This window comes from Pseudomonas sp. Irchel 3E20, from assembly GCF_900187645.1.
Taxonomy (GTDB): domain Bacteria; phylum Pseudomonadota; class Gammaproteobacteria; order Pseudomonadales; family Pseudomonadaceae; genus Aquipseudomonas.
Map to the genome: position 1 here is coordinate 625,392 of NZ_FYEE01000001.1, position 114,836 is coordinate 740,227.

Genomic DNA, 114,836 nt, shown 5'->3' on the forward strand with positions numbered 1-114,836 from the left:
GACGCACGCGGTGGCCGCCAGCAGGCCATCGCGGCGCAGCCCTTCGGCAAACCGCGCCGCCGCCCGCATCGGGCCGACGGTGTGGGAGCTGGAAGGGCCGATGCCAATCTTGAATAAGTCGAACACGCTTAAGGACATGGGGGGCTCCTGGGGGAGCAGTGGTTAGCGGCAGGCTTCAAGCGGCAAGTCAGAGCGGGTGGGCTCTTAACGTGCAGCTTGGGGCCTGTCGCTTACGGCTGCCTTACGCGTAATTTTCTATGGAGGGGCAGGCGCACACCAGGTTGCGGTCGCCGAAGACGTTATCGACACGCCCCACCGGTGGCCAGTATTTGCCTTCCACCAGGGACGCCACCGGGTACACCGCTTGTTCGCGGCTGTAGGGGTGGCTCCACTCGCCGACGATTTCCGCGGCGGTGTGGGGGGCGTTTTTCAGGGGGTTGTCGTCCTTGTCCAGGGTGCCGTTTTCCACCGCGCGGATTTCTTCGCGGATGCGGATCATGGCGTCGCAGAAGCGGTCCAGCTCTTGTTTGGATTCGCTTTCGGTGGGCTCGATCATCAAGGTGCCGGCCACCGGGAACGACATGGTCGGGGCGTGGAAACCGAAGTCGATCAGGCGCTTGGCCACGTCATCGACGCTGATGCCGCTGCTGTCCTTGAGCGGGCGCAGGTCGAGGATGCATTCGTGGGCCACCAGGCCATTGCTGCCGGTGTAGAGCACCGGGTAGTGCTCCTCCAGGCGCCGGGAAATGTAGTTGGCGTTGAGGATCGCCAGTTGCGAAGCGCGCTTGAGGCCTTCGCCGCCCATCATGCGGATGTACATCCAGGTGATCGGCAGGATGCTGGCGCTGCCGAACGGCGCCGCGCACACCGCGCCTTCCTTGCGTGCCATGGCCGCGTGGCCCGGCAAGAACGGCGTGAGGTGGGCCTTGACGCCAATTGGGCCGACGCCCGGGCCGCCACCGCCGTGGGGGATGCAGAAGGTCTTGTGCAGGTTCAGGTGCGATACGTCGCCGCCGAACTTGCCCGGGGCGCAGAGGCCGACCATGGCGTTCATGTTGGCGCCGTCGATGTACACCTGGCCGCCGTGGTCGTGGATGATGCCGCAGATTTCGCGGATGCCTTCCTCGAACACGCCGTGGGTGGAGGGGTAGGTAATCATCAGCGCGGCGAGGTGTTCGCGGTGCTCGATGGCCTTGGCTCGCAGGTCTTCGATATCCACGTTGCCGCGCTCGTCGCACGCGGTGACCACCACGCGCATACCGGCCATATTGGCGGTAGCCGGGTTGGTGCCGTGGGCCGAGGACGGGATCAGGCAGATGTCGCGGCGCGCTTCGCCACGGCTCTGGTGGTAGGCGCGGATCGCCAACAGCCCGGCGTATTCGCCTTGGGAGCCGGCGTTGGGTTGCAACGAGATGGCGTCGTAACCGGTGGCCGCGCAGAGCATGGTTTCCAGTTCATCGGTCAGTTGCTGGTAGCCGGCGCTCTGGTCGGCGGGGGCGAAGGGGTGCAGGGCGCCGAATTCGGCCCAGGTCACCGGGATCATTTCGCTGGCGGCGTTGAGTTTCATGGTGCACGACCCCAGCGGGATCATGGTGCGGTCCAGGGCCAGGTCCTTGTCGGCGAGTTTGCGCAGGTAGCGCATCAGCTCGGTTTCCGAGTGGTAGCGGTTGAACACCGGGTGGCTGAGGATCGGCGACTGGCGCAGCAACTCGCCGGGAATGCGGCTGGCCACGCTGGCGGCGAGGGTGGCGAAGCCCGGCAGCGGCTGGTCGCCGGCGAACAGGCGCCATAGGGTTTCGACGTCAGCCTGGCCGGTGGTTTCATCCAGCGACAGGCCCAGGCGTTCGCCGTCGATCACCCGCAGGTTGATACGCATGGCGCGGGCCTGTTCGTGCAGGGCAGCGGTGCGGGTGCCGGTGTGTAGGCTCAGGGTGTCGAAGAAGGCGCTTTGCTCCACGGCCACGCCCAGGTCGCTCAGGCCTTGGGCCAGGATCGCGGTCAGGTGATGGATGCGTTGGGCGATCTGGGTCAAGCCTTGGGGGCCGTGGTACACCGCGTACATGCTGGCGATGTTGGCCAGCAGCACCTGGGCGGTGCAGATGTTGCTGGTGGCTTTCTCGCGGCGGATATGTTGCTCGCGGGTTTGCATGGCCAGGCGCAGGGCCGGTTTGCCGAAGCGGTCCACGGAGACCCCCACCAGCCGGCCCGGCATGTCGCGCTTGAAGGCGTCCTTGGTGGCGAAGTACGCCGCGTGCGGGCCACCGAAGCCCAGTGGCACGCCAAAGCGCTGGGCGCTGCCGATGGCCACGTCGGCGCCGAATTCGCCCGGCGGGGTCAGCACGGTCAGGGCCAGCAGGTCGGCGGCCACCGCCACCAGGGCGTTGGCGGCGTGCAGGCGTTCGGTCAGTGCGCGGTAGTCGAACAGGTCGCCGTTGCTGGCCGGGTATTGCAGCAAGGCGCCGAAGAAGGCGCTGACGTCGGTCAATTCGCGCTCGTCGCCGACCACCACGTCGATGCCCAGCGGCTCGGCGCGGGTGCGCAACACGTCAAGGGTCTGCGGGTGGCAATGGCGGGAGGCGAAAAACGCGTGGCTGTTTTTGTTCTTGCTCAGGCGCTTGCAGAAGGTCATGGCTTCGGCGGCGGCGGTGGCTTCGTCCAGCAGCGAGGCGTTGGCGATCGGCAGGCCGCTGAGGTCGCTGATAAGGGTCTGGAAGTTGAGCAGCGCTTCGAGGCGGCCCTGGGAGATTTCCGGCTGATAAGGCGTGTAGGCGGTGTACCAGGCCGGGTTTTCCAGGAGGTTGCGCAGGATAGGCGACGGCGTGTGGCAGTTGTAATAGCCCTGGCCGATGTAGGTCTTGAACAGTTGGTTCTTGGCGGCGATGGCCTTGATCGCGGCCAGGGCATCGGCTTCGCTCTGCCCGGCCGGCAGGTCGAGCACGCTGGTGCCCTTGATGCTGTCGGGGATCACGCTGGCGCTCAGGGCCTCCAGGGAATCGAAGCCCAGGCTGTTGAGCATGGCTTGCTCGTCGCCCTGGCGCGGGCCGATGTGGCGCGCGATGAATTCGTTGGCGGTGCTCAGGTTGACTTCAGTCATGGCGGCGCTCCTCAGGCTTGGGCGTTGGCTTTAATCAAGCGGTCGTAGGCGTCCTGGTCGAGCAACTGGCCGACCTCGCCCGCGTTGGCCGGGATAAAGCGGAAGAACCAGCCTGCGCCTTGTGGGGCCTCGTTGACCAGCTCTGGGTTGGCCTCCAGGGCCGCGTTCACTGCAACCACTTCGCCGCTCAGGGGCATGTACACGCCGCTGGCTGCCTTGACCGATTCGACGGTGGAGGCTTCGGCGCCTTTGTCGTAGTGCTGCAGCTCGGGCAATTGTACGTAGACCACGTCCCCTAGCGCGTCCTGGGCGAACGGCGTGATGCCAACGGTCACGCTGCCGTCGGTTTCGGTACGCAGCCATTCGTGATCTTCAGTAAACCGCAACTCGCTCATGGAAACTCCTTAGGGCCAGAATCGTCTGGTGGACGCCGATTGAATGCTCGTGCAGGGCCGAGCCGATGGGTAAAGCCCATAGCAAGAATGCGGCCAATAGTTTTATTGCCTTATAAAACAATAGGTTGGAGATCGCTGGCGATAAGCGAGAAGCCAGTGCTGTAGCGAAACCGCTACAGCTGTTGGGGAAGAAAAAAGTTTATGAGGATCAAAGCCTTGGGATACGGCTACGGAAGCGGCGTGTATCGATATCGTTCCGCTGTAGCGTTTTCAGTACGGCGGAGGTCGTTTTTGGCTGCGCCCTTTAGCAAGCGGGCGCGTATCAGCCCTTTGCGGCAATTCCATACTTGCGCAGCCGATGGGCGATGGCGGTGTGGGAGGTTTGCAAGCGGTTGGCCAGTTGCCGGGTGGAAGGGTAGCTGACATAGAGCTTCTCCAGCAGGCTGCGCTCGAAGGCTTCCATGGCCTGCTCCAGGCTATCGACCTCGCTGTCGCCCTGGCGCGCCACGGAGGTGCCGGCGATGTCCAGGTCGCCGATGTCCACCAGGCTGCTTTCGCAGATGGCGGCGGCGCGGAAGATCACGTTTTGCAGTTGCCGCACGTTGCCCGGCCAGCGGTTGCCCAACAGCGCCGGGTAGGTGCCCGGGGCGAGGCGGCACACCGGGCGCTGGATCTGCGCGCAGGCCTGCTGCATGAAGTAGCGCGCCAGCAGTAGGATGTCCTGGCCGCGCTCGCGCAGGGGCGGCACTTCGATGTTGAGTACGTTGAGGCGGTAGAACAGGTCTTCGCGGAAGGTGCCTTCGCTGACCATTTTTTCCAGGTCGCGGTGGGTGGCGCTGAGGATGCGCACATTGACCTTGACCTCGCGGTCGCCGCCCACGCGGCGGAAGCTGCCGTCATTGAGAAAGCGCAGCAGCTTGGCTTGCAGGTACGGCGACATTTCGCCGATTTCGTCGAGGAACACCGTGCCCTGGTTGGCCAGCTCCATCAGCCCCGGTTTGCCGCCGCGCTGGGCGCCGGTGAAGGCGCCGGGGGCGTAGCCGAACAGTTCGCTCTCGGCCAGGTTCTCCGGCAGCGCGGCGCAGTTGAGGGCCAAAAACGGCGAGCCGTGGCGGGTGCTGATGGCATGGCAGGCGCGGGCCACCAGTTCCTTGCCGGTGCCGGTTTCGCCCTGGATCAGCAGCGGTGCATCGAGGGCCGCGACTCGCTGGGCACGGGCCTTGAGGGTGCGGATCGCCGGGGAGTCGCCCAGCAGCGCATCGAAGCCTTCGGCGTGGTCGTGGTGCAGGGCCGAGAGCCGTTCGCCGATGCGGTTGGGCGGGTACAGGGTCAGCAGGGCGCCGGCGTCGGTGATGGGCGTGGCCTCCAGCAGCAGGGTCTGGCCGTTGAGGGTGATTTCGCGCAGCGGCAGGCGAAAGCCCTGTTCCAGCAGGCTGGCGAGCAGGCTGGCGTCGTCGAACAATTGCGCCACGCTTTGCCCCGCCGGCTCGCGGCCATACAGGGCGATCAGCGCCGGGTTGGCCAGCAGCACCACGCCAGCGCTGTCCAGGGCCAGCACCGGGTCGGTCATGGCGGCGAGGAGGGCGTCGAGCTGCAAATGCCGGCGCTGGCCAGGGAGGATGTCGACCACCGTCACCGCTTGCACGCCGCGCACGTTGAACAGCGCCTCGCGCAGCTCATCCAGCACCTGGGGGCTGAGGGTGGGGGCGTCGATGTAGACGTTGGGTGGCACCATTTCCACCGCATCCAGGTTGAGATTACGCCCGCCGAGCAGGGCCAGGACTTCCTGGGTGATACCGACGCGGTCGATGAAGCTGACGTGGATACGCATGGGGCGGCTGAGGTTTCTGGCTGGCGGGAGGCGGCCAGTATGCCTTGGGCTGGGGCGGGAGGTGAAACCCCAAGAGTGCGATCACTGACTGTGGGAGCGAGCCTGCTCGCGATGGCGGTGGTTCAGGCACCTGATGCATCAGGGGTAGACCGCTCCCACACAGGCTTTATTCCAGATGTTCAGGCTTTACCGGGTCGCCGGGTTTTACCCGTAGCTGTGCCTGCACGTCGCTGAACATGCGGTCGTAGTAGTTGTGCATCGAGCGGATGTCGGCTTCGTGGGGCACGCCGTATTTTTCGGCGATGTGGAAGGCTTCGCTGGCGAAGTTGTACGCCAGATCCCGGGGCAGGGTGAATTGCTCCTTGAAGTCGCGGCTGACGCGGTCCTTGCCGATGATGTTGCCGTGCATGGTGAACTGCATCGAGGCGCCATCCTTGGGGCTTTGGACGACTTCGTAGTCAATCTTGATGTCGTAGCCGAAATCGCCGGGTTGCAGCGGTGCACGATGGATATGCAGATGACCTGGCTCGAACGTGGCCATTGGCGTCTCTCCTGACAAGGCTGGGATGGGCCGGCGATGGGCCGGCCCGGTGTTACTCATTTATAGGTGATGCCCGGGGTGGCCGTGCTGATGCGGGTGCCGGCGGTGCCCTGGACGATGGCTTCGATGTCCGACAGTGAACCGATCACCGCGACTTTGCCAGTGTTGCGCGCGAAGTCGCAGGCCGCTTGCACCTTGGGCCCCATGGAGCCGGCGGCGAAGCCGAGTTTTTCGATCTCGTCGGGGTGGGCCTGGGCGATGGCTTTTTGCGTTGGCTTGCCAAAGTCGATGAACGCGGCGTTGACGTCGGTGGCGATCACCAGCAGGTCACCTTCGAGCTGTTCGGCCAGCAGGGCCGAGCACAGGTCTTTGTCGATCACCGCTTCGATGCCTTTGAGCTTGCCGTCTTCACCATACATGGTCGGAATGCCGCCGCCGCCCGCGCAGATGACGATGCTGCCCTTGTCCAGCAGCCACTTGATCGGGCGGATCTCGAAGATGCGCTTGGGTTTTGGGCTGGCCACCACGCGGCGGAACTTGTCGCCGTCGGGGGCGATGGCCCAGCCTTTTTCCGCGGCCAGGGCCTCGGCTTCGGCCTTGCTGTAGACCGGGCCGATGGGCTTGGTCGGGTTCTGGAAGGCCGGGTCTTTGGCGTCGACTTCCACCTGGGTGAGCAGGGTGGCGAACGGCACTTCAAAGTCCAGCAGGTTGCCCAGTTCCTGTTCGATGATGTAACCGATCATGCCTTCGGTCTCGGCGCCGAGCACGTCCAGCGGGTAGGGCGAAACCTGGGTGTAAGCCGCAGCCTGCAACGACAGCAGGCCCACTTGTGGGCCGTTGCCGTGGGCAATTACCAGTTGGTTGCCGGGGTGGATCTTGGCGATTTGTTCGGTGGCGATGCGGATGTTGGCGCGTTGATTGTCTGCGGTCATGGGTTCACCACGACGCAAGAGGGCGTTGCCGCCCAGGGCTACGACGATACGCATGGGAGTTGTCCTTGTAGGTAGGAGCGAGGCTGGTGTGGGAGTGAGCCTGCTCGCGATAGGGCGGGAGCATTCAACCGGGATTAAGGCTGGCATGGCCCCATCGCGAGCGGGCTCGCTCCCACCCTGGCGGTGTTGCGCCAGGGTGGGCCGAACGAGCCGTTTACAGATCAGCCAACGTCGAAACCAGGATCGCCTTGATGGTGTGCATGCGGTTTTCCGCTTGCTCGAAGGCGATGCAGGCGGGCGACTCGAACACGTCGTCGGTGACTTCGATGCCGTTGGCCAGGTGCGGGTACTGTTCGGCGATCTGCTTGCCGATTTTGGTGTCGCTGTTGTGGAAGGCCGGCAGGCAGTGCATGAACTTGGTGCGCGGGTTGCCGGTGGCTTTCATCAGATCAGCGTTGACCTGGTAGGGCAGCAGTTGCTCGATGCGCTCGGCCCAGGCTTCAACAGGCTCGCCCATGGAGACCCAGACGTCGGTGTGGATGAAGTCCACGCCCTTGACCGCGGCTTTCGGGTCTTCAGTCAGGGTGATGCGGGCACCGCTTTCTTCTGCGTATTTTTTGCAGCGTTCCACCAGGTCTTCGGCCGGCCACAGGGCTTTTGGCGCGCAGATGCGCACGTCCATGCCCAGTTTGGAACCCACCAGCAGCAGCGAGTTGCCCATGTTGTTGCGGGCGTCGCCCAGGTAGGCGTAGCTGATGTCGTGGATCGGCTTGTCGGCGTGCTCCCGCATGGTCAGCACGTCGGCGATCATCTGGGTGGGGTGGTATTCGTCGGTCAGGCCGTTGAACACGGGAACGCCGGCGAACTTGGCCAGTTCTTCGACGATTTCTTGCTTGAAGCCACGGTATTCGATGGCGTCGTACATGCGCCCCAGTACGCGGGCGGTGTCCTTCATGCTTTCTTTGTGGCCGATCTGCGAGGAGTTCGGGTCGATGTAGGTGACGTTGGCGCCTTGGTCATAGGCGGCCACTTCGAAGGCACATCGGGTGCGGGTCGAGGTTTTCTCGAAGATCAGCGCGATGTTGTTGCCTTTGAGGTGTTGTTGCTCGGTGCCGGTGTACTTGGCGCGTTTGAGGTCGCGGGACAGGTCCAGCAGGTAGCGCAACTCGCGAGGGGTGTGGTGTTCCAGGCTCAGCAGGTTGCGGTTATGAATGTTGAACGCCATGAGGATTCTCCTTGGGTTTAGGTCATCCACTTGCCGAGGCCCTTCGTGGGGGCAGCGGCAAGCAGGCAGAGTCAGTGGTTAATTAATAGTCAATCGGGTCGCGGATGATCGGGCAGGTCATGCAGTGGCCGCCGCCACGGCCACGGCCCAGTTCGCCGGCGCTGATGGTGATGACTTCCACGCCCGCTTTGCGCAGCAGGGTGTTGGTGTAGGTGTTGCGGTCATAGCCGATCACCACGCCTGGCTCCAGGGCCACCACGTTGTTGCCGTCATCCCACTGTTCGCGTTCGGCGGCGAAGCTGTTGCCACCGGTCTCGACCACGCGCAGGGCCTTGAGGTTCAGGGCTTGGGCCACGGTGTCGAGGAAGCTTGCGTCTTCACGTCGCACGTCGATGCCACCGGGTTTGCTTTCATCGGGGCGCAGGCTGAAGGCGACGATCTGGCTGACCACTTCGGGGAAGATGGTGACCAGGTCGCGGTCGCAGAAGCTGAACACGGTGTCCAGGTGCATCGCGGCGCGCGATTTTGGCAGGCCGGCGACGATCACCCGTTCCACGGCTTTGTTCTTGAACAGGTTCAGCGCCAGTTGGCCGATGGCCTGGCGCGAAGAGCGCTCGCCCATGCCGATCAGGACCACGCCGTTGCCAATGGGCATCACGTCGCCGCCTTCGAGCGTGGCGTTGCCGTGTTCCTGGTCCGGGTCGCCGTACCAGATCTGGAAGTCGGCGTTGGTGAATTCCGGGTGGAACTTGTAGATGGCGCTGGCCAGCAGGGTTTCCTGGCGGCGGGCCGGCCAGTACATCGGGTTGAGGGTCACCCCGCCGTAGATCCAGCACGTGGTGTCGCGGGTGAACTGGGTGTTGGGCAGCGGCGGCAGGATGAAGCTGGTGTGGCCGAGGAAGTCGCGGAACATCTCGATGGTTTTGCCACCGAAGCTGTTGGGCAGGTCATCGGCCGATACGCCGCCGATCAGGAACTCGGCGACTTTGCGCGGCTCCAGGCTGCGCAGCCAGGAGCTGACTTCGTTGACCAGGCCCAGGCCAACCTGGTTGGCGGTGATCTTGCGCTCCAGGATCCAGTCCAGGGCTTCGGGGATGGCGACGATGTCGGTCAATAGGTTGTGCATTTCCAGCACGTCGATATCGCGTTCACGCATCTTGGTGACGAAATCGAAGTGGTCGCGCTTGGCCTGGGCCACCCACAGCACGTCGTCGAACAGCAGTTCGTCGCAGTTGTTGGGGGTCAGGCGTTGGTGGGCCAAACCTGGGGAACACACCATGACTTTGCGCAGTTTGCCGGCTTCGGAATGTACGCCGTACTTAACTTTTTCCGTGGTCATTACAGATCCTCCAGTTAACAAGAGATTACTTACTTACAAAGTCAGGAAGCCGTCGTAGAGCCCATAGGCCGCCACCAGGGCGCCAATGACCACTGCGGCGAAAATCAGCTTCTCGACAGAGGTGAAAATCGGTTTGCCCAGCTCATGCTTGGCCTTGGCGAACAGGATCACGCCAGGGGCATACAGCAGGGCGGAGAGCAGCAGGTATTTCACGCCGCCGGCATACAGCAGCCAGACCGCGTAGATCAGGGCGATGGAGCCGATAATCAGGTCTTTCTTGCGCTCGGCCAGGGCTTTTTCATAGGTCTCGCCGCGTACCGCCAGCAACACCGCATAGGCCGCCGACCACAGGTAAGGCACCAGGATCATCGAAGTGGCGAGGTAGATCAGCGACAGGTAGGTACTGGCCGAGAACAGGGTGATGACCAGGAAGATCTGCACCATGGCGTTGGTCAGCCACAGGGCGTTGGCCGGCACGTGGTTGGCGTTCTCGCGGCGCAGGAACTCCGGCATGGTGTGGTCTTTGGCGGCGGAGAACATGATCTCTGCACACAACAGCACCCAGGACAGCAGTGCACCGAGCAGCGAGACGATCAGGCCCACGCTAATCAGTACCGCACCCCAATGCCCGACCACGTGCTCCAGCACGGCGGCCATCGACGGGTTCTGCAGCTTGGCCAGCTCCGGTTGGGTCATGATGCCCAGCGACAGCACGTTCACCAGCATCAGGAACAGCAGCACGGTGATGAAGCCGATCACAGTGGCCTTGCCCACGTCCGAACGTTTTTCCGCCCGCGATGAGAAGATGCTCGCGCCTTCGATGCCGATGAACACCCATACGGTGACCAGCATCATGTTGCGCACCTGGTTCATCACGCTGCCCAGGTCCGGGTTTTTCACGCCCCAGATGTCAGCGGTGAAGATTTCCAGCTTGAACGCGAACACCGCGATCAACACGAACAGCACCAGCGGCACGATCTTGGCGACGGTGGTCACCAGGTTGATGAACGCCGCCTCGCGGATGCCGCGCAGCACCAGAAAGTGCACGGCCCACAGCAATACCGAAGCGCCGATGACCGCCGCCGGGGTGTTGCCCTCGCCAAATATCGGGAAGAAGTAGCCCAGGGTGCTGAACAAGAGGACGAAGTAGCCGACGTTGCCCAGCCAGGCGCTGATCCAGTAGCCCCAAGCCGAGGAGAAGCCCATGTAGTCGCCAAAACCGGCCTTGGCGTAGGCGTATACGCCGCCATCGAGGTCGGGTTTGCGGTTGGCCAGGGTCTGGAACACGAAGGCCAGGGTCAACATACCGATGGCGGTAATAACCCAGCCAATTAGTACTGCGCCCACATCGGCACTGGCGGCCATGTTCTGGGGCAGTGAAAAGATCCCGCCGCCAATCATCGAGCCGACTACAAGTGCCACTAAGGCGCCTAATCGAAGTTTTCCGGGAGATTCTGACATTGCATGACTCCAATGCGGGAGAAGAGAGGCTACAGCGTAGATCCAGCGCTATTTCAAACAACTGACTTAGATCAGTGCATTGGTACATTCCATTGTGAATTAGGGAGTTAGGTGCTATTGCGGGTATACCATCGCGTACCCGAGAAGCCTTTTGCAGAGGCCTCGGCAACGATAAAACAGGAATGGATCCTATTGCCGTGCGAGTTGAACTTAGACCCTTTTTCCTAATGTGCAAACTTTTCCAGAGGCTTTTTCTTTTGTCCGTCATTTATCGCGAGTAGCCCACATTTTTGAAAACTGTAGAACAATTCATAGACCCTTTTGTTCTAAATAAGCGGTGGCAGTCGGCGTTATCTAATAAACGCTATTAGTGTGACGATATTTAGTTCATGAAGGCTGCTAAGGTATTTTCGCCTTCAGCCATTTTCAGACAGAGGTCAGGATGTCCCAACCGGCACAAAAGCTTCGACTCAGTGCGCTGATTGCACTGGTAGTGGGTTCGATGATTGGCGGCGGGATCTTTTCATTGCCCCAGAACATGGCGGCCCGGGCGGACGCCGGGGCGGTGCTGATCGGCTGGGCGATCACTGCCGTGGGCATGCTCACCCTGGCCTTCGTATTCCAGACCCTGGCCAACCGCAAGCCTGAACTTGACTCCGGGGTTTACGCCTATGCCAAGGCCGGTTTTGGCGATTACATGGGCTTTTCCTCGGCCTGGGGCTACTGGATCAGTGCCTGGATGGGCAACGTCGGCTACTTCGTTTTGCTGTTCAGCACCCTGGGCTACTTCTTTCCGGTGTTCGGCCAGGGCAACACGCCGATCGCCATCGGCTGCGCCTCGGTGCTGCTGTGGGCCGTGCATTTTCTGGTGCTGCGGGGGATCAAGGAGGCGGCGTTCATCAACCAACTGACCACCGTGGCCAAGATCGTGCCCCTGGTGATGTTCATCGTGATCGCCGCCGTGGCGTTCAAGGCCGAGATTTTCACCCGTGACATCTGGGGCACCAGCAACCCCAATTTCGGCAGCGTGATGGACCAGGTGCGCAACATGATGCTGGTCACGGTGTTCGTGTTCATCGGCATCGAAGGTGCCAGCGTGTACTCGGCCCGCGCCGAAAAACGCTCGGACGTGGGCCGCGCCACGGTCATCGGTTTTGTCGGGGTGCTGGCGCTGCTGGTGCTGGTCAACGTGCTGTCGTTGGGGATCATGAGCCAGCCGGAACTGGCCAACCTGCAAAACCCGTCCCTGGCGGCGGTGCTGGAACACATCGTCGGGCCCTGGGGGGCGCTGCTTATAAGCATTGGCCTGGCGGTGTCGCTGCTGGGCGCGCTGTTGTCCTGGGCGCTGTTGTGCGCCGAGATTCTCTTCGCCACCGCCCGCGACAACACCATGCCGGCGTTCCTGAAAAAGGAAAACGCCAACCACGTACCGGCCAACGCGTTGTGGCTGACCAACGCGATGATCCAGATTTTCCTGGTGATTACCCTGGTCTCGGCGGGCACCTACACCAGCCTGATCTACTTGGCGTCGTCGATGATCCTGGTGCCCTACCTGTGGTCGGCGGCCTACGCGGTGCTGCTCAGCGGGCGCGGCGAAACCTACGAAGAAGCCTCGGGCCAGCGCCTCAAGGACCTGTTCGTCGGTGGCGTGGCCTTGAGCTACGCGGTGTGGCTGTTGTACGCCGGTGGGGTGAAGTACCTGCTGCTCTCAGCCCTGCTGTATGCGCCGGGCGTGATCCTGTTCGCCAAGGCCAAGCGCGAACAGGGCGAGCCGCTGTTTACCACGGTAGAGAAGGGGATTTTTGCCTGCGTGCTGGCCGGGGCGGGGTTGGCGGCGTATGGGCTTTATAGCGGCGTGTTGTCGTTGTGAGGCAGTGGTGCCGGGTGGGGGGCATCGCGGGCAGGGCCCGCTCCCAGAGTTGAACGGTGGTGCGGGTGCAATGTTCATTTTTCCCCTGTGGGAGCGAGCCTGCTCGCGATAGCTGCCTATCTGACTCAACACGCCACCGATTCAGGCCGCGACCAGATCCACAGGTTGCCCAGGCCCATGCCCGCGATGGCCAGGTAGATCGGCCAGCCGTGGTCGAGCATCACCAGCATCAGTACCGCGCACAGCAGCATGCTCAGGGTGGCGCTGACCTTGGCCCGGCGCGCGACGATCCTACCGTTGCGCCAGTTGCTCAGGATCGGGCCGAACAGGCGATGGTTTTCCAGCCAGGCACTCAGGCGCGGCGAGCTCTTGGTCGCGGCCCAGGCTGCCAGCAGGATGAACTCGGTGGTCGGCAGGCCGGGCACGACAATGGCGAGCAGGCCGATGCCCAGGCTGACGTAGGCCAGCACCCCGAAGAGGAGGCGGGCGAGTTTTGAGGTGGGTGGGGTCATAAATAAGCGCAGGGTGCGTCCTGATTCCCCTGTGGGCGCCGGCGTGCCCGCGATGGCGGTGGCCCAGCCAACAGGGCGGCTGGCAGATGAGTCGCTATCGCGGGCGGGCCCGTTACCACAGTGGGCATCAGGCCAGTTCAGGGGCGCTGGCGTAAGCCTGTTCCAGCAGCACGGTGAAGCGGTTGAAGGCGGCCAGCGCACCTTTGTTGGCCAGGGCTTCTTCTTCCGGGCTCAGCTCCAGCTCATCGAGGATGTGGGTGAAGCTCTTCCAGCCCTCGGCACGGCCACCGGCCGGCTCGCCGAGGTGGCGGGCGCCGAAGGTTTCGCTCATGCCCAGGGCCACGGCGCGCTTGATAAGGAACGCGGCGCCGAGCTTGGAACCTTCGGAAACGAAGATCCAGCCCAGGGCTTCGGCCTTGCTTGGGTTGTGCACGGCACCGGCCACGGGGGCGGGCACGTCGGTGTTGAGGTCGGCGAGGTCGGCCTTGGCCTCTTCGGCGCGGCAGCGGGCGGCCAGGTCCGGGACGATGGCGATCAGTTGCGGGTCGTTGTACAGCGCCACCAGTTCGGACTGGAACAGGTACTGAGCAACGACGAAACGGGCGAAATTGGCCGGGGTCTCGAACGGTGCGTGGGCCTTGACCAGGGCATCGAGCTTGGAATGGGGCTCGTGGGTGATCTGGTTCAGGCGCTGGGAACGCAGGGTGGGACGCGAGGCATTGTGCGGGGCAGTCATGGGGAATCCTTGAGAATGAGATGCACTATCTAACTAGACGTACCAGAAGACGGAACACAGTAAAAAATCCTCACTGTGGCCGGTAAAAAAACAGGCAGGAGGCGCAATGCCACATCCTGTGGCATTGCCTGTGAAAGCAGGCTCCCCCCTACAGGCCGTCAGGCAATCAGATATCCCACGCCAGGTTGATGGCGAAGTTGCGGCCCGGTTGGCTCAGGCGATCGAGGTTGGCCGGGGCCAGTACCTCGGCTTCGCCACTGGCGTCGAAGCCGCGTACGTCATCCCACAGCCAGTATTTCTTGTCGGTGAGGTTGTACAGGCCGGCGCTGACGGTGAGGTCGTCGGTGACCTTGTAGAACCCGCTCAGGTCGAGGATGCCGAAGCCCGGGGTCTTGAACTGCTGGTTGATGCCGTCCGGGGATTTGAACGACTCGTCGTCCACGCGGTTTTTTGCCCGTACCACCGTCCAGTTGAGCACGGCGCCGTAGTTGTCCTGGTCGTAGCCCAGGCCGAAGACACCGGTCAGCGGGTTGATGCTGTTGAGCGGTTGGCCGTTGTCGTTGTTGCGCCCGTACAGGTAGGTCACCGAACCCTGGGTGTAGAGGCCCTGCGGCGCGCCGAAGGTGTCCAGTTGCAGGCGGCCCTTGGCCTCGATGCCCTTGATGGTGGCGTGCTTGATGTTGTTGGCCTTGAAGGTCTGCTCGGTGTAGCCGGGCTTGATCGCGTCTTCGTTGATGAAGTCGCGGTACTTGTTATAGAACACCGCCACGTCGAAGGTGCCGGCGTCGAAGCGCCCGCGCAGGCCGGTTTCCAGGCCACGGCTTTTTTCCGGTTCCAGGTCCGGGTTGGGCTCGACCACATAGCCTTCGGCGGTGTTCTGGAAGCGCCCGTACAAGGCTTTGGCCGAGGGGGTGCGGAAGCCTTCGGCGTACTGGCCGTACCAGGTGTATTGGTCGCTCAGGGCGTAGGTCAGGCCGAACTTGGGCGACAGGCGTTCCCAGGTCTTGTTGTCGCCATTGACAGTGCCTTTGCCGTCGGCATTGACGGTGTCGATGAAGGCCTGGGTCAGGTGCGGCTTGAGCTGGGTGTAGTCATAGCGCAGGCCGGGCAGGAAGCTCCAGCGGTTCCAGGTGATTTCGTCCTGGGCGAACAGGGCATAGCTGTTGATGGTTGGGTCCGGGAAGTCGCTGGCCTTTTTCAGGCGATCGGCGGGGCTGTCGGCACCCGGCCCGGTGCAGCGCATGCCGGCCTTGAGGCAGGTGCCCGAGCCGCGCCGCGAACCGGTGACTTTTTCCTGCTTGAGGGTGGCGCCGTAGGTCAGCAGGTGGTCGGTTTCACCCACGCTGAAGGCCTTGTCGGCCTGGGCGTCGATCACCCACTGCTTTTGCTCGTAGCGGGTTTCGCGCTCGCGCATCACGTCCCGCACGAAGGGCACGTAGTGTTCCAGGGTGGTCTGGCCGGTCTTGGCGACCTGATAGTTGAGGCTCCACTTGACGTGGTCGGCCACCAGGCTGTCGAGGGCGAAGCTGTTCTCCAGGCCGAAACGCTCGCGGCTGACGGTGTCGTTGCCCACACGTGAGCGGTACATGTTCTGCCCGTTGCCTTTGTCGAACGGCCCGCCGACCGCGCTCTTTTGGTTGGTGTCGCGGTCGTCCTTGTATTTTTCGTAGGTCAGGCCCAGGCGTGCGTCGTCGGCGTAGTTCCAGCCCAGCTTGGCCAGCACGTTGGTGGTGCGGGCGTCTTCGGGGTTGGCGGCGGTGCGGTCCAGGCCGGTGCCATTGTTCGTGCCGTAGGAGTCAGTCTCGTGGCCGTCGCGCTGGCTGAAGTGCAGCAGGGCGTCGAACTGCTCGGCGCGCCCGGCCACGGTGCCGGATTTGAGCCAGCTCTCGTCGGCCGAGCTGTAGCCGGTCTTGAGGCGGGCGCCGACATCTTTGCCGGGCTTGATGATGTCGTCCGGGTCGAGGGTGAAGTAGCTGACCACACCGCCAATGGCGCTGCTGCCGTGCAGCACCGAGGCCGGGCCGCGCAGGATCTCCACGCGCTTGACGATTTCCGGGTCGACGTAGTTGCGTTGGGTCTTGGCGTAGGGGCCGTTGAAGAAACCGTCCGGCACTTCGACCCCGTCCACTTGGGTCAGGACGCGGTCGCCGTCGATGCCACGGATGTTGTAGCCGCTGATGCCGCCGCGCTGGCCCGCACCGCCCACCGAGACGCCCGGCTCGTAGCGCACCAGTTCCTTGATGGTATTGACGTTCTGGCGGTCCAGGTCCTGGCGTTCATGCACGGTGACGGTGCTGGGCACGCTGTCGATGCTCTGTTCCTGGCGGGTGGCGCTGATGGTCATCTGTTGCAGGGTCAAGGTGCTGCTGGTGCGCCGCTCCAGGACGATGCTGTTGTTGCCTAGTTTGCGGTACGCCAGGTTGGTGCCAGCCAGCAGGCGTTCCAGGGCCTTTTCCGGGGGCAGGGAACCGCGCACGCCGGGGGAGGCGACGCCGGCGCCCAGTTCCGCCGGCAGGCCGACTTGCCACCCGGTGACCGCAGTGAAGGCGTTAAGGGCCGAGACCAGCGGTTGCTGGGCGATGGCGAAGCTGTAGTCGCCCAGGTTGCGCGCCGGCGGTTGCGCCGCAGTGGCGGCCAGCACGGGGGTGGCCTGGGCGCCGGCCAGCAGGAGGGCGGCGGTGAGCAGGGACAGGGTGCAGTTGTGTAGGCGTGAAGGTGAAGAGGACATCGAAAGCGCTCCGTGTCGCACGAATCTTATAGGTGGCAAATTCACACGCAAAATGCGAATCAATTGCATTGGCTATAACGAGACGTATCACCGCGCGCGATCGCGTAAAAATAATTGCCGATCAGTTGATGATGACCAGCGCCGGGAACTCGCGCAGGCGCGCAGAGGTGATGTGGGCCAGGGAACGCACCACGTCCAGGGGCTGGTCGAGGCGGTAGTTGCCGGTCACGGCGACGTCGGCCAGCCGCGGGTTGTTGTTGACGATAAAACCGGGGTAATAGCGGCGCAGTTCGGCCAACACCTGGCTCATCGGGCAGTTCTCGAACACCAACCGGCCTTGGACCCAGGCCAGGTCTTTGTCCTGGTCGAGCATGGCGGGGGCGTCGAAGCCCTTGGGGCCGATACGGATGCTTTGCCCGGCACTGAGGCGGATGCGCGCGTCGTTGTAGTCGTTGCGCAGGTCAACGTCGCCGCGCTGCACTCGCACCTGGGCTTCGCCGTCCAGGTAACGCACGGCGAACGCAGTGTCGCGCACGCTGGCGCGCACCGGGCCGGCACTGATTTCCAGGGGTTGGGCTCGGTTGGCGGCGATCTCGAAAAAGGCTTCGCCCTGATAGAGGCGGGCGACGCGCTGACGCTCGTCGATGGTGCTGGAGAACGCCGAATTGGTGTTGAGCAGCACCTGGGAACCGTCCGCCAATTGCACGCGCTGGCGCTCGCCGACTACGGTCAGGTGATCGGCCTGCAGGCGCAGGGGCAGGTTGCTGAAACTGAACAGGCCGACCAGCAACACGGCGGCGGTGGCCAGGGGTTTCCAGTGCGGGCGCAGGCGCCGCAGGCCGGTGACTTTTTGTTTGGCGCTCAAGGTTTGCGCGCAGTGCGCCACCTGCGGGCCGTCCCAGATCGCCTGCGCGCGGGCGAAGGCCTGGGCGTTGGCGGGGACGGCGAGCCAGGCGTGGAACTGGCGGGTTTGTGCCTCGCTGGGGCTTTGCATCACGATCAGCCAGTCCAGGGCCTGGTCCATGGCGCTTGCGCTGGCAGTGTCCGGCGCGGGGGGCGATTGGTTGGTGTCCATCACGGGGGTCCTTGGCAGTGTCTGCGCACGGCTGGTTTTTGGCTGAAGCGAGGCAACGGCGCCTAGGGTAACAAAATGTATTGGCGGGCACAGAGGGCGGCCGTGCCCCTCAGCCAAGGGGTAAGGATCAGTGGTTCAAGCGATCCGCCACGCCCACGCAAATGGCCATGATGAGCTTGAGTTCCTTTTGCACCGTGCTCAGGGACACGCCCAGGTGTTCGGCGATCTGCTGGTAACTGTGGCCGTGCAGGCGGCTGAGGATGAAGATCTGTTGTTGGCGCAGGCTCAGTTGGTTGAGGCTCACGTTCAGGCGCTCGAGCAGTTGCTGGGCATGGGCGCCATCCTCGGCGCTGCTCAGGGGCGCGGCGACACTTTGCAGCACCGCTTGTGGCACGTCTTCGAGCAGGGTGCGCGACTGAATGCGCCGCGCCCGCAAGTGATCGAGCGCCAGGTTACGGGCAGTCTGGAACACAAAGGGCTCCAAGTGATCGATGGCCCGCTCGCCCAGGGCACGGGTGACCCGCAGGTAGGTTTCCTGGAGCAGGTCCTCGGCGGTGCTGTGGTTGTTGACCATGCGCTCCAGCGTGCGCAGCAGCGAAACCCGCTGGGTGAGGAACACCTGGTTGAAACGAGACTGACTCACAGCGCTACCCAGTGAAAATTTGCGAATGATAATGCTTATCAAAAGCGAAATTGGCAAGGGTGAACTGTGGTCTGCCGCCCCGCCCCCTGTGGGATCAACTGTCTTACCCCTACCCTTCGTCACAGCCACTGCGTGCCGCCATCGCGAGCAGGCTCGCTCCCACCTAGGAAAGATGAAAATCCCATCCACACCACCGCTCAATTGTGGGAGCGGGCGCTGCCCGCGATGGAGCCAATACAGCCACGGCATTACCGCCAACCCGGCCCACTCCCACAGGGCAGGCGTGGTGCCCGGCGCCTCAGGTGCGCTGTTGCAGGTACGCCGGGTAATCCGGAACGCGGTAGTCGTGGGCCTGGTCCATCAACGGGCTACTGAGCAGGTAGTCGGCGCTGGATTCGTTGCAGGCCACGGGGATGTTCCACACGGCGGCGACCCGCAGCAGGGCCTTGATGTCCGGGTCGTGGGGCTGGGGCTCGAAGGGGTCCCAGAAGAAGATGAGCATGTCTACCCGTTGCTCGGCGATGCGCGCGCCCAGTTGTTGGTCGCCGCCTAGGGGGCCGCTAATCATGCTTTCCACGGGCAGGTCCAGGTGCTTGCTCAGCAGCAGGCCGGTGGTGCCGGTGGCCACCAGTTCATGGCGCGCCAGGCGTTCGCGTTGGCGCTGCGCCCAGTCGAGCAAAAACACCTTGCAGTGGTCGTGGGCCACCAGGGCGATGCGCTTGCGCGCGGCCAGGGTGGCGTGGGTGAAACCGATGCCGATCATAGGGTGCAGCTCCCGGCCTATTCGGCGTGGCACAGCGCCAGGCAGTTATCGAGCATGCGGTTGGAGAAGCCCCATTCGTTGTCATACCAGGCCAGTACCTTGAGCAGTTTGCCGCTGACCTTGGTGTGGTTGGCGTCGAAGATCGACGACAGCGGGTTGTGGTTGAAGTCGCTGGAAACCAGCGGCAGGGTGTTGTAGCCCAGCACCTTGGAATGCAGGCTGGCGGCCTGGAACAGGGCGTTGACTTCCTCGCGGCTGGTTTCGCGCTTGAGCTGCACGGTGAGGTCCACCAGCGACACGTTGATGACCGGCACCCGCACGGCCATGCCGGTGAGTTTGCCCGCCAGCTCCGGCAGCACCAGGCCCACGGCTTCGGCGGCGCCGGTTTTGCTGGGGATCATGTTCTGGGTGGCGGAGCGGGCGCGGTACGGGTCGCTGTGGTAGACGTCGGTGAGGTTCTGGTCGTTGGTGTAGGCGTGGATGGTGGTCATCAGGCCGCTTTCGATGCCCAGTTCGCGGTGCAGCACCTGGGCCACCGGGGCCAGGCAGTTGGTGGTGCAGGAGGCGCTGGAGATGATCTGGTGCGATTGGCGCAGGATGTCGTGGTTGACCCCGTACACCACCGTGGCATCGGCGCCCTTGGCCGGGGCCGAGATAATCACTTTGCGCGCGCCGGCGCTAAGATGGGCGGCCGCCTTGGCGCGGTCGGTGAACAGCCCGGTGCACTCGAACACCACGTCGATTTTCTCGGCGGCCCAGGGCAGGTTGGCCGGGTCGCGGATGGCGCTGACGGCGATGCGGTCGCCGTTGACGGTGAGGCTTTCCTGGTCGTGGGCAACTTCGGCATCGAAGGTGCCGTGGACGGTGTCGTACTTGAGCAGGTGCGCGTTGATAGCGCTGTCTCCCAGATCGTTGATGGCGACGATCTGCAGGTCTTGGCGATAACCTTGGGTATACAGTGCGCGCAGGACGTTGCGGCCGATGCGGCCAAAACCGTTGATGGCGATGCGTAAAGTCATGGGAAGGGCACCTGCTCTGAAATTTGTTGTTGGAATTACAAGATTATTCGCAAAAAAATAGAAAACAAGCCTTTTTAGTGGCAATATTTTGTTTTATCTACAACGAGTGACCTGAATCAACTGGTCCCAATGGTCAACCAATGCCGCGCCCGGCCACGCCGCGCGGTGTTATTGCCCAGCATAGACACACAGGTCGCCACATCCGTTAGCCTGGAGTTCTACACATGCATCCCCGCGTTCTTGAGGTCACCGAACGGCTTATCGCCCGCAGTCGCGCCACTCGCCAGGCTTACCTGGCCCTGATCCGCGGTGCCGCCAGCGACGGGCCGGTGCGCGGCAAGCTGCAATGCGCGAACTTCGCCCACGGCGTGGCCGGTTGCGGCACCGAGGACAAAAACAGCCTGCGCCTGATGAACGCCGCCAACGTGGCCATCGTGTCGTCTTATAACGACATGCTCTCGGCCCACCAGCCCTACGAAACCTTTCCCCAGCAGATCAAGCAGGCCCTGCGCGAGATCGGTTCGGTGGGCCAGTTCGCCGGCGGCACGCCCGCCATGTGCGACGGCGTGACCCAGGGCGAGCCGGGCATGGAACTGAGCCTGCTCAGCCGCGAAGTGATCGCGTTGTCCACCGCTGTGGCGCTGTCCCACAACATGTTCGATGCGGCACTGATGCTGGGCATCTGCGACAAGATCGTGCCGGGCCTGATGATCGGTGCTCTGCGCTTTGGCCACTTGCCGACGATTTTCGTCCCCGGCGGGCCGATGGTTTCGGGCATTTCCAACAAGGAAAAAGCCGACGTACGCCAACGCTACGCCGAGGGCAAGGCCAGCCGCGAAGAGCTGCTGGAGTCGGAGATGAAGTCCTACCACAGCCCCGGCACCTGCACCTTCTACGGCACCGCCAACACCAACCAGTTGCTGATGGAAGTGATGGGCCTGCACCTGCCCGGCGCGTCCTTTATCAACCCCAACACGCCGCTGCGCGATGCCCTGACCCGCGAGGCGGCGCACCAGGTGACGCGCCTGACCCGGCAGAACGGCCAGTTCCTGCCCATTGGCGAAATCGTCGATGAGCGCTCGTTGGTCAATTCCATCGTCGCCCTGCACGCCACCGGCGGCTCCACCAACCACACCCTGCACATGCCGGCCATCGCCATGGCGGCGGGCATCCAGTTGACCTGGCAGGACATGGCCGACCTCTCCGAAGTGGTGCCGACCCTGTCCCACGTCTACCCCAACGGCAAGGCCGACATTAACCACTTCCAGGCCGCGGGCGGCATGTCGTTCCTGATCCGCGAACTGCTCGGCGCCGGCCTGCTCCACGAAAACGTCAACACCGTGATGGGCCATGGCCTGAGCCGCTACACCCTGGAACCCTTCCTCGACAACGGCGAACTGGTGTGGCGCGAAGGCCCGTTGGCCAGCCTCGACGAACACATCCTGCGCCCCGTGGCCCGTGCGTTCTCCCCCGAGGGCGGCTTGCGGGTGATGGAAGGCAACCTCGGCCGTGGCGTGATGAAAGTCTCGGCCGTGGCCCTGGAACACCAAGTGGTCGAAGCCCCGGCCGTGGTGTTTCAGGACCAGCAGGACCTGGCCGACGCCTTCAAGGCCGGGTTGCTGGAGAAAGACTTCGTCGCGGTGATGCGCTTCCAGGGCCCGCGCTCCAACGGTATGCCGGAGCTGCACAAAATGACGCCGTTCCTGGGTGTGTTGCAGGACCGTGGCTTCAAGGTGGCGCTGGTGACCGACGGGCGCATGTCCGGTGCCTCGGGGAAAATCCCCGCGGCCATCCACGTCAGCCCCGAAGCTCAGGTGGGTGGGGCGCTGGCCCGGGTGCGCGACGGCGACATCATCCGCGTCGATGGCCAACTCGGCACCCTGGAGCTGAAGGTCGATGCCGCCGAGTTTGCCGCCCGCGAACCGGCCACCGGCCTGTTGGGCAACAACGTGGGCAGCGGCCGCGAACTTTTTGCCTTTATGCGCCAGGCGTTCAGCTCGGCGGAGCAGGGCGCCAGCACCTTCACCTCGGCCCTGGAGCGCCTTGAATGAAGTGCGCGTTGGTCGGTGATATCGGCGGCACCAACGCGCGTTTCGCCCTGTGGCAGGACGGCCAACTGGCCTCGGTGCAGGTGCTGGCCACGGCAGATTTCTTGAGCCCTGAAGCGGCCATCGGCGCCTACCTGCACAGCCTCGGCCTGGCCCCCGGCAGCCTCGGCGCCGTGTGCCTGGCAGTGGCCGGGCCGGTGGGCGGCGATGAGTTTCGCTTCACCAACAACCACTGGCGCCTGAGCCGCCGGGCGTTCTGCGACACCTTGCAGGTGGCGCAACTGCTGCTGGTCAATGACTTTTCGGCGATGGCCCTGGGCATGACCCGCTTGCAGCCCGAAGACTGCCGCGTGGTCTGCCCCGGTACGCCCGAAGCGCTGCGCCCGGCGGTGGTGATCGGCCCCGGCACCGGCCTGGGGGTGGGCACCTTGCTCGACCTGGGCGGCGGGCGCTGGGCGGCGCTGCCGGGAGAGGGCGGGCATGTCGACCTGCCATTGAGCAGCGTGCGCGAGACGCGCCTGTGGCAGCACATCCACGAACAAATCGGCCACGTCAGCGCCGAGACCGCGTTGAGTGGCAGCGGCTTGCCCCGGGTGTACCGGGCGATCTGCGCCGTGGACGGCCACGTCCCGCAGTTCGAGACCCCCGAAGCGGTCACCGCCGCGGCCCTGGCCGGCGACCCGGTGGCCCTGCAAACCCTCGAACAATTCTGCTGCTGGCTCGGCCGCGTGGCGGGCAACAACGTGCTCACCAGCGGCGCGCGCGGCGGGGTGTACATCGTCGGCGGCGTGATCCCGCGCTTTGCCGAGTTCTTCCTGCGCAGCGGCTTTGCCCGTTGCTTCGCCGACAAAGGCTGCATGAGCGACTATTTCACCGGCATCCCGGTATGGCTGGTGACCGCGCCCTACCCGGGGTTGATGGGCGCGGGTGTGGCGTTGCAACAAACGGTGTAGGCGTGGAGCGAGCCGGCTCGCGATGGCCGTTTGTCAGTCGATAGGGTCGGTGGCTGAACCACCGCTATCGCGGGCAAGCGGAGTGCGGCTCGGCCCGCTCCAACAGCGTTGGCAATAACAATAAGAAGGACCACTCAGTGACCCTCATCAACAAATCCATCCTGCTGGTCGATGACGACCAGGAAATCCGCGAACTGCTCGACACCTACCTGACCCGCGCCGGGTTCCAGGTGCGCACCACGGCGGACGGTGCCGGGTTTCGCCAGGCCTTGAACGAGGCCAGTTGCGACCTGGTGATCCTCGACGTGATGCTGCCCGACGAAGACGGTTTCAGCCTGTGCCGCTGGGTACGCCAGCACCCGCGCCAGGCCCAGGTGCCGATCATCATGCTCACCGCCAGTTCCGACGAAGCCGACCGGGTGATCGGCCTGGAGCTGGGCGCCGACGACTACCTGGGCAAACCCTTCAGCCCCCGCGAGTTGCAGGCGCGGATCAAGGCCCTGCTGCGCCGCGCCCAGTTCGGCCAGGAACGCCCCGGCGGCGAGGTGCTGCGCTTCGACGACTGGCGCCTGGACATGGTCAGCCATCGCCTGTTTCACGCCGACGGCGAAGAAGTGCTGCTCTCCGGCGCCGACTTCGCCCTGCTCAAGCTGTTTCTCGACCACCCGCAGCAGATCCTCGACCGCGACACCATCGGCAATGCCACCCGGGGCCGCGAGCTGATGCCCCTGGACCGCATCGTCGACATGGCCGTCAGCCGCTTGCGCCAGCGCCTGCGCGACACTGACAAGCCGCCCCGGCTGATCCGCACCGTGCGCGGCAGCGGCTACCAATTGGCGGCTAACGTGGTGCCCGGCAATGGCCTCTGAGGGGGTGGCCCGCTTGGCCAGGCGCCTGCCGGTGCCGCGTTCGCTGCTGGGGCGCATGCTCCTGCTGACCCTGCTGGCGGTGCTGTTCGCCCAGGGGTTGTCGAGTGTGATCTGGGTGTCGCAACTGCGCGCCACCCAGCTCGAAGGCCTGGTCACCAGCGCCCGCAGCCTGGCCCATTCGATGACCGCCAGCGTCAGCTATTTCCGCTCGTTGCCGGTGGCCTACCGACCGTTGGTGCTGGACCAGTTGCGCAGCATGGGTGGCACGCGGTTTGTCGTGACCCTCAACGACAAACCCTTGGACATGCAGGTGCTGCCCGCCACGCCGCGCAAGCGCGCAGTGCTTGCGGCAGTGGACGCGGTGCTGCGCCAATCCCTGGGCAACGACACCGATATGTCCGTGCAATTCGTCAGCCCCAACGACCTGCGTATTTTCAACGGTGGCCTCAAGCTCGATGAATTGCCGCGCTCCTGGGCCCACTACGCGCTGACCCTGGAACCGGTGAACCCGCCGGTGCTGGTGACGCAGATCCAGTTGGCACCGGGGGAGTGGCTGTACATCGCCTCTTTGCTGCCCGAGCCCTACACCAGCCTCGAAGAACAGGGCCTGCCGTCCCAGCAGGTGTGGTTCATCCTGCTCACCAGCGGTTTTTTGCTGTTGTTCATCGGCCTGCTGGTGCACTGGCAGAGCCGCCCCCTCAAGCGCCTGGCGCGCACCGCGCGGGACATGTCCCTGGGCGCCGAAGTGGAACCGGTGGTGGAGGGCGGTGGCAGCGAGGTGGTGGAGGTCAGCCGCGCTTTCAATGCGATGCGCGAACGCATCAGCCGCTACCTGACCGAACGCAGCCAGTTGTTCAGCGCCATTTCCCATGACCTGCGCACCCCCATCACACGCCTGCGCCTGCGGGTGGAGCTGCTCGAAGACGAGCAACTGCAAGCCAAGTTCGGCCGCGACCTGGATGAGTTGGAGCTTTTGGTCAAGGGCGCCTTGCAGTGCGTCAAGGACACCGACATCCACGAAAACATCGAGCCGGTGGACCTCAACCAAGTGCTCGACTGCCTGGTCGAGCCCTACCTGGCGCCCACCGGCAATGGCCGCGTGACCCAGCAGGGGCGGGCGGCGGCGCCGTATCCGGGCAAACCCCTGGCCCTCAAGCGCTGCATTGGCAACCTGATCGACAACGCCCTCAAGTACGGGCAACGGGCCCACCTGCATATCGATGACGACGACACGGCGTTCATCCTCCACGTTGACGACGAAGGCCCCGGCGTGCCCCAGCAACGCCTGGAGCAGTGCTTCGAGCCGCACTTTCGCCTGGCCGGCAAGCAGCAGGGTTACGGCCTGGGCCTGGGCATCGCACGCAACATCGCCCACAGCCACGGCGGCGAAGTGAGCCTGCAAAACCTGCGTGAAGGCGGTTTGCGCGTGACCCTGCATTTGCCGCGCAGCACCGAGTAAACCCCCGCTTGCTACGGGCCGTGTGAATGTCACCGTCCCGTGACATTCCCCTGCGCCTTCGTTACCTGCGCCCAACCTGGCGTTGAGTAGACTTTGCCTCGTCATAACAACAATAAAAGGCTCGCCATGACCCTCGATCCGTTGCCGTTCAGCAGTTGGTTGACCGCCCCAGCCCATCAGTCCTGGCTCGCCGCAGAGGGTTTGCGCCTGCTGGAGTTCGCCCGGGGTTCGCGGCTCGACATCGGCTTCGGCGCCCTCGATGCCCAGGGCCGCTTGGGCGCCGGGAGCCGCCCCGACACCCTGATTACTGCGCGCATGACCCACAGTTTTGCCCTGGCCCACCTGCAAGGCATCGGCGGTGCTTGCCAGTACACCAGCCACGGCGTGCAGGCCCTGGCCGGGCCGTTGCGCGATGCCGAGCACGGCGGTTGGCTGGCCTGCGCCGACCCGCGGCCCGACAACTGCCGCAAGAGCGCGTACCTGCACGCCTTCGTCGCCCTGGCCGCCAGTTCCGCCCAGGTGGCCGGCCGCCCCGGTGCCCAGGCCCTGCTGGACGAGGCCATCGAGATCATCGAGCGGTATTTCTGGAGCGAGGAGGAGGGCGCCCTGCGCGAATCCTTCAACCGCCACTGGAGCGAGGCCGAAGCCTATCGCGGCGCCAACATCAACATGCACGCCACCGAGGCGTTCCTGGCCCTGGCCGACGCTACCGGCGACGCACTGTGGCTCACGCGCGCGCTGCGCATCGTTGAGCGGGTGATTCACCAGCACGCGGCGGCCAACGGTTTTATGGTCATCGAGCATTTCGACGGCCACTGGCAGCCGCTGCGCGATTACAACCAGGCCAACCCGGCGGACGGTTTTCGCCCCTACGGCACCACGCCCGGCCATGGTTTTGAGTGGGCGCGCCTGCTGCTGCACCTGGAGGCGGCGCTGCGCAAGGCTACTTTGCCGGCGCCGCCGTGGTTGCTGGAGGATGCGCGGCAATTGTTCGACGCCAATTGCCGCCATGGTTGGGTGGTCGATGGCGCGCCGGGCATCGTCTACACGCTGGATTGGCACAACCGCCCGCTGATGCGCCAGCGCCTGCACTGGGTGCACTGCGAGGCGATCGCCGCCGCCAGTGCCCTGATCCAACGCACCGCCGAGCGCCGCTATGAAGACTGGTATCGCCTGTTCTGGGCCTACTGCGAGCAGTACTTGCTGGACCTGCGCGAGGGCAGTTGGCACCACGAACTCGACCCCAACAATCACCCGGGCGGGGAGATCTGGCCGGGCAAACCTGACCTCTATCACGCCTGGCAAGCGCTGCTGATCCCGCGCCTGCCCCTGGCCCCGAGCCTGGCCACGGCCCTGGCCCAACAAGGGCGCGGGGCGAATGTCACGGGGGTGTGACATTTGCCCGTCCCTTCGTTACCTGGCACAGGTACAACGCTGTTTAAACTCGTTCGCAACGCAAGCAGCAGACTTGCACGCATAACAACAAGAAAGGTACTTCAGATGAATGGCATTTCCCGCCTGGCTACAGTCATTTCCCTCGCCTCGTTGTTCCCCCTCCACGCCCTGGCCGCCGACAGCAAAGGTGCCGTGGAAGTCGTGCATTGGTGGACCTCGGGGGGCGAAAAAGCCGCGGTCGACGTACTCAAGGCCCAGGTCGAAAAAGACGGCTTCACCTGGAAGGACGGTGCCGTGGCCGGTGGCGGCGGGGCGACGGCCATGACCGTGCTCAAGAGCCGCGCAGTGGCCGGCAACCCGCCGGGCGTGGCGCAGATCAAAGGCCCGGACATCCAGGAGTGGGGCAGCACCGGGCTGCTCAGCACCGAAGCCCTAAAGGGCGTGGCCAAGGCCGAGAACTGGGATGGCCTGCTGGCGCCGCAGGTCTCTGACACCGTCAAGTACGAGGGCGACTACGTGGCCGTGCCGGTGAACATCCACCGCGTCAACTGGCTGTGGATCAACCCCCAGGTGTTCAAGAAGGCTGGCATCGACAAGGCCCCGACCACCCTGCAAGAGTTCTACGCCGCCGGCGACAAGCTCAAGGCCGCCGGTTTCATCGCCCTGGCCCATGGTGGCCAACCCTGGCAGGACAGCACCGTGTTTGAAGACGTGGTGCTCTCGGTGATGGGTGTCGAGGGCTACAAGAAAGCCCTGGTGGACCTGGACCAGAACACCCTGGCCGGGGCGCAGATGACCCAGGCTTTCACCGAGCTGAAAAAAATCACCGCCTACATGGACCCCAACCGCGCCGGGCGCGACTGGAACATCGCCGCCGCCGACGTCATCAACGGCCGCGCCGGCATGCAGATGATGGGCGACTGGGCCAAGAGCGAATGGACCGCGGCGAAGAAAATCGCCGGCCAGGACTACCAGTGCGTGGCCTTCCCGGGCACCGAAAAGGCCTTCACCTACAACATCGATTCGTTGGCGGTATTCAAGCTCAAGGCCGATCGCACCGGCGACATCGCCGCCCAGCAGGACCTGGCCAAGGTCGCACTGGGCAAGGACTTCCAGAAGATTTTCAGCATCAACAAAGGCTCGATCCCGGTGCGTAACGACATGCTCAACGACATGGCGGCCCAGGGTTTCGATAGCTGCGCCCAGACCTCGGCCAAGGACTTCCTCGCCGACGCCCAGAGCGGCGGTTTGCAACCGAGCATGGCCCACAACATGGCCACCACCCTGGCCGTGCAAGGCGCGATCTTCGATGTGGTGACCAACTTCATGAACGACAAGGACGCCGACCCGGCCAAGGCCAGCGCCCAACTCGCCTCGGCGGTCAAAGCCGCGCAGTAGCGCGCTTTCCGGGCGAGCGCGAGCCTTTGTGGGAGCGGGCCTGCCCGCGATGAGGCCGGTACAGCCACCGCATCTCTTTATGACAGGACTGCCGCTATCTCGGGGGAGCCCGCTCCCACAGGGGCGCCCGGCCCAAGGGGCGCGGCTGCCCCAACATTCACCTTTGTACGGACTACTGCGATGAGCTCTGTGGCGGTTTTCAACAAGGCGTCACCCTTGGACGCCTTGCAACGCTGGCTGCCGAAACTGGTGCTGGCGCCCAGCATGGTGATCGTGCTGGTGGGGTTTTACGGTTACATCCTCTGGACCTTCGTGCTGTCGTTCACCAACTCCAGCTTCATGCCCAGCTACAAGTGGGTCGGCCTGCAACAGTACGCACGGCTGCTGGACAACGACCGCTGGTGGGTAGCGAGCAAGAACCTGGCGTTGTTCGGCGGCATGTTCATCGGCATCAGCCTGGTGCTGGGGGTGTTGCTGGCGGTACTGCTGGACCAGCGCATCCGCAAGGAAGGCTTTATCCGCACCGTGTACCTGTACCCCATGGCGCTGTCGATGATCGTCACCGGCACCGCGTGGAAGTGGCTGCTCAACCCCGGCCTGGGCCTGGACAAGATGCTGCGCGACTGGGGCTGGGAAGGCTTTCGCCTGGACTGGCTGGTAGACCAGGACCGCGTCGTCTACTGCTTGGTGATCGCCGCCGTGTGGCAAGCCTCGGGCTTTGTCATGGCGATGTTCCTGGCGGGGTTGCGCGGTGTCGACCAGTCGATCATCCGCGCCGCCCAGGTGGACGGCGCGAGCCTGCCCACTATCTACCTGCGTATCGTGCTGCCGAGCCTGCGCCCGGTGTTTTTCAGCGCCTTCATGATCCTCGCCCACATCGCGATCAAGAGTTTTGACCTGGTGGCCGCCATGACGGCGGGCGGGCCGGGCTACTCCTCGGACCTGCCGGCGATGTTCATGTATTCCTTCACCTTCAGCCGCGGGCAGATGGGCATCGGGTCGGCCAGCGCCATGCTGATGCTCGGCGCGGTGCTGACGATTCTGGTGCCGTACCTGTACTCCGAGTTGCGAGGTAAACGCCATGACTGACCAACCACGCTTGAGCGCCAGCCGCGTGGCAATCTACGCCACCCTGCTGCTGGCGGCGGCGGTGTACCTGGTACCGCTGGTGGTGATGCTGCTCACCAGTTTCAAGACCCCCGAAGACATCCGCACCGGCAACCTGCTGAGCTGGCCCCAGGTGATCGACGGCATCGGTTGGATCAAGGCCTGGGACGCAGTGGGTGGCTACTTTTGGAACTCGGTGAAAATCACCGTGCCGGCGGTGCTGATTTCCACCTTCCTCGGCGCGATGAACGGCTACGTGCTGTCGATGTGGCGCTTTCGCGGCTCGCAATTGTTCTTCGGCCTGCTGTTGTTCGGCTGCTTCCTGCCGTTCCAGACCGTGCTGCTGCCCGCGTCCTTCACCCTGGGCAAGCTGGGGCTGGCCAACACCACCACCGGCCTGGTGCTGGTGCATGTGGTCTATGGCCTGGCCTTCACCACGCTGTTTTTCCGCAACTACTACGTGAGCATTCCCGATGCCCTGGTCAAGGCCGCGCGCCTGGACGGGGCGGGGTTCTTCACGATTTTCGGCAAGATCCTGCTGCCGATGTCGATCCCCATCGTGATGGTCTGCCTGATCTGGCAGTTCACCCAGATATGGAACGACTTTCTGTTCGGCGTGGTGTTCGCCAGTGGCGACGCGCAACCGATCACCGTGGCCCTCAACAACCTGGTCAACACCAGCACCGGGGCCAAGGAATACAACGTTGATATGGCAGCGGCGATGATCGCCGGGCTGCCGACACTGTTGGTCTACATATTCGCTGGCAAGTATTTCCTGCGTGGGCTGACGTCCGGCGCGGTCAAGGGGTAGCACATGGCAACGCTCGAATTACGTAACGTCAACAAAACCTACGGCGCCGGGTTGCCGGACACCCTCAAGAACATCGAACTGAAGATCGAGGACGGGGAGTTCCTGATCCTGGTCGGCCCTTCCGGGTGCGGTAAATCCACCCTGATGAACTGCATCGCGGGGCTGGAAACCATCAGCGGCGGCGCTATCCTGGTGGACGATGCCGACATCAGCGGCATGAGCCCCAAGGACCGGGACATCGCCATGGTGTTCCAGTCCTATGCGCTGTACCCGACCATGACCGTGCGCGACAACATCGCCTTTGGCCTGAAGATCCGCAAAATGCCCACGGCGCAAATTGACGAAGAAGTGGCGCGGGTGGCCAAGCTGCTGCAGATCGAACACCTGCTGGGGCGCAAGCCCGGCCAGCTCTCCGGCGGCCAGCAGCAGCGCGTGGCCATGGGCCGGGCCCTGGCGCGCCGGCCCAAGATCTATTTGTTCGACGAACCGCTGTCCAACCTCGACGCCAAGCTGCGGGTCGAGATGCGCACCGAAATGAAACTGATGCACCAGCGCCTCAAGACCACCACCGTCTACGTCACCCACGACCAGATCGAGGCCATGACCCTGGGCGACAAAGTGGCGGTAATGAAGGACGGCATCATCCAGCAGTTCGGCACGCCCAAAGAGATCTACAACGACCCGGCCAACCTGTTCGTGGCCAGTTTTATCGGCTCGCCGCCCATGAACTTCATCCCCCTGCGCCTGCACCGCCAGGAGGGCCGCCTGGTGGCATTGCTCGACAGCGGCCAGGCGCGTTGCGTGCTGGCGTTGGGCACAGAGGATATGGCGTTGGCGGACCGCGAAGTGATCCTTGGCATGCGCCCGGAGCAGATTGCCTTGGCGAGCGGTGACGCCAATGGCTTGCCCAGCATCCGCGCCGAAGTCCAGGTCACCGAGCCCACGGGGCCGGACACCCTGGTGTTCGTCGAGCTCAACCAGACCAAGGTCTGCTGCCGCCTCGCGCCCGACCTCGCGCCCCAGGTGGGCGAGACCCTGACCCTGCAACTGGACCCGGCCAAGGTGCTGCTGTTCGACGCCAAGACCGGCGAACGCCTGGGCATCGCCCCCAGCGCAACCCGCAAGGCGAATGTGGCGCAGTTCAAGAGCCGGTGAGGGGCGGGCGCAGCCGCAGCCACCCCAACCGCAAGCAATTCCAATAACAAGAACGAGGATGTAGGGATGAAAAACAACACCACCAACGCTCGCTTTGCCGGCCGTGTTTCGGCATTGGCGGCGATGATGCTGGTCGCCAGTGCGCAAGCGGCCGAGGGCGCCGAGGCGTTCAGCGCCGAGTCGCCGTGGATGACTGGCGACTGGGGCGGCGAGCGCACGCGGTTGATCGAGCAGGGTTATGACTTCACCCTCGACTACGTGGGCGAGGTCGGTTCCAACCTCAGTGGCGGCTACAACGACGACACCACGGCGCGCTATAGCCACCAGTTCGGCCTGGGGGCCAAGCTGGACCTGGAGAAAATTTTCGGCTGGAAAGACGCCGAGTTCAAACTGGCGATCACCGAGCGCAGCGGGCGCAACATCTCCAACGACCGCATCGGCGACCCTCGCGCCGGCACGTTCAGTTCGTCCCAGGAAGTCTGGGGCCGTGGCCAGACCTGGCGCCTGACCCAGTTGTGGATCAAGCAGAAGTACTTCGACGGCAAGCTCGACGTGAAGGCCGGCTATTTCGGCGAAGGCGAAGACTTCAACACCTTCCCCTGCGACTTCCAGAACCTGGCGTTCTGCGGCTCGCAAGTGGGTAACTGGGTCGGTGGCATCTGGTACAACTGGCCGGTCAGCCAAGCGGCGATCCGCGTCAAGTACAACCTCACCCCCGAGCTCTACGCGCAAATCGGCGCCTACAACCAGAACCCCTCGCAACTGGAAACCGGCAACGGCTTCAAGCTCAGCGGCAGCGGCACCAAGGGCACCATCCTGCCGGTGGAATTGGTCTGGTCGCCTAAGGTCGATGGCCTGCCGGGCGAGTACCGCGTGGGCTACTACAAAAGCACTGCCAAGGCTGATGACGTGTTGAAAGACGCCAACGGCCAGTACGCCGCCGTCAGTGGCGACGCGTATCGCAGCCACAGCAGCAAGTCCGGTTATTGGTTCGTGGCCCAGCAGCAACTGACCGACCATCACGGCGACAAGAGCCGCGGCCTGCACATCGCGGCCAACGCCACGTTCCACGACAAGGACACCAACACCGTCGACAACTACCAGCAACTGATGCTGACCTACAAAGGCCCGTTCAACGCCCGGCCCAAGGACGACGTGGGCATCGGCATCGCGCGCATCCACGTCAACGAAGATGTGCAGAAAAACCGCAAGCTGATTAACGCCGGCAACGGGTTCAACGACTACGACCAGGCCGGGTTCCTGCCCATCCAGGACACCGAATACAACGCCGAGATCAACTACGGCTTCCATGTCACCAACTGGCTGACCGTGCGCCCCAACCTGCAATACGTGAAGCACCCCGGCGGCGTGGACAAAGTGGATGACGCATTGGTGGCCGGGTTGAAAATTCAGTCGGTGTTCTGACAACGGCTGCGCTAAGCTCCGCTGCCCCAGCACCTCACCTGGGGACCCTGTGGGAGTGGGCTCGCCCGCGATGAGGCCGGTACAGGGTTGTACCATCGCCATCGCGGGCGGGCCCGTTCCCACCCAGGGCAGCCATCGTTTTTCAGGACTGCGGTACATGCACAAGCACCCGCTACAACGCTTTTTCCGATCCCTGCGCGAACGCCCTACCTTCGGGTGGGAGCGCTATCAACGGCGCGATGTGCTGGTGATCGACCACCCACGCTGCCAAGCGGTGTTCAGCCGCCAGGGCGCGCAACTCCTGCATTTCCAGCCCACCGGGCAAAAGCCCTGGCTGTGGTGCGCGGCGAAGTGGCCGCAGGTGGGTGCCATCCGCGGTGGGGTGCCGGTGTGCTGGCCCTGGTACGGCCGCCATCCTAGCGAAAACGCCTGGCCGTCCCACGGGTGGGCGCGGCTGATCGACTGGAAGCTGTTGGCCAGCCACGCTGGCGTCGACGGTGTGCGCTTGCACTGGCGCTTGCAACTGTGCGACTGGCAAGTGGACCTGCACGCCCACCTGGGCGAACGCATGGACCTGCGCCTGAGCACCGAGCACCAAGACAGCGAACCCTGCCATTTGAGCCAGGCCTTGCATGCCTACTGGCGTGTTGGCGACGCTGCCGAGACAGCGCTGTCTGGGCTGGAGGACGCCGAAGGCTACGACCCACTCAACCGCACCACGTACCGGCATAGCGGCGAGTTGAGCGTGGTGGGCGGCTGCCAACGGGTGTTCCGCCACGACGGCGAGTTGCAGCTCAAGGACCGCGCCTGGCAGCGCGAACTGTGCATCGACACCGGGCACGCGGCGGACACGGTGGTTTGGCACCCGGGTACTCGGCCGCTGTTGGGCGTGAGCTGGAATGAGGTGGCGCAGTTCGTCTGCGTCGAAGCGGCCAGCGGCGGCACCACTCGCCAGAGCCTGGCACCGGGAGAAACGGCGCACTTGAGTTTGCAGGCGCGGGCGGGGGGCGATTGCAGGGGGGTGTGAGGCTAGGTTCTGGTGGGAGCGAGCCTGCTCGCGATAGCGGTGCGCCCGCCCCGCCCGCCGTTAGCCGAGTACCTCTGTCGTAGAGGGTTGCGCGATAAAGGCTTCGATCCCACCGCAGTTTTTCAGTCCAGATCATCCCCCACCGGATAACGGCTGGCATTGAGGCTTTCTTTGATCTTGCGCAGGTGTGGCTGAAAATCCACGCCACGGCGCAGGGTCATGCCGGTGGCCAGCACGTCGAGCACGGTGAGCTGGATGATGCGCGAGGTCATGGGCATATAGATGTCGGTGTCTTCGGGCAGCGGGATGTTCAGGCTCAGGGTGCTGGCCTTGGCCAGAGGCGAGCCGGCGGCGGTCAGGCCCAGCACCGAAGCGCCGTTTTCCCGGGCGATGCGCGCCACTTCCACCAGTTCGCGGGTGCGCCCGGTGTAGGAAATAATCACGAACAGCTCCCCCGTGTGGGCCACCGAGGCAATCATGCGCTGCATCAGCACGTCGGCGTGGGCGGTGACGGCCAGGTTGAAGCGGAAGAACTTGTGCTGCGCGTCCAGGGCCACCGGGGCCGAGGCGCCAAGGCCGAAGAAGTGGATCTGGCGGGCCTGGATCAGCAGGTCGACAGCGCGGCTGACCAGGTTCGGGTCCAGGGCCTGGCAGGCACTGTCCAGCGAGGCGATGGCGCTGCCGAAGATCTTTTGGGTGTAGGCCTCGGGGTTGTCGTCGGCCTCCACCGCGCGGCTGACATAGGCCGCGCCGCTGGCCAGGCTCTGGGCCAGTTGCAGCTTGAGCTCCGGGTAGCCGCTGACGCCGAACGAGCGGCAGAAACGGTTGACCGTTGGCTCGCTGACCGAAGCGGCCTGGGCGAGGGCGGCAATGCTGAAACGGGTGGCCTGCTGGGGGTTGAGCAGGATCACTTCGGCGACCTTGCGTTCAGCTTTGTTCAGTTCTTCGAGGCGTTTCTGGATCTGTTCCAGGAGATTTCGCACGCGGTCCATTCAGGTTTCCTAGGTCGGCAATGCAAATGGAAGTCGGACTTATCCGGGCTTCGGCGGTGGCCTATCCTACTGATGGCTCCGGCCATCCACCACTGGGATTCTGTATTCTGAAAAAATGTTGTGGTTATTACTACATTTTTCCTTGAGCGATGCCTTGAAAAAAGGTATTTGTAGCTTAACTTGATAAAAGAACCAACATCATGCCCTCGATAACGGTTGAACCGTGCACCTTTGCCTTGTTCGGCGCCCTCGGCGACCTGGCCCTTCGCAAGTTGTTCCCAGCCTTGTATCAACTCGATGGCGCCGGCCTGCTGCATGACGACACGCGCATCATCGCCCTGGCCCGCGAGCCCGGCAGCGAAGCCGAGCATTTGGCGTTTATCGCCGCCGAGTTACGGCGCTACGTCGGCGCCCAGGCGCTGGACGAGGCGGTGCTCGAGCGTTTTCTTGCACGCCTGAGCTATTTGCACGTGGATTTCCTCAGGGCTGAGGACTACCCGGCCCTGGCCGAGATGGCGGGCAGCGGCCCACGCCTGATTGCCTATTTCGCCACGCCGGCGGCGGTGTACGGCGCAATCTGCGAGCACCTGGCCAGCGTGGGCCTGGTGGAAAACACCCGGGTGGTGCTGGAAAAACCCATCGGTTCGGACTTGGAGTCCTCGCGCAAGGTCAACGACGCCGTGGCGCAGTTCTTCCCTGAAAACCGCATCTACCGCATCGACCACTACCTGGGCAAAGAGACGGTGCAGAACCTCATCGCCCTGCGCTTTGCCAACAGCCTGTTTGAAACCCAGTGGAACCAGCACTACATCTCCCATGTGGAAATCACCGTGGCCGAGAAGGTCGGCATCGAAGGCCGCTGGGGCTATTTCGACAAGGCCGGGCAACTGCGCGACATGATCCAGAACCACTTGCTGCAACTGCTCTGCCTGATCGCCATGGACCCGCCGGCGGACCTCTCCGCCGACAGCATCCGCGACGAGAAGGTCAAGGTGCTCAAGGCCCTGGCGCCCATCAGCCCGGAAGGCCTGACCACCCAAGTGGTGCGCGGCCAGTACATCGCCGGCTACAGCGAAGGCAAACCGGTGCCCGGCTACTTGGAAGAGCCCAACTCCAACACCCAGAGCGACACCGAAACCTTCGTTGCCCTGCGCGCCGACATCCGCAACTGGCGCTGGGCCGGGGTGCCGTTCTACCTGCGCACCGGCAAGCGCATGCCGCAAAAGCTGTCGCAGATCGTCATCCACTTCAAAGAGCCGTCGCACTACATCTTCGCCCCCGAGCAGCGCCTGCAAATCAGCAACAAACTGATTATTCGCCTGCAACCGGACGAGGGCATTTCCCTGCGGGTGATGACCAAGGAGCAGGGCCTGGACAAGGGCATGCAGCTGCGCAGCGGGCCTTTGCAGCTGAATTTTTCCGACACCTACCGCAGCGCGCGGATTCCCGATGCCTACGAACGGTTGCTGCTGGAAGTGATGCGCGGCAACCAGAACCTGTTTGTGCGCAAAGACGAAATCGAAGCGGCGTGGAAGTGGTGTGACCAACTGATCGCGGGTTGGAAAAAATCCGGCGACGCACCCAAGCCCTACGCGGCTGGGTCCTGGGGGCCGATGAGTTCCATTGCCCTCATCACACGAGACGGGAGATCTTGGTATGGCGATATCTGAATTGAAACTGCCGGCCGGCGTGCAGGCCCATGAGCTGCGCAGCCCCGTGCTGCTGGCCGAGGGTTTGGCGCTGAACGTGGCCGAACACCTGCGCGTGGCTATCGCCGCCCGTGGCACGGCGGTGTTGGTGGTATCGGGCGGGCGCAGCCCGGTGGCGTTTTTTCAGCACCTGGCCAAGCAGGCGCTGGATTGGTCCAAGGTGCTGGTGACCCTGGCCGATGAGCGCTGGGTGCCGGTGGAACATGCCGACAGCAATGCCGGCCTGCTCAAGCGCTACCTGTTGCAGGGGCCGGCGGCCAACGCCCGGTTTCTGAGCCTGTACAGCGCCAGCGCCAACCTGGAGGAAGCGGCGGCCCACGCCGATCGCCTACTGGCCGAACTGCCGGGCATCGACGTATTGGTGCTGGGCATGGGCGACGACGGCCACACCGCGTCGTTGTTCCCCAGCAGCCCGAACCTGGTCGAGGCTCTCAAGCCTGATGGCGAGCGCCGTTGCTGGCCGATGCTAGCGCCCAGCGTGCCTCATCAGCGCTTGAGCATGAGCCGCGCCTTGCTGGCCTCGGCGCGCTTTACCGCGCTGTCGATCAGCGGCCAATCGAAACTGCACACCCTTAATGCCGCACTGGCCGGTGGCGATCTCGCCGAGATGCCGATTCGTGCCTTCTTGCAACCTCCGTTAGAGATTTACTGGTGCCCATGAGCCAAGGATCAGCCGCGATGAAAACCCCACAGCCTACCGTTTCCATGGCGGCCAAGACTGCCCTGATCGACAGCCTCTGCGCCAAGGCGCGGATCCTGCCGGTCATCACCATCGCCCGCGAGCAGGACATCCTGCCCCTGGCCGATGCCCTGGCGGCGGGCGGTTTGAGCGCCCTGGAAGTGACCCTGCGTTCGCAGTTCGGCCTGCGCGCCATTCAGGTGCTGCGCGAGCAACGCCCGGAACTGGTAACCGGTGCTGGCACGGTGCTGGATCGCACCAGCCTGGCGGCGGCCGAAGCGGCGGGTTCGCAGTTCATCGTCACCCCGGGCATTACCCGTGACCTGCTGGAAGCCAGCGTCGATAGCGCCATCCCGCTGTTGCCGGGCATCAGCAATGCCTCGGGGATCATGGAGGGCTACGCGCTGGGCTATCGCCGCTTCAAGCTGTTCCCGGCCGAAGTCAGCGGCGGCGTGGCGGCGATCAAGGCCCTGGGCGGCCCGTTTGGCGAGGTGAAATTCTGCCCCACCGGCGGTGTCGGCCCGGCCAACATCAAGAGCTACATGGCCCTCAAAAATGTGATGTGCGTGGGCGGCAGTTGGATGCTCGACCCCGAGTGGGTGAAAAACGGCGACTGGGCGCGTATCCAGGAATGCACCGCCCAGGCGCTCGCCTTGCTCGATTAATTGTTTTCAAACGTTAGGTAGTTGTTCTACGGCTTTACGGCGCACTTGGTCAGTGCGCCGTTTTTTTTTGCATGGTCATTTTTTGCAAAGACTTCACGGATTATTGATGTGGAGATTTCCAAGAGCGCTATCTACGCTCAGTCAAGTTCCTGTGCGCAACAGGACCACTAAAACTAAACATATGGATGTGTTTATGAAGAAAACTCCTATCAACCCGTCGGTCTTAGATAAGGCCGCCAGTGTGAATAGTCCCATGTGTCTATTCTCCCCCGAGCAAATCGCCGGGCCTTACTTCAAGAATGACCGGCTCGAACGCTTCGATATCACAGAAGGGGCGGCGGGCGTGCCATTGCAATTGAACTTAAAAGTGCTCCATGCCTGTACTGGCGAACCTGTCGAGGGGGTGCTGGTGGATGTTTGGCACTGCAATGCCCAGGGCCGCTACTCAGGCTGGAGTGCGGTCGACCCGGATCAGGAAGCTCCTTCGGGGGAGATCGGTGCCATTGCCCGTACTGATGAAGACACTTACCTGCGTGGCTGCGGTTTTACCGACCGTCATGGTCGGCGTGAGTTTCTGACGATATTTCCGGGCTTCTATGCCGGACGCGCCATTCATGTGCATGTTGCAGTAAGGAAAGTTCTGGAGCACGACCATGATCGGCATGTTGCCTACGTGGGGCAGTTGTACTTTTCGGAACTAATTTCCTCGCAGATTAATGAACTTCCAGATTATGCCGGTAGGAAAATATCGCGTCTGACTAATGCCAAGGATGAGATTTACAGTGAAATGGATGGTTATGGAACTTTAATGGACGTTGGCTGGATTAACCGTGGTTCCAAAGATGAGCGTCTATTGGCAAGTGCCGTTATTGGTATCGATCCTGAGGCTTTTTCCCAGCATATAAAACCTGAAGACTTCGATAAGCCTACGGTTTGAACCCCCACGCCAAGGCATAGGTGGCGCCTGCCGCCAGAGGCTGTGGGAGTGGGCTTGCCCGCGATAGTGGTGGGTCAGGCCGTAAAGAGGTGCAGGCCCGGCCTCTTCGCGGGCGGGCCCGCTCCCACACGAGCCCGCTTGCACAGAGATGATTCATTCCCCCTGGGACACATTGCGCTCAGAGGCTCAGTTCACGCAGGGCCTTGGCCAATCGGTGCATATCTGCCGCCGAGGTGGCGAACCCCGGGGTGATGCGGATGCACGGTCCGCAGGCCGAGCCGCTGCGCACCACGGTGAACAGGTTGTAGTCGCGCAGCAGGCGCTCGGCCATGTCTTGCTGGTCGCGGCCGACGAACCGCAACGAGGTGATGCCGCCATACAGGCGCGGATCGTCCGGGATCATGATTTCGATGTCTTCTATATCCTGCACTTGCCGCACCCACAGGTTGCGCAGGTACTTGAGCCGCGCGCCCTTGGTGGCCGCGCCGCCCAGGTTGCGGTGTTCTTCGAGTACCAGGGGCAAGGTCAACAGCGCTGGAATATTGGGCGTGGCATAGGGCGTGCGGGCACGCACATCGGTGGCTGGGTAGTGGCTCTCGCCCATGTCCGGGTCAATGTCCGCCAGGCGTTGGGGGTCGATGTAGAGCACGCCCTGGGTCAGCGGCGCGCCGATCCATTTATGCAAGTTGAAGCCGGCAAAGGCGATACCCAGGTACGCCAGGTTGAACTCGATCTGGCCCAGGGCGTGGGCGCCGTCGAGGATCACGTCGATCCCGTGTTCTCGGGCGGCGGCAGCAATAGCGGCCACCGGCATCACCAGGCCGGTGCGGTGGGTGACGTGGGTCAGGGCCATTAATTTAAGCCGTGGATGGCGGGCGAACGCCTCGCGATAGGCGCCTACCAGGCTGTCGAAACTGGCAGGGTGCGGGTGCTCGATCTGGATCACCTCCACGCCCCGGTGCCGGCCCAGCCACTGCATCGCGCCTTTGACCGTGTCGTACTCCAGGTCGCAGAACAACACCTGGTCGCCCGGTTGCAGGCGGTTGTAGTTGCGAATCAGCGACTGCAAAGCGTCGGTGGCGCTATGGGTGAGGGCTACGGCTTCGGCAGGGGCTTGCAAGAGGTCGGCCACCTGGCGGTGGATCTCGCTGCTCTGGGCCTGCTCGAAACGCTGGCGCGCATACAGCGAGTTGCTGCGGTTGATAAAGGCGATATTGCGCTGGTACTCGTCCAGTACCGTGTCAGTCATGCGGCCGAAGTAGCCATTTTCCAGGTTGATGGGCCCGGGCTCGGTTTCATAGCGCGCAGCGAAGGTCTGCCAGAAGGCTTCATCGTAGGCGTGATAGTTGTGCTCGGGCATGGGGCGCTCGGTCAGTGGCGAGGTTTGGGCTTGCCGTGCTTTTCCCGCAAGGGGTCAAGCAAGTCGGACAAACCGTTATGGTCGATTTCCTGCATCAGGGCCAGTAAGCCGCCCAATTCACCGTGGGGGAAACCTTCACGGGCGAACCAGTTCAGGTATTGGCCGGGCAGGTCGGCGAGGATGCGGCCCTTGTATTTGCCAAAGGGCATTTGCCGGGTGACCAGCAATTCGAGTTTTTCGGGGTTCATGGCGCGACCGTATGAATTCAACCCTTGGAAAATACAGGCATTCTGCATGCAGGCCAATTGACAGATCATGCAAATAGCGCGGGTAAGAATTTTTGCTTAATTCATAAGCTATTGAAAATTAAGGTTAATTTTTTAATCGCCAAGCTGGCACGCAGGGTGCAATACCTATTGCACGATCCTCAACCCGCAAGGAATTGGAAAATGACTGACGTAAATAAAGAATCGATCTCTGTACTTAACGACCTGATCGAAACCAGCAAGGACGGCCAGGAAGGATTCAAGACCTGTGCCGAAGACATCAAACACCCTGAGCTCAAGGCGCTGTTCCAGAAGCGTTCGGCCGATTGCGCCAGCGCCGCGGCCGAGTTGCAGAGCGCCGTGCGTGCCCTGGGCGGCGACCCAGAAACCAGCACCAGCGTGGCGGGCGATTTGCACCGTCGTTGGGTCGACCTCAAGTCCCTGGTCACCGGTAAGGACGAAGAAGCGGTGCTTAACGAAGCCGAGCGCGGAGAAGACCATGCGCTGAAGGCCTATAAGGAAGCCCTGGAAAAAATCACCAAACACAACCTGGTGGGCATTCGTGACCTGGTTGAGCGCCAGTACCACGGTGTGCAACGCAACCATGACCAGGTCAAGGCCCTGCGTAACCAGGCCCGCGCCCACTCGTAAGTTGCTCTGAAAGCTTGTCAAAAACGCCAGTTCAACTGGCGTTTTTTTGTGCCTTGGATTTAACGCTGGACGGACATAGATAGCTAGCTAATAATTTGCCGGCCGCTCTGGCACTGTCCTTTCGTGTATCGCGACTATCGTTAGCCTGTTCTCTTCTGAGTGTTCTTCGTGCTTATAACTTTGCGGGCCTTGTTGGCGCCCGATTTTCGCGCTGTGCAATTTGCGACCAAGACCCTGCTCGGCGGCGGGTTGGCCTTGTGGCTGGCGCTGCGCTGGGGCCTGGAGCAACCGGCGTGGGCGTTGATGACGGCGTTTATCGTCGCTCAGCCGCTGTCGGGCATGGTGGCGCAGAAGGGGCTGGCGCGGCTGGTGGGCACGCTGGTGGGGACCATCATGTCGGTGGTGTTCATGGGCCTGTTCGCCCAGACGCCGTGGTTGTTCCTGCTCGCCCTGGCGCTGTGGCTGGGCCTGTGCACGGCGTTTTCCACCCTGTTGCGCAGCGCCTGGTCGTACGCCTTCGTGCTGGCCGGCTACACCGTAGCCATCATCGCCTTGCCGGCCTTGAGCCATCCGTTGTCGGTGTTCGACCAAGCGGTGGCACGTTGTACAGAAATCAGCCTGGGCATCCTTTGTGCCACGGCCAGCAGTGCACTGCTGTGGCCGATGCGGGTAGAGCGGCAATTGGCCGACCAAGCCCAGGCCGCGTGGCAAAGCGCCATGCAAGCGGCGCGCGCCACGCTGGCCGGCGATGCTCTGGCGCGCAAGGGCTTGCTGGAGATTCTTGGGCGCATCGTCGCCGTTGACGCCCAGCGCGAACACGCCTGGTTTGAGGGGGGGTTGGGGCGCCAGCGGGCGCGGGCCATCAGCGGCCTGAGCCAGAAGTTGCTGATGCTGCTGCGCATGTCGCGCTCGGTGCGGCGCCAGTGGCGGCAACTGGAAGAGCCCGAAGTGACGCAATTGCAGCCGTGGATGGAGGCGGTACAGCAAGCGTTGCAAGTGTGCGATGTGGCGACCTTGCAGGACTTGCGCCCGCGGTTGCTGGACGCTTCCCACGACCCGGCCATCAGCGCCGCGCAAAGCTACTGTCTGGCGCGTTTTGCCTTGCTGCTCGATACCGCTTTGGCGGCGGCCACCGCCCTGGACGCGGTGAAGGAGGGCAGGGACCCGGTGCAAGCCCCCGCCACCCTGGCCCCGCACCGCGATCTGTCCCTGGCCCTGGTGTTCGGCGCGCGCAGCGCCTTGGCGTTTCTGGCGGTGGCGTGCTTCTGGATGGCCACGGCTTGGCCCGCGGCGTCCGGCGCGATGCTGCTGACGTGCGTGGTGTGCAGCCTGTTTGCCAGCCGGGAGAACGGCGCGCAGATCGGCATGAGCTTTTTACGCGGCATCCTGCTGGCGGTGCCGGTGGCGTTTTTGGTGGGCGAGATCCTGCTGCCACAACTGAGCAGTTTCGCCATGATGTGCCTGGTGATGGCCGGGCCGTTGTTTTTCGGCGCTTTGGGCATGGCCAAGCCGCAGATTGGCGCGACGGCCACGTCCTTCTGCCTGCACTTCATTGTGTTGATCGCCCCGCTCAACGCCATGCAGTACGACGTCGCCTATTTCTTCAACAGTGCCCAGGCCATGATGATCGGCGTGGGCGCGGCGGTGCTGGCCTTCCATTTGCTGATTCTGCGCAACCCGGCCTGGCACGGCCGGCGCTTGCTCGCGGCGACGCTGCACGACCTGGTGCGCCTGACCCGGCGCAACCTGCGCGGCGCCGAGAGTTGGTTCGGCGGGCGCATGGCCGACCGTTTGCTGCAATTGGCCCGGCATTACCCGGAGCTGCCGCAGCAAGCCCGCAGCCGTTGGGATGACGGTTTGTTGGGCCTGGATGTGGGCGATGAATTGCTGCACCTGCGCCTGAGCCTGGCAGGGGCGCAAGTGCCGGTGGATGCCGCGCAGCGGGCTTATTTTTCGCACTTGCAACATGTGCTGGAGCAAGGCCCGGCCGGCAGCCGCGCCGAGGCCCTGGCCGCCCCCAGCGCCGCGTTCCTGGGCAGCCTGCAAGCCCTGCCGCCCAGCGAGGCGCTAAAACTGGCGCAAGGCGCGGTGGTGCAACTGCAACAGAGCTGGCGCACCTGGTGCCGCCAACAGGAGGAACATCATGGGGCTGCGTGAGTGGTCGATGGGCGGCATTTTGCTCAGCCCGTTTTTGATTTATGTGCTGCTGGCGCTGCTGCTCACGGGGGCGCTGCGGCTGTTGCTGCGCTTGACCCCGTTGGGCGGCTGGATCTGGCATGAAGCTTTGTTCGACTGCGCGTTGTACGTGTGCGTCCTGACCCTGGTCACCGTTGTCCTCGGACCTTTATAAGGAGTTACCCATGCGTACATCCGTACGTGTCGCTATTACCCTGTGCCTGGTGGCCGTGGCGGTGTTCGCCGGTTTCCACTTGTGGCAGTACTACATGCTCACGCCCTGGACCCGCGATGCGCGCATCCGCGCCGACGTGGTGGTGGTCGCGCCGGACGTGTCCGGGTGGGTGCGCCAGCTCAAGGTGGCCGACAACCAACCGGTCAAGGCCGGCGACTTGCTGTTGAGCATCGACCGTGAACGCTTCGAGGCGGCAGTGGAGAAGGCGCAAGCGGTGGTGCAGACCCGCCAGCAGCAACTGAGCCTGCGCGAGCACGAAGCCAGCCGCCGCGCCAGCCTGGGGCCTCAGGCCATCAGTGCCGAGTTGCGCGAGAACGCCCAGATCAACGCCGGTATCGCCCGTGGCGAGTTGCGCCAGGCCCAGGCCGAAGCCAAGGTCGCCGAACTCAACCTGGCCCGCAGCCAGGTGCATGCGCCGCGCAGCGGGCACATCACTAACCTGCGCCTGGCCGAGGGCAACTTCGTCAATGCCGGGCAACCGGTGATGGCGCTGGTGGATGATTCGACCTTTTACGTGCAGGCGTATTTCGAGGAAACCAAGTTGCCGCGCATCCGCGTCGGCGACCCGGTCAAGGTGTGGCTGATGAGCGCCGGGGAGGCTTTGCACGGCCATGTCGAAAGCATCAGCCGCGGCATCACCGACCGCAACGCCACGCCCGACGGGCAATTACTGGCCCAGGTCGAGCCGACGTTCAACTGGGTGCGCCTGGCGCAGCGGATTCCGGTGCGGATCAAGTTGGACGCTTTGCCTGACGGCGTCACCCTCAGTTCCGGGATGACCGCCAGTGTGCAGGTGCAGGAAGCCCCGTAAGGCTCCCGGGCGGGGCGATCAGCCGAAGCTGATGGGCCCCAGGGTGGTCAAGGTCACGGTTTGGGCCTTGCGCGGGGCGAGGATCTCGGCTTCGCCGTCCACCACCAGTTCATCGCGCTGGTTGAACACGCGGGTGGCAATGCGCACGCGGAACTTGGGCAGTTTTTCGAGGATTTCCAGGCGTACGGTGAGGGTGTCGCCCAGCTTGACCGGTTTCTGGAAGCTCATTTGCTGGCCCAGGTAGATGGTGCCCGGCCCAGGTAGCTCGCAGGCCACGGCCGCGCTGATAAGGGCGCCGCTGAACATGCCGTGGGCGATACGCTCCTTGAACATGGTGCCGGCGGCGTATTCAGCGTCCAGGTGCACTGGGTTGAAGTCCCCGGACATGGCGGCGAACAGCTGGATGTCGCGTTCTTCCACGGTCTTGCTGTAGCTGGCGGTCTGGCCGACTTCAAGGGCTTCGTACGGGGTGTTGGTTACCTGGGTCATCGAGAAAATCCTGGGTTGAAAAATGGCTCGCGTCATTCGCTGCGCGGCGGCCTGGGCTGCTGGAGCACCTGGTCGAGCCAGGCCAGCACGTCGCCGGTCACGGCATCGCGGTTGGTTTCGTTGAACAGTTCGTGGCGCGCCTGGGGGTAGATATTCAATTGCAGGCGTTGGCTGCCGGCCGTGCGCAGGGCGTCGGCCAGGTAGGTGAGACGCACACCATTGCTCACCGGATCACATTCACCGCCCATCACCAGCAGCGGCAGGCCCGGATCGATCTGGGCGAGGTTGGACGCTTTGCTGATTTGCTGCAAGCCGCCGAGCATATCGACCCACAATTGGTTGGTGCAGCGAAAGCCGCACAGCGGGTCGTTGACGTACAAATCGACCTCGGCCGGGTCGCGGCTGAGCCAGTCGAACGCGGTGCGGTTGGGCTTGAACGCCTTGTTGAACGAGCCGAACGACAGCCAGTCGATCAGCCCGCTGCGCCCGGTGGCGCCTTGGCGCAGGCGTTCGAAGCGGGCGATCAGGCGCGCGGCGCGGTACAGCGCCACCGGTTGGAAATTCGAGCCGCTGAGGATCGCCCCTTGCAGGCTGGCGCTGTGGTGCAGCAGGTATGCCTGTGCGATGTAGCTGCCCATGCTGTGGCCCAACAGCACGATGGGCGTGCCCGGGTGCTGCTGGCCGATGTGCTGGTTCAGGCTGGCCAAGTCGCCGACCACTTTGCGCCAGCCGTCCTGGTCGGCGTAGTGCCCCAGCACGCCGCCCTGTTCGGCGGTCTTGCCGTGGCCGCGCAGGTCAGGGGCATAGAGGCCATGGCCGGCGGCGGTGAGGGCCTGGGCCAGGCGCGCGTAGCGGCCACTGTGTTCGGCCATGCCGTGGGCCAGCAAGATCACCGCCCGGGGTGGGGTTGGTGGCAACCATTGGTTGACATACAGGCGGCTGCGGTCGCTTGCGGCCAGCCAGAACGGTTCGTGGGTCATGGCGATTCCTTTGCGCGGGGTGGGGCGATTGTATCGCTCATTGAAGGTTAGCTGGCCGCCGGACTGGCGCGTTGGCAGCAAGATTCACGGTATCAATGACACTGCTGCGCATATTTGCCTCAAACGCCATAACTGCTAACGTCCCCAGAGCCCCGCTTTGCACAGGTACCGCGACGCGGCACGGAACACGCTCAGGTAACGAGGACAAGAACAATGCAACCTGATTTCTGGAATGACAAACGCCCGGCCGGTGTGCCCAACGAGATTGACCTGGGGGCCTACAAATCGGTCATCGAAGTCTTTGAGCGTTCCTGCAAAAAGTTCGCTGACCGCCCGGCGTTCAGCAACATGGGCATCACCCTGACCTATGCCGAGCTGGAGCGCTACAGCGCGGCCTTCGCCGGCTACCTGCAAGCCCACACCGACCTGCTGCCGGGCGACCGCATCGCAGTGCAGATGCCCAACGTTCTGCAATACCCGATTGCCGTGTTCGGTGCCTTGCGCGCCGGGCTGATTGTGGTCAACACCAACCCGCTGTACACCCCGCGGGAAATGCGCCACCAGTTCAAGGATTCCGGTGCCCGCGCCCTGGTGTACCTGAACATGTTCGGGGCGCGGGTCGAGGAAGTGCTGGCCGACACCGACATCCAATACCTGATCGAAGCGAAAATGGGCGACCTGATGCCCACGGCCAAGGGGTGGCTGGTCAACACCCTGGTCGACAAAGTGAAGAAAATGGTCCCGGCCTACAAGCTGCCTCAGGCCGTGCCGTTCAAGAGCACTCTGCGCCTGGGGCGTGGTCATGACATCAAACCACTGGACGTCAGCCTGGACGATGTTGCAGTACTGCAATACACCGGCGGCACCACGGGCCTGGCCAAGGGCGCGATGCTCACCCACGCCAACCTGGTGGCCAACATGCAGCAGGCCCGGGCGTGCCTGGGGCAGCTCGGCGACGACGGCCACCCACTGCTCAAAGAGGGCAAGGAGGTGATGATCGCGCCGCTGCCGCTCTATCACATCTATGCCTTCACCGCGAACTGCATGTGCATGATGGTGACCGGTAACCACAACGTCCTTATCACCAACCCGCGGGACATCGGCGCGTTCATCAAAGAGCTGAAAAACTGGCGCTTCTCGGCGCTGCTGGGGCTTAACACCCTGTTTGTGGCGCTGATGGAGCATCCGGATTTCAAGACCCTGGATTTTTCCGGGCTCAAGCTCACCAACTCCGGCGGCACCGCGCTGGTCAAGGCGACGGCCGAGCGTTGGGAGCAAATGACCGGTTGCCGGATCACCGAGGGTTATGGCCTGACCGAAACCTCACCCGTGGCTTGCACCAACCCCTACGGCAACCAATCGCGCCTGGGCACCGTGGGCATGCCGATCCCCGGCACGCTGCTCAAGGTCATCGATGATGAGGGCGTGGAGCAGCCGTTGGGCGAGCGGGGCGAGTTGTGCATCAAGGGCCCGCAGGTAATGAAGGGCTATTGGAACAAACCCGAAGCCACCGCCGAAGTGATGGATGCCGAGGGCTGGTTCAAGACCGGGGACGTGGCGGTGATTGAAGCCGACGGCTTTGTGCGCATTGTCGACCGCAAGAAAGACATGATTATCGTCTCGGGTTTCAACGTGTATCCCAACGAGATCGAAGATGTGGTGATGGCTCACCCGAAAGTGGCCAATTGCGCGGTTATTGGTGTACCGGACGAGCGTTCCGGCGAGGCGGTGAAGTTGTTTGTGGTGCCGCGTGAGTCGGGGGTCAGCCTTGAAGAGTTGAAGGCTTACTGCAAGGAGAACTTCACGGCTTATAAAGTCCCTAAACATATCGTGCTGCGTGATTCATTGCCCATGACGCCGGTGGGCAAGATCCTGCGCCGCGAACTTCGCGACATCGCCTAACCCCTACCTCCTCTCGCGGGCACCCCTGGCTTGTTGTAGGAGCTGGTGGCGCCCGCGCTGCTTTTTATAAACGCAGTAAACCCTGTTCTAGAGCCATCTTTGCAGGAATAGAATTTTTACTCTAAAAATGACTATTTAAGTGTCATGAGTCGTAAGTGTGACCGTTCAGGCGTTCATTGGCTCTAGTAGGGCCTTTGCAAAGCTGCTACTCTCGGCGCGCTTTGTGACTTCTCGGCCTTAAGTAAAAGCCAGATTCACCTATAAAAAACACACACCAATAATAATCGCATCAACTGCGCTGATGAATTCGCGTTGCTGAGGAGTGGGCTTCCATGATCCAAGACTTTTGGAACGATAAGTACCCTGCCGGGATAGCTGCCAATATCAATCCCGACGAGTATCCGAATATTCAGGCAGTGTTGAAGCAATCCTGCCAACGCTTTGCCGACAACCCGGCATTCAGCAGCCTGGGCAAGACGCTTACTTACGGTGAGCTGTATGAATTGTCGGGCGCTTTTGCCGCGTACCTGCAACAGCATACCGACTTGAAGCCGGGCGATCGAATCGCCGTGCAATTGCCCAACCTGCTGCAATACCCGATTGCCGTATTCGGTGCCCTGCGCGCTGGCCTGACGGTGGTCAACACCAACCCGCTGTACACCGCGCGGGAAATGGAACACCAGTTCAAAGATTCCGGCGCCAAGGCCCTGGTGTGCCTGGCCAACATGGCGCACCTGGCACAAATCGTCGTGCCCAAGACATCAGTCAAGTACGTGATCGTCACCGAGGTGGCGGACCTGCTGCCGCCGGTCAAGCGCCTGCTGATAAACAGCGTCATCAAGTACGTGAAGAAAATGGTGCCGGCCTATCACTTGCCTGCTGCCATCAAGTTCAACGATGTGCTGCGCAAGGGCCGTGGCCAGCCAGTAGCCGATGCCAGCCCCGACAGCGGTGATGTGGCAGTGTTGCAATACACCGGCGGCACCACGGGCGTGGCCAAGGGGGCGATGCTGACCCACCGCAACCTGGCGGCGAACATGGCGCAGTGCAAGGCGCTGATGGGCTCGAACCTGGACGAAGGCTGCGAAATCCTGATTACGCCGCTGCCGCTGTACCACATCTACGCGTTCACCTTTCACTGCATGGCAATGATGCTGATCGGCGGCCACAACATCCTGATTAGCAACCCGCGCGACCTGACGGCGATGGTCAAAGAACTGTCGAAGTGGAAGTTCACCGGGTTCGTCGGCCTCAACACCCTGTTCGTTGCCCTGTGCCATAACGAGGCGTTCCGCAAACTGGACTTCTCGGCCCTCAAGCTGACTCTGTCCGGTGGCATGGCGCTGCAACTGAGTGCCGCTGAGCGTTGGAAGGAAGTGACCGGCTGCGCGATCTGCGAAGGCTACGGCATGACCGAAACCAGCCCGGTGGTCAGCGTCAATCCCAGCCAGAATATCCAGATCGGCACTATTGGCATTCCGCTACCTTCGACCTTGTGCAAAGTGATCGACGACGACGGCAAAGAGCTGGCGCTGGGTGAAATCGGCGAACTGTGCGTCAAGGGCCCGCAGGTGATGAAAGGTTACTGGCAGCGCCAGGACGCCACCGACGAGATCCTCGACAGCGACGGCTGGCTCAAGACTGGCGATATTGCCATCATCCAGCCCAACGGCTACATGCGCATCGTCGACCGCAAGAAAGACATGATTCTGGTGTCCGGTTTCAACGTCTATCCCAACGAACTCGAAGACGTGTTGGTGATGCTGCCGGGCGTGTTGCAGTGCGCGGCCATTGGTGTGCCGGACGACAAGTCGGGGGAGGCGATCAAGATCTTCATCGTCGTTAAACCGGGCGTGACCCTGACCAAGGAACAGGTGATGGAGCATATGCGCGCCAATGTCACCGGCTACAAAGTGCCCAAGGCCGTCGAGTTCCGCGACGCGTTGCCGACCACTAACGTGGGCAAGATCCTACGTCGCGAATTACGCGATGAGGAACTGAAAAAACTGGGCGTGAAGAAGTAACTTCATTGCCTGAAGAAAGCCCGCCCAGTGCGGGCTTTTTGCTATCTGGCGTTTGGTTTTTCGTGCGGGCGTGTGTTTTCTCGCGCCCTCGGGGCGTCGCAATTGCATCCTCGCGCAAGGTTCTCAGGTTTATGCCGCAAGCACTTGTTCTGGCCAAGAATTAAGGCGTTAAAAAACGGCAAGCCGTGTATGATTGCGCCCGTCAGCCCCGCCGGGGCTTGTGGAATACCTCCATGGACTTACCCAGTAGTTACTCAGTATCCCGTTTTTCCAATCATGAATTGACTGATTGATCCTTCCGGCGTGCCCCGCTGCTGGGAGTGGAGTTCGCCTATGACTGAAGTAGAAGTAAAAAAAACGCAAGAAAGCCTGCAGGATCGCCTCGCTCAAGTCGTTGAGCTGCTGCATCGCCAGCGCGTGGTCGAAGACCTGACCCATCGTCAGGAAGGCCACCATCAGGACCGGGTCGAGAACCTGGTCCACCGCCAGAACCTCGTCGAGTTACAGCGCAAGCTCGATGACCTGCACTCCGCGGACGTCGCCTACATCCTTGAAGCCTTGCCGCTGGAAGAACGCCTGACGGTCTGGCAATTGGTCAAGGCCGAGCGCGACGGCGACATCCTTCTCGAAGTATCCGACTCGGTGCGTGAAACCCTGATCGCCGACATGGACGATCACGAGCTCCTGGCCGCCGCCAAGGAGATGGACGCCGACGAGCTCGCCGACCTGGCGCCGGAACTGCCGCGCGACGTTGTCCACGAACTGATGGAAACCCTCGACGGCCAGCAGCGCGAGCGCGTGCGCTCGGCCCTGTCCTATGACGAGGAGCAGGTCGGCGCGCTGATGGACTTCGAGATGGTGACCATCCGCGAGGACGTCAGCCTCGAAGTGGTTCTGCGCTACCTGCGCCGTCTCAAGGAACTGCCGGGCCACACCGACAAACTGTTCGTGGTCGACTACGAAGGCATCCTCAAGGGCGTGTTGCCCATCAAGCGCTTACTGGTCAACGACCCGGACAAGCAAGTGGCCGCTGTGATGGCCAGCGATCCGGTGAGCTTTCACCCGGACGAAGATGCCTACGACGCCGCCCAGGCGTTCGAGCGTTATGACTTGATTTCCGCGCCGGTGGTGGACAAGAACGGCAAGCTCATCGGCCGTTTGACCATCGATGAAATGGTCGACCTGATCCGTGAGGAGAGCGAGAACGAAGTGCTCAACATGGCGGGTCTGCGCGAAGAGGAAGACATCTTCGCCTCCGTGTGGAAATCCCTTCGCAACCGTTGGGCCTGGCTGGCGGTGAACCTGGTGACCGCATTCGTGGCCTCGCGGGTGATCGGGCTGTTTGAAGGCTCGATCGAAAAACTGGTGGCCTTGGCGGCGTTGATGCCGATTGTCGCCGGGATCGGCGGCAACTCCGGCAACCAGACGATCACCATGATCGTGCGCGCCATGGCGTTGGACCAGGTCAGTACCGGCAATACCTCGCGCCTGATGCGCAAGGAGTTGGCCGTTGGCCTGATTAACGGCTTGGTATGGGGCGGGGTGATTGGTGTGGTGGCCTATCTGCTGTATGGCAGTTGGTCGCTGGGGGTGGTAATGACCGCGGCCATGACCCTCAACCTGTTGTTGGCAGCGCTGATGGGGGTGTTGATCCCTATGACGCTGGCCCGCTTGGGGCGCGACCCGGCCATGGGCGCCAGTGTGATGATTACGGCCATGACCGACAGTGGTGGCTTCTTTATCTTTCTCGGGTTGGCCACGATCTTCCTGCTGTGACCTTCTTTTGAGCGCGGCCCGGCCTGATGGCGGGTTGCGCACCTTCTCTGGCTTGGCCAAAACCATAAATCGCAGGCAAAAAAAGCCAGCCTATAGGCTGGCTTGAGTATTCGGGTGTGGCCTCAGGACGCGTCGGCCGCCATTTCCGCATCATGGGCGATCAGCGAAACCAGAGCATTCTGCTGACGATGGGACAGTTGGCGGAAACGTTGCAACAGCTCTCGCTCATGCAACGACAGCTCCGGGCTGTCCAGGCGCAGGCTTGGCTCGTCGCCAAGAGCACCTTCCTGAATAAGGCTTTGCTCCATGCGGGCGATGATTTCAGAGTTCATGCTGCGATGGTGATTGCGAGCCACCTCGGCGATGCGTTCACGCATACCATCGGGCAGACGCACGACGAACTTGTCAGCCGTACGGCTGGAATAGATTGCCTGTTTCAATGGGCGCATATATTTAACCGGTTAGTTCAGGGGAGCGGTTTTCGGAATTGGCCGCAAGATGTCATTAGGACAAGGCTCGCAACCAAATGTTCAACCTGAATTGTTTAGGAGGCCCGCATCATGCCTCTAAATCGCCAGATCGTTGGCGTCAATTCTGTGACAAATATTGAACTGGATACAGGCGATATGCCAGCACCAATTATCAGAAATGCCGACTGGTTTGAAAAGAATGCTCCAGCCTGCCTCTCTGCCCACGTCCTTTGCTCCACCCGGTACCGCTGAATACTCCCAAGGGGGCCAGCTGTGTTCGATCAGTTTTCCCTTGGCTACAGAATAGTGGCAAATGGCCGATTTACTAGCCTGTGACGCGACGAGAGGTATGAATGGCATGCGAGGCCGGCTGATCTATCTGATGGGCCCTTCCGGGTCGGGCAAGGACAGCCTGATCGACGCCGCGCGCCAGCGCCTTCTTCAAGAGTTGAATTGCGAGGTGGCACGCCGTGCCATCACTCGTTCTGCCGAATCCGTGGGTGAGGCGGCCCTCGGTCTGTCGCCGGCGCAGTTCGAGCAGCGGCGGGGGGAGGGCGCCTTTGCCCTGGACTGGCAGGCCAATGGCCTCAGCTACGGCATTCCCGTGCAGATCAACGAGTGGCTGGCGGCAGGGCGCAATGTGCTGGTCAATGGTTCCAGGGCTTACTTGGCCGAGGCGCAGCGGCGCTATCCGGATCTGCTGCCGCTATTGCTGACGGTGCGCAGCGAGGTGCTGCGTGAGCGGTTGGTACGCCGGGGTCGGGAAAATGCAGAGCAGATAGAAGCGCGCCTGCAACGCAATGCCCGCCTCTCGGCTGCGGGCTTAGACGCCAGCCCAACTGCGCTGATGACTTTGGACAACTCCCAGGCATTGGCGGCAACGGTGGCGAACCTGATCGCGTTGTTGCGGTGTGCAGGCGTCAGCGCAGAACAGGGTCGAACTTGATCTTGCGCCCGACCACCAACGCGGCCACGAATAAGCTGGCGAACACTGCGCAGGCCACCGCGGGCAAAAGAGTGCCGGTTTCTTGCGCCAGATTGAGAGTAAGCACACCACTGGCCAGGGCCAGTATCAGAAAAACAGCGGCTGCTTTGGACATGTCCAACTCCTGAAAAAAAGGTTCAAAAAACCCAGCGCACGGTGCCCGTTTCACTCGGGGTAGCGGGTTGAGGGGCATCCGCTATGACCAGCATTTGCGGCGGCGCTTCATTCATCACCGCCAGTTGCGGCGCTTGGCGTGGCGAGTAGGAGATGGGCGCCAATGCGGTGGCAGCCGCCTCGTCGGCTGGAAAAAAATGAAAACCCACCAGGGTGACCATGGCCAGGGCATTCAACAGTAAAAGGGCGCGGTTCACAGGCGTTATCTCCGTTGTTCTTCTGATAGGGGATTAAGCAGTCTCCGTGCCAGCTTTTTATATGAATAAATTCCTTATAAAACAATAGCTTATGTTGATCTTCTAAGGCTGCGGCATTGCACTTTGCAATGATGGCTTTATGCAGCGATGCAATTTGCACGATGAGTGCCATGAAAGCCCCGTGTCTGCTGCGGCCTACACTGAAAAAGCCCCACGGACGACATGACAAAAGCAGCCTCGCCCGTTACCATGCACGCCGTCCTGCGCAGCGTATTTTCATGTCGCTGCCCTTGTCCCAGTAGCTCAATTGGATAGAGCATCCCCCTCCTAAGGGGAAGGTTGGCAGTTCGAACCTGCCCTGGGACACCATATAATTCAAGGCTCAAAGCGTTTTCTGCTAGTTCTCTAAATTTCCATGGGTGCAGAGTGGGTGCGGCTGAGAGTGCTCGCGTAGCACTAGCCTCCTTTCAGATCTTCATCTGTTAATGGGGATATGGCACAGACGTCCTGATCAACCTAACGTCGATGCCGCCGGGTTCCCTTCTTCTGTCGATTAAAAGACTTGTTCAGCCACGCACGAGTATTGGTTGAGGGGCATTGGTGATTTACCCGTTCTTGGTCGAACAGTACCCTTCAGCTCTTTGCTTCGGCGTGCTGATTGCCGCGACTTAGGTAAACGTACGCAAGTGGTCGGTTGGATCAATCGCTATGCGCACGTGACGTGGGTTCTGGGGCGAGGCGTTCATTCGAGCATATGCACCTTCCCACTTTAAACGCTGCGCAGATGTTTGGACCGCATGTGACACCGTTCGATTGCCGGAGCGTCGAACCTTGAGGAGTCGCATAGAACTTTTTACCAAGCAAAACCACAAAGCTTGGTGATGAATCAGTTTCCCGTTAGGTGAACTAGTCAGCACTGCGCTCCAGTGGGACGCGGGCTTAGAAAAGCGTAAGCAGTCACCAATGTTCAAGCTCCAAAACACCTCCTGAACGGCGAAGTCTTTCGCTTCACTCGGAAACGAACCGATGCGAGAGCGATATTAAAATGCTACCTTTCCGCGCAAAGAACAGGAAAGGTTCGCCGTATGTTGCTTCTTCAAATCGCAGATATCCATTTTCGTCACCCAGAATGCAATACGCCTGATATGGACCCTGATCGGGTGTACCGCACGCGCCTGCTCAGCGATGTGAAAGAGCGGGTCCGTGCATTGGGTCCAGTGGGTGCAATTCTGGTTGGAGGGGACATTGCTTTTCGAGGTATCGAAGCTGAGTACACTGCCGCACTCGCATGGCTGAAAGAATTAGCGGAAGTATCGAGGTGTCCTATAGAACGAGTATTCGTCGTGCCAGGTAACCATGACGTCGACCGTTCAGTGATTACGAAATCTTTCGCTGTCCAAAACGTTCAAGCTGCGATTAGCAGTGCCCCCGCAGAGCGCCGTGAAAAACTTTTGCGGGCTCAGTTTATGAACGCTGAGACGGGGCGTACGCTGCTGGAGCCACTGGCTGCATACAACGAATTTGCAAAGATATTTAGCTGTCAGGTTTTTCCACCTGAACGTCTGTACTGGAAACAGAGCCTCGAACTAGAAGATGGGGTGACGCTTAGGATTCACGGGCTGACCTCTACAATTTTGTCGGGTATACATGGCCTCGACGACACACGCGAAAGCCTCTACCTCAGTCCATTGCAAACCATCCTCGATCCAGTGGACGACGTCGTAAACTTGGTGATGAGCCACCATCCACCTGACTGGTTTAAAGACCATGACGAAATTGAAGATGCTGTACAAGGACGAGCAGCAATACACATGTTCGGTCATAAGCATCGCCAACGAATTGCTAGGGATCGCCGCTATGTAAGGCTGGCAGCAGGGGCTGTGAACCCTGATCGCTATGAGCCTGGCTGGCAGCCTGGGTACAATCTGGTCAATGTAAAAGTTGAAGGGTATGGTGCTGAACGAAAGCTTTTAATTGATTCGCACCTTCTGGCCTGGCAAACAAATCCCGAAATGTTCCGCCCTATGGCGGACGGCACGGCGGGTGAGATATTCAGCCATAGCGTTGCTTTCCCCAGTAGACATTTGGGTAATCCCGTTTCGCTATCACCCGTCAGACTAGAAGCAGCTCAAAGAACCGAAGCAATAGAATTGCCCAATGATAGCGTGGAGGCTTCTATGAGCGATGAGCACACAAGGAATTTGGTGTTCCGCTTTTGGAAGCTAACAGCAAGCCAACGTCGAGAGGTATCTCTGAAGCTTGGGCTGATCGAAAGAAGCGAGCTAAAATTGCCGGAACCTGAACGTTATGGACGAGCTTTGCTTCGTGCGGGAGAACGCGGGTTGCTTGATGCTCTCGCATATGAAGTAGCTGAAAAGGAGAACAATCATGGTCGATAGTACTGTTCGGGAAATGCACCCCGAATTTGCTCGATGGATCAGTGTAATTGGATTTGGTGATGAAATAGCTCGGCGGCAAGCTCGATGGGAGGGTGTTTTAACCGTAGCGGACGACTTTGACGGCGAAACTATCGAGACTTTAATCCGGCTTGCATATCAGACGAAGCAAAAAGCCAGTGCTGACGCGATTGAGTTGTTTCGAAAAGCTTTCAAAGATATTGATGATACCTTTGAGCTTCATGGAAACGACCGCGAGTTGCAAGTCCTTGCGGGCATTTGCTTAGTTATAATCATGGAGCTAGAGAGTGGCGAAGGTGCATCCGCCGCACTTGCGATCACAACGACTTCATTCGCTGGTGCAAGAAGCACTGATCTGCCCATGAATCTTTGCATCTTAGCAGAAAATGCAATTTTAAAAGCTGCGGAATTTAACCGTAAACGTCCTATTCTGGCTACCACGCCCGGAGTAATTAAAGCAGATTTTGAACCCGCAATCGCCAAGTTAAAAGAAACTGCCGATGTAGCAGGTATGGTTCTTGCGCTCCAACTAGCAAGTAGCGCAACGACATCTGCAATCACCCAAACGGCGCAGCGCCAAACCAAAACTATTAGATCTCTTTGCAATTTTGTAAAAATTCAAGACGAAGAGCTTCAGATGCTATGGTGGCTTATAGGGCAGCATAGTACTGATTATGATAAAGCCTTCGATGCATTACCTACTGAATTACAGCCGTTGGTCTTTGCCAAGGAGTTATCCGACTCCACGACCTTAACTCCCGGCCCTGCTTCGATTAAGTCATTACTATCACGAGCGGGATTGAAAGGTCGTAAAAAAATCTCCATTAGTGACGCAATTAATTCTGCCGAAAAAGCATGGTTACAAGCTTTTTGCAGCGAAAGCATCTCCCCAGTGACTACCCCTTTGCATTTTGCCATACAAAGACAACTCGAAACGGATGGTGGTGATGCTTGGGTACCAAATTGGGCTGCGGTTACCAATATTGCTGACAAAGAGCTTACACCTATAGTCTTGGGCACTCTTTTCTATCGTGAACGCCTCCTGCTGATGTTCGAGTGATATATGTCAAACGAAGAACTGACACTCAAATGTGGGAACCCTGAATGCCGAGTATCGGAAACAGGTCGGTGCGTAGAAGGTTTCGAGTTAGATGAGTGCCTACAATTTGGTAATGACCCTGAAGAGCTCACCCAAGAGGATGAGTCCGACGAGGTCGATACCAGTGCACCTTGTGTTCAACTTCGCAGCGCCGAAACCTTAAGCTTAGAAGAAACCTCAATGCTATTACGCGCAGCTCCGACTCGGGTAATAGCAATTATAGGACCTAGTGATTCTGGAAAGACAAGCCTGATAGCAGGGCTTTATGAACTTTTCCAAGAAGGACCTATAGGCAATATAAGTTTTTCGCGATCAGTAACTCTTCATGCGTTTGAGCAAACCTGCCACGATGCCCGATCTGCCTCTAGACGAACGAGTCCACATATCCATCGTACTAGACGCGGAGAAGTGAGATTTTATCACTTGGATATTTCGGGTGCTGGAGCTGCCAAGTCATTAACACTTGCACTGGCTGACCGTGCAGGGGAAGAGTACAAAGGCGCAGCAGACGACACATCTATGGGGGTTGATTTCCCTGAGGTACAAAGAGCAGACACTCTTACGCTCCTTGTGGATGGGCAACGGCATCTTGACTCAGGAGCTCGCCATAACCTCCGTAGTGAGGTGATCATGATTATCCAAGCTTTGGTTGATGGCGGTGCACTTCAGAACGGACAGCGACTGGCGGTAGTACTCACAAAAATCGACCAGATAGTTGGTAGCCCAAATGAAGGGCGAGCGTTAAGCGAGTTCTCGAAATTGGTCAAAAAAATTGAGGAGCTTTTTCCCAATATTTTCACAACGATTGTATCTTTTAAAATTGCTGCTTCCCCTAAATCAGGCGAGATGAAACGAGGGACTGGTGTGGACGAGTTACTGGACTTCTGGAAAGATCCAGCTCCACCTATAGCTGAGCCAGCCATTATTACTATTTTTCCAAAAAGAGCTTTTGCTCGGCTCAGACAGCTTGAAGAATAAATGAGGGATACATGACTGATCAGTCAGTTGTAATTATTGGATTGCCTGCATCGGGAAAAACGACATTCCTTGCTGCGTTATGGCATTTGGTAACAGAGCGAGAGTTCCAAACCTCCCTGACTTTTGGAAATCTACGCTCGGGAGATCTAACATATCTAAATGAAATCGCTGCACTTTGGAGAGATGCAAAAAAACAAGAACGTACCGCTGTCGGTGGTAGCAGAATCGTTAGCATGAATCTGATGAGTGCTCAGCAGTCGTCGCTGCGTGTTACTTTTCCTGATCTTCCGGGCGAGGCATACCTCCGTATGTGGGAAGATCGGGATTGCGAGCAAGAAGTTGCTGATGTAATGAAAGCTGAAGGTGTTTTGTTGTTTATTCACTCTGACACTATCAATGCTCCTCAATGGGTCGTCGACGAAGTAGCACTTAGCCGGCATCTCAATGTTGAAATGCCAAAAGGGCAAGAAGTAGAGTGGCACGCACGGCATGCTCCTACGCAAGTACAGTTAGTTGATTTGCTGCAACTTCTTCGAACTGATCCGTTAGATATCGGCCCACGCAAACTAGCAATAATGTTTTCGGCCTGGGATAAAGCAGAAGACGAGGGCTTAAGCCCGCAAGAGTTTCTAGTTGAAAAGCTTCCTTTACTTGCGCAATACTTGACATGCGATTCCGATGACTGGTCATGGCAAGTTTATGGCATCAGCGCGCAGGGCGGAGATTATGACAACACTGATGATGGGGCAAGACCCAGTGACGATGCGGAACGACTTAGAGGCCTCGACTCTCCCTCTTTGAGAATTAAACTAGTTAAAACAGACCACGAAAGTTCGAATGACATAACGGAGCCTCTCGCATGGCTCATGGAGTAGATAAGAGTCGAGTGCGGTTAAACCAAACACTGCACGGGTACTCTGACGGCCATCGTCAGCTGGCGTCGTCGATAGCGCTCAAACCTAAAGACGTAAAAACTATGCTAGTGCTGAGCGATATTTCCGGTCCTGGTGCTCGAATTAATGAAGAAGGATACTTAACAGGATATCCTCTTCCAGAGTCAGGCATGTATGCACTGGCACGTACATGGTTAGCTCCCGAAATGTCGAGGCCTGGTTGCGTCTGGACTCATACACTTCTTATTGACTACGCAGACCTCGCGACTTTTGAGTCATATGACTCACTTCTAAAATTGTTCCGTAGGCCTATTGACTCAAGAGTTTCTGATTACAACGAGCCAATAACGATTCCAAAGAATGGATTTGATAAAGGCTTCGACGTATTCGCTCTCGCGTGGGCTGAAAAAGTAATTGGGGGTCTTTATGGCGCACCTAAGAGTAAGATTGTCGCTCTGCGTAGTTCAGAATTTAACGTTGATGAAGTAGTACTCGCGATATGGCTTCAACAGTGGCCTCGATTGCGACGGGCCTTTCGATTTTGTACCTTTGCGTCATCCGACAGATCAGTTGACGGCAATGTTTTTGATTTACAAGTTTTACCTTCTAACGATCGCACTGTTCGGGCTCGGTTTTCCAATTCTATAGACGCTGATAACTATTTGAAATCGGATGTCGACTGGGTTGACATTGCTCTGAATGATTTATTCGGCCCCGACAATCTTGGCTTACGCACGTTCTTGCGTTTTATAGGCGGTGATATCGCGACAGGCCGAGCTGCATTTCGACCGTTGTGTGAACTTTCCTTACTCACTGAAAGATTTAATAGACAACCTGCAGCTATCGAAAAAGCAGTGTTGTTATTAGAGACTGAATTTGGATCTACGCAAGCTAAAGCGGCAAGAGCCTACGTAGCTGAAGCAGCATTATCTAATATAGAAATAATAAACGACCATTCGATTGACTTTATTTTCTCAAATCTAGAGCTAATTCCAGAGAAAATTTCTATTGAGCACTACAGAAAAATTGGTTTAGTCCTATGGAAGCGTAATCGCTACCAGTTTTTTAACCTTATAAATGGTAATGGAATATTATCCAGCATAGCGGAAACTCTACTTCAAACACTACCAGTACTAGAGCTAATTGAAGCAATAAAAGAGCTTCCTCACCTAGCCAGTTTGGTAATAAAGTTTCGTAAAGACGTACTAGCGGAAAATGAATTCTGGAAAATTTACTCCAGTTTACGACATGGGTTTACATTGGCGGATGTCGGAAATACATTACCTGAAAAGATATTGGCAGCAATTATTTCGGCGCAACGTATCGATTTAGCTTCTGAAGTAATACGCCACTTCGGCTCAGCTACGACTCTTGAAGTGCTAGGCCAGGACTCACTCTTATATGATCAGACTTATTTTTTCCTATGGGTAGAGTTTGCGGCTGCTGATTGTAACGCCGTTTCAGAATATCTGCTCAGCGAAACCAAAAAAAGCAAGTATATGATATATGTTATTTCAAAATATATATATCCGGATCAAATTAAAAGTAGGGCGGGCTCTGATCCTTGGGTAAAAAGCTATCAATCTGCAATGGGGGATATTCCCAAAGACGCTGAAATTTATTTAAATTCTTTTTTATTAAGCCGGGCATTAGGTGGTTCTTCTAGTTCTTCCGCAGAGTTGGCGTGCATCAGTTTCATGACTGTCCATAGCGCTGCTGAAGTTAGTCGAATATCTATAGAAGCGTGGGGCTTACTAGATTCACGTCTTCCTTCCACATATTTTTGGTTAGACTGGGATAAATGCCAAAGAATACGAGCCGGTGTGGTTGAGCTATTTTTCGAGAGACAACTGCACCCCATTGCATTTGCAATGTTAACTACATCTCAATCTATATTCCGGCTACTTATTACTCAGGCAAATAGAAGTGGGCGTGGTCATGACTATCTAAAGCAGGTTTGTTACTCGCTTCAGAATAACTCAGACCCCAGATTTTACGCGCAACTTAACGATCTGAAAAAGATACTAAAAGCCCGCTAAAATTAGATATCGCAATGACCGGTTTAATTCGGTCATTGTGATGCATTGTAATATTATTAATGTTTTGTCTCAGCTCGTTGTTATTTAACGATGCCTTGCTCCCGTAGAAGTGCGCATAGAAACAATATCTGCTTCTTGTTGGTAGTTGAGCGCATGCTTCGGTGTATAGCGAAGTTTGGGTTTCAGGAACAAAAGGCCCCGTCCTAGATTTATGGAGGGGCTTTTAAGTTTTGTGGGTTAGCTAGTAGTCACGTCGGATCTTCTATATCAGAGATCGCCCAGTACTCACAGCGCATCTTGCTCGCTTTCCGGTTCACCCTCCCCGGCGCCGTCCTCTTGAGTGCGCACCCAGTGACCGGAAAACATCGCCGAAACGCCGCAGTTCTCACTTGGATCTGACGTAATTAATGCTGCTGACTTTCCGAGCACAATATCGAAAGTCTCACCATTAGGTTTTTTATGCTCATCTACAACCCGCATTGATGTGGATATTTTTTCATTTGATTGGACTCTAGCTACAGTATTCTCCATAGCCCAAACATCACATTCGTGATGAGTACTAGTATCCACAGTCTGAATATGAACAACGATAGGTTGCACGGGATTACCGAACGCTAGTTCGTTCGCAACAAGCATTCTTCCAGCATATCCACCTTCTTGGTATGAGAAGTAGGTAAGTTGCTGAGAAAACGACAAAGTTGAAACGCTTGAGATTGCAACAACAGTCAGACATCTTAATATGTGCATGGACGTATCTCCGTATGGTGGCGGTTTTTCAGGAGAGCTTTGGTTAGAGTTGTTAGAGTACTTTGAATATCAGTTTATGGCTTAAATCCAAAAATCTTGGATCGAAGGCTATGATTTTGGCATTATGCTCGCCCATCTGTTGTCCTTTAGCCATAAAATAAACGCACTCCATTTTCACTCTTTTACCATTCAGAGCTTTCAAAATCTCCATTTCATCCGCGTCAATGTTAGAGATTGGTGCTAGTCCTATTCCGTATTGTTCACCTTTTCGACTTTCCGATTCAAAATATAGCCAGTCTTTCCAAGGACCGACACCTGGCTTGATGTACCCTATAAGCCGTCCATTCTCTCGCTTGTATTTCTCAAAACCCTGTATCGTATACCCAGGTGTTGCATCAATTACATAATCCCCATTGGCAATTGGAATGTCTAACGCAACATCCTTTGCATACGCTACTGTTCTTTCAGAAACAGCGTCGGCCTTAATGAATGCGTTAGCAGTACCGCCACTCTTTAGGGAAATGGCATATTGTGTGAGGTTCAGTTTTTGCATGAATAAAACATTCGGGCTGCCAGCTGTGCCACCAGAAATACCACCGGCTTTTAAAAAAGCATATAGTGTCTCGTCCAGGCTATAACCAGCCTTAGCGAACGCTTTGTTCATATACTTTGCATACACATATGACTGTTCGGGAGTAGGGAATGCGGACTTCGCAACCTTGGACATGTCGTATTTAAAGTCATCCTCATAGTGGTCCCTGAATTCGTTTACTACCTCCTGAGCCGCCGAAATAGTCAATGGGGCAGGCGGCAATGCACCATGAGACAATGAACATAGCAGTGTGAAACAGAGAGTCACAAAAACCCTGAGCATATCTAATTTCCTTATCAGCATTAAAATTTAATTTTTATGTAACGGTGAAGTTGCAGAGAAAGCAACCAGATGTTTGATCTAGACGCCTCTAAAGCCTAACACCAACGTTTTTCGAAGGCAGAGTACAACCGGAAGGGCCAGAGGCCAGGGTTTTGCCTGAGAGTTGATCATAAAGCACCCAATGTCACGATTAGTGTGTTCACGATTAGATCACATCACCACATCATCTGGGAATGCCTCCTTCCCTACGTCATCGCTTTGGTCATCGTGTTCGTGAACTCCGTCTTGCCACTGGCATGACCCAGGAGGAATTTGCCGATCGTTGTGGTTTCGCACGTACCTACATGTCCAGAATCGAAACCGGCGGGGCCAATCCTAGCCTTGACGCGATCAATACACTTGCCGTTGCCCTCAACTCGGACCTAGAAAGCCTGTTCGCAGGTCTGTGATAGCGTCTCTTTCAAGTTTCTTTGATGTACTGATCATTCGGATTAGATGGCTATTGGTTCGATGATCAAGTTTTACTAGTCAGTATATGGGTGACGTCTTAAAAACTGTAAATGATTACTACTCAATAAGGAGAGTAATCATGGCAATAATATGTCCTGCTTGTAATAAACAAGTGTTTAATGAATCCAAGCAAGCTCGAAATCAGGTGTATTGCACCCCCACTTGTCGTAAAAGGCAGCACCGCATAAAAAAACGTGCTCAACATCTATCGATTCGTATGCAGAATAGAGAACATAACCTCCTGCTGAATGACGAGATGCGCTACGTCGTCGCTCAATGTAAATACTCGGGTACAGTCCAAGTTTTGAGCGACCATACACCTGAGTCTTTCGCCAGAACAATGGAGTTGATTAGGAATAGACCTGCTGGACATGTGCATTTGTGCCATGTAGCACCAGTTAAGGGCAATCAATTTATTGGATTGCTCCATTATAGGAATCTTTATTATGGAGGAGACTATCAGAATAATATATTCAGGAATAGCCACGCGGGAGGCGGTCTTTACATCGGTGTTGAAGATCTTGATCCGGCTTGGACTGTGAGTAGAGATACCCCTAATAAAGAGGTATTGAGTTTAATCAAGGAATTCTTAGGAGCTGTACTAACTCATTACATAAAAAGCTGCTCGGTCAGAAAATCTAAGAGAGTTCAAATTGCTAGAAAAATTATGGAGTTTGATAACCAGTTCACCATGGATGAGCTCTTGGATTTAAGTTTCAGTGAATTAAGTGATCGTTATAAGGGTGCGACCCGCAGGCAGTTGTATAAGCCAGCTAAGCGTGATGAGTCTAAATTTTTAGCTTATATGGATAGTCTGACTCGTTTTATTGAGATTGATATAGAGCGTAGTGCAATGCTCAAGAAGCTAAGAGGGCTTATGGTCATGGCCTATATGGCGCTAGAGCGCATTGAGGCCAGTGATACATTCAACAGAGAGTTTTACGTAAAGTATGAGCCTCTTATCAAAATTAAATATGGTCAAGTCATGTTGAAAAATGAAAGCAACTGGTCACAATTTAAAGATCTTGTCTACGAAGCTGCTTTTATGGGGCTTCAGGGCCGTGATATAAATATCCGGAAACTTCGCAAAAAAATTATGTCAAATTTGCATTTTCCAGAAAAAGCATGGCGAGTAACAGCGTCGCCATGGCAATATAAAATGATGTACACGCAGTCTTTAGACTAGGTCATCAAAATTCTCTTCATTAGCCCAGAGCTTTTCAAGATTTACATCTTCACTGTCGGGCTGTCTAGCAGAATTCAGTTTTTCAATTTGTAATGTCATAGGTAAATCAAAAGACGTTCCTGTGATGATACAGCAGCCTTTAGATAGATTAGGAATCAAGCTCCTAGAGAGATTGTCAAGAGTACTGATAGTGTTGTCCAGCAGATATAGATCGCGCTCATTAACTAATCGGTGAATAAAGAAATTGTGGAGCTGCGATACTATAGTTGGGGAAATATCGGCCGGGCGCTGACTCGAAAGTGTGATGAACATGCCAAATTTTCGGCCTTCTTTGATGATTTCTTCAAAAAGCTCAAGTCGGTAATCTTTCCAGCTTTCGTGCTCTCTTGATGACTGCTGAGATAGAATGTTATGGGCTTCATCGATTATCAGATGCATCGTCTTGTCGGGTGGGTTTTTAACAGTGTTCTTGTGCTGATGATAGAAATGCTTAGCTATCAGCAAAGGTAAAACTTTTTTGATATCCTGATTGCATTTTCGTAAGGATATTACTGTTAGAAGCTTGGTTTTATCTTCCTCTTCCCCAATAACGATAACTTTTTTCAGTCCCGATAGGGAAGAATCTATCCTTTTTAAAAGTGGTTGAATATGCTCAAATTGTACGTGCCCGTGCAGCAGGTCGTGGATTAACTGAAGATCTGCCCGAGTTATTAGTTCATCAAATTGATTCGTATCGTCAATTGTGAGTTGCGCCACGGCTCGGGCAAAAGTGTTTTGGAAAGCAATGCCGTCTGCTTGGAAAAACAAATTATCTCTAGAACGGTGGAATTTATTAGCAGCACCATGCCAGGAAATTTCTCGGAGCATTGTGCTGAGGCCCACAGCCCCTACGCTCTCTACAACTCGCCTTAAAAGATCGAGCGCCTCTGGCTTTGGTGCAGTAGCGCTAAATACCGCCAGAAAAGTTCCTCGGATGTAGTTCAGTAAACTATTAGGTGCATCAATAAATTTTGCTCTTCCGTTTATCAACCGGTTTAGGAAAGGTCGTTGGGTATTCGCGGTAGCTTGGAAAAGAATACATAATGTGTCAGAGTTCCAGAATTCTTCCGGAGCTAACGGGAATTTATCTCCATCTGCTATCGATGTGTCTAGCTTTAGTATCGATTTCCTACTACCTTCAATAAATTGGCCTGTTGTATATTCACCATTGAAGTCTAGGATAGCAAACTTGCTTTTATGACCTATGGCATCTGCCTTCTGTTCAAATAGAACTGTGTACAGTTTTGCCAGTGTATTTGACTTCCCGCTACCCGTGTTTCCGAATATACCAATGTGACTGTTGAATAGTTTTTCCCAAGGTAACGATATGGGCAGCTCTTCTTTCAGCATTTTTCCAATAACAAAACCTTCTTTTTGGTTTCGCGTATAAATCTTCGAGATCCTTGATTCTTGCATTAAAAATGCTGGATCTTTGATCATCGGAAGAAATTTAATACCCTCATTAAATTTGTCGTGTTCAAAGTATCCTATTGGTTTGGCTTCGACTTTTCTGATGTACTGCATTTTTTCAGAATGTTGCTCATATCTATTCTCGTCTAGGTACTCGCCTTCGATTATGCAGATGATGTCTCTGAAACCCCTTCTGATTGAAATATACTCTCGGATTGAAACTCCTTTATATTTAGCGCCTTCATAAAATAGAGTTTCTCTATTTGATTCTTCGAATACCTTGAGCGTAACCTTTATTCCGTGTACTCCTATCACTTCTCCTATCTTAATGCTCATTGGCTGTCTCCGGAAGACACGTCGTGAGTGCCAAACTGCTCGGTGAGCGTAAAAACATTATCATTGAAATTTCTAAAGTTGAGATATTCGTCCGTGGAAATAAGCTCCACATTTTTATATATATCGAATAGCCGCTTCATAGAGTCGTGTTCATGTTGGTGGAAACAGCATATGAACACTTGCAGTGTTGGATTCGACAAAGATCGTTTTACTAGATTTAGGATGTGTTCATCTGCGAATGAAAATCCAAACGTTATGAAGACCGCGTTTGGCTTCTCAAGCTCGTAACTGAGCAGTCGTAGCATCTGATAATAATGCTCTTCGAACACGGTCTCGTGAAACTTCCATTTGGTTGGATTAACGATAGGCAGTGTCGAATACTTTTTCCAAAAGCAATCTTGCTCTTGCTGACTTATTTCAAAATTGGGGATATTCTCTACTAAACCGTCTTTGTCTTTCAATAGACTTGAAAATTCGAAAAGTTTTTCGAGTGGTATATCATCAATCAGATGGTCCGCTCTATTGTTGGAGTAGTCGACAGTTATACTGCCTTCATCTTTATACCAATACGCAGATCCATGTAAATGAATTAGGTTTATTTGTGGTATCGTGGTGCGGTGACGTTCGAAAATGCCAGTTTGCGAAACTACGCTATTGAAATTTTTGGCTTGTAGATAGCGTTTGTTGAACCCTCGCGTCCCATCGTTTATGATGAAGTCAGTAGTTCCTTTTCTAAGCATGTCATCTGCTACATGAACGAAACAACCATCATAGTTTGTTGTGAATAGATTGCAGGTTTTTTCATAATCTTTTCTACTTTGCAAGATGGCTAGTATCGTGTCTAAGAAGTTTTTGTAGTTGTTAGTAACGTTTGACTTTTCTTTGTCTTTCTTGATCTGGTCTAGGCTAAACTGCATTACGGGTTCGATGCATTCTTTATAGTAGTGCATGAAAAGCAATGTGTAGAGTGACTGGTTATTCTCGTGCTGGAAGTGGGTCGCCAAAGTTTCAATGGTCTGGCTTTCATCCCACACATTTTTGATATCAAGAGCCAAAGTTGGGAACAGCCCATAAGAAGCGCCTGCTCCGATTAAAAAGTTTAAGGGCTTGTCGTAGATTTCGTTGATGCTGATTTTATTTGGCATGATGCCTCCTTGCAGATATCCGGAGCTTGTTTTCCAGCGCGTCCGTGCGTGGGGGGGGCCTACACGGGTGTCCTAAATTTGCAAAACCGATGAACTTGCGACGCTACTCATTTGCCATCATCCTGTCTACATCGGCGCTGTGAAGGGAGTGGTTAGGCATCCTATCGTTTGTGTCTACCGCTACGAGAATGATAGAAGAAGAAAGGAGGACTCTCATATAGATGCTGGCGCATCTCTAAATGATAGATTATCATTGCACTATACGTTTTCATGTCTTAATGAGGGCTTTCTTCCATGGTCTCTGCACACCTCTATCTCCGAGCGTCAACACAAGATCAGGATGCGAACCGGGCCCGCGCGTCTTTGCTGGCTTTTGCAGCCAGCCGAAACTATGAGGTGGCAGGGATCTATGCCGACAATTTCTCCGGCACCAAATTGCAGCGGCCTGAACTCCACAGGCTGTTGACCAGTGCGGAGTCTGGACAAGTCTTGTGTGTTGAGTCGGTGGATCGCCTTTCCCGGCTCAGCCAAACGGATTGGGAAACCCTCAAAGGAACGATCAATTCAAAAGGTTTGAGGCTAGTGGTGGCTGACTTACCTACTAGTTGGGAACATCTGGACAACCACTCTAGCGGTCGCAGTGATATTGCGGGTTCTGTAATGCACGTGATCAATAACATGCTCATTGATCTGATGGCGACGATGGCCCGCCTTGATCAAGAAAAGCGTGTCGAGAGGATCAGGCAGGGCATCGCCAACAAGAGGGCGGCTGATCCATCCTGGAAGGCTTTAGGGAAACGGAAGAACACCGAGAAATGGCAACGGGTAGAAAAGCTTCTCAAAGGTCAAACTGCCTCGAACATGACGATTAAAGAGATTGCCCAAGCTGCGAGTGTCGGCGAAGCCACTGTTTACAGAATCAAAAAAGAGCTTGGTGCGTAACCTTATTAGCCTGCTCATCTCCCTGTTATTCATGTCAAAGGCGATTCTGAGATTAGAATCGCCTTTCACGTCTCCGCCATGATCCTGCCTCTAATCAGACGAGCCTTCAGTAATCTTAATGGTTACCAACTCAACTCTGTGAACTCCGAGGCGGCGAAGGGCTTCCAAATCCGCTAAAAGGACCGTTCCTGGCAGCACCAGTATGCCAAGTACATTTCCAGCGAGATCTACTATGCGAAGGCTCACCGACTATTTTCCTGAGCTTGTCGCTTGACGAATGCTTCTAGGGTTTTCACTCGTACCAGCCTGCGCCTGCCCAATTTGAATGTCTGAATGTCCCCCTTGTTAATCATTTCATAGAACATGGATCTGGCAACGCCAATCAAGCGTGCGGCATCTTCTACCCCAACCGAGATAGGTGCTAAGGAGTTGGTTTGGTTCATAAGGGTGGCCTCTGCTGCTTCATGACGCAACGATTGCTGCATCTGTGGCGCCACAATAAGTGTGGTGCCACATCTGTGTCAACACGTATTCGTTGTGTGTCTGGCGGTGATGTGGCATGCTCGCTGAAATCCACAGGCGTCTGGAATCCAGCTATGGTCGTACGGAAAAAAGTAGAAACGATTCACCTGCGAGTTAGCGCAACCTCCAAGGCCTGTCTTGAAGGGTTGGCAAATGTGATGGGGAAAACGTCTACGCGTGTGCTTGAAGAACTGATAGCTGAGGCAGCAGAGAAATGTGTGGTCGAAGGGATCGACGCAACAATTGACGTCAATCTCTATTCGGATGGGGAATGGACGTTGCAGAAGGCGTTGCAATTGGCTCATATACCTGAAGAGCCAATTCTCAAAAAGCTTAGGACGTATTTTTTGGCAGACGAAGCGCTGAGTCGAAAGGACTGCATTCTTTTAGAGGCAATTTTGTGGTCACCCGATGTCTTCTCCGGCGACACGGATATATTTCTTGAATCCGAGCGTATTTTCAAAAATCCAGTTATGGAGCACCCTCACGACATTAGGGCCTTTAAAATTGACCTTGATGAAATCAACCGTCAAATGTCATTGCTCGAAGAATTTGCAGAATTCCGATTGAAAAACAAATCGGTGTCCCCCTCGTACGTAGAGTACCTGCGGATGAAAGAGGCAAAGCCAAAGAGCTAGATGAGCTCTACGGCCGCCGCTTTAGTCCCGGGGGCCAGATGCGCATAACGCAGGGTCATTTTGATGTCTCCATGCCCCAATAGATCTCGTACCGTGTTGAGCGGTACTCCGGCCATCACTAGTCGGGATGCGAAGTCGTGACGCATATCGTGCCAGCGGAAGCCGATCACCTTGGCCCTTTCGAGTAGTTTGAGCCAGGCGCTTTTTACGTCTTCAAAGCGGCCTCCTTGTTGATTTGGAAACACATAGAGGGCCGTCCCTGATTGCTTTTTCCATTCTTCAAGTACGGCTACGACTTCCTTATTCATAGGAATGTGTCGGGTTTCGCTGGTCTTTGTTGTGTCACCAGCGACGGTGATGGTCTTGGTAATGAAGTTTACCGATGACCATTTGAGGTCGAACAGCTCTCCACGCCTCATGCCAGAATTCAGCGAGACGAGCACCATAGGTTTAATGTGATCAGTGAAGGGTAGACCCAGCAGGCTTTGCTTCTGTACTTGACCCCGATCTACGCGCCAATTGTTCGCGCTTTCTCGTTCGGCACGCATTTCGTCTTGTCGTGCATCCAGAGCTGCGCGTAGGCGCTTGTTCTCGTCTTCATCCAAGTAGCGCACCAACCCCATGGAATCGACCTTGAGTTGCTTTACTTTTGCCATTGGGTGGGCTGTGATGTATTCCCATTCTACTGCCCGGCTAAACACGCCGCTGATTGAGCCCATCTTGCGGTTGACGGTCGAGGGCTTGTTGCCGATCTGCATCCAGGTAGTGCGAATCTGGTCGAGATCGCGACCGGTGATTGCGTCGATCCGCTGAGCCATGATCGGATCGAAATTGTTATCCAAGGTGTGCAACGTTTTTTCGTGGCCCTTGTGGTGAGTTTTGAACCACGGCATATAGGTGTCGTCGATGAACTCACGTAGCGAGGGGAGGGCAGTACCTTTCCGGCCGTGGGTGACTGCCAGAGGCTCACCGTGTTTGCGCGCTTCATATAAGTACTGAGTCGCTTCTTGGCGGGCTTGGTCGAGTGTAAGGATACCGACTCGTCCCAACGCTTTTTTGCGCGCGCGTCCCCACCTGACGATATACGACTTGGCCCCGGCCGCCGTTACACGTACGTATAGGCCTATCACGATGGTATCGTGGACTTCGTACTCCTTGCCGGTGACTTCCAAGGATGACAGTAGTTTGCCGGTTAGCTTTTCTTTCACCTGATCTCCGTGGGTGCATTGTGGGTGCAAAAAACACTATACGGAGCTGTTTTATCGGACGCAATCGGACTGTAAGTCCAGTAATCACTGGTTTCTCCCTTTGTCTATTGGCCTAAAATTGGCCCTCCTAAGGGGAAGGTTGGCCGTTCGAACCGGCCCTGGGACACCACATCAGACACTCCAAGGCCCCGTCCAGAAACCTGCTGGCGGGGCTTTTTGTTGTCTGTCGGTTTTGCCAGGTCGTAACTAAATCGCCGCTTTCTATAAGGGAAAGGCCAAAGTGGCCGATAACCCGTCAAGCATCAGTGTTGCCTGGCGGTTTTAGTGCTAGGCGGCCTTGCGGGCCTGCGCGGTGAGTGCGGTTGGTAACGTCGTGGGTAAGGCTGTGTAAAGTCGCTTGATAGCCTATTGCCGCTAGCTATTATCTGCGCGCCGAAAGGTGCAGCGAAGCTGAGCTCGTCCTTGCATTTGCTTTTGGGTTCATCTTCTTACTGGGCTGGAATCTTCGATGTTGGCGTATCACCAGAAAAACTTTTTGATCGTCGATGATTTTTCTGACTTTCGCAGTTCCGTCAGGTCCATGCTGCGTGAGCTGGGGGTCAAGGATATCGACACCGCCGACACTGGAGAGCAGGCGCTGCGCATGTGCGCGCAGAAGCGCTACGACTTTATCCTGCAGGACTATCACCTGGGCGACGGTAAGAAAAATGGCCAGCAGGTGCTTGAAGACCTGATGGTCGACAAGTTGATTAGCCATGAGAGCGTGTTCGTCATGGTCACCGCCGAGACGAGCCAGGCGATGGTGCTCAGTGCCCTGGAGCACGAGCCCGATGCCTATCTGACCAAGCCCTTCAACCGCTTAGGCCTGGCCCAGCGGTTGGATCGGTTGGTGCAGCGCAAGAATTTACTCAAGCCCATCATGCAGGCCCTGGATCGCGGCAAGCCCACCGAGGTGTTGGCGGCCTGTGCGGCGTTGTGCAAGCAAGACCCGCGTTTCACGCCGTTATGCCTCAAGTATCGCGCCGATGCCCTTCGCGACCTGAACCAGCATGAGGCGCTGGAGAAGTTCCTCAATGCGATTCTGGCGGACCGCCCGCTGCCATGGGCCTACGCGATGTTGGGCCGGTTGCTGTTCAAGCGCGGCCAGGTCAAGCACGCCCAAGGCTTGTACGAAACGGCGCTCAAGGCGTTCCCGATGATGCCGGCCTTGTATGACGGGTTGGCGGACGTGTTGGTGGCTCAGGGCGATGCCAAACGTGCGCAAAGCGTGCTGGAAGAGGCGGTACGCCTGTCGCCGCTGGCGGTGCGCCGGCAATCGCAGTTGGGCAAATTGGCCTTGGCCAACGAGGATTTTGAAACCTCGTCCCGGGCCTATCGCAATGCGGTGGCCCAGGGGCAGCAGTCGCGCTTCAAAGACCCGGAAAGTAACCTTGGCCTGGCCCAAGCCTTGATTAGCAAGGGCAGCGAGCGGGGCCTGGACACCCGCACGCGCCTGGAGATCAACAATGCCCTGGGCCTGGTGGCCAAGGAGAACCCCGGCGACCAAAGCCTGCAAGTGCGGGCGCGGCTGATGAAGGCTACCAGCCTGCTTATCAACGACGCGGAAACCGCCGAAAAACTCACCGAGCAAGCCATGGCGCGCCTAGACGGCATGGAGCAATTCATGAGCGCCGAGGCGGCGTTGCTGGTGGCCAAGCAGTTGCAGCAATTGGGCCAGGCCGAGGCCGGCGCCTCGATGCTCAAGAACTGCGCCGAGATTTACGGTGACGACCCGGTGGTGATGCAAGGCATCGCCAAGCTGACCGACGACCCGGCCATCCTCAACGCCGGCAACGCTGCGGCGGACCTCAACCGCCAAGGCGTGCGTGCCTACAAGGCAGGTGGCTTGACCGAAGCGCGGGAGCTGTTCCGCGGCGCGCTGTTGCTGCAACCGAAGAACATCAGTATTGCGCTGAACATGGCGCAGTCCCTGCTCCACGGCACCGACCCCAAGGCGGACGCGCCGCTGTTCGACGAATGCCGCGCCTGCTTGAAAATGGTCGGCATGATCCCCGAGAGCGACGCGCGTTATCCGCGTTATCAAAAACTGCGCAGCAAGGCGTTTGACCAATGAACGAGAGCGAACCGGGCCTGGACTTTTCCACGGTGATTGCGTCCACCGTCCATGACATGAAGAACTCCCTGGCCATGCTGATGCAGGCCCATAGCCAGTGGCTGGAGCGCTTGCCCGAGGCGCAGCGGCACACGGCCGAGCAGTCGGTGATGGCGTATGAGTTCGCCCACCTCAATGGCATGCTCGTGCAGTTGCTGGGCCTGTACAAACTGCAGGTCAACCAGTTGCCCTTGCAGCCCGGCTACCACGAGCTCGACGACTTCCTCGAAGCGCAATTGGCCTGCCATCAAGAGGTGTTCGAGCAACGCGGCATCGAGGCTCGCTATGAGGTCGATGAGTTGTGCGGGTTGGGGTTTTTCGACCGCAGCCTGATCGGTTCGGTGGTCTCCAACATCATCAACAATGTGCTGCGTTACGCGCGCCGGGCCTTGCTGATTAGCGTGCGCGAGGAGGCGGGGCAGTTGCTGTTGACCATCAATGATGACGGCGGCGGCTACCCGGCGCAGATGATCGAGCACCAGGCCGATTACCTTCAGGGCATCAACCAGGTCACCGGCAGCACCGGCCTGGGCCTGTATTTCGCCGCGCGTATCGCCGGCCTGCACCAGCGCAACGGCGTGTACGGGCGTATCGCAATCAGCAATGGCGGGCCGTTGGGCGGCGCATTGTTCAGCCTCTATCTGCCGTAGTTTCGGGCCTGCGGACGGCGGGAATTATCGTTTCAGCCTTGGTGTGATGATCTATTCGCGGCGCGGCCCCCGGGTTTTGCGACGCTGTGCTTGAAATCCTGAACAGGTGATGCGTATTTTGTACGGGTCGCCGTTCGCGGCTTGCACAACAACAAGGATTGAGTCATGACGACCGATGGCCACAGTTCACTCGCACAGCGATTGACGGGCATTGATGAGATTGAATGTGTTACGCCGGACCTCAATGGTGTGCCTCGCGGCAAGGTGATGACTGCCGAGGGTTTCCTGGAAGGGCGGCGGTTGCAGATGGCGCGGGGGGTGCTGCTGCAATGCATCATGGGCGGTTATCCGCCGGCCCGATTTTATGGCAGCGACGACGGCGACCTGGCGTTGTGCCCCGACCCCGGGCAGATCCACCGCTTGCCCTGGAGCGACCAGCCGCGGGCCCTGGCCATTTGCGATGCCGATGAGCTGACGGGCGAAAGCTCACGGCTTTCCACCCGCGGCCAGCTCAAGGCCGTGATCGCCCGCTACGCCGAGCGTGGCTTGGCACCGGTGGTGGCGACCGAGTTGGAGTTCTTCGTCTTCGCCCCCAACACCGACCCGACTCAACCCTTCCAGCCGCCCTTGGGCCTGGACGGGCGCCGCGAGGACGGCCACTCGGCGTTCAGCGTCAGCTCCAACAACGGCTTGCGGCCGTTTTTTGCCGAGGTCTATCAGTGCATGGCCGCGCTGGGTTTGCCCCGCGACACCTTCATGCACGAAATGGGCGTTAGCCAGTTCGAGATCAACCTGCTGCACGGCGACCCGCTGTTGCTGGCCGACCAGACCTTCCTTTTCAAACACCTGCTCAAGGAAGTGGCGCTCAAGCATGGCTTGACCGTGGTGTGCATGGCCAAGCCACTGGCGCACACGCCGGGCAGTTCGATGCACATTCACCAAAGCGTGGTGGAGCTGGGCAGCGGGCGTAATGTGTTCAGCGATTCGGCGGGGGAGCCGACCGCGACGTTCCGTCATTTCATCGGCGGGCAGCAAGCGGGGATGGCGGATTTCACCGCACTGTTCGCACCGAACGTGAACTCCTACCAACGTTTGTGCCACCCCTATGCGTCGCCAAACAATGCGTGCTGGTCCCACGACAACCGCGCCGCTGGGCTGCGCATTCCAGCCAGTTCGCCGGTGGCGCGGCGGGTCGAAAACCGTTTGCCGGGGGCCGATGCCAACCCCTACCTGGCGATTGCCGCCAGCCTGGCCGCCGGCTTGCACGGCATCGAGCATGAGTTGGAGCCTAGCGCGGCGATCCAGGGTGAGTTCCAGGTGCCGGACCATTTGGCCCTGCCTTGTACCTTGCATGCCGCCCTTGAGCGTCTCAAACGCAGTTCATTGGCGAAGGAACTGTTTGGCAAGGAGTTCATCGAAGGCTACATCGCCTCGAAAACCATGGAGTTGACCAGTTTCTTCGATGAAATAACTCCCTGGGAGCGTCGTGTTCTAGCGGCCCAGGCATAACCGACCCTCGCCTTCGGGCTATCGTTAGCGATAGCCCGATCCTCACTTCAAGGAGCCGCTCGGAACGCCGATGCGCCAAATCTGGAAATCCTTTCGAGCGCTGTATTTCGCCTCGCTGATGATGCTTATCGGCTCAGGCCTATTGAGTACTTACCTGGCCTTGCGCCTGGCCGCGGACCACGTCGATGGTCTGTGGATCGGTGCGCTGATGGCCGCCAACTACTTCGGTCTTGTCCTGGGCGGCAAGATCGGCCATCGCCTGATCGCCCGTGTCGGGCATATTCGCGCCTACGCCACCTGCGCCGGCATTGTCGGCGCCGCGGTGCTGGGCCATGGCTTGGTGGACTGGCTACCCGCATGGCTGGTGCTGCGGGTGATCGTGGGCCTGGGCATGATGTGCCAGTACATGGTCATCGAGAGCTGGCTCAACGAGCAGGCCGAAGCCAAGCAGCGAGGGCTGGTGTTCAGCGGCTACATGATCGCCTCGTACCTGGGCTTGGTGCTGGGGCAACTGATTCTGGTCATGCACCCGCAACTGGGCCTGGAACTGCTGATGCTGGTGGCGCTGTGCTTCGCCCTGTGCCTGGTGCCGGTGGCCATGACCCGGCGCATTCACCCCGCGCCCTTGCATCCGGCACCGATGGAGCCGCGGTTCTTTATCAAGCGCGTGCCGCAGTCGTTGAGCACGGTGCTGGGGGCGGGCCTGATAGTCGGTTCGTTCTACGGCCTTGCGCCGCTGTATGCCGCGCAGCAGGGGCTCTCGACCGAGCAAGTGGGTCTGTTCATGGGTAGCTGCATCTTCGCAGGCCTGGTGGTGCAGTGGCCGTTGGGCTGGTTATCGGACCGCTATGACCGTGCGCTGCTGATCCGCTGCTTCGCCGGGTTTCTCGCCGTGGCGGCGCTGCCCTTGGCGATCCTGCCGTCGGTGCCGCTGGAGGTGTTGTTTGTTGCCGGGTTCCTCTGTTCGCTGGTGCAGTTCTGCCTGTATCCGCTGGCGGTGGCGTTTTCCAACGACCATGTGGAGAGCGATCGTCGGGTGTCGCTAACGGCAATGCTGCTGGTGACCTACGGCGTGGGTGCCAGCATTGGGCCGCTGGTGGCCGGGGTGCTGATGAAGTTCTTCGGCAGCCAGATGCTCTATGCCTTCTTCAGTTTTTTTGCCCTGGTCCTGGTCTGGCGCATCCGGCCCAAGGCTGTGACCAACCTGCATCAGGTGGACGATGCACCGCTGCACCACGTGGCGATGCCGGACAGCATGTCCAGTTCGCCCCTGGTGGCGGCCCTCGACCCACGGGTGGACGAGCAAGTGGTGCAAGACCAGATGCAGCAGAGTCCAGCCACTCCCGACCCGGAGCTGGAACCTGACGCGGATGCGCAACCGGCGCCTGACGAAAACGGCGGGCCTGACGACGCAGACCCCGAACATCCCCACACCTTCACCGGTGCCAGGCCCTAAAACAAAAAACGGGCAGCCCTTGCGCAGCTGCCCGTTTTTTGTGTGCTGGCGGATTTACATGTCGTCTTTGTCGAAGCGCCGCGCTTCGCGTTGCAACTGGTAGACGAAGCGCTCGACCTGGCGCTGTACCAGGCCACTCATGTTGTGAAAGCGCACGCCGGCGAACGTGGTGTCGATGCGCTCTTCGTGGTGCAGGTGGCGCAGTTCCACCGGCGCGGTCATGGCGCCGAAGGGCAGGGCGGCGACGAAACGGTCGTAGACCTCGCCCAGTTGCAGGCGATCGGAGATGTCGCCGTCAAAGCGCAACTTGCAGCCGGTGGCGGAAATATCCAACAGCTTGCCCTTGACCGGGGCTTTGAGCTTCTCACCGCCCAACTCGATATCCACCAGTTGCGCCAGTTTCAGGGCCGCGCGAAAGGCGTTGCGCCGCTGGTGGTAGACCACTTCGGTAGGCATGACCGTGCGGTAGCAGCGGTGATCCTTGGTTTCATCGAGGGTCGGGGTGCCGTTGCTTTCCCAAGCGATCCGCACGCCTTCGTGAAAGCCTTCGACGCGAAAAGGCTCGCCGCCGAACATGAAGCGCTCGCCGTCGCGGGGGATCATTTCATCGAGGGCAATCATGCCGCTGTCGCGGTCGACTTCCACCAGATAGCTCTGAAAGCGCTGGCTGCGTTCATGGAACGTAATAATCAGGGGATCGTGGCTCTCTTGCAGCGACCGCAGGTTAGCGGCGATTTCCAGAGGTGTGGTGAGCACCTTGGGGGGCTGCGGAGCGTCTTCCGCGTTTAAGGCATTGGACACGGTTCATCAATCTCCAGACAAAATACAACTACACGCAAGATCCGGCATTTTGCCAGCATGTGGCGCGGCTTCATAGGGCGCGCTCATAAGGGCTCAAGCCTGACTGAGCGGGCGTGGCTTCGCAAGCTTGGAGGTTGACCCGCGGGCATCGTAGAGCGAAGGCGGTTCGCCACCTGTGAGAATGCGCAACTGGTGTGCGGTGGTGGCTTGTTGCAGTTGGATCGACTGGCCGTTCTGCTCGTTGATGGCGTGGCATTGGGCGAGTTTTTGGTTCAGAACTTCGCTTTGCGCCAGCAATTGCGGGCCAATGCTTGAGTGCTCGGCCAGTTGCGCGAGACCGTTGTGGTTGGCGGGCAGGTTGAGGCTGGCGAGGATTTCGCTGCGCTTGCGGCCATGCTGCTCCAGCAAAATGATTAACGCCTGTTTTTGCGCGAGGATTTCTTCGAGCAGCCGCATGTCGCGTCCGTGGAGGGCCAGGGACTCGGTTTGCAGCAACTCCAGCAACTGTTGAGCTGGAGCAAAGTCGTCGGTAATCAGTTGCAGTAAGTTGGTGTCGTGCATGACGGGCCTTGGGTTCTAAGCGTCCAAAAGCCTGGCGCAGGCCTTGGGCTAGCGCTGGGCTTCGAAATTGAGCAGCTTGCTGGCTACACGGTTGCTGTCGACTTTATAGCTGCCATCGGCAATCGCTTGCTTCAACTCGGCCACGCGGGCCTTATCGACGGCAGGCTGATCGCGCAGCTTGTCGGTGACCTTCTGCAACTGTTGAGCCTCATTGCTCAGGTGTACCGATTCCCCGCTTTTGCTGGCGGAGGGCTGTTGGGCGGCGGTAGTGACCGGCGCGGACTGCCCGGCATCACCGGTTTCTTTGTTGGCGCCGCTACGGGCGGTGGCCAATGAGGGGGAACTGTTTAATCGGCTGAAATCGATGACCATGATGGAAAAAACCTCTGGGTATTTGGACGCTTGCCATGTTTTCGGCCATACCCGGAAAAACTTTAGGCTCAATTATCGGTAGACGAACGCGCCAGGGCCACGCGGCGTACTGGCACAGTCTAGGGAACGACCGAGGCAAGCGCCAGTGCTCTACAAGGCCACCTCGACCTGGCCCGGAGCGGTCACCCGTGCCTTGATGACCCGTTGGGAGTTGAGGTTCTTGACCCGGATCTGTTCGCTCATGCCGCCATTGGACAGGGCTTCCCCCGGCATCCGCACGCTGAGGGTGCCGCTGCGCGCCGAGATCACCACCTGGTCGCCCTTGCGCACCACTTCGGCCTGCTCCATGTGCACCAGGGTAATGACTTGGTCGTTGACCATTGGTCGGACAAGTTTTTGCCCGATCGCCTGATCGACGGAAGTCAGGTAACTCTGTGTTATCAGGCTGATATCACGCTCGCGTAGGGTGACGTCTTCGGGGCCGATGATGGCGGTGCGCTTGAGCGGCCGGGTGGTGGTCACGATCTCGCGAAACAGGCGTACTTGAGCGGGTACGAACACGGTCCAGGGCGCAGCGCCATCACAGCGCACGCGCACCGTGACACGGCCCAGGGGCACGGCGGGGCTCTCCAGGGTCGCTGTCAATTCCTTGTCACACTGGGGCAGGCGCAGGCGCGGGTCGAGCTGGTTGACCTGGATCTCGTAGCGTCCTTCGGTCTGGCTGGTGGCCAGGTAGTCTTCCACGGTGAATTCAAGAAACCCTTGGGTGACGCCGATAAGCAGATCAGGCAAGGTGACCGAGTCGGCCAGGGCCGGGCCGCCGACGGCCAGGCAACACAGCGCCGACCAGGCGCACAGGCCTTTGCGGTAGGTTGAGGTCAGGCGTCGGGAAAATGTCGTTTTGGCGTTCATAAGAGTTAAAAAGCAAGCGCCGTGCCGTTTAGCAATGAACGGGCGTCGGATCTTTTCAAGTGTGTGGGTGTAGTGGGAGTCGGGCATGGCTGGTGTAATGGATTCGGTGAACCAGCGCACGCAACTGGTGGGGCAGAATCGCCTTGAGCTGTTGTTGTTCCGCTTGGACGGAACGCAGCTTTACGGGATCAACGTGTTCAAGGTTCGGGAGGTGCTGCAATGCCCCAAACTGACGGTGCTGCCTAAGTCCCATCCTGTCGTGTGCGGTGTCGCCAATATTCGCGGTGCGACCATTCCGATTCTGGACCTGGCGATGGCCACCGGGTCGGGCGGTTTGCAGGACCAAAGCAACCCCTTCGTGATAATCACGGAGTACAACACCAAGACCCAGGGTTTCCTGGTGCGCTCGGTGGAACGTATCGTCAACATGAACTGGGAGGAGATCCACCCGCCACCCAAGGGCACCGGGCGCGATCACTACCTGACCGCCGTTACCCGGGTCGATAACCAGTTGGTGGAAATCATCGACGTAGAGAAGGTGCTGGCTGAAGTGGCGCCGACGCCGGAGTCGATTTCCTTTGGCGTGGTGGACACCGAAACCCAGCAAAAGGCCATATCGCTGCGGGTGTTGACGGTGGATGACTCCTCGGTGGCGCGCAAACAGGTTTCGCGTTGTCTGCAAACCGTTGGGGTTGAGGTGGTGGCGCTCAATGACGGTCGCCAGGCGTTGGAATACCTGCGCAAACTGGTGGACGAGGGCAAGAAGCCCGAAGAAGAATTTTTGATGATGATCTCCGACATCGAGATGCCGGAAATGGACGGCTACACTCTCACGGCCGAGATACGCAACGATCCACGCATGCAAAAACTGCATATCATCCTGCATACTTCGCTGTCCGGAGTGTTCAATCAGGCGATGGTCAAGAAAGTCGGTGCCGATGACTTCCTGGCCAAATTCCGTCCTGATGACCTGGCAGCCCGGGTCGTTGACCGGATCAAAGCAGCAGATCACAGCTAGGGGCGCCTGCCCCGGCGAACAACACGATTTTAGAGGCGGTATCTTTGTCTACGGGTAATTTGGATTTCGAACAGTTCCGGGTCTTCCTGGAAAAAGCCTGTGGCATTTTGCTCGGTGAGAACAAGCAGTATCTGGTGTCGAGCCGTCTCAACAAACTGATGGAACAGCAGGGCATCAAGTCCCTGGGGGAGTTGGTCCAGCGTATCCAGACCCAGCCGCGCAGTGGTTTGCGCGAGTTGGTGGTGGACGCCATGACCACCAACGAAACCCTGTGGTTTCGTGATACCTACCCCTTTGAGGTGCTCAAGAACAAGGTGCTGCCCCAGGCGATCAAGGCCAACCCCGGCCAGCGGCTGCGCATCTGGTCGGCGGCCTGTTCGTCGGGGCAGGAACCTTACTCCCTGTCCATGGCCATCGACGAGTTCGAGCGGGTCAACATGGGGCAGTTGAAGATGGGGGTGCAGATTGTTGCCACCGACCTGTCGAGCACCATGTTGAACAACTGCAAGACCGGCGAATACGACAGCCTGGCCATCGGCCGCGGTTTGTCGCCCGAGCGCTTGCAGCGTTATTTCGACCCCAAGGGGCCGGGGCGCTGGGCGGTTAAGGCACCGATCAAGAGCCGGGTGGAGTTTCGCTCGTTCAACCTCTTGGACAGCTACGCCAGCCTGGGCAAGTTCGATATCGTGTTCTGCCGCAACGTGCTGATCTACTTCTCCGCCGAGGTGAAGAAAGACATCCTGCTGCGTATCCACAGCACCCTGAAACCGGGCGGTTACCTGTTTCTCGGCGCGTCGGAAGCCTTGAACGGCTTGCCGGACCACTACCAGATGGTCCAGTGCAGCCCGGGCATTATCTACCAGGCCAAGTGATTGCTGGCGACAACGAAAAACGGGAGCCCTCAGCGGCTCCCGTTTTTTTTGCCGTCACTGTAGTTGGCTGGCCTGCGGTGGGAGCGAGCCTGCTCGCGATAGCGGGCGAGTCGCTACCATCGCGCCGGTGGCTGACCTGCCGCCCCCGCAAAGCGGCAGAAAAGCGGCGGCCAGCGGAAACCCATTGCCGCTTTTCTGGCATCGGTGCCTTGCCGGGGCCGGCAAAGCCCGTGTTTTCGGGGGGTTATGCAGTTGGCACGCGGCTTGCTAAGTTCCAGCTACGAAAAACCGGTCACCCAAAGGTTTCCCGACATGAGCATCAGCTTCGACAAAGCGCTCGGTATCCATGAACAGGCTCTTGGCTTTCGCGCCAAGCGTGCCGAAGTCCTGGCCAACAACATCGCCAACGCCGATACCCCGAACTACAAGGCTCGGGATCTGGACTTTTCGGCTGTGCTGGCGGCGCAGAGCGAAAAGACCAAGAGCGGCGCCTTCGCCTTGAATATGACCAATAACCGTCATATCGAAGCGCAAGGCCTGGGCAATGGCGACGAATCGTTGCTGTATCGCACGCCGATGCAGCCCTCGATCGACCAGAACACCGTGGACGCCCAGCTCGAGCAGTCGAACTATGCCGAGAACTCGGTCAACTTCCAGGCCAGCTTCACGCTGCTCAATGGCAAATTCAAAGGGTTGATCGCAGCCCTGCGCGGAGAGTAACCATGTCCCTGTCCAGTGTTTTTAACATCGCAGGTTCCGGCATGAGTGCCCAGACCACGCGCCTGAACACCGTCGCCAGTAACATCGCCAACGCCGAGACGGTCTCCTCGAGCATCGACCAGACCTATCGCGCCCGTCACCCGGTGTTCGCCACCATGTTCCAGGGCGGCCAGAGCGGCGGCAGCGATTCGCTGTTCCAGAACCAGGACGCTGCCGGCCAGGGCGTGCAGGTGCTCGGCGTAGTCGAAGACCAGAGCAACCTGGATGCACGCTACGAACCCAACCATCCGTCCGCTGACGCCAAGGGCTATGTCTATTACCCCAACGTCAACGTGGTCGAGGAAATGGCTGACATGATTTCCGCCAGTCGGTCCTTCCAGACCAACGCCGAAATGATGAATACCGCCAAAACCATGATGCAGAAGGTCCTGACCCTGGGTCAGTGATAAGGGGCTACTCCTATGAGCGTTAAGGACACCACCAGCGCCAACGCCTTCAATGACGTCGTCAACAACGTCAAGAAGACCGGCGGCACCGACGGCGCCAACACGACCAAGAAGGCTGCCGACGGCACCGTCATGGGCAAGGATGCGTTCTTGCAGTTGCTGGTCACCCAATTGAAAAACCAGAACCCGCTGGAGCCCCAGGACAACGGCGCGTTCGTTGCCCAGTTGGCGCAGTTCAGCAGCCTGGAAGGCATCACCACCCTCAATGACTCGGTGTCGTCGCTGTCCACCAGCTACAAGTCGTCCCAGGCCTTGCAGGCCTCGTCGCTGGTGGGCCGCTCGGTGATCGTGCAGACCGACACCTCGGTGGTCGACCCGGAAAAAGGCCTCACCGGTTCTCTGGTCGTCAGCAAGCCGATCAGCAACGCCACCATCACCGTCACCGACAAGGACGGCAAGGTCGTCAAGACCATCGACATGGGCAGCCAGGTCGCTGGCAGCCCGACCTTTACCTGGGACGGTACCAACACGGCCGGTGAGAAAGTCGAGAAGGGCACCTACTCCTTCAAAGCCACCACCAAGACCGACGATGGCACCGTTGCCCTGCTGACCTCCCTGCCGGCGACCGTCAACAGCGTGACGCTGAGCCAGACCGGCGGCGAAATCATGCTTAACCTCGCTGGCCTGGGCGCCGTTGCCCTGTCCAAAGTCCAAACGATTGGTTTGTAGAGCCGAATAACGCGGCACAAGGAGTGAGATATGTCTTTCAACATTGGCCTCAGCGGTCTCTATGCATCCAACAAGCAACTGGACGTCACCGGTAACAACATCGCCAACGTCGCGACCACCGGTTTCAAGTCCTCTCGTGCGGAATTCCAGGACGTCTACTCGGCCCTGCGCCTGGGTAACGGCAGCAAGACCATCGGCAACGGCGTGAACTTGGCTAACGTGTCCCAGCAGTTCAGCCAGGGCGACGTGAACACTTCCGGCGGCATGCTGGACATGGCGATCCAGGGCGGCGGCTTCTTCACCCTGAGCACCAACGGCTCGCTGAGCTACACCCGCGCCGGCACGTTCCAGCGTGACAAGGAAGGCTTCGTCACCACCTCCGACGGTACCGGCCGCCTGCAAGGCTACGCCGTGGACGACGAAGGCAAGGTCGTCAAGGGTATTCTCACTGACCTGCGCATCGACCAGGCCAACCTGCCGCCCAAGGCGTCGAGCAAAGTCGACTCCACCAGTAACCTCAAGTCCACCAGTGACGTCATCAACCAGACCGACATTCCGTTCGATCCGAGTAACCTCAAGTCCTTCACTGAGCAGTTCAGCACCACCATCTACGACACCCAGGGTAACTCCCACCCGATGGACCAGTACGTGGTCAAGACCGGCTCCAACACCTGGAAGACCTACACCCTGATCGATGGCCGCAACCCTAACGGCTCGCCGGTGACCGGCACAGGCGCCCAGGCACCGGTGGCTTCGACCATGTCCTTCGACACCGCTGGCGAACTGACGGGCATCGTCACTCCACCTAGCACCGCCTCCAATACCACCCTGACCATCCCGGGTACCGGTACCGGCGCCTGGGTGCCCAGCGTCATGGTCGGCGGTGTGTGGACCCCCAACGGCGCGGCCGCCAACCCCGATGGCATTGCCATCAACATGGCCAGCATCACCCAGTACAACTCAGTGACCTACCGCAACCCGCCGGTCACCGACGGCTACGCCACCGGCGAAATCACCGGGCTGAAAATCGACGGCAATGGCGTGATGTTCGCCAACTTCAGCAACCAGCAAAGCAAGGCCATTGGCCAGTTGGCCCTGGCCAGCTTCAACAACGAACAGGGCCTGCAACCGGCGGGTGGCACAAGCTGGAAAGAAACCTTCGCCTCGGGCCAGCCAGGCTATGACACTCCGCAGACCGGCACCCTGGGCACCATCGTGGCCGGTAACCTGGAAGGCTCCAACGTCAACCTGACCAACGAGTTGGTGGACCTTATCAAGGCGCAGAGCAACTACCAGGCCAACGCCAAGACCATCTCCACCCAGAGCACCATCATGCAGACCATCATCCAGATGACCTGATAGCGGTTCGCGCTCTACCAAAAGCCCCTCGAAAGAGGGGCTTTTTTGTGTGTGGGAGCGAGCAAGCCCGCACAGTTTTGGGAACGCGTTCACCGGGGCATTTCTGTGGGAGCGAGCCTGTTCGCAATGGCGCCCCCCCGACTGCGCCGCTCATCTGCCACGGCACCAGCGGGTTACTCCACACAAAAGAAAACCCCCGGCAAACCAAAAGTCTGTCGGGGGTTTTTCAGTCAGCGCCTGGCGGGGCTGGACGGCTCAGCTTATTGGCAGGCTTCGCAATCCGGCTCGTCGATGGCGCAGGCTTTTGGCACGGGGGCCGGGCCGGCAGGGGCGGCGAGGACTGAGTCGTCGCCGTGGTTGCCGCCGCTGGATACCGCGTTCAGCTTGCCGGTGTTGATGGTCGATTTCTCGGTGCTGGTGGCGGCCAGGGCACGGAGGTAGTAAGTGGTTTTCAGGCCACGGTACCAAGCCATGCGGTAGGTCACGTCCAGTTTCTTGCCCGAGGCGCCGGCGATGTACAGGTTCAGCGACTGAGCCTGGTCGATCCACTTCTGACGGCGGCTGGCGGCGTCGACGATCCACTTGGTGTCCACTTCGAACGCGGTGGCGTAGAGCTCTTTGAGTTCCTGCGGGATGCGCTCGATCTGCTGCACCGAGCCGTCGTAGTACTTGAGGTCGTTAATCATCACCGAGTCCCACAAGTCGCGGGCCTTGAGGTCGCGAACCAGGTACGGGTTGATGACGGTGAATTCACCCGACAGGTTGGATTTCACATAGAGGTTTTGATAGGTCGGTTCGATCGACTGCGAGACGCCGGTGATGTTGGCGATGGTGGCGGTCGGTGCGATGGCCATGATGTTGGAGTTACGAATGCCTTTCTGCACGCGGGCACGAACCGGCGCCCAGTCCAGGGATTCGTTGAGGTCAACGTCGATGTACTTCTGGCCGCGCTGCTCGATCAGGATCTGCTGCGAGTCCAGCGGCAGGATGCCTTTGGACCACAGCGAGCCCTGGAACGTCTCGTAGGCGCCGCGCTCGTCGGCCAGGTCGCAGGAAGCCTGGATCGCGTAGTAGCTGACCGCTTCCATGGACTTGTCGGCGAACTCGACCGCGGCATCCGAGCCGTAGGGAATGTGCTGCAGGTACAGAGCGTCCTGGAAGCCCATGATGCCCAGGCCTACCGGGCGGTGCTTGAAGTTGGAGTTCTTCGCTTGCGGCACCGAGTAGTAGTTGATGTCGATCACGTTGTCGAGCATGCGTACCGCAGTGTTGACGGTGCGTTCCAGCTTGGCGGTGTCGAGCTTGCCGCCCACGATGTGGTTCGGCAGGTTGATCGAGCCCAGGTTGCAGACCGCGATTTCGTCCTTGTTGGTGTTCAGGGTGATCTCGGTGCACAGGTTCGAGCTGTGGACCACGCCCACGTGCTGCTGCGGGCTGCGCAGGTTGCATGGGTCCTTGAAGGTCAGCCATGGGTGGCCGGTTTCAAACAGCATGGACAGCATCTTGCGCCACAGGTCTTTGGCCTGGATGGTCTTGAACAGCTTGACCTTGCCCGGGTACTCGGTGAGGGCTTCGTAGTACTCGTAGCGCTCTTCGAAGGCCTTGCCGGTCAGGTCGTGCAGGTCCGGCACTTCCGATGGCGAGAACAGGGTCCACTTGCCGTCGTCGAAGACGCGCTTCATGAACAGGTCGGGGATCCAGTTGGCGGTGTTCATGTCGTGGGTGCGGCGACGGTCATCACCGGTGTTCTTGCGCAGCTCGATGAACTCTTCGATGTCCATGTGCCAGGTTTCCAGGTAGGCGCAGACCGCGCCCTTGCGCTTGCCACCCTGGTTCACGGCGACGGCGGTGTCGTTCACGACCTTGAGGAACGGCACGACGCCCTGGGACTTGCCGTTGGTGCCCTTGATGTACGAACCCAGTGCGCGCACCGGGGTCCAGTCGTTGCCCAGGCCGCCGGCGAATTTGGACAACATGGCGTTGTCGTGGATCGCGTGGTAGATGCCCGATAGGTCGTCCGGCACGGTGGTCAGGTAGCAGCTCGACAGCTGTGGGCGCAGGGTACCGGCGTTGAACAGGGTCGGGGTCGAGGACATGTAGTCGAAGGACGACAACAGGTTGTAGAACTCGATGGCGCGGTCTTCTTTGTTCTTTTCTTCGATGGCCAGGCCCATGGCCACGCGCATGAAGAAGATCTGCGGCAGTTCGAAGCGGATACCGTCCTTGTGGATGAAGTAACGGTCGTACAGGGTTTGCAGGCCCAGGTAGGTGAACTGCTGGTCACGCTCGTGGTTGATCGCCTTGCCCAGTTTTTCCAGGTCGAATTCGGCCAGTACCGGGTTCAGCAACTCAAACTCGATGCCCTTGGCGATGTAGGCCGGCAGGGCCTTGGCGTACAGCTCGGCCATTTCGTGGTGAGTGGCGCTCTGGGCCACTTGCAGGAAGCCCAGGCCTTCGGCGCGCAGGGTGTCCATCAGCAGGCGGGCGGTGACGAACGAGTAGTTCGGCTCGCGCTCGACCAGGGTACGGGCGGTCATCACCAGGGCGGTGTTGACGTCGCTCAGGGCCACGCCGTCGTAGAGGTTCTTCAGGGTTTCGCGCTGGATCAGGTCGCCATCGACTTCTTCCAGGCCTTCGCAGGCTTCGGTGACGATGGTGTTCAGGCGGCCCATGTCCAGCGGCGCGAAAGTGCCGTCGGCCAGGGTGATGCGGATCGAGGGGTGAGCCTGCACGGCGTCGGCGGCCGGCGCGCGGGTGGCACGTTCCTTGGAACGGGCGTCGCGGTAGATCACGTAGTCGCGGGCCACTTTCTGCTCGCCGGCACGCATCAGGGCCAGTTCGACCTGGTCCTGGATTTCTTCGATATGGATGGTGCCGCCCGAAGGCATGCGGCGCTTGAAGGTCGCGGTGACTTGTTCGGTCAGGCGGGCCACGGTGTCGTGGATTCGCGACGAGGCGGCAGCGGTGCCGCCTTCAACTGCGAGGAACGCTTTGGTGATGGCGACGGTGATCTTGTCATCGGTGTAAGGAACGACAGTGCCGTTACGCTTAATCACTCGCAATTGGCCCGGTGCGGTGGCGGACAGATCCTGGTTGGAATCGGCGGCCTGCGGCACATTGCCCTGCGGGTTCTCGCGAGTTGTGTCGGTTTGCATGGGTGTCTCCACGTTCTCTATGTTTGTTGGGGCACCGTCTTGGTGCCCACCGTTCCGTCCTGAAGCACTACAACCGGCGAGGCCGGGCATAACCACTTCGGGACAGGAGGAAGGCGCTCTTGCGGGCGTCGCTTCCATGCCGAAGTCTTGGGTTCCAAGCCGCAAGGCGCGAAACCGTTTTGCGATGGATGACAGATTCTCTACTGCAACACCCGTACCGCTTTGGCCGTGGTTGGCTGCAAAGCGGTGGCCATCCGCAGACGCGGTTTGGTCTTCTGAAATGACGATTGGTTCAACCAAACGCAAGCAAGAAAAGCACTTGAGTTTCTTGTCTGAACTGTGTTTGGTTTTTGTCTCGAAACCCCATATGTAGGGTTTTTCGGCGCGCGAGCTACAAGATAATGCGTTTGGGTGGATGATTGCAACGTGATACCTGTGGATAAAGCTGTGCGTAAATTGTGTATGAAAGACGTATTCGTCCTGTAGGCCGCGTCGCTGCTGGACTGCGCCGTTTGTCACTGTTTTTTACCGCCGGAAATAGCCTTGGGCGGATTTTTGCGGGCGCGAACCCTATCACAAAAAAGGGTACTTACCGAGCCCATTTGCCCGCTTGTCTTTAGCCGCGCAGGCGTTGCTACAATCGCCCGTTCGATTCGCTGTCTTATCCGCCCCAAACATTACAAAAAGACGGGCGGATCCTTCCTTTATCAGTGTTTTTGGCAAGCAGAGGTCCCCGTGGAGCAAGAAGCGTGGCAGGTATTGATTGTCGAGGACGACCAGCGTCTGGCTGAGTTGACCCGTGATTACCTGGAAAGCAATGGATTGCGTGTCGCCATCGAGGGCAACGGCGCCCTGGCCGCCGCCCGGATCATCGCCGAGCAACCGGACCTGGTGATCCTCGACCTGATGCTGCCCGGCGAGGATGGCCTGAGCATCTGCCGCAAGGTGCGCGACCGCTATGAAGGACCGATCCTGATGCTCACCGCCCGTGCCGACGACATGGACCAGGTGTTGGGCCTGGACCTGGGCGCCGACGACTACGTGTGCAAACCCGTGCGCCCGCGCTTGTTGCTGGCGCGCATCCAGGCGTTGCTGCGCCGCAGCGAAGCGCCGGAGCCAGCGGCCCCGGAAAAACCCCGGCGCCTGCAATTCGGCCCGTTGGTGGTGGACCACGCCTTGCGCGAGGCTTGGCTGAGCGACGCCGGCATCGAATTGACCAGCGCCGAGTTCGACCTGCTGTGGCTGCTGGTGGCCAACGCCGGACGCATCCTCTCGCGCGAGGAAATCTTCACCGCCCTGCGCGGCATCGGCTATGACGGCCAGGACCGCTCCATCGACGTGCGCATCTCGCGCATCCGCCCCAAAATCGGCGACGACCCCATCCACCCGCGGCTGATTAAGACCATCCGCAGCAAAGGCTACTTGTTCGTTCCCGAAGCCTGCGTAGACATGCCGCTGTGAACTCCATCTTCCTGCGCATCTACGGCGGCATGTGCGCGGCGCTGATCCTGGTGGCGGTGCTCGGCGTGCTGGCGCTGCACCTGCTCAACCAGGCCCGCGGCGAGCAGTACCGCGAACGCCTGGCCCACGGCACGTTCTCCCTGATGGCCGACAACCTGCAACCGATGAACGAGTTCGAGCGCCGCCGCGCCGTGACCATGTGGGAGCGCCTGTTGGGCATCCCGCTGAAGTTGCAGACCTTCGCCGACACCGACCTGGACCTCGGCCAGCGCAACCGTATCCTGCGCGGCCAGGCGCTGGTGGAGCAAACCGGGCCGCACGCGGCGCGGGTTTATCGGCTGGTCAGCCAGAAGGAGCAACTGGTGCTCACCGGCGAGGTGCTGCAGATCAGCGAGCAACTGGCGCGGGCCACCATCTACCTGCTGGCCGATGAACTGGTGCGCTACCCCGTGGCCGAGCAGCCCCAGCGCCTAGCGGCTCTCAAACGCGACAAGGGCTTTGGCTTCGACATGCACCTGGTTGACCTGGAGCAGGCCGACATGGACGAAGACCAGCGCCGCCGCGTGGCCGAAGGCGACACGGTGATGGCCCTGGGCAAGGGCGGCGATTCGATCCGCGTGTTCGCCGGCATGGTCGGCACGCCCTGGGTACTGGAAATCGGCCCGCTGTACCAGATGAACCCCTACCCGGTGGAGTGGTTGGTGCTGATTGCCGCCCTGGGCCTGAGCTTGATCGGCTTGATCGTGTACCTGCTGGTGCGTCAGTTGGAACGCCGCCTCAGTGGCCTGGAGTCAGCGGCCACGCGCATCGCCCAGGGCAGCCTGGAAACCCGCGTGCCGGCCCGTGGCGCTGACTCGGTGGGGCGCTTGGCCGCGGCGTTCAACGGCATGGCCGAGCACTTGCAGCGCCTGCTGGCCATTCAGCGTGAACTGGTGCGGGCGGTGTCCCACGAGTTGCGCACCCCGGTGGCGCGCTTGCGCTTCGGCCTGGAGATGATCGCCTCGGCCGCCACGCCTGCGGCCCGCGACAAGTACATGGACGGCATGGACAACGACATCCAGGACCTGGACCGCTTGGTGGATGAAATGCTCACCTACGCGCGCCTGGAGCAGGGCTCGCCGGTGCTCGACTTCCAGCGAGTGGACCTCGATGCCCTGGTCAACCAGGTGATCGAAGAACTGGCGCCGCTGCGGGCCAACGTCAAGGTCCGGCGTGGCTTGTGCCTGTCGGCCGCCAACTGCGACGACGCCTGGGTCGAGGCCGAGCCGCGCTACCTGCACCGCGCCTTGCAGAACCTGGTGGGCAACGCCATGCGCCATGCCGAGGGGCAGGTGTCCATCAGCTATCAGGTGGGCCAGCAACGCTGCCGCATCGACGTCGAAGACGACGGGCCGGGCGTGCCGGAAAGTGCCTGGGAGCGGATCTTCACCCCGTTCCTGCGCCTGGACGACAGCCGCACCCGGGCCTCGGGCGGCCATGGCTTGGGCCTGTCCATCGTGCGCCGGATCATCCACTGGCACGGCGGCCGGGCGCTAATCAGCAAAAGCAAAAGCCTCGGCGGCGCGTGCTTCAGCCTGAGCTGGCCGCGGCATCAGGAGAAGTAGCAAGCGGGCTTGCCAGCGATGGCGGTCTCAAGATCGCCCTCGCGGGCGAGCCCGCTCCCACACAAATAGTTTCCACCCCATAAACGCAGCTCAGGCCACACAAAAGCAGTTCCCCCATTCAGCCCGCGCGCATCAGGACGATGTCAGGCCTCAACCCCCACCAAACTCAGCAACTGCCCATCCGCCACACAAAACTGCCCGTCCAGTTCGCGGCCGTGGTGCCAGTCGCCGGACAGGTCGGTGAGCAGGCGCAGGCGCACGTGGCCGCTGCGGTCCCAGGCCAGCACTTGGGCATGCTCGAAGTAGAAGCGCTGGCGCACGATGGGGTAGAGGGCCTTGAACAGGCTTTCCTTGGCCGAGAAGGTCAGGGTCACCAGCAGGGCGATATCCTCGGCGGGGCCGGCGGCCATGCGCTTGAGTTCTTCACCGGTGAGGATTTCCCCGGCCAGGCGTCGCGCCCGCTCCTCGTCCAGCAGGTTTTCCAGGTCCATGCCCAGGCCTTGCCAGTGTTCCTTGCGCGCGACGATTGCTGCCGCCCGGCCCGTGCCGTGGGTGATCGAGCCGCACAGGTGCGCCGGCCACACCGGGGCACGGTCCTCGCCAATGGCCGGCACGCAGTCCAGGCCGTCGAGCCGGTGCAGGGCGGCGCGGGCGCACAGGCGCCCGGCGAGGAATTCGGCCTGGCGCTTGGCCACCGAGCGTTGGATGCTCGGCGGCGCGGCGATGGCGCTGCGCTGGAAGTCGTCGCCGGCCAGGTGCGCCGGGTCGAACCGGGTGCTCAGCAGCACGGTATGCGCCAGGGGGACGGGCAGCGGCCAATGGTCGTCGAGGGGGGAGCAGCAGGCGGGGAGGGTGTGGGTGGCGTTCATCGCGGCATTTTGCCCCGGTTGCCCCGGTGCTGGGTAGTGCAGGTTTGGTTCAGCCCAGGTTCAGCAGGCGTTCAGGGGCAGTTCAGGGGCCGTTGGTTACTGTAGCGACGTCCCCAAACAGCGCACCGCGCAACAGGAAAACCACTATGACGACTTTCAAGAAGTTGATTCTGGCCTTCACCGTTCTGGGCGCCAGCGCCATGGTCCAGGCTGGCGACAGCAATTTCGCCAGCCTGACCCTGGGCCAGACCAGCGACAAAGTGAAGAAATCCGGCTCCCTGGACCGCCACCTGGGCAGCCCCAACGCCGATGGCGTGATCGGCAAGGACACCACTTGGGGCCTGCGCCTCGGTCAGCAGAACAGCGAAGGCCGCTACTACGCCACCTACGACAACGTCTCCGGCTCCCACAATGGCCTGAAATTGCGCCAGGAAAACCTGCTGGGCAGTTACGACAAATTCCTGCCGGTCACCGCCAGCACCCAATTGTTCGGCGGCGCCACCGCCGGCCTGACCAAACTGACCCAGGATTCCCCCGGCATGAGCCGCGACAGCGACATCGGCTACGCTGTGGGCGTGCAGGCCGGCGTCTTGCAGCAAGTTTCGCAAAACACCTCGGTGGAACTGGGTTACCGTTACCTGCGCAGCAATGCCAGCACCGAAGTGAGCGAGCGCGGCGTGGGCAAACAAGGCTCCCTGAGCCTGACCAGCAGCGCGCAGACCTACCTGTCGGCCAACTACGCATTCTAAGTACAGGTCGCAACGCCGGGCGCCGGGCCACCTGCGCCCGGCGCCCGTGCATCGGTCCAAGAGGTGAGGCCCCCCATGAAACTGCTGGTCGTCGAAGACGAAGCGCTGCTGCGCCATCATTTGTACACCCGGCTCAGCGACAGCGGCCATGTGGTCGAGGCCGTGGCCAATGCCGAGGAGGCGCTGTACCAGATCGAGCAGTTCAACCACGACCTGGCGGTGATCGACCTCGGCCTGCCGGGCCTGGGTGGGTTGGACCTGATCCGCCAGTTGCGGGCGGCCGGCAAGAGCTTCCCGATCCTGATCCTCACCGCCCGCGGTAACTGGCAGGACAAGGTCGAAGGCTTGGCCGCCGGGGCCGACGACTACCTGGTCAAGCCGTTCCAGTTCGAGGAGCTGGAGGCGCGTCTCAATGCGTTGCTGCGCCGCTCCAGCGGCTTTACCCAATCCACCATCACCGCCGGGCCGCTGCTGCTGGACCTCAACCGTAAGCAGGCATCCCTCGATGACCAACCCCTGGGCCTGACCGCTTACGAGTACCGCATCCTCGAATACCTGATGCGCCACCATCAGCAAGTGGTGGCCAAGGATCGCCTGATGGAGCAGCTCTACCCGGACGACGACGATCGCGACCCCAATGTCATCGAAGTGCTGGTGGGGCGCCTGCGCCGCAAACTGGAGGCGCCCAACGGCTTTAAACCCATCGACACCGTGCGCGGCCTGGGCTACCTGTTCACCGAGCGCTGCCGATGATCCGCTCGCTACGCCTGCGCCTGATGCTGGCGGCCACCACCCTGGCCGTGTTGTTCATGCTGGCCTTGCTGCCGGCGATGCAGGGCGCGTTCAGCCTGGCCTTGCAGGACTCCATCGAACAACGCCTGGCCTCGGACGTGACCACGCTCATCTCCGCCGCGCGGGTGGAAAACAACCACCTGCAAATGCCTGCGCAACTGCCCGACGAGCGCTTCAACCTGGCCGACAGCCGCTTGCTGGGCTACATCTACGACCGCGAGGGGCACCTGGTGTGGCGCTCGCGGGCCACCCAGGAAGAAAACATCAACTACACCCCGCGCTACGACGGGCGCGGTAACGAGTTCGAGCGCATCCGCGAAAGCAGCGGCCAGGAATTCTTCGTCTATGACGTCGAGGTGCAGTTGCTCGGCGGCAAGAGCGCGGCGTTCAGCATCGTTGCCCTGCAACCGGTGCGCGAATACCAACTGACCCTGCAAGGCCTGCGTGAGAACCTCTACCTGGGTTTCGGCGCGGCTTTGCTGGTGCTCCTGGCGCTGCTATGGATCGGCCTGACCTGGGGCCTCAAGGCCCTGCGCCGGCTCAGCCAGGAACTGGACGAAATCGAGGGCGGCACCCGCGACAGCCTCAGCGAAGAACACCCCCGCGAATTGCTGCGCCTGACCGGCTCCCTCAACCGTTTGCTGGACAGCGAGCGCGAGCAACGCAGCCGTTACCGCGATTCCCTCGACGACCTGGCCCATAGCCTGAAAACCCCGTTGGCGGTGCTGCAAGGCGTCAGCGAAGACCTGGCCCGCCACCCGCAAAACCGCGAACAGGCCCGGGTGCTGCAAGGCCAGATCGAACGCATGAGCCAGCAGATCAGCTACCAACTGCAACGGGCCAGCCTGCGCAAAAGCGGCCTGGTGCGCCATCAGGTGCGCCTGCGCCCGGTGCTGCAAAGCCTGTGCGACACCCTGGCCAAGGTCTACCGCGACAAACCGGTGCGCGTCACCTTCGATTTGCCGCAGCGTTGCTTTATGCCGATCGAAGAGGGCGCGCTGCTGGAAATGCTCGGCAACCTGCTGGAAAACGCCTATCGCCTCTGCGTGGCGCAGGTGCGGGTGAGCGTGCGCCACACCCACGCGGGCACCGAGCTGTGGGTCGAAGACGACGGCCCCGGCGTGCCGCCCAACCAACGCGCGCGGGTGATCCAGCGCGGCGAACGCCTGGACCGCCAGCACCCCGGCCAAGGCATTGGCCTGGCGGTGGTGCAGGACATCATCCAAAGCTATGGCGCGCGCCTGACCCTGGACGATTCGCCCCTGGGCGGGGCGGCGTTTCGGGTTCATTTTGCGGTTGGTTGATTGGCTGGGGCTTTCGGGCCTCATTGCGGGCCAGCCTGCACAGAACTGGGTTACAACTCTCCTCCCTGTAGGCGCAACGGTCTTACCCCGACCACTCGTCACCGCCACTGCGTGCCGCCATCGCGAGCAGGCCCGCAGAGGCAAAAAGAACATCCCACCCACACCACCGTTCAACTGTGGGAGCGGGCCTGCCCGCGATGGCGATCCGGCGCTCGGCGGCGAAGCCTCTGGCACGGCCGGATAGGACCGCTGCGTACCCCGGCGCGGGCGAACCCGCTGGCTACATCTGCTCGCGATACGCGCCTGGGGTCAGGCCGGTCCATTTCTTGAACGCCCGGTGAAACGCCGACGGCTCGGAAAACCCCAAATGCTCGGCGATCTGTTGTAACGACAGGTCGGCGCGGCGCAGGTGGTGGATGGCGATATCGCGGCGCAACTGGTCCTTCAACGCCTGGAAACTCGAACCCTCTTCGCGCAGGTGCCGGCGCAGGGTCTGTGGGCTGATGTGCAGGTGCGCGGCCACGGCTTCAAGGTCTGGCCAGCGGCGGCTGTCCTGGCTGAGCAGGCGCCGCAACTGGCTGCTCAGGCTGTCGCCGTCGTCGGGGCGCGACAGCAGGTCGGCGGGCGAGCGTTCGAGAAAATGCTTGAGGGTGCGCTCGTCCTGCAACAGCGGCATCGCCAGGTAGCGGCCGTGGAACACCAGGCGGGTGGAGCCGCTGGCGAACCGGTGGGGGCAGGGGAACAGCAACTCATACTCGCTGGCGTGGGCGGGTGCCGGGTAGCTGAAGGTGGTGTGTTCCAGGCGAATGCGCTGGCCGATCAGCCAACTGCTCAAGCGGTGCCAGATCAGCAGCAGCGACTCGCTCAAGAAGTGGTCTGGGTCGCGCAGGTCGCGGTCATCCAGGCTCAGGCACACCCATTCGCCCTCGCGCTCAAGCCGCAGGCGCGGCGCGGCGGGGAACAGGCTGTAGAACAGCAGGCCACGTTGCAGGGCTTTTTCCAGGTTACGGCAGTGGATCAGCGCGTGGCACATCATGGCGAAGGTGCCGCGTTTGCTCGGCGCCTGGGCGAACCCCAGGTATTCGTCGTCCAGGCGTTGCCACAGGCGTTGGATCAGGTCGGTGAACTGTTGGGGGGCAATGCGCGCGCGTGGCTCGTCGAGCCACTGTGGGTGGATGCCCAGTTCCTGGAGCAGGTCGTTGCAGTCCAGGCCCTGGCGGCGTGCGCCGGACAGGGCGGCGCGGGCGAAATGGCTGGCGATAGTGCGTTCGCGCATGGGGGGCAGGTCCGTCCATTGAGGGGCGGATAGTAGCCAGCTCATGGTGCGAGGAACAAGGCGGAAATCCGCCAAATTGTAGGGCGAGAACCGGGTGGCGGGCGGAAATCCGCCATTGTCACCTGCGCATTTTGTCAAGGTTCAGAGCCTGAAACCCTTGCGGGAAAAGGCTTACAGTGGTTTTACCGATAGTGGCACGGTGCTTGCGATGAGGGTGAGAGGTCTGCTTTCGCGCAGCTCGACAAAACAAATCCCTCCAGTGCAGGAGGGTTCGCACTTTAGGTGTCGTGGCCGTCAGTTGGATGACTGCCGGGCGGCGCTGTTGAGGATCTTTCCCATGACGACTCGTCAGCCGTTTTACAAATCCCTGTATGTACAGGTGATCGTAGCCATCACCATCGGTATTTTGCTGGGTCACTTCTATCCGCAGACCGGCGTCGCCCTCAAGCCGCTGGGCGACGGGTTCATCAAGCTCATCAAGATGGTCATTGCCCCGATCATCTTCTGTACGGTGGTCAGCGGTATCGCCGGCATGCAGAACATGAAATCGGTCGGCAAGACCGGCGGCTACGCGCTGCTGTACTTCGAGATCGTCTCCACCATCGCCCTGCTGATCGGCCTGGTGGTGGTCAACGTGGTGCAACCGGGCGCCGGCATGCACATCGATGCCTCGACCCTGGATGCCTCCAAAGTCGCGGCCTACGTGACCGCAGGCGCTGACCAGAGCATCGTCGGCTTTATCCTCAACGTGATCCCATCGACCATCGTCGGCGCCTTCGCCACCGGCGATATCCTGCAAGTGTTGATGTTCTCGGTAATCTTCGGTTTCGCCCTGCATCGCCTGGGTGCCTACGGTAAACCGGTGCTGGACTTCATCGATCGCTTCGCCCACGTGATGTTCAACATCATCAACATGATTATGAAGCTCGCCCCCATCGGTGCCCTGGGCGCCATGGCGTTCACCATCGGCGCCTACGGCGTGGGCTCGCTGGTGCAACTGGGCCAGTTGATGATCTGCTTCTACATCACCTGCGTGCTGTTCGTGGTAGTGGTGCTGGGCGCCATTTGCCGCGCCCACGGCTTCAGCGTGCTGAAACTGATCCGCTACATCCGTGAAGAACTGCTGATCGTGCTGGGTACGTCGTCCTCCGAGTCCGCGCTGCCGCGCATGCTCATCAAGATGGAACGCCTGGGCGCCAAGAAGTCGGTGGTGGGCCTGGTCATTCCGACCGGTTACTCGTTCAACCTCGACGGCACCTCGATCTACCTGACCATGGCGGCCGTGTTCATCGCCCAGGCGACCGACACCCACATGGACATCACCCACCAGATCACCCTGCTGGCGGTGCTGTTGCTGTCCTCCAAAGGCGCTGCGGGCGTGACGGGTAGCGGCTTCATCGTATTGGCCGCCACCCTGTCGGCGGTCGGCCACCTGCCGGTGGCAGGCCTGGCGCTGATCCTGGGTATCGACCGCTTCATGTCCGAAGCCCGCGCCCTGACCAACCTGGTGGGCAATGCCGTGGCAACCCTGGTGGTGGCCAAGTGGGTCAAGGAGCTGGACACCGACAAGCTGCAAACCGAACTGGCTAGCGGCGGCCGCGGTATCTCCGACACCCGTGAAGAAGACGACCTGGGCGTGGCCGAAGGCCCAACCCCAAGTGGCGTGAAATAAGCCCACCGGTTGTATGAAAAACCCGCTTCGGCGGGTTTTTTCATGGCCGCCCATTGAGCGCAAAGGTCAGCGCCCTTGACGTTAACGGTGATTGCCGCCGCGCCCGGGCCTGCCTAGGCTTGGGGGCATCGCTCAAGGAGAACGCTTATGCCCGGCCCATTGGCAACCCTCAAGGTTCTGGATTTTTCGACCCTGCTACCGGGGCCGTTCGCCTCGCTGCTGCTGGCGGACATGGGCGCGCAGGTGCTGCGCATCGAGTCCCCCAGCCGCGTTGACCTGGTGCGGGTGCTGCCGCCTCACGATCGCGGCGTCTCTGCCAGCCACGCCTATCTCAACCGCAACAAGCGCAGCCTGGCCCTGGACCTCAAGCAACCCGAGGCGCTGGAGCTGGTGCGGCAACTGGTGGCCGAGCACGACATCCTGATCGAGCAGTTCCGCCCCGGCGTGATGGAACGCCTGGGCCTGGGCTACGAAGCGTTGAAGGCCCTCAACCCACGGCTGATCTACGTGTCGATCACCGGCTACGGCCAGACCGGCCCGTACCGCGACCGCGCTGGCCACGACATCAACTACCTGGCCCTGGCCGGTGTCGCCAGCCACACCGGGCGGCGCGACAGCGGGCCGCTGCCGTTGGGGGTGCAACTGGCGGATGTGGGCGGCGGCTCCCTGCACGCGGTGATTGGCCTGCTGGCGGCGGTGGTGGCGCGCCAGCACAGCGGCGTGGGCCAGTACCTGGACGTGAGCATGAGCGACTGCGCCATGAGCCTGAATGCCATGGCCGGCGCCGGTTACCTGGCCTGCGGCGTGGAGCCGGGCCCGGAGGAGCAGATGCTTAACGGCGGCAGTTTCTACGACTACTACCGCAGCCGCGATGGCCGCTGGCTGTCGGTGGGCAGCCTGGAACCGGCCTTTATGCAGCAACTGTGCGTGGCCCTCGGGCGCCCGGAACTGGCCGCCCGAGGCCTGTCGCCCGAGCCGCAACAGCAGCAGGCGCTGAAAGCCGAATTGCAGATCGAGTTCGAAAAACACGACTTCGCCGCGTTGTGTGAAAGGTTCGCCGCGGTGGACGCCTGTGTCGAACCGGTGCTGAGCCTGGGCGAAGCCTTCGCCCACCCACAATTCAGCGCCCGGCAAATGACCTGCGAAGTGCCCCGGGCCGATGGCACCACCCAAACCCAAATGGCTTGCCCGCTGAAATTCTCCCAACCCCTGCCCGAACCCCGCCACATCGGCGTGGCAGTGGGCGCCCATAGCGATCAAGTGCTGGCGGAACTGGGCCTGAGCGAACAGCGCATCGCCCAGCTAAGGGCCGCCAACGTGGTGGGGTAGGGCCTATATAGGAGCAACTGTCTTACCCCTAACCATTGGCCACCGCCACTCAGTGCCGCCATCGCGAGCAGGCGCGCTCCCACAGCGGAAAAATGCCCCCCACACCACCCTTCAAGGGTGGGGGCGGGCTTCACTCCACCCGCGTTTCCCCGCTGAACACCAACGTCTGCCGGCACCGCCGGCACAAATAGCGCCGGCCCTGGCGCACCAGGCTGTGGCGCTGGGCGGAGAAGGGGAAGTCGCTGTCGGCGCATGGGCAGCGGTAGATGTAGCGGGTTGCGCTGCGGCGCTTGATGGCATAGGTGTGGCAACGGTTGGGCGGCAGTTCATACACGCCGCGCATGATGAGCTGCCATTCCTCGCCATGGGGGGCGATGCGCTCGCCGAACAACTGATGGGCGATCAGGTGCGCAACCTCGTGGGCCACGGTCTGCTTGAGAAAGTCTTCGCTGTTTTCCCGGTACAGCTGCGGGTTGAAGCGCAGCAGGTTTTCGTGCAGGTGCGCGACGCCGGCCTTCTGCCCGCGCAGCTTGAGGCTGACCACGGGGCGCTTGAAGGGGCGTTTGAAAAAGGTTTCGGCTTGTTGGAAGCAGTCTTCGACGCGGCGGTTGAGTAGCTCGGGCATGCGGTACGGGTCTCCAGAGGTTGCGAGTATGCCGTAAACCGGGGGCTTTCCGAATTGCCCGGGCGCCGGGCGGTCATTTGCCGGGCAAAAGAAGGCCGCCTTGCGGCGGCCGGTATTGGCAGCGATGGGGTTGTTATAGGTGCGGCGTCAGTTGGTGTAGATGGGGCCGACGCCCAGGCCCCAGACAATGACGGTGAACGCCATGATGGCCACCAGCACTACCAGGCCCACGGCCAGCACCGAACTGGAAAACAGGAAGCCCTCGTCCGAAGGGATGTTCATGAAGGTCGGCAACCCCACATACAGCAGGTACACCGTGTAGCAGATGGCCGCCGTGCCGACGATCATTCCCAGCCACATGTGCGGGTACAGGGCCGCGAGGCCGCCAATGAACAGCGGTGTCGCGGTGTAGGTGGCAAACGCGATGCAGCGGGCGAGGCTGGGGCTGGCGTCATAGGTGCGCGCCATCCAGTGCACGAACGCGCCCATTACGGCCACGCCGCCGAGCATGGCCAGGTACGACATGATGGTCATCCACAGCGCGCTTTCCTGGGTCAGCATGACCGGTGCGCGGTTGCCAATGACCCAGCCGACCTGGGTGGTGCCGATAAACGCTGAAATCGCGGGGATCGCCGCGAGGATCAAGGTGTGGGTGAGGTACATATGGCTGATGCTTTCTTCGGCATCGCCCCGGATGTCCCGCCATTCCTGGTCGGGGTGGGTAAAGAGCCCTACGACGTGGTGAATCATGGTCAGTCACTCCTTTGTTATTGCCATCGCCCCCCAGCGGAGCGCTTACGGGCCAAGCGGCCAGGTAAGTAAAGGTCTGAATATGTGTGCGACCTTATGTCGCAGTATAGGAAGGACTTGGCCCAATGCCCGTAGGCCTTTAGAGCAAATCGTGCTGTAAAAGAGGTGGCTAATCGCCGGTTCATCTGGCAGGCCGCGTGTGTGTTCCGCCGTGCCGGCCTTTTGCGTAAAATGCCGGCCTTTCGTCATCCACCTCGCGGATCCTAGCGCCATGGGCACTCTTACGGTCAACCAGAACAAACTGCAAAAACGCCTGCGCCGCTTGGCCGGGGAGGCGATTGCCGACTTCAACATGATCGAGGACGGCGACAAGGTGATGGTCTGCTTGTCGGGCGGCAAGGACAGCTACACGATGCTCGATGTGCTGCTGCACCTGCAGAAGGTCGCGCCCATCCAGTTTGAAATCGTCGCCGTGAACATGGACCAAAAGCAGCCCGGTTTCCCCGAAGACGTGCTGCCGGCCTACCTCAAGACCCTGGGCGTGGAATACCACATCGTCGAAAAAGACACCTATTCGGTGGTCAAGGAGCTGATCCCGGAGGGCAAAACCACCTGCTCGCTGTGCTCGCGCCTGCGCCGGGGCACGCTCTACACCTTCGCCGACGAAATCGGCGCGACCAAGATGGCCCTGGGGCACCACCGCGACGACATCGTCGAAACCTTCTTTCTCAACATGTTCTTCAACGGCTCGCTCAAGGCCATGCCGCCCAAGCTGCGCGCCGATGACGGGCGCAACGTGGTGATCCGCCCGCTGGCCTATTGCAATGAGCGAGACATCCAGGCCTATTCCGACCTCAAGCAATTTCCGATCATCCCCTGCAACCTGTGCGGCTCCCAGGAGAACCTGCAACGCCAGGTGGTCAAGGACATGCTCCAGGACTGGGAACGCAAGACCCCGGGGCGTACCGAGAGTATCTTTCGCAGCCTGCAAAACGTGATTCCGTCGCAATTGGCCGACCGTAACCTGTTTGACTTCACTGGCCTGAAAATCGACGAGAACGCCGCATCGCGTTTCGTCAACGTGGTGAACCTTTGAGCGCTGGCCCGGCTCTGTACTGCTGACTCACGGCGCTCACGGGCGCCGTTCTTTATTGGGGAGAGGGCATGCGCGACTACAAGTGGCTGCACGAATACTGTCTGAACCGCTTCGGTTCGGTGGCGCAGTTGGAGGCCCATTTGCCGGTGCCCCTGAGCGAGGCGCAATTGTGCCAGGTCGGCGACGACCGCTACCTGTCCACGCTGGCGCTGCGGGTGTTTCGCGCCGGCCTCAAACACAGCCTGGTGGACGCCAAGTGGCCGGCCTTCGAGCAGGTGTTTTTCGGTTTCGACCCGGAAAAAGTGGTGCTGATGGGCGCCGAACACCTGGAGCGGCTGATGCAGGACGCGCGGATCATCCGCCACCTGGGCAAACTCAAGAGTGTGCCGCGCAACGCCCAACTGGTGCTGGACATCGCCCACGAATACGGCAGCTTTGGCGCTTTCCTGGCGCAATGGCCGGTGACCGATATCGTCGGGTTGTGGAAGTACCTGGCCAAGCATGGCCATCAACTGGGCGGGTTGTCGGCGCCGCGGTTCCTGCGCATGGTCGGCAAGGACACCTTCGTGCCCAGCAACGACGTGGTGGCCGCCCTCAACGCACAGAAGATCGTCGACAAGGTGCCCACCAGCCTGCGCGACCTGGCCATCGTCCAGGACGCTTTCAACCAATGGCACGCCCAAAGCGGCCGGCCGATGTGCCAGCTCTCCATGATGCTGGCCTACACCGTCAACCACTGATACTCCTGCCTGCGCTGGGGTGCGCAGCAGCCCTGATTCGGCGATCACGACGGCTTCGCCCCCGAGCGTCGGCACGCCGCCCGGGGGCTAGCCCGCTTGCTATAGGGGGCGGGTTATTCGCCGGCCAAGCGGCGGTTGAGCTGGAAGCGCCAGCGCACATACAGCAGCGCCGAGCAGAACAGCGCCAGGCTGGCGGCCATTTCTAGTACGCCGAACAGTTGGCGGTTGGGGTCGAAGGCGGCGATCGCGCCTTTGATGAAGTACAGGTTCAGCACAAAGCACAGCCACGAATGCCCGCGCGGGCTGCCGCTTATCACGCCGGGGGCCATGATGAGCAAGGGCACCAGTTCGATCAGCAGGATCACCCAGGGCCGGGCGCCGTGCAGGTCCAGCAGGCACAGGTAGAACAGCGCCAGCACCCCCACCAGGGCGAAAAAGCACACCAGGCTCAAGATGCGCGCCAGGCGCACACGCGGTTGCAGCCACTCGATGGTGGGCAGGACTTTCGGCTTCTTAGCCACGGGCGCTCTCCAGCAGCACAGCGGTTTTCGCCAGGCGCAGGCCGAGGGCGCGGCACAGGGCTGTTTCATGCTCGTCCAGGGCGCTCTTGCCGTCGGCACCGGCATGGTGGCTGGCGCCGTAAGGCGTGCCGCCGGCGCGGGTTTCCAGCAGCGCCGATTCGCTGTAGGGCAGGCCGGTGATGAGCATGCCGTGGTGCAGCAGCGGCAGCATCATCGACAGCAGGGTGGTTTCCTGGCCGCCGTGCAGGCTGGCGGTGGAGGTGAACACGCCTGCCGGTTTACCCACCAGGGCGCCGGTGAGCCACAGGTTGCTGGTGCCGTCGAGGAAGTATTTGAGCGGCGCGGCCATGTTGCCGAACCGGGTCGGGCTGCCCAGGGCCAGGGCCGCGCAGTTTTTCAGGTCGTCGAGGCTGGCGTACAGCGCGCCTTCGGCGGGGATGGCCGGGGCCACCGCTTCGCATTCGCTGGAGATGGCCGGCACGGTGCGCAGGCGCGCCTCCAGGCCACCTTGCTCGATGCCCCGGGCGATCTGCCGGGCCATTTCGTGGGTTGAGCCGTTGCGGCTGTAATACAGAACCAGAACGTAGGGCGCGGTCACGGCAACAGCTCCAGGATGGCTTCAGGCGGGCGGCCGATCACGGCTTTGTCGGCGGTTTCCAGGATCGGCCGCTCCATCAGCTTGGGGTGTTGGGCGATGGCGGCGATCAGTTGCGCCTCGCTCAGGCTGGCGTCGGCCAGGTTCAGGCTCTTGTACTCGTCTTCGCCGGTGCGCAGCAGTTGCCGGGCGCTGATCCCAAGCTTGCCCAGCAGGCCCTGCAATTGCGCGGCGTTGAGCGGTTCTTCGAGGTACTTGACCACGGTGGGCGCAAGGCCCCGGGCCTGGAGCAGTTCGAGCGCACCGCGCGATTTCGAGCAGCGCGGGTTGTGATAAAGCGTCAGATCGGTCATGTGCGGGTCGCATCTTGCGTAAGGTGGCGGCTATTCTACCTGCGCGACGCAGCGTCCTGAACCTTTGGCGGTGCGGCATATTCACTTTCGGGCTTAAGGATCGACACATGACAAGGCGACTGGCGGCGGCATCGGCGCTGTTGTGCACCCTGCTGCTGGGCGGCTGCGGTAATGACTACGGCGTGGATCAGGCGGGCAACAAGGTCGCGGCCGAGCGCTTGGACAAGCAGTGGCTGGTGCTTAACTACTGGGCCGAATGGTGCGCCCCGTGCCGCACCGAAATCCCCGAACTCAACGCCCTGGCCGAACAGCTCAAGGGCCAATCGGTGGAAGTGTTCGGCGTCAACTTCGACAACGTGCAGGGCGCCGAACTCAAAAGCGCTAGCGACAAACTGGGTATCAAGTTCACCGTACTGGCCCAAGACCCCGCGCCATTCTTCGGCGTACCCCGCAGCCAGGCCCTGCCGGTGACCTACATCATCGACGACCAGGGCAAGGTGCGCGAACAACTGCTGGGCGAACAAACCGCCGCAGGCGTGTTGGCGAAGATCAAAGCGCTACGCGCAAGTGGCAGCTAAGCGCAGTTGCGAGCGGTTAGCGGCAAGCTGCAAGTTAAGGCGCTTCAACCTTGTAGCTTGCCGCTGCTGTCAGCTTTCCTCCAACCACCAACGCAGCGGTTTGCCTTGGGCGGGCCAGAAGCGCAGTTGGTCGATGGGCGAGATGTCCCAGCGCTGTACGGTTTCCAGGGATTTGAGGAAGCGTTGTTCCTGCTCCATCAAGGCTGGGGCGCACAGTTTGCGGGTGCTGCCGACTTTGCCGAAGCTGAGTTTTTCACCGTCCAGGCTGTACGGCGCGAACCAGTGGTTGCAACCGGCGGTGCCATAGGCGCGGCCGTCGGCGCCGAGGGTGATGGTCAGGTGGCTGCGGTCGATCAGCGGCCTTTCGCCGATCCACTCCAGCAAGTAGCTGCGGTCCTGTTGCAGCTTCACCGGTTCGGCGGCGCAGCCTAGCAGGCTGGCGCCGAACACGGCGATCCAGGCCGCACGTTTCATGGGCGAGCCTGCTGGCATTTTTGGCACAGGTGCTTTTCCCCTTCGCTGCTCCAGCCCAGTTCGGCGATGCGCGCCGTGGCGGCAGGTTTTTGCGCCTTGGCGCCGAGCTTGGCGTCCACCGCGAATTCAAAGTCCAGGGTGGCGGCACAACCGTCGCAGTTGACCTGCCAGGTGTGGATCGCCAGTTCGCCGAATGCCGGGCCCTGGGTCATGGCCACCCATTGGCCCATGGGCTTGAGCAGGTGGCGCACGTTGTCGACGGTCAGGCGCATGTGCAGGCTTTTGCTGCCCTTGAGGGTTACCAGCAGCACGTCGTTCTGCCGGATGGCGCCGCCCTGGCCGGTGACCTGGTAGCGGCCGGGCATCAGGGCGCGGACTTCGGTCAGGGTGTGCTGCGGGTTCATCAGTGTGTAGCGGAAATCGTGTTCGGCCATGGGTCCTCCAGATAGGCCCGGTATGCTAGCACGCTGACCTCATCTGGCGACTGGCCCGTGCGACCTTCGATCCGGCGGGCCGCGCCCTTTCAGCCTTCGACCAGGTTTTGCGGGGTGCCGCCAGCCCACGCGGCGATGTTGTCCAGGGTAGTTTGGGCGATGGCGGCCAGGGCTTCACGGGTGAGGAAGGCCTGGTGGGCGGTGACGATCACGTTGGGGAAGGTCAGCAGCCGCGCCAGCACGTCGTCCTGCAACGGCAGGTCGGAGCGGTCCTCGAAGAACAACTGGGCTTCTTCTTCATAGACGTCCAGCCCCAGGTAGCCCAATTGGCCGTCCTTGAGGGCGTCGATCAGCGCGGGGGTGTCCACCAGGCCGCCGCGGCCGGTGTTGATGAGCATCGCCCCGGGCTGCATATGGGCCAGGGAGTCGCGGTTTATCAGGTGTTTGCTCTGGGCGGTGAGCGGGCAGTGCAGGCTGATGATCTGCGCCTGGGCCAGCAGTTCGGGCAGGCTCAGGTAGCGCGCGCCGAGGGCCAGCACCTGGGGGTTGGGGAAGGGATCATAGGCCAGCAGTTGGCAGCCGAACCCGGCCATGATCTTGGCGAAGGTGGCGCCGATCTGCCCGGTGCCGACCACGCCCACGGTCTTGCCCACCAGGTCGAACCCGGTCAGGCCATGGAGGCTGAAATCGCCTTCGCGGGTGCGGTTGTAGGCGCGGTGCAGGCGCCGGTTGAGGGCCAGGATCAAGGCCACCGCGTGTTCGGCCACGGCGTGGGGCGAGTAGGCCGGCACGCGCACGATGCCCAGCCCCAGGCGTTTGGCCACCGCCAGGTCGACGTGGTTGTAGCCGGCCGAACGCAGGGCGATCAGGCGCGTACCGCCGGCGGCCAGGTGTTCGAGCACCGGGGCGCTGAGGTCGTCATTGATGAAGGCGCACACCACTTCGTGGTGTGCGGCCAGGGCCACGGTGTCCAGGCTCAGGCGTGCGCTCTGGAAGTGCAGCTCCACGCCGGGCGGCAGGGCGGCGGCGAGGAAGCTGTCGCGGTCGTAGGTTTGGCTGCTGAAGAGGAGGGTGCGCATGGGGGGAATCCTTATCCGTGTGAGGGCCAAGTGAGAGCGAGCCTGCTCGCCGTAGCGGTTGTTCATTCAGCGGCTCGGTTGCCCGGTACAGCGCCATCGCGAGCGGGCTCGCTCCCACTGGGGGCCAATGGGGGCCATCAGGCACTCAACCGCGCCTGGTTGGCGAGGCGGCAGATGGCGCCATCCAGTTCATCCAGGGCGGCAAAGGCCTTGGGGTCTTCCTGTTTGAGCAGGGTTTCGCTGCGCTGGCAGGCCGCGCGCAATTGCGGGACGCCGCAGTAGCGGGTGGCGCCGTGCAGGCGATGGACGCGCTCGATCAGCGCGTTCTGGTCATGGGTTTCGCGGGCGATGCGGATGGCTTCGCGGTCGGCCTCAAGCGAGGCTAGCAACATGGCCAGCATATCGGCCGCCAAATCGCCCTTGCCGGCAGCCAGGCGCAGGCCTTCTTCGTGGTCGAGGATTTGCAGGTCGGTGGCGTGGCCGTGGTGTTCGTGCTGGCGTTCCTGGCCCTGGCTGCGCAGGGCCAGGCCGGTCCACTTGAGCACCACTTGGGCCAGTTGCCGCTCGCTGATGGGTTTGGTCAGGTAGTCGTCCATGCCGCTTTGCAGCAGGGCGCGTTTTTCGTTGGCCATGGCGTGGGCGGTGAGGGCGACGATGGGCAGCGGCGTGCTGTGGCGCTGGTTTTCCCACTGGCGGATCACTTCGGTGCTCTGGCGCCCGTCCATGCCGGGCATCTGCACGTCCATCAGCACCAGGTCGAAGCTTTCGTTCTGTACGGCCTTGACCGCTGCGTAGCCGCTGTCCACGGCCAGCACCTTGGCGCCCATGTCTTCGAGCAGGGTCTGCACCAGCAGCAGGTTGGCCGGGTTGTCATCGACACACAGCACTTTCGGCGCACGGCTGGACATCGGCTCCCCCGGCTCGCTGCGCAGGCGCTGCGGGTTGACCAGGTCGGCCAGGGCCCGGCGCAGTTTGCGGGTGCACGCCGGCTTGGATTGCAACTGGCTGTGGGGGTTGGGCACCGAGAGGTGGAAGAGGGTTTGTTCGGTGGTGGGGCACAGCACCAGCACTTTGCAGCCCAGGTGTTCCAGATCCCAGATGTGCTGGTTGAGGCGCTCCGGTGGCATGTCCTTGGTGGTGATGCCCAGCACGGCCAAGGCGATGGCCTGGTTGGTCTGATGGGCGCCGGTGACGCCGTTGGTCAGGGCTTCGAGGGTGTTGAACGGGGTCACGTCCAGGCCGCAGTCTTCGAGTTGGTGCTGCAAGGCCTGGCGCGCCAGTTCGTGGTTTTCCAGTACCGCCACGCGGCGCCCCAGCAAGGGCGCGCAAGGCAGGTCTTCGCTGTCGTCGCGGGCCTTGGGCAGGCGCAGGCTGATCCAGAATTCCGAACCTTCGCCGGGCATGCTTTCGACGCCGATCTCGCCGCCCATCTGCTCGATCAAACGCTTGGAAATCACCAGCCCCAGGCCTGTGCCGCCGGGCTGGCGGGACAGCGAGTTGTCGGCCTGGCTGAAGGCCTGGAACAGGGCGCGCACGTCCTGGTTGGACAGGCCGATGCCGGTGTCCTGGATGCTGATGCGCAGTTGCACGCTGTCGTCGTGTTCTTCTTCGAGCATGGCCCGGGCGACGATGGTGCCGGTGCGGGTGAACTTGATCGCGTTGCTCACCAGGTTGGTGAGGATCTGCTTGAGCCGCAGCGGGTCGCCCACCAGCGACAGCGGCGTGTCGCGGTACACCAGGCTGACCAGTTCCAGTTCCTTGGCGTGGGCGGCCGGGGCGAGGATGGTCAGGGTGTCTTGCAGCAGGTCGCGCAGGTTGAAGGGGATGCTGTCGAGCACCAGTTTGCCGGCCTCGATCTTGGAGAAGTCGAGGATCTCGTTGATGATCCCCAGCAGGCTGTCGGCGGATTTCTCGATGGTGCCCAGGTAGTCGAGTTGGCGCGGGGTCAACTCGCTTTTTTGCAACAGGTGAGTGAACCCCAGGATGCCGTTGAGGGGCGTGCGGATTTCGTGGCTCATGTTGGCCAGGAATTCGGATTTGATACGGCTTGCTTCCAGGGCTTCCTTGCGCGCCAGGTCCAGCTCGATGTTCTGGATCTCGATGGTTTCCAGGTTCTGGCGCACGTCTTCGGTGGCCTGGTCGATGCTGTGCTGCAGTTCTTCCTGGGCATTTTGCAGGGTGCTGGCCATGCGGTTGATGCCCGAGGCCAGCTCATCCAGCTCCTGGCTGCCCAGGGCCGGCAGGCGGGTATGCAGGTTGCCGTCCTTGAGTTGGGCCACGGCGTGCTTGATGCGGCTCAGCGGCTGGTTGATGGTGCGGCTGATGCGCAGCGCCAGCAACGCGGTGCCCAGCAGGCCGGCGCTAATCAGCAGCAGGCTGGCGAACAGGCTGCGGTAGCCGCGCAGCAGCGTGTTGTTGTGGGACAGCTCCACCTCGACCCAGCCCAGGAGGCGGTCGGATTCGTCCGGGATCAGGTCGCCGGCCAGGTTGCGGTGATGGCCGAACACTGGCATCAGGTAGCGGGTGGCATCGTTGCCGGTGACTTGCAGCAGGTGGCCATTACTGCCGCTGGGCGCGGGGTTGAGCATGCTCGGGCCGGCGTGGACCAGTGGGCTGCGGTCGGGCGCCAGGAACGACACCGCGCGCACATCCTTTTGCTCCAGGGCCTGGGTGGCGACGCGTTCCAGCAGTTCGCTGTTGTCGCTGCCCAGGGCTGGTGCCACCAGGGGCGCCAGTTGCTCGGCGATCATCTCGCCGCGCTGCAACAGCTGGGTGTGCAGGTCCGAGAGCTGCATCCAGGTGAAGTAGCCCCCCAGCACCAGGGCCATCAGGCTGGTGGGCAGCAGCGTGAGCAACAGGATGCGCCCCTTGATCCCCAGTTTCTTCAGCACTCGACTCTCCCGGTGGGGCGGTATGAAAAGTGGTAGGCGGCCATGCTGGTACACATCCTTGGCGATCTAGCAGGCAATTGCCGCCAATTAACGCCGTTAACGGGTGGCCTGTGCAAGTGTTATGCCTTGGTCCGGGTATGCAGGTTGCTCCTTGGAGGGCAATCTTGAATAATCGCCAACTGAGAATTACTTGCACAGGCCAATGAATCCCATATCTATTGCCCCGCCGCGCATCCTGACCATTGAAGACGACCCCGTGCTGGGTGCCTATGTCCACGAGCACCTAGGCCGCTGTGGCTTCCAGGTGACCTGGTGCCAGAACGGCAGCGAGGGCCTGGAGATCGCGCGCAAAACGCCGTTCGACCTGGTGCTGATGGACATCCTGCTGCCGGGCATGAACGGTTTGACGGTGCTCACCCACCTGCGCCAAAGCCATACGCTGCCGGTGATCCTGATGTCGGCCCTGGGGGCCGAAGCCGACCGTATCAGCGGTTTTCGCCTGGGGGCCGACGATTACCTGCCCAAGCCGTTCAGCATGGCCGAGCTGCGGGTGCGCATCGAAGCCATCCTGCGCCGCGTCGCCCTGGATCGGCGCCAGCCGCCCGCGCCACTGTACAGCGAAGTGCAGAGCCTGCGTTTCGACGATGAACTGTGCGACGTGCACTACGGCCAACAGTGGGCCGGGCTGACCCGCAGCGAGTATCGCCTGCTCGAAACCCTGCACCGCAACGCCGACGAAGTGCTGAGCAAGGCCTTCCTTTATCAGCACGTCCTGCAACGCGGCTATGCGCCCCACGACCGCAGCCTGGACATGCACGTCAGCCAGATCCGCCGCAAGCTCAAGGCCATCAGCTACAGCGAGCGCGAAGTGCGCACGGTGTGGGGCAAGGGCTACGTCTTGAGTGCCGTCGATGAAAAGGGCTGACCTGCCGGACCGGCATTCGCTGTTCTGGAAACTGGCGTTTTTGCTGGTGGCCTTCTGCTTGCTGATGATCTGGCTGAGCCTGTCGTGGGGCCGCTACGTGGAGCAGCGCAACCTGTTCCTCTCCGACGAGGCCCGCGTCACCCTCAGTGGCTATGCGGCCGAGGCTGAGCACGCCTGGCTCAAGGGCGGCGCCGAGGCATTGGACGCCTGGCAACTGGAAATGGCCGAGCGGGAAAACACCTGGGTCGGGGTTGTCGGCAACGACCTGCAAACCCTGAGCAATTACCCGCCGACCCACCAGCAAAGCCAGCACATGACCTTTTTGCGCGGCCTGGACTGGCCCATGAGCAGCCGCGCCCGCCGTGCGCCTTGGCTGAAAATCCCGTTCCCCAACGACCCCAGCCAGGGCAGCCTGGTGATGGAACTGCCGCAGCGCTTTTTGCCCGGCCAATACCGCGTGGCCTGGCGGGTGGTTACCAGCGGCGTGATCCCCGGTCTGTTCACCTTGCTGCTGTGCGTGGGCCTGTACCGCATGCTCATCCTGCCCCTTAACACCTTGCGCGAGCAGGCCAACGCCTGGCGCGCCGACCAACTCAGCGCGCGTTTGCCGGCGCGGGCCCTCAACCGCGCCGATGAGCTGGGCGAGTTGGGGCGGGCGTTCGAGCAGATGTCCGAACGCCTGCAAAGCACGGTGGCAGTGCAGCAGCAATTGCTGCGTGACCTGTCCCACGAATTGCGCACGCCCCTGAGCCGCCTGCGGGTGGCCAGCGAAAGCGAAGAAGACCTGATGCGCCTGCGTGAGCGCATCGGCCGGGAAGTCGACGGCATGCAGCGCCTGGTGGATGACACCCTGCAACTGGCCTGGCTCGACACCGAGCGCGCACCGTTGCCGGAGGAAGACATCCAAGTCCAGGCGTTGTGGGAGATGCTTTGCGAAAACGCCAGCTATGAACGGGCCTGGCCCCCGGCGCAATTGCAGTGCTCGGTGGACGCCTCCTGCTGGGTGCGCGGGCACCTCAACACCCTGGCCCAGGCTCTGGAAAACATCCTGCGCAATGCCATTCGCCATTCTCCGGCCAACGGCATTGTTAGCCTGGCGGCACAGCGCGAGGGCGACTACTGGCACTTGTGGTTGCAGGACGAAGGCGGCGGCGTGGCCCAAGAGGACCTGGAGCGGATGTTCGACCCCTTCATCCGCCTCGACGGCTCACGCCCCGGCGACGGCGGTTTCGGCCTGGGCCTGAGCATCGCCCGCAACGCCGTGCAGCGCCAGGGCGGCAGCTTGTGGGCGGAAAACGCCGAGCGTGGCCTGCGGGTGCACATGAAATTGCGCGCACGGGTGGGGTGAAACCTCTGCAACGCTTATTCCCAGATGCCATAAGCACCACACTTTGCGTGATATGGCCTGTGGCGGTTTGCCGGTATGATGTGCGCCCCGCAGTCTGGATTGCGAATACGCCATGACCTTGCAGTACCCCACCATCGCCGATTGCGTCGGCAACACTCCGCTGGTCCGTTTGCAACGCCTGCCCGGCGTCACCAGCAACACCCTGCTGCTCAAGCTCGAGGGCAATAACCCGGCGGGTTCGGTCAAGGACCGGCCGGCGCTGTCGATGATTACCCGTGCCGAATTGCGCGGGCAGATCCACGCCGGTGACACGCTGATCGAGGCGACCTCGGGCAACACCGGGATCGCCCTGGCGATGGCGGCAGCGATCAAGGGCTACAAGATGATCCTCATCATGCCCGACAACTCCAGTGCCGAGCGCAAGGCCGCCATGACCGCCTATGGCGCCGAGCTGATCCTGGTCAGCCAGGAGGAGGGCATGGAAGGCGCCCGCGACCTGGCCCAGCGTATGGAAGCCGATGGCCGTGGCAAGGTGCTCGACCAGTTCGCCAACGGCGACAACCCCGAAGCGCACTACACCAGCACCGGCCCGGAAATCTGGCGCCAGACCGAGGGCGGCATCACCCATTTCATCAGCTCCATGGGCACCACGGGCACCATCATGGGTGTCTCGCGCTACCTCAAGGAGCAGAGCGCCAGTGTGCAGATCATCGGCCTGCAACCGATGGAAGGCTCGGCCATCCCCGGCATCCGCCGCTGGCCGGAAGAATACCTGCCCAAGATCTACCAGGCTGAGCGCGTCGATCGCATCGTCGATATGGCACAAAGCGAAGCCGAGGACGTGACCCGGCGCCTGGCCCGCGAGGAAGGCATTTTCTGTGGCGTGTCCTCGGGCGGGGCGGTGGCGGCGATGTTGCGCCTGTCCCAGGAAGTGGAAAACGCGGTGATGGTGGCCATCATCTGCGACCGAGGCGACCGTTACCTGTCGACCGGCATTTTCGACGCGGCCAACTGATGGCCAAGCACGAGAGAGGCCTGCGCTTCCAGCCCAGTGGCGGCACCAAGGCCCCGCAGGTTCCTACCGGCAAGAAGCAGCGCTTGAGCATCGAACGCCTGGCCAACGATGGCCGTGGCATTGCCTTTGTCGAGGGGCGCACCTGGTTCGTCAGCGGTGCCCTGGCCGGTGAAGAGGTGGACGCCCGAGTGCTGGGCGCCCACGGCAAAGTGGTCGAGGCCCGCGCCGAGCGCGTGCTCAAGGCCAGCGAGCTGCGCCGCGCCGAACCCTGCGCCCACGCCGGGCGCTGCGGCGGTTGCAGCGTCCAGCATTTGCCCCACGCCGAACAACTTGCCCTGAAACAGCGCATGTTGGCTGAGCAGTTGTCCCGGGTCGCGGGTGTGCAGCCCGAGGAGTGGGCCGCGCCCCTGAGCGGGCCGGAGTTTGGCTACCGCCGCCGCGCTCGCGTGGCCGTGCGCTGGGACGCCAAGGCCAAGCGCCTGGATGTCGGGTTTCGCGCCGCCGCCAGTCAGGACATCATCGCCATCAGCGATTGCCCGGTGCTGGTACAACCTTTGCAGCCGATCATGAGCCGCTTGCCCGACATGCTCCGGCGCCTGAGCAAGCCCCAGGCCCTGGGCCATGTCGAGTTGTTCAGCGGCTCGTCCATCGCCGTGCTGTTGCGGCACATGGCGCCGTTGGCGGACGCGGACCTGGCGATCCTCCAGGAATTCTGCACCTTCCATGACGCCCAGCTGTGGCTGCACGGCGACGGCGAGCCGCAACCGCTGAACGCGGACGCGACCCTGGGTTATCCCCTGGAGCCCTGGGGCCTGGAACTGGCCTACCGGCCGGGGGATTTTGTCCAGGTCAACGCCGCGGTCAACACCGCCATGGTCGCCCAGGCCCTGCAATGGCTGGCGCCGCAGGCGGATGAGCGGGTGCTGGACCTGTTCTGCGGCCTAGGCAACTTTGCCTTGCCGCTGGCCCGGCAGGTGCGCGAAGTGGTAGCGGTCGAAGGCGTGCAGGCCATGGTCGAGCGCGCGGCGCAGAACGCGGTGAACAACAATCTGCATAACGCGAAGTTTTTTCAGGCCGATTTATCCCAGCCATTGGCGGCTGCCGGATGGGCCGGCGAAGGCTTTTGTGCGGTACTCTTGGACCCACCGCGCGACGGTGCCTTTGAGGTGGTGCGCAAGCTTGCCTCCTTGGGTGCCAAACGTGTGGTGTACGTGTCATGCAACCCGGCCACGCTGGCGCGTGACACACAGGAATTGGTCAAGCAGGGCTACCGGTTAAAACGTGCCGGGATCCTCGATATGTTTCCTCAGACGGCACATGTCGAGGCCATGGCGTTATTTGAAGCGAGCTAGGATGGCTCGTCTGGTCCGACTGGCCCGCCGTTGCACGTTCCCCGCCAGCCCAGCGGGGGCGCAACGGTAGCGAAGGTCAGCGATTTTGACGCATTGAACGTGCGTCGTAGGGAAGGTAAGCAAGATGGTACAGGTGAGAGCACACCAGCCGATCAACACCGACGGCAGTATCAATCTCGAGGCATGGCTCGATCATGCGGTCAGCGTCGATATGGCGCTGGACCGCCAGGCCTTGAAAGAAGCCTGCGAGTTCGCTCGTGAGGCTGAGCAACAAGACAACGCGGCGAAGAATCTGTGGGCCGAGGGGACGTCGAGTTTCCGCACCGGTCTGGAAATCGCGGAGATCCTCGCCGACCTCAAACTCGACCAGGATTCCCTGGTGGCCGCGGTTCTCTACCGCGGCGTGCGCGAAGGCCAGATCCAGCTCCCGGCCGTGAGCCAGCGCTTCGGCCCGGTGGTGGCCAAGCTGATCGACGGCGTGCTGCGCATGGCGGCCATCAGTGCCAGCCTGAGCCCGCGCCAGTCCCTGGTGCTGGGCACCCAAGGGCAGGTGGAAAACCTGCGCAAGATGCTCGTGGCCCTGGTGGACGACGTGCGTGTGGCGCTGATTAAGCTGGCCGAACGCACGTGCGCGATCCGCGCGGTGAAAACCGCCGACGACGAAAAGCGCAACCGCGTCGCCCGGGAAGTCTTCGACATCTACGCGCCCCTGGCACACCGCTTGGGCATCGGCCATATCAAGTGGGAGCTGGAGGACCTGTCCTTCCGCTACCTGGAGCCTGACCAGTACAAGCAGATCGCCACCTTGCTCCACGAACGGCGCCTGGACCGCGAGCGCTTTATCAGCGACGTGATGAACCAGTTGCAGAACGAGTTGCAGGCCACGGGTGTGGACGCCGACATCAGCGGCCGGGCCAAGCACATCTACTCGATCTGGCGAAAAATGCAGCGCAAGGGTCTGGAATTCAGCCAGATCTACGATGTGCGCGCGCTGCGCGTGCTGGTGCCGGAAATGCGCGACTGCTACACCGCGCTGGGCATCGTCCACACCCTGTGGCGGCACATTCCCAAAGAGTTCGACGACTACATCGCCAACCCCAAGGAAAACGGCTACCGCTCGCTGCACACCGCGGTGATCGGCCCCGAGGGCAAGGTGCTGGAAGTACAGATCCGCACCCACGCGATGCACGAAGAGGCGGAGTTGGGCGTGTGCGCCCACTGGCGCTACAAGGGCACCGACGTCAAGTCCGGCTCCAACCACTACGAGGAGAAAATCTCCTGGTTGCGCCAGGTGCTGGAATGGCACGAAGAACTGGGCGACATCGGTGGCCTGGCCGAACAGCTGCGGGTGGATATCGAGCCCGACCGGGTCTACATCTTCACCCCGGACGGCCACGCCATCGACCTGCCCAAGGGCGCCACGCCGCTGGACTTCGCCTACCGGGTGCACACCGAAATCGGCCACAACTGCCGGGGCGCGAAGATCAACGGGCGCATCGTGCCGCTCAACTACAGCCTGCAGACCGGCGAGCAGGTGGAGATCATCACCAGCAAGCACGGCACCCCGAGCCGCGACTGGCTGAACCCGAACCTGGGCTACATCACCACGTCGCGGGCGCGGGCCAAGATCGTCCACTGGTTCAAGTTGCAGGCGCGCGACCAGAACGTCGCCGCCGGCAAGACCCTGCTGGAACGCGAACTGGCACGCCTGGGCCTGCCCCAGGTGGATTTCGACAAGTTGGCGGAAAAAGCCAACATGAAGATCGCCGACGACATGTATGCCGCCCTCGGTGCCGGCGACCTGCGCCTGGCTCAACTGGTCAACCTGGCCCAGCAACTGGTGGAGCCGGAGCGCGGCAACGAGCAATTAGAGCTGATCCCGCGCAAGGCCACCGGCTACAAACCGGGCAAGCGCGGCGATATCCAGATCCAGGGCGTGGGCAACCTGATGACGCAAATGGCCGGCTGCTGCCAGCCGCTGCCGGGGGACGCCATCGTCGGCTACATCACCCAGGGCCGCG

Annotated in this window: 104 protein-coding genes and 1 tRNA gene (2 of these 105 cut by a window edge); 59 read left to right on the forward strand and 46 right to left on the reverse strand. The window is 60.6% G+C overall.

From position 1 onward, the window contains the following. The 9 genes from CKW13_RS02665 to arcD (CKW13_RS02705) form a co-directional block, all read right to left on the reverse strand. Window positions 1-138, reverse strand: partial view of an L-serine ammonia-lyase gene (locus tag CKW13_RS02665; protein WP_095106691.1) — the beginning only. Its footprint begins 1,239 nt before the window's first position; 138 of the gene's 1,377 nt are visible here — the first part of the coding sequence; it begins with the start codon at window positions 136-138; the stop codon falls past the left edge of the window. Between the two features lie 103 nt (window positions 139-241). After that, a complete protein-coding gene (gcvP, locus tag CKW13_RS02670) occupies window positions 242-3,094 on the reverse strand; it encodes an aminomethyl-transferring glycine dehydrogenase (RefSeq protein ID WP_095106693.1) in 2,853 nt (950 codons plus the stop codon). A gap of 11 nt (window positions 3,095-3,105) precedes the next feature. Next, a complete protein-coding gene (gene gcvH / locus CKW13_RS02675; protein ID WP_095106694.1) occupies window positions 3,106-3,489 on the reverse strand; it encodes a glycine cleavage system protein GcvH in 384 nt (127 codons plus the stop codon). Window positions 3,490-3,811: 322 nt separating this feature from the next. Next, window positions 3,812-5,320 (reverse strand): sigma-54-dependent transcriptional regulator, encoded by a 1,509-nt coding sequence (locus CKW13_RS02680; RefSeq protein ID WP_095106695.1) that lies wholly within the window; start codon window positions 5,318-5,320, stop codon window positions 3,812-3,814. A gap of 166 nt (window positions 5,321-5,486) precedes the next feature. Then, window positions 5,487-5,861, reverse strand: coding sequence for a DUF5064 family protein (locus tag CKW13_RS02685; protein ID WP_095106697.1), 375 nt, complete (start codon window positions 5,859-5,861; stop codon window positions 5,487-5,489). 56 nt (window positions 5,862-5,917) lie between these two features. After that, entirely contained in the window at window positions 5,918-6,847 is a 930-nt protein-coding gene (gene arcC, locus CKW13_RS02690; protein ID WP_095106698.1) for a carbamate kinase, read from the reverse strand. A gap of 160 nt (window positions 6,848-7,007) precedes the next feature. Further along, window positions 7,008-8,018, reverse strand: coding sequence for an ornithine carbamoyltransferase (locus CKW13_RS02695; RefSeq protein ID WP_095106699.1), 1,011 nt, complete (start codon window positions 8,016-8,018; stop codon window positions 7,008-7,010). Between the two features lie 82 nt (window positions 8,019-8,100). Next, entirely contained in the window at window positions 8,101-9,357 is a 1,257-nt protein-coding gene (gene arcA, locus CKW13_RS02700) for an arginine deiminase (protein WP_095106701.1), read from the reverse strand. 33 nt (window positions 9,358-9,390) lie between these two features. Beyond that, window positions 9,391-10,818, reverse strand: coding sequence for an arginine-ornithine antiporter (arcD, locus tag CKW13_RS02705; protein ID WP_095106703.1), 1,428 nt, complete (start codon window positions 10,816-10,818; stop codon window positions 9,391-9,393). A gap of 442 nt (window positions 10,819-11,260) precedes the next feature. Here arcD (CKW13_RS02705) and arcD (CKW13_RS02710) point away from each other — a divergent pair, with 442 nt between their 5' ends. After that, on the forward strand, window positions 11,261-12,688 hold the full coding sequence (gene arcD, locus CKW13_RS02710) for an arginine-ornithine antiporter (RefSeq protein WP_095106705.1): 1,428 nt from the start codon (window positions 11,261-11,263) through the stop codon (window positions 12,686-12,688). 125 nt (window positions 12,689-12,813) lie between these two features. Here arcD (CKW13_RS02710) and CKW13_RS02715 read toward each other — a convergent pair whose 3' ends face one another. The 7 genes from CKW13_RS02715 to gap all read right to left on the reverse strand — a co-directional run bounded on the left by CKW13_RS02715 (window position 12,814) and on the right by gap (window position 20,164). After that, on the reverse strand, window positions 12,814-13,200 hold the full coding sequence (locus CKW13_RS02715; protein WP_095106707.1) for a YbaN family protein: 387 nt from the start codon (window positions 13,198-13,200) through the stop codon (window positions 12,814-12,816). A 127-nt stretch (window positions 13,201-13,327) separates the two neighbouring features. Continuing rightward, window positions 13,328-13,936, reverse strand: a complete 609-nt coding sequence (locus CKW13_RS02720; RefSeq protein ID WP_095106709.1) for a biliverdin-producing heme oxygenase — start codon at window positions 13,934-13,936, stop codon at window positions 13,328-13,330. A gap of 166 nt (window positions 13,937-14,102) precedes the next feature. After that, window positions 14,103-16,664, reverse strand: coding sequence for a TonB-dependent receptor (locus CKW13_RS02725; RefSeq protein ID WP_095106711.1), 2,562 nt, complete (start codon window positions 16,662-16,664; stop codon window positions 14,103-14,105). Between the two features lie 121 nt (window positions 16,665-16,785). Next, the gene (locus tag CKW13_RS02730; RefSeq protein ID WP_371856207.1) at window positions 16,786-17,742 is read right to left on the reverse strand and encodes a FecR domain-containing protein; all 957 of its coding nucleotides are present in this window, start codon (window positions 17,740-17,742) and stop codon (window positions 16,786-16,788) included. A gap of 124 nt (window positions 17,743-17,866) precedes the next feature. Then, window positions 17,867-18,382: an RNA polymerase sigma factor gene (locus CKW13_RS02735; protein WP_095106715.1), complete on the reverse strand. Its 516-nt coding sequence runs from the start codon at window positions 18,380-18,382 to the stop codon at window positions 17,867-17,869. Window positions 18,383-18,680: 298 nt separating this feature from the next. Further along, window positions 18,681-19,145: a methylglyoxal synthase gene (locus tag CKW13_RS02740; RefSeq protein WP_095106717.1), complete on the reverse strand. Its 465-nt coding sequence runs from the start codon at window positions 19,143-19,145 to the stop codon at window positions 18,681-18,683. A gap of 17 nt (window positions 19,146-19,162) precedes the next feature. Continuing rightward, window positions 19,163-20,164, reverse strand: a complete 1,002-nt coding sequence (gap, locus tag CKW13_RS02745) for a type I glyceraldehyde-3-phosphate dehydrogenase (protein ID WP_095106719.1) — start codon at window positions 20,162-20,164, stop codon at window positions 19,163-19,165. Between the two features lie 224 nt (window positions 20,165-20,388). On the opposite strand from gap, the gene edd reads away from it, so the two are divergent. The 11 genes from edd (at window position 20,389) to CKW13_RS02800 (ending at window position 33,811) form a co-directional block, all read left to right on the forward strand. Beyond that, the gene (gene edd, locus CKW13_RS02750) at window positions 20,389-22,215 is read left to right on the forward strand and encodes a phosphogluconate dehydratase (RefSeq protein WP_095106723.1); all 1,827 of its coding nucleotides are present in this window, start codon (window positions 20,389-20,391) and stop codon (window positions 22,213-22,215) included. Next, window positions 22,212-23,165 (forward strand): glucokinase, encoded by a 954-nt coding sequence (locus CKW13_RS02755; RefSeq protein ID WP_095106727.1) that lies wholly within the window; start codon window positions 22,212-22,214, stop codon window positions 23,163-23,165. Before edd ends, CKW13_RS02755 begins: the two co-directional genes overlap by 4 nt. A gap of 137 nt (window positions 23,166-23,302) precedes the next feature. Beyond that, window positions 23,303-24,034: a response regulator gene (locus CKW13_RS02760; protein WP_095106729.1), complete on the forward strand. Its 732-nt coding sequence runs from the start codon at window positions 23,303-23,305 to the stop codon at window positions 24,032-24,034. Window positions 24,035-24,065: 31 nt separating this feature from the next. Next, window positions 24,066-25,493 carry an ATP-binding protein gene (locus tag CKW13_RS02765; protein WP_218192044.1) on the forward strand — a complete coding sequence of 476 codons (1,428 nt, stop codon included), beginning with the start codon at window positions 24,066-24,068 and terminating at the stop codon, window positions 25,491-25,493. A 126-nt stretch (window positions 25,494-25,619) separates the two neighbouring features. Further along, window positions 25,620-26,888, forward strand: a complete 1,269-nt coding sequence (locus CKW13_RS02770; protein WP_095106734.1) for an AGE family epimerase/isomerase — start codon at window positions 25,620-25,622, stop codon at window positions 26,886-26,888. A gap of 105 nt (window positions 26,889-26,993) precedes the next feature. Then, window positions 26,994-28,286 carry an ABC transporter substrate-binding protein gene (locus CKW13_RS02775; RefSeq protein WP_095106737.1) on the forward strand — a complete coding sequence of 431 codons (1,293 nt, stop codon included), beginning with the start codon at window positions 26,994-26,996 and terminating at the stop codon, window positions 28,284-28,286. Window positions 28,287-28,466: 180 nt separating this feature from the next. Further along, the gene (locus CKW13_RS02780) at window positions 28,467-29,375 is read left to right on the forward strand and encodes a carbohydrate ABC transporter permease (protein WP_095106740.1); all 909 of its coding nucleotides are present in this window, start codon (window positions 28,467-28,469) and stop codon (window positions 29,373-29,375) included. Then, a complete protein-coding gene (locus CKW13_RS02785; protein WP_095106742.1) occupies window positions 29,368-30,204 on the forward strand; it encodes a carbohydrate ABC transporter permease in 837 nt (278 codons plus the stop codon). The genes CKW13_RS02780 and CKW13_RS02785 overlap by 8 nt, the downstream gene beginning before the upstream one ends. A 3-nt stretch (window positions 30,205-30,207) precedes the next feature. After that, window positions 30,208-31,359 carry an ABC transporter ATP-binding protein gene (locus tag CKW13_RS02790; RefSeq protein WP_095106744.1) on the forward strand — a complete coding sequence of 384 codons (1,152 nt, stop codon included), beginning with the start codon at window positions 30,208-30,210 and terminating at the stop codon, window positions 31,357-31,359. A gap of 66 nt (window positions 31,360-31,425) precedes the next feature. After that, window positions 31,426-32,784 (forward strand): carbohydrate porin, encoded by a 1,359-nt coding sequence (locus tag CKW13_RS02795; protein ID WP_095106747.1) that lies wholly within the window; start codon window positions 31,426-31,428, stop codon window positions 32,782-32,784. Window positions 32,785-32,941: 157 nt separating this feature from the next. After that, on the forward strand, window positions 32,942-33,811 hold the full coding sequence (locus tag CKW13_RS02800; RefSeq protein ID WP_095106750.1) for a D-hexose-6-phosphate mutarotase: 870 nt from the start codon (window positions 32,942-32,944) through the stop codon (window positions 33,809-33,811). Between the two features lie 122 nt (window positions 33,812-33,933). On the opposite strand, the gene CKW13_RS02805 is transcribed toward CKW13_RS02800, so the two are convergent. Then, window positions 33,934-34,794, reverse strand: coding sequence for a MurR/RpiR family transcriptional regulator (locus tag CKW13_RS02805; protein WP_176465039.1), 861 nt, complete (start codon window positions 34,792-34,794; stop codon window positions 33,934-33,936). 209 nt (window positions 34,795-35,003) lie between these two features. On the opposite strand from CKW13_RS02805, the gene zwf reads away from it, so the two are divergent. From zwf to CKW13_RS02825, 4 genes are all read left to right on the forward strand, one after another. Continuing rightward, complete coding sequence (gene zwf / locus CKW13_RS02810; RefSeq protein ID WP_095106759.1) at window positions 35,004-36,473, forward strand: glucose-6-phosphate dehydrogenase; 1,470 nt, start codon at window positions 35,004-35,006, stop codon at window positions 36,471-36,473. After that, window positions 36,460-37,173: a 6-phosphogluconolactonase gene (gene pgl, locus CKW13_RS02815; protein ID WP_095106761.1), complete on the forward strand. Its 714-nt coding sequence runs from the start codon at window positions 36,460-36,462 to the stop codon at window positions 37,171-37,173. The genes zwf and pgl overlap by 14 nt, the downstream gene beginning before the upstream one ends. A 17-nt stretch (window positions 37,174-37,190) precedes the next feature. Next, window positions 37,191-37,856, forward strand: a complete 666-nt coding sequence (locus CKW13_RS02820; RefSeq protein ID WP_095106763.1) for a bifunctional 4-hydroxy-2-oxoglutarate aldolase/2-dehydro-3-deoxy-phosphogluconate aldolase — start codon at window positions 37,191-37,193, stop codon at window positions 37,854-37,856. A gap of 193 nt (window positions 37,857-38,049) precedes the next feature. Then, window positions 38,050-38,793 carry an intradiol ring-cleavage dioxygenase gene (locus CKW13_RS02825; protein WP_371856208.1) on the forward strand — a complete coding sequence of 248 codons (744 nt, stop codon included), beginning with the start codon at window positions 38,050-38,052 and terminating at the stop codon, window positions 38,791-38,793. 178 nt (window positions 38,794-38,971) lie between these two features. Here CKW13_RS02825 and CKW13_RS02830 read toward each other — a convergent pair whose 3' ends face one another. Both CKW13_RS02830 and CKW13_RS02835 read right to left on the reverse strand, forming a co-directional pair. Then, window positions 38,972-40,153 carry an aminotransferase class V-fold PLP-dependent enzyme gene (locus tag CKW13_RS02830; RefSeq protein WP_095106765.1) on the reverse strand — a complete coding sequence of 394 codons (1,182 nt, stop codon included), beginning with the start codon at window positions 40,151-40,153 and terminating at the stop codon, window positions 38,972-38,974. Window positions 40,154-40,164: 11 nt separating this feature from the next. Further along, a complete protein-coding gene (locus tag CKW13_RS02835; RefSeq protein WP_095106767.1) occupies window positions 40,165-40,401 on the reverse strand; it encodes a DUF3820 family protein in 237 nt (78 codons plus the stop codon). Window positions 40,402-40,602: 201 nt separating this feature from the next. On the opposite strand from CKW13_RS02835, the gene CKW13_RS02840 reads away from it, so the two are divergent. From CKW13_RS02840 to CKW13_RS02855, 4 genes are all read left to right on the forward strand, one after another. Next, the gene (locus CKW13_RS02840; RefSeq protein WP_095106769.1) at window positions 40,603-41,070 is read left to right on the forward strand and encodes a PA2169 family four-helix-bundle protein; all 468 of its coding nucleotides are present in this window, start codon (window positions 40,603-40,605) and stop codon (window positions 41,068-41,070) included. A gap of 168 nt (window positions 41,071-41,238) precedes the next feature. Next, window positions 41,239-43,227 (forward strand): FUSC family protein, encoded by a 1,989-nt coding sequence (locus tag CKW13_RS02845; RefSeq protein WP_095106771.1) that lies wholly within the window; start codon window positions 41,239-41,241, stop codon window positions 43,225-43,227. After that, window positions 43,214-43,420 (forward strand): DUF1656 domain-containing protein, encoded by a 207-nt coding sequence (locus CKW13_RS02850; protein WP_095106773.1) that lies wholly within the window; start codon window positions 43,214-43,216, stop codon window positions 43,418-43,420. Before CKW13_RS02845 ends, CKW13_RS02850 begins: the two co-directional genes overlap by 14 nt. Before the next feature lie 10 nt (window positions 43,421-43,430). After that, entirely contained in the window at window positions 43,431-44,291 is an 861-nt protein-coding gene (locus CKW13_RS02855; protein WP_095106775.1) for an HlyD family secretion protein, read from the forward strand. A gap of 18 nt (window positions 44,292-44,309) precedes the next feature. On the opposite strand, the gene CKW13_RS02860 is transcribed toward CKW13_RS02855, so the two are convergent. Both CKW13_RS02860 and CKW13_RS02865 read right to left on the reverse strand, forming a co-directional pair. Next, window positions 44,310-44,780: a MaoC family dehydratase gene (locus CKW13_RS02860; protein WP_095106777.1), complete on the reverse strand. Its 471-nt coding sequence runs from the start codon at window positions 44,778-44,780 to the stop codon at window positions 44,310-44,312. 32 nt (window positions 44,781-44,812) lie between these two features. Beyond that, window positions 44,813-45,760 (reverse strand): alpha/beta hydrolase, encoded by a 948-nt coding sequence (locus tag CKW13_RS02865; protein WP_095106779.1) that lies wholly within the window; start codon window positions 45,758-45,760, stop codon window positions 44,813-44,815. Window positions 45,761-45,973: 213 nt separating this feature from the next. Here CKW13_RS02865 and fadD2 point away from each other — a divergent pair, with 213 nt between their 5' ends. The 3 genes from fadD2 to mgtE all read left to right on the forward strand — a co-directional run bounded on the left by fadD2 (window position 45,974) and on the right by mgtE (window position 51,462). Further along, a complete protein-coding gene (gene fadD2, locus CKW13_RS02870; protein WP_095106781.1) occupies window positions 45,974-47,662 on the forward strand; it encodes a long-chain-fatty-acid--CoA ligase FadD2 in 1,689 nt (562 codons plus the stop codon). 332 nt (window positions 47,663-47,994) lie between these two features. Next, the gene (fadD1, locus tag CKW13_RS02875; RefSeq protein ID WP_095106782.1) at window positions 47,995-49,686 is read left to right on the forward strand and encodes a long-chain-fatty-acid--CoA ligase FadD1; all 1,692 of its coding nucleotides are present in this window, start codon (window positions 47,995-47,997) and stop codon (window positions 49,684-49,686) included. Between the two features lie 333 nt (window positions 49,687-50,019). Next, window positions 50,020-51,462: a magnesium transporter gene (gene mgtE, locus CKW13_RS02880; protein ID WP_095106784.1), complete on the forward strand. Its 1,443-nt coding sequence runs from the start codon at window positions 50,020-50,022 to the stop codon at window positions 51,460-51,462. A 122-nt stretch (window positions 51,463-51,584) separates the two neighbouring features. Here mgtE and CKW13_RS02885 read toward each other — a convergent pair whose 3' ends face one another. After that, a complete protein-coding gene (locus CKW13_RS02885) occupies window positions 51,585-51,911 on the reverse strand; it encodes an Arc family DNA-binding protein (RefSeq protein WP_095106787.1) in 327 nt (108 codons plus the stop codon). Between the two features lie 379 nt (window positions 51,912-52,290). On the opposite strand from CKW13_RS02885, the gene phnN reads away from it, so the two are divergent. Then, window positions 52,291-52,878: a phosphonate metabolism protein/1,5-bisphosphokinase (PRPP-forming) PhnN gene (gene phnN / locus CKW13_RS02890; protein WP_095106792.1), complete on the forward strand. Its 588-nt coding sequence runs from the start codon at window positions 52,291-52,293 to the stop codon at window positions 52,876-52,878. Here phnN and CKW13_RS02895 read toward each other — a convergent pair. Together CKW13_RS02895 and CKW13_RS24135 are read right to left on the reverse strand one after the other, a co-directional pair. Continuing rightward, a complete protein-coding gene (locus CKW13_RS02895) occupies window positions 52,853-53,032 on the reverse strand; it encodes a PA3371 family protein (protein ID WP_095106796.1) in 180 nt (59 codons plus the stop codon). The genes phnN and CKW13_RS02895 overlap by 26 nt on opposite strands. A 107-nt stretch (window positions 53,033-53,139) precedes the next feature. Further along, on the reverse strand, window positions 53,140-53,460 hold the full coding sequence (locus tag CKW13_RS24135; protein ID WP_141233942.1) for a hypothetical protein: 321 nt from the start codon (window positions 53,458-53,460) through the stop codon (window positions 53,140-53,142). A gap of 120 nt (window positions 53,461-53,580) precedes the next feature. On the opposite strand from CKW13_RS24135, the gene CKW13_RS02905 reads away from it, so the two are divergent. From CKW13_RS02905 to CKW13_RS24145, 6 genes are all read left to right on the forward strand, one after another. Continuing rightward, window positions 53,581-53,657: transfer RNA gene (locus tag CKW13_RS02905), tRNA-Arg, on the forward strand. Between the two features lie 716 nt (window positions 53,658-54,373). Further along, window positions 54,374-55,687: a metallophosphoesterase gene (locus CKW13_RS02910; protein ID WP_095106804.1), complete on the forward strand. Its 1,314-nt coding sequence runs from the start codon at window positions 54,374-54,376 to the stop codon at window positions 55,685-55,687. Beyond that, the gene (locus CKW13_RS02915; RefSeq protein ID WP_095106807.1) at window positions 55,677-56,765 is read left to right on the forward strand and encodes a GTPase-associated system all-helical protein GASH; all 1,089 of its coding nucleotides are present in this window, start codon (window positions 55,677-55,679) and stop codon (window positions 56,763-56,765) included. The genes CKW13_RS02910 and CKW13_RS02915 overlap by 11 nt, the downstream gene beginning before the upstream one ends. A 3-nt stretch (window positions 56,766-56,768) precedes the next feature. Next, the gene (locus CKW13_RS24140; RefSeq protein WP_141233943.1) at window positions 56,769-57,782 is read left to right on the forward strand and encodes a hypothetical protein; all 1,014 of its coding nucleotides are present in this window, start codon (window positions 56,769-56,771) and stop codon (window positions 57,780-57,782) included. A gap of 11 nt (window positions 57,783-57,793) precedes the next feature. Then, window positions 57,794-58,657, forward strand: a complete 864-nt coding sequence (locus CKW13_RS02925) for a hypothetical protein (protein ID WP_176465028.1) — start codon at window positions 57,794-57,796, stop codon at window positions 58,655-58,657. After that, window positions 58,642-60,714, forward strand: a complete 2,073-nt coding sequence (locus tag CKW13_RS24145) for a hypothetical protein (RefSeq protein WP_141233944.1) — start codon at window positions 58,642-58,644, stop codon at window positions 60,712-60,714. The genes CKW13_RS02925 and CKW13_RS24145 overlap by 16 nt, the downstream gene beginning before the upstream one ends. A 285-nt stretch (window positions 60,715-60,999) precedes the next feature. Here the strand turns inward: CKW13_RS24145 and CKW13_RS24150 are convergent, their stop codons facing one another. Next, window positions 61,000-61,461, reverse strand: coding sequence for a hypothetical protein (locus tag CKW13_RS24150; RefSeq protein WP_141233945.1), 462 nt, complete (start codon window positions 61,459-61,461; stop codon window positions 61,000-61,002). Window positions 61,462-61,513: 52 nt separating this feature from the next. Then, the gene (locus tag CKW13_RS02930; protein WP_141233946.1) at window positions 61,514-62,125 is read right to left on the reverse strand and encodes a hypothetical protein; all 612 of its coding nucleotides are present in this window, start codon (window positions 62,123-62,125) and stop codon (window positions 61,514-61,516) included. Between the two features lie 443 nt (window positions 62,126-62,568). Between CKW13_RS02930 and CKW13_RS02935 the strand changes: the two genes are divergently transcribed. Beyond that, window positions 62,569-62,784 (forward strand): helix-turn-helix domain-containing protein, encoded by a 216-nt coding sequence (locus CKW13_RS02935; protein WP_095106813.1) that lies wholly within the window; start codon window positions 62,569-62,571, stop codon window positions 62,782-62,784. Window positions 62,785-62,924: 140 nt separating this feature from the next. Next, complete coding sequence (locus CKW13_RS24680; protein ID WP_256576490.1) at window positions 62,925-64,031, forward strand: hypothetical protein; 1,107 nt, start codon at window positions 62,925-62,927, stop codon at window positions 64,029-64,031. On the opposite strand, the gene CKW13_RS02950 is transcribed toward CKW13_RS24680, so the two are convergent. After that, window positions 64,023-65,816, reverse strand: coding sequence for an ATP-binding protein (locus CKW13_RS02950; protein WP_095106815.1), 1,794 nt, complete (start codon window positions 65,814-65,816; stop codon window positions 64,023-64,025). The genes CKW13_RS24680 and CKW13_RS02950 overlap by 9 nt on opposite strands. Continuing rightward, window positions 65,813-66,961, reverse strand: coding sequence for an SIR2 family protein (locus CKW13_RS02955; protein WP_176465029.1), 1,149 nt, complete (start codon window positions 66,959-66,961; stop codon window positions 65,813-65,815). Before CKW13_RS02955 ends, CKW13_RS02950 begins: the two co-directional genes overlap by 4 nt. Before the next feature lie 294 nt (window positions 66,962-67,255). On the opposite strand from CKW13_RS02955, the gene CKW13_RS02960 reads away from it, so the two are divergent. Then, window positions 67,256-67,903 (forward strand): recombinase family protein, encoded by a 648-nt coding sequence (locus CKW13_RS02960; protein ID WP_095106818.1) that lies wholly within the window; start codon window positions 67,256-67,258, stop codon window positions 67,901-67,903. Window positions 67,904-68,145: 242 nt separating this feature from the next. Here the strand turns inward: CKW13_RS02960 and CKW13_RS02965 are convergent, their stop codons facing one another. Then, complete coding sequence (locus CKW13_RS02965; RefSeq protein ID WP_256576491.1) at window positions 68,146-68,388, reverse strand: helix-turn-helix domain-containing protein; 243 nt, start codon at window positions 68,386-68,388, stop codon at window positions 68,146-68,148. A gap of 33 nt (window positions 68,389-68,421) precedes the next feature. On the opposite strand from CKW13_RS02965, the gene CKW13_RS02970 reads away from it, so the two are divergent. After that, window positions 68,422-69,063 (forward strand): hypothetical protein, encoded by a 642-nt coding sequence (locus tag CKW13_RS02970; protein ID WP_141233947.1) that lies wholly within the window; start codon window positions 68,422-68,424, stop codon window positions 69,061-69,063. On the opposite strand, the gene CKW13_RS02975 is transcribed toward CKW13_RS02970, so the two are convergent. Beyond that, window positions 69,060-70,271, reverse strand: coding sequence for a site-specific integrase (locus CKW13_RS02975; RefSeq protein ID WP_095106821.1), 1,212 nt, complete (start codon window positions 70,269-70,271; stop codon window positions 69,060-69,062). The two genes, CKW13_RS02970 and CKW13_RS02975, sit on opposite strands and share 4 nt — an antisense overlap. A 508-nt stretch (window positions 70,272-70,779) precedes the next feature. Between CKW13_RS02975 and CKW13_RS02980 the strand changes: the two genes are divergently transcribed. The 4 genes from CKW13_RS02980 (at window position 70,780) to CKW13_RS02995 (ending at window position 76,038) form a co-directional block, all read left to right on the forward strand. Beyond that, the gene (locus tag CKW13_RS02980; RefSeq protein ID WP_095106823.1) at window positions 70,780-72,384 is read left to right on the forward strand and encodes a response regulator; all 1,605 of its coding nucleotides are present in this window, start codon (window positions 70,780-70,782) and stop codon (window positions 72,382-72,384) included. Next, a complete protein-coding gene (locus tag CKW13_RS02985; protein ID WP_095106824.1) occupies window positions 72,381-73,073 on the forward strand; it encodes a sensor histidine kinase KdpD in 693 nt (230 codons plus the stop codon). The genes CKW13_RS02980 and CKW13_RS02985 overlap by 4 nt, the downstream gene beginning before the upstream one ends. Before the next feature lie 267 nt (window positions 73,074-73,340). Continuing rightward, window positions 73,341-74,582, forward strand: coding sequence for a glutamine synthetase family protein (locus tag CKW13_RS02990; RefSeq protein ID WP_176465040.1), 1,242 nt, complete (start codon window positions 73,341-73,343; stop codon window positions 74,580-74,582). 70 nt (window positions 74,583-74,652) lie between these two features. Next, window positions 74,653-76,038, forward strand: a complete 1,386-nt coding sequence (locus tag CKW13_RS02995; protein WP_095106827.1) for an MFS transporter — start codon at window positions 74,653-74,655, stop codon at window positions 76,036-76,038. Window positions 76,039-76,092: 54 nt separating this feature from the next. Here CKW13_RS02995 and CKW13_RS03000 read toward each other — a convergent pair whose 3' ends face one another. The 4 genes from CKW13_RS03000 to flgA form a co-directional block, all read right to left on the reverse strand. Further along, window positions 76,093-76,839 carry a flagellar brake protein gene (locus CKW13_RS03000; protein ID WP_095106828.1) on the reverse strand — a complete coding sequence of 249 codons (747 nt, stop codon included), beginning with the start codon at window positions 76,837-76,839 and terminating at the stop codon, window positions 76,093-76,095. Between the two features lie 93 nt (window positions 76,840-76,932). Continuing rightward, entirely contained in the window at window positions 76,933-77,400 is a 468-nt protein-coding gene (locus CKW13_RS03005) for a flagella synthesis protein FlgN (protein WP_095106830.1), read from the reverse strand. 48 nt (window positions 77,401-77,448) lie between these two features. Next, complete coding sequence (gene flgM / locus CKW13_RS03010) at window positions 77,449-77,772, reverse strand: flagellar biosynthesis anti-sigma factor FlgM (protein ID WP_095106831.1); 324 nt, start codon at window positions 77,770-77,772, stop codon at window positions 77,449-77,451. Window positions 77,773-77,922: 150 nt separating this feature from the next. After that, window positions 77,923-78,684 (reverse strand): flagellar basal body P-ring formation chaperone FlgA, encoded by a 762-nt coding sequence (gene flgA, locus CKW13_RS03015; RefSeq protein ID WP_095106832.1) that lies wholly within the window; start codon window positions 78,682-78,684, stop codon window positions 77,923-77,925. Window positions 78,685-78,769: 85 nt separating this feature from the next. Between flgA and CKW13_RS03020 the strand changes: the two genes are divergently transcribed. The 6 genes from CKW13_RS03020 to flgE all read left to right on the forward strand — a co-directional run bounded on the left by CKW13_RS03020 (window position 78,770) and on the right by flgE (window position 83,828). Further along, window positions 78,770-79,702 (forward strand): chemotaxis protein CheV, encoded by a 933-nt coding sequence (locus CKW13_RS03020; protein ID WP_095106834.1) that lies wholly within the window; start codon window positions 78,770-78,772, stop codon window positions 79,700-79,702. A gap of 44 nt (window positions 79,703-79,746) precedes the next feature. Continuing rightward, window positions 79,747-80,574, forward strand: coding sequence for a protein-glutamate O-methyltransferase CheR (gene cheR, locus CKW13_RS03025; protein ID WP_095106835.1), 828 nt, complete (start codon window positions 79,747-79,749; stop codon window positions 80,572-80,574). 312 nt (window positions 80,575-80,886) lie between these two features. Beyond that, window positions 80,887-81,294, forward strand: coding sequence for a flagellar basal body rod protein FlgB (flgB, locus tag CKW13_RS03030; RefSeq protein ID WP_095107034.1), 408 nt, complete (start codon window positions 80,887-80,889; stop codon window positions 81,292-81,294). Between the two features lie 2 nt (window positions 81,295-81,296). Further along, window positions 81,297-81,740 carry a flagellar basal body rod protein FlgC gene (gene flgC, locus CKW13_RS03035; protein ID WP_095106836.1) on the forward strand — a complete coding sequence of 148 codons (444 nt, stop codon included), beginning with the start codon at window positions 81,297-81,299 and terminating at the stop codon, window positions 81,738-81,740. 15 nt (window positions 81,741-81,755) lie between these two features. After that, complete coding sequence (flgD, locus tag CKW13_RS03040) at window positions 81,756-82,469, forward strand: flagellar hook assembly protein FlgD (RefSeq protein WP_095106838.1); 714 nt, start codon at window positions 81,756-81,758, stop codon at window positions 82,467-82,469. Between the two features lie 30 nt (window positions 82,470-82,499). Then, window positions 82,500-83,828, forward strand: a complete 1,329-nt coding sequence (flgE, locus tag CKW13_RS03045; protein ID WP_095106840.1) for a flagellar hook protein FlgE — start codon at window positions 82,500-82,502, stop codon at window positions 83,826-83,828. A 260-nt stretch (window positions 83,829-84,088) separates the two neighbouring features. Here the strand turns inward: flgE and CKW13_RS03050 are convergent, their stop codons facing one another. Further along, a complete protein-coding gene (locus tag CKW13_RS03050; protein ID WP_095106842.1) occupies window positions 84,089-86,983 on the reverse strand; it encodes a ribonucleoside-diphosphate reductase subunit alpha in 2,895 nt (964 codons plus the stop codon). A 735-nt stretch (window positions 86,984-87,718) separates the two neighbouring features. Here CKW13_RS03050 and CKW13_RS03055 point away from each other — a divergent pair. Both CKW13_RS03055 and CKW13_RS03060 read left to right on the forward strand, forming a co-directional pair. Next, complete coding sequence (locus CKW13_RS03055) at window positions 87,719-88,444, forward strand: response regulator (RefSeq protein ID WP_095106844.1); 726 nt, start codon at window positions 87,719-87,721, stop codon at window positions 88,442-88,444. Next, on the forward strand, window positions 88,441-90,048 hold the full coding sequence (locus CKW13_RS03060) for an ATP-binding protein (RefSeq protein WP_095106846.1): 1,608 nt from the start codon (window positions 88,441-88,443) through the stop codon (window positions 90,046-90,048). Before CKW13_RS03055 ends, CKW13_RS03060 begins: the two co-directional genes overlap by 4 nt. A gap of 143 nt (window positions 90,049-90,191) precedes the next feature. On the opposite strand, the gene CKW13_RS03065 is transcribed toward CKW13_RS03060, so the two are convergent. Continuing rightward, on the reverse strand, window positions 90,192-90,917 hold the full coding sequence (locus CKW13_RS03065) for a 4'-phosphopantetheinyl transferase (RefSeq protein WP_095106848.1): 726 nt from the start codon (window positions 90,915-90,917) through the stop codon (window positions 90,192-90,194). Between the two features lie 146 nt (window positions 90,918-91,063). Between CKW13_RS03065 and CKW13_RS03070 the strand changes: the two genes are divergently transcribed. The 3 genes from CKW13_RS03070 to CKW13_RS03080 all read left to right on the forward strand — a co-directional run bounded on the left by CKW13_RS03070 (window position 91,064) and on the right by CKW13_RS03080 (window position 93,762). Continuing rightward, window positions 91,064-91,666, forward strand: coding sequence for a hypothetical protein (locus tag CKW13_RS03070; protein ID WP_095106850.1), 603 nt, complete (start codon window positions 91,064-91,066; stop codon window positions 91,664-91,666). A 75-nt stretch (window positions 91,667-91,741) separates the two neighbouring features. Further along, entirely contained in the window at window positions 91,742-92,419 is a 678-nt protein-coding gene (locus CKW13_RS03075) for a response regulator (protein ID WP_095106852.1), read from the forward strand. Continuing rightward, entirely contained in the window at window positions 92,416-93,762 is a 1,347-nt protein-coding gene (locus tag CKW13_RS03080; protein WP_095106854.1) for an ATP-binding protein, read from the forward strand. The genes CKW13_RS03075 and CKW13_RS03080 overlap by 4 nt, the downstream gene beginning before the upstream one ends. Window positions 93,763-94,042: 280 nt before the next feature. Here the strand turns inward: CKW13_RS03080 and CKW13_RS03085 are convergent, their stop codons facing one another. Continuing rightward, entirely contained in the window at window positions 94,043-95,038 is a 996-nt protein-coding gene (locus CKW13_RS03085) for an AraC family transcriptional regulator (RefSeq protein ID WP_095106856.1), read from the reverse strand. 337 nt (window positions 95,039-95,375) lie between these two features. Here CKW13_RS03085 and CKW13_RS03090 point away from each other — a divergent pair, with 337 nt between their 5' ends. Both CKW13_RS03090 and CKW13_RS03095 read left to right on the forward strand, forming a co-directional pair. Next, window positions 95,376-96,710, forward strand: a complete 1,335-nt coding sequence (locus CKW13_RS03090) for a dicarboxylate/amino acid:cation symporter (protein ID WP_095106858.1) — start codon at window positions 95,376-95,378, stop codon at window positions 96,708-96,710. A 147-nt stretch (window positions 96,711-96,857) separates the two neighbouring features. Then, window positions 96,858-98,039 carry a CaiB/BaiF CoA-transferase family protein gene (locus CKW13_RS03095; RefSeq protein ID WP_095106860.1) on the forward strand — a complete coding sequence of 394 codons (1,182 nt, stop codon included), beginning with the start codon at window positions 96,858-96,860 and terminating at the stop codon, window positions 98,037-98,039. A 130-nt stretch (window positions 98,040-98,169) separates the two neighbouring features. Here the strand turns inward: CKW13_RS03095 and CKW13_RS03100 are convergent, their stop codons facing one another. After that, on the reverse strand, window positions 98,170-98,664 hold the full coding sequence (locus CKW13_RS03100; RefSeq protein ID WP_095106862.1) for a SprT family zinc-dependent metalloprotease: 495 nt from the start codon (window positions 98,662-98,664) through the stop codon (window positions 98,170-98,172). A gap of 147 nt (window positions 98,665-98,811) precedes the next feature. After that, window positions 98,812-99,414, reverse strand: coding sequence for a Yip1 family protein (locus CKW13_RS03105; RefSeq protein ID WP_095106864.1), 603 nt, complete (start codon window positions 99,412-99,414; stop codon window positions 98,812-98,814). A 271-nt stretch (window positions 99,415-99,685) separates the two neighbouring features. On the opposite strand from CKW13_RS03105, the gene ttcA reads away from it, so the two are divergent. Then, window positions 99,686-100,510 carry a tRNA 2-thiocytidine(32) synthetase TtcA gene (gene ttcA, locus CKW13_RS03110; RefSeq protein WP_095106866.1) on the forward strand — a complete coding sequence of 275 codons (825 nt, stop codon included), beginning with the start codon at window positions 99,686-99,688 and terminating at the stop codon, window positions 100,508-100,510. Window positions 100,511-100,578: 68 nt separating this feature from the next. Continuing rightward, on the forward strand, window positions 100,579-101,250 hold the full coding sequence (locus tag CKW13_RS03115) for a DNA-3-methyladenine glycosylase I (RefSeq protein ID WP_095106868.1): 672 nt from the start codon (window positions 100,579-100,581) through the stop codon (window positions 101,248-101,250). Between the two features lie 113 nt (window positions 101,251-101,363). Here the strand turns inward: CKW13_RS03115 and CKW13_RS03120 are convergent, their stop codons facing one another. From CKW13_RS03120 to arsC, 3 genes are read right to left on the reverse strand one after another with little or no spacing between them, the layout of a single operon-like run. After that, a complete protein-coding gene (locus CKW13_RS03120) occupies window positions 101,364-101,771 on the reverse strand; it encodes a DUF2069 domain-containing protein (RefSeq protein WP_095106870.1) in 408 nt (135 codons plus the stop codon). Then, window positions 101,764-102,369 carry an NAD(P)H:quinone oxidoreductase gene (gene wrbA / locus CKW13_RS03125; RefSeq protein WP_095106872.1) on the reverse strand — a complete coding sequence of 202 codons (606 nt, stop codon included), beginning with the start codon at window positions 102,367-102,369 and terminating at the stop codon, window positions 101,764-101,766. Before wrbA ends, CKW13_RS03120 begins: the two co-directional genes overlap by 8 nt. Beyond that, on the reverse strand, window positions 102,366-102,719 hold the full coding sequence (gene arsC, locus CKW13_RS03130; RefSeq protein ID WP_095106874.1) for an arsenate reductase (glutaredoxin): 354 nt from the start codon (window positions 102,717-102,719) through the stop codon (window positions 102,366-102,368). The genes wrbA and arsC overlap by 4 nt, the downstream gene beginning before the upstream one ends. 107 nt (window positions 102,720-102,826) lie before the next feature. Here arsC and CKW13_RS03135 point away from each other — a divergent pair, with 107 nt between their 5' ends. Then, window positions 102,827-103,297: a TlpA disulfide reductase family protein gene (locus CKW13_RS03135; protein ID WP_095106878.1), complete on the forward strand. Its 471-nt coding sequence runs from the start codon at window positions 102,827-102,829 to the stop codon at window positions 103,295-103,297. Window positions 103,298-103,366: 69 nt separating this feature from the next. Here CKW13_RS03135 and CKW13_RS03140 read toward each other — a convergent pair whose 3' ends face one another. From CKW13_RS03140 to CKW13_RS03155, 4 genes are all read right to left on the reverse strand, one after another. After that, window positions 103,367-103,771: an META domain-containing protein gene (locus CKW13_RS03140; RefSeq protein ID WP_095106880.1), complete on the reverse strand. Its 405-nt coding sequence runs from the start codon at window positions 103,769-103,771 to the stop codon at window positions 103,367-103,369. Next, window positions 103,768-104,205, reverse strand: coding sequence for a hypothetical protein (locus CKW13_RS03145; RefSeq protein ID WP_095106882.1), 438 nt, complete (start codon window positions 104,203-104,205; stop codon window positions 103,768-103,770). Before CKW13_RS03145 ends, CKW13_RS03140 begins: the two co-directional genes overlap by 4 nt. An 89-nt stretch (window positions 104,206-104,294) precedes the next feature. Next, entirely contained in the window at window positions 104,295-105,284 is a 990-nt protein-coding gene (locus CKW13_RS03150; RefSeq protein WP_095106884.1) for a 2-hydroxyacid dehydrogenase, read from the reverse strand. 137 nt (window positions 105,285-105,421) lie between these two features. After that, window positions 105,422-108,175 (reverse strand): response regulator, encoded by a 2,754-nt coding sequence (locus CKW13_RS03155; protein ID WP_095106886.1) that lies wholly within the window; start codon window positions 108,173-108,175, stop codon window positions 105,422-105,424. A 202-nt stretch (window positions 108,176-108,377) separates the two neighbouring features. Here CKW13_RS03155 and CKW13_RS03160 point away from each other — a divergent pair, with 202 nt between their 5' ends. From CKW13_RS03160 to relA, 5 genes are all read left to right on the forward strand, one after another. Next, window positions 108,378-109,100 (forward strand): response regulator transcription factor, encoded by a 723-nt coding sequence (locus CKW13_RS03160; RefSeq protein ID WP_095106888.1) that lies wholly within the window; start codon window positions 108,378-108,380, stop codon window positions 109,098-109,100. Beyond that, window positions 109,087-110,448, forward strand: coding sequence for a sensor histidine kinase (locus tag CKW13_RS03165; RefSeq protein WP_095106890.1), 1,362 nt, complete (start codon window positions 109,087-109,089; stop codon window positions 110,446-110,448). The genes CKW13_RS03160 and CKW13_RS03165 overlap by 14 nt, the downstream gene beginning before the upstream one ends. A 112-nt stretch (window positions 110,449-110,560) precedes the next feature. Then, window positions 110,561-111,463 (forward strand): cysteine synthase CysM, encoded by a 903-nt coding sequence (gene cysM, locus CKW13_RS03170; protein WP_095106892.1) that lies wholly within the window; start codon window positions 110,561-110,563, stop codon window positions 111,461-111,463. After that, window positions 111,463-112,815: a 23S rRNA (uracil(1939)-C(5))-methyltransferase RlmD gene (gene rlmD, locus CKW13_RS03175; protein ID WP_095106894.1), complete on the forward strand. Its 1,353-nt coding sequence runs from the start codon at window positions 111,463-111,465 to the stop codon at window positions 112,813-112,815. Before cysM ends, rlmD begins: the two co-directional genes overlap by 1 nt. 124 nt (window positions 112,816-112,939) lie before the next feature. Next, on the forward strand, window positions 112,940-114,836 hold the 5' portion of the coding sequence (gene relA, locus CKW13_RS03180) for a GTP diphosphokinase (RefSeq protein ID WP_095106896.1). The gene runs 347 nt beyond the window's last position; 1,897 of the gene's 2,244 nt are visible here — the first part of the coding sequence; the start codon lies at window positions 112,940-112,942; its stop codon lies off the right edge, out of view.

Coding starts and splice junctions, on each gene's coding strand:
- gcvP (WP_095106693.1), bottom strand. CDS start 3,094: ATGACTGAAGTCAACCTGAGCACCGCCAACGAATTCATCGCGCGCCAC.
- gcvH (WP_095106694.1), bottom strand. CDS start 3,489: ATGAGCGAGTTGCGGTTTACTGAAGATCACGAATGGCTGCGTACCGAA.
- CKW13_RS02680 (WP_095106695.1), bottom strand. CDS start 5,320: ATGCGTATCCACGTCAGCTTCATCGACCGCGTCGGTATCACCCAGGAA.
- CKW13_RS02685 (WP_095106697.1), bottom strand. CDS start 5,861: ATGGCCACGTTCGAGCCAGGTCATCTGCATATCCATCGTGCACCGCTG.
- arcC (WP_095106698.1), bottom strand. CDS start 6,847: ATGCGTATCGTCGTAGCCCTGGGCGGCAACGCCCTCTTGCGTCGTGGT.
- CKW13_RS02695 (WP_095106699.1), bottom strand. CDS start 8,018: ATGGCGTTCAACATTCATAACCGCAACCTGCTGAGCCTGGAACACCAC.
- arcA (WP_095106701.1), bottom strand. CDS start 9,357: ATGACCACGGAAAAAGTTAAGTACGGCGTACATTCCGAAGCCGGCAAA.
- arcD (WP_095106703.1), bottom strand. CDS start 10,818: ATGTCAGAATCTCCCGGAAAACTTCGATTAGGCGCCTTAGTGGCACTT.
- arcD (WP_095106705.1), top strand. CDS start 11,261: ATGTCCCAACCGGCACAAAAGCTTCGACTCAGTGCGCTGATTGCACTG.
- CKW13_RS02715 (WP_095106707.1), bottom strand. CDS start 13,200: ATGACCCCACCCACCTCAAAACTCGCCCGCCTCCTCTTCGGGGTGCTG.
- CKW13_RS02720 (WP_095106709.1), bottom strand. CDS start 13,936: ATGACTGCCCCGCACAATGCCTCGCGTCCCACCCTGCGTTCCCAGCGC.
- CKW13_RS02725 (WP_095106711.1), bottom strand. CDS start 16,664: ATGTCCTCTTCACCTTCACGCCTACACAACTGCACCCTGTCCCTGCTC.
- CKW13_RS02740 (WP_095106717.1), bottom strand. CDS start 19,145: ATGATCGGCATCGGTTTCACCCACGCCACCCTGGCCGCGCGCAAGCGC.
- gap (WP_095106719.1), bottom strand. CDS start 20,164: ATGACTTTACGCATCGCCATCAACGGTTTTGGCCGCATCGGCCGCAAC.
- edd (WP_095106723.1), top strand. CDS start 20,389: ATGCATCCCCGCGTTCTTGAGGTCACCGAACGGCTTATCGCCCGCAGT.
- CKW13_RS02755 (WP_095106727.1), top strand. CDS start 22,212: ATGAAGTGCGCGTTGGTCGGTGATATCGGCGGCACCAACGCGCGTTTC.
- CKW13_RS02770 (WP_095106734.1), top strand. CDS start 25,620: ATGACCCTCGATCCGTTGCCGTTCAGCAGTTGGTTGACCGCCCCAGCC.
- CKW13_RS02775 (WP_095106737.1), top strand. CDS start 26,994: ATGAATGGCATTTCCCGCCTGGCTACAGTCATTTCCCTCGCCTCGTTG.
- CKW13_RS02780 (WP_095106740.1), top strand. CDS start 28,467: ATGAGCTCTGTGGCGGTTTTCAACAAGGCGTCACCCTTGGACGCCTTG.
- CKW13_RS02785 (WP_095106742.1), top strand. CDS start 29,368: ATGACTGACCAACCACGCTTGAGCGCCAGCCGCGTGGCAATCTACGCC.
- CKW13_RS02790 (WP_095106744.1), top strand. CDS start 30,208: ATGGCAACGCTCGAATTACGTAACGTCAACAAAACCTACGGCGCCGGG.
- CKW13_RS02795 (WP_095106747.1), top strand. CDS start 31,426: ATGAAAAACAACACCACCAACGCTCGCTTTGCCGGCCGTGTTTCGGCA.
- CKW13_RS02800 (WP_095106750.1), top strand. CDS start 32,942: ATGCACAAGCACCCGCTACAACGCTTTTTCCGATCCCTGCGCGAACGC.
- zwf (WP_095106759.1), top strand. CDS start 35,004: ATGCCCTCGATAACGGTTGAACCGTGCACCTTTGCCTTGTTCGGCGCC.
- pgl (WP_095106761.1), top strand. CDS start 36,460: ATGGCGATATCTGAATTGAAACTGCCGGCCGGCGTGCAGGCCCATGAG.
- CKW13_RS02820 (WP_095106763.1), top strand. CDS start 37,191: ATGAAAACCCCACAGCCTACCGTTTCCATGGCGGCCAAGACTGCCCTG.
- CKW13_RS02825 (WP_371856208.1), top strand. CDS start 38,050: ATGAAGAAAACTCCTATCAACCCGTCGGTCTTAGATAAGGCCGCCAGT.
- CKW13_RS02830 (WP_095106765.1), bottom strand. CDS start 40,153: ATGCCCGAGCACAACTATCACGCCTACGATGAAGCCTTCTGGCAGACC.
- CKW13_RS02835 (WP_095106767.1), bottom strand. CDS start 40,401: ATGAACCCCGAAAAACTCGAATTGCTGGTCACCCGGCAAATGCCCTTT.
- CKW13_RS02840 (WP_095106769.1), top strand. CDS start 40,603: ATGACTGACGTAAATAAAGAATCGATCTCTGTACTTAACGACCTGATC.
- CKW13_RS02850 (WP_095106773.1), top strand. CDS start 43,214: ATGGGGCTGCGTGAGTGGTCGATGGGCGGCATTTTGCTCAGCCCGTTT.
- CKW13_RS02855 (WP_095106775.1), top strand. CDS start 43,431: ATGCGTACATCCGTACGTGTCGCTATTACCCTGTGCCTGGTGGCCGTG.
- CKW13_RS02860 (WP_095106777.1), bottom strand. CDS start 44,780: ATGACCCAGGTAACCAACACCCCGTACGAAGCCCTTGAAGTCGGCCAG.
- CKW13_RS02865 (WP_095106779.1), bottom strand. CDS start 45,760: ATGACCCACGAACCGTTCTGGCTGGCCGCAAGCGACCGCAGCCGCCTG.
- fadD2 (WP_095106781.1), top strand. CDS start 45,974: ATGCAACCTGATTTCTGGAATGACAAACGCCCGGCCGGTGTGCCCAAC.
- fadD1 (WP_095106782.1), top strand. CDS start 47,995: ATGATCCAAGACTTTTGGAACGATAAGTACCCTGCCGGGATAGCTGCC.
- mgtE (WP_095106784.1), top strand. CDS start 50,020: ATGACTGAAGTAGAAGTAAAAAAAACGCAAGAAAGCCTGCAGGATCGC.
- CKW13_RS02885 (WP_095106787.1), bottom strand. CDS start 51,911: ATGCGCCCATTGAAACAGGCAATCTATTCCAGCCGTACGGCTGACAAG.
- phnN (WP_095106792.1), top strand. CDS start 52,291: ATGCGAGGCCGGCTGATCTATCTGATGGGCCCTTCCGGGTCGGGCAAG.
- CKW13_RS02895 (WP_095106796.1), bottom strand. CDS start 53,032: ATGTCCAAAGCAGCCGCTGTTTTTCTGATACTGGCCCTGGCCAGTGGT.
- CKW13_RS24135 (WP_141233942.1), bottom strand. CDS start 53,460: ATGGCACTCATCGTGCAAATTGCATCGCTGCATAAAGCCATCATTGCA.
- CKW13_RS02910 (WP_095106804.1), top strand. CDS start 54,374: ATGTTGCTTCTTCAAATCGCAGATATCCATTTTCGTCACCCAGAATGC.
- CKW13_RS02915 (WP_095106807.1), top strand. CDS start 55,677: ATGGTCGATAGTACTGTTCGGGAAATGCACCCCGAATTTGCTCGATGG.
- CKW13_RS24140 (WP_141233943.1), top strand. CDS start 56,769: ATGTCAAACGAAGAACTGACACTCAAATGTGGGAACCCTGAATGCCGA.
- CKW13_RS02925 (WP_176465028.1), top strand. CDS start 57,794: ATGACTGATCAGTCAGTTGTAATTATTGGATTGCCTGCATCGGGAAAA.
- CKW13_RS24145 (WP_141233944.1), top strand. CDS start 58,642: ATGGCTCATGGAGTAGATAAGAGTCGAGTGCGGTTAAACCAAACACTG.
- CKW13_RS24150 (WP_141233945.1), bottom strand. CDS start 61,461: ATGCACATATTAAGATGTCTGACTGTTGTTGCAATCTCAAGCGTTTCA.
- CKW13_RS02930 (WP_141233946.1), bottom strand. CDS start 62,125: ATGAACAAAGCGTTCGCTAAGGCTGGTTATAGCCTGGACGAGACACTA.
- CKW13_RS02935 (WP_095106813.1), top strand. CDS start 62,569: ATGCCTCCTTCCCTACGTCATCGCTTTGGTCATCGTGTTCGTGAACTC.
- CKW13_RS24680 (WP_256576490.1), top strand. CDS start 62,925: ATGGCAATAATATGTCCTGCTTGTAATAAACAAGTGTTTAATGAATCC.
- CKW13_RS02950 (WP_095106815.1), bottom strand. CDS start 65,816: ATGAGCATTAAGATAGGAGAAGTGATAGGAGTACACGGAATAAAGGTT.
- CKW13_RS02955 (WP_176465029.1), bottom strand. CDS start 66,961: ATGCCAAATAAAATCAGCATCAACGAAATCTACGACAAGCCCTTAAAC.
- CKW13_RS02960 (WP_095106818.1), top strand. CDS start 67,256: ATGGTCTCTGCACACCTCTATCTCCGAGCGTCAACACAAGATCAGGAT.
- CKW13_RS02965 (WP_256576491.1), bottom strand. CDS start 68,388: ATGCAGCAATCGTTGCGTCATGAAGCAGCAGAGGCCACCCTTATGAAC.
- CKW13_RS02980 (WP_095106823.1), top strand. CDS start 70,780: ATGTTGGCGTATCACCAGAAAAACTTTTTGATCGTCGATGATTTTTCT.
- CKW13_RS02985 (WP_095106824.1), top strand. CDS start 72,381: ATGAACGAGAGCGAACCGGGCCTGGACTTTTCCACGGTGATTGCGTCC.
- CKW13_RS02990 (WP_176465040.1), top strand. CDS start 73,341: ATGACTGCCGAGGGTTTCCTGGAAGGGCGGCGGTTGCAGATGGCGCGG.
- CKW13_RS02995 (WP_095106827.1), top strand. CDS start 74,653: ATGCGCCAAATCTGGAAATCCTTTCGAGCGCTGTATTTCGCCTCGCTG.
- CKW13_RS03005 (WP_095106830.1), bottom strand. CDS start 77,400: ATGCACGACACCAACTTACTGCAACTGATTACCGACGACTTTGCTCCA.
- flgM (WP_095106831.1), bottom strand. CDS start 77,772: ATGGTCATCGATTTCAGCCGATTAAACAGTTCCCCCTCATTGGCCACC.
- flgA (WP_095106832.1), bottom strand. CDS start 78,684: ATGAACGCCAAAACGACATTTTCCCGACGCCTGACCTCAACCTACCGC.
- CKW13_RS03020 (WP_095106834.1), top strand. CDS start 78,770: ATGGCTGGTGTAATGGATTCGGTGAACCAGCGCACGCAACTGGTGGGG.
- flgB (WP_095107034.1), top strand. CDS start 80,887: ATGAGCATCAGCTTCGACAAAGCGCTCGGTATCCATGAACAGGCTCTT.
- flgC (WP_095106836.1), top strand. CDS start 81,297: ATGTCCCTGTCCAGTGTTTTTAACATCGCAGGTTCCGGCATGAGTGCC.
- flgD (WP_095106838.1), top strand. CDS start 81,756: ATGAGCGTTAAGGACACCACCAGCGCCAACGCCTTCAATGACGTCGTC.
- flgE (WP_095106840.1), top strand. CDS start 82,500: ATGTCTTTCAACATTGGCCTCAGCGGTCTCTATGCATCCAACAAGCAA.
- CKW13_RS03050 (WP_095106842.1), bottom strand. CDS start 86,983: ATGCAAACCGACACAACTCGCGAGAACCCGCAGGGCAATGTGCCGCAG.
- CKW13_RS03065 (WP_095106848.1), bottom strand. CDS start 90,917: ATGAACGCCACCCACACCCTCCCCGCCTGCTGCTCCCCCCTCGACGAC.
- CKW13_RS03070 (WP_095106850.1), top strand. CDS start 91,064: ATGACGACTTTCAAGAAGTTGATTCTGGCCTTCACCGTTCTGGGCGCC.
- CKW13_RS03075 (WP_095106852.1), top strand. CDS start 91,742: ATGAAACTGCTGGTCGTCGAAGACGAAGCGCTGCTGCGCCATCATTTG.
- CKW13_RS03080 (WP_095106854.1), top strand. CDS start 92,416: ATGATCCGCTCGCTACGCCTGCGCCTGATGCTGGCGGCCACCACCCTG.
- CKW13_RS03085 (WP_095106856.1), bottom strand. CDS start 95,038: ATGCGCGAACGCACTATCGCCAGCCATTTCGCCCGCGCCGCCCTGTCC.
- CKW13_RS03090 (WP_095106858.1), top strand. CDS start 95,376: ATGACGACTCGTCAGCCGTTTTACAAATCCCTGTATGTACAGGTGATC.
- CKW13_RS03095 (WP_095106860.1), top strand. CDS start 96,858: ATGCCCGGCCCATTGGCAACCCTCAAGGTTCTGGATTTTTCGACCCTG.
- CKW13_RS03100 (WP_095106862.1), bottom strand. CDS start 98,664: ATGCCCGAGCTACTCAACCGCCGCGTCGAAGACTGCTTCCAACAAGCC.
- CKW13_RS03105 (WP_095106864.1), bottom strand. CDS start 99,414: ATGATTCACCACGTCGTAGGGCTCTTTACCCACCCCGACCAGGAATGG.
- ttcA (WP_095106866.1), top strand. CDS start 99,686: ATGGGCACTCTTACGGTCAACCAGAACAAACTGCAAAAACGCCTGCGC.
- CKW13_RS03115 (WP_095106868.1), top strand. CDS start 100,579: ATGCGCGACTACAAGTGGCTGCACGAATACTGTCTGAACCGCTTCGGT.
- arsC (WP_095106874.1), bottom strand. CDS start 102,719: ATGACCGATCTGACGCTTTATCACAACCCGCGCTGCTCGAAATCGCGC.
- CKW13_RS03135 (WP_095106878.1), top strand. CDS start 102,827: ATGACAAGGCGACTGGCGGCGGCATCGGCGCTGTTGTGCACCCTGCTG.
- CKW13_RS03140 (WP_095106880.1), bottom strand. CDS start 103,771: ATGAAACGTGCGGCCTGGATCGCCGTGTTCGGCGCCAGCCTGCTAGGC.
- CKW13_RS03145 (WP_095106882.1), bottom strand. CDS start 104,205: ATGGCCGAACACGATTTCCGCTACACACTGATGAACCCGCAGCACACC.
- CKW13_RS03150 (WP_095106884.1), bottom strand. CDS start 105,284: ATGCGCACCCTCCTCTTCAGCAGCCAAACCTACGACCGCGACAGCTTC.
- CKW13_RS03160 (WP_095106888.1), top strand. CDS start 108,378: ATGAATCCCATATCTATTGCCCCGCCGCGCATCCTGACCATTGAAGAC.
- CKW13_RS03165 (WP_095106890.1), top strand. CDS start 109,087: ATGAAAAGGGCTGACCTGCCGGACCGGCATTCGCTGTTCTGGAAACTG.
- cysM (WP_095106892.1), top strand. CDS start 110,561: ATGACCTTGCAGTACCCCACCATCGCCGATTGCGTCGGCAACACTCCG.
- rlmD (WP_095106894.1), top strand. CDS start 111,463: ATGGCCAAGCACGAGAGAGGCCTGCGCTTCCAGCCCAGTGGCGGCACC.